The organism is Corynebacterium qintianiae, from assembly GCF_011038645.2.
GTDB lineage: Bacteria > Actinomycetota > Actinomycetes > Mycobacteriales > Mycobacteriaceae > Corynebacterium > Corynebacterium qintianiae.
Window position 1 is genome coordinate 166,882 of sequence record NZ_CP064955.1, and the last position, 111,873, is coordinate 278,754.

Genomic DNA, 111,873 nt, shown 5'->3' on the forward strand with positions numbered 1-111,873 from the left:
CCGCCTCGTTGTTCGAGTCCATGGAGCCGGCCGAGGTTACCCTGGAGGACGCCTTGAAGCTGCTCAGCCTGCCCCGCGAGGTGGGCGTTGACCCGGCCGACAACGAGGTGATCACTGCCCAGAACGGCCGTTACGGCCCGTACCTGAAGAAGGGTTCCGATTCCCGTTCGTTGGCCAGCGAGGAACAAATTTTCTCGGTCACCCTCGAGGAGGCCCGCCGGATCTACGCCGAGCCGAAGCGCCGCGGCCGCGCGGCCGCTAAGCCGCCGCTGAAGATGCTGGGCGACAATGACGTGTCCGGCAAGCCGATGACGGTCAAGGACGGCCGTTTCGGCCCGTACGTCACGGACGGGGACACCAACGCGTCGCTCCAGCGCGGTGACACCCCGGAGACGCTCACGGACGAGCGCGCCAACGAGCTGCTGTCCGCCCGCCGCGCCCGCGAGGCGGAGGACGGCGGCGCGCCTGCGAAGAAGGCCACTAAGAAGCGGGCGGCCAAGAAGGCCAGCAAGAAGACGAGCAAAAAGGCAGCGAAAAAACCGGTGAAAAAACCGGCGAAAACCACCAAGCGCGTGGTCAAAGCTGGCAGCCGCACGAAGAAGTAGATAGAGAAGTAGCTAGTACCTGTCCGCCAGGGTGGAGCGGACAGGACGCGCAAGCTGCGTCATCTTTTTGCGGCCGCGCAGCTCGATCGACTTCATCAGCGTCCAGCGCTGCTGCTCCACTTCGTTGGCGGCCCGAAGTGTCGCGGCGTTAGTGAGCACGCGGCCCGGGGTGTCCTTGGCTAGGTCGGTGAGGCGGGCCGCCGCGTTGACGGCGTCGCCGATCACGGTGTACTCGAACCGGTCCGAACCGCCAATATGGCCGGCGACGACGTGGCCGGATGCGACACCGACCCCGGCCTGCAGTTTGAGCCCACGCAGCTCCTGGCGCAGTTCGCGGGCGGCTTGGAGTGCGTGGGAGGTGGCGTCGTGAAGCGCCGTGGGGGCCCCAAAAACCGCGAGCGCGGCGTCACCCTGGAACTTGTTGATCACGCCCTTATTGCGGTGGACGACACCAACCACGATCTCGAAGAACTCGTTGAGCGCGGTGACAACCTCCTCGGGGGAGTGGTTGACAGCGAAGGTCGTAGAGCCGATGACGTCGACGAAGACGACTGCCACCTTGCGGTCCTCCCCACCCAGCTCGGGCTTCTCCTCCAACGCGCGCTGCGCAACCTCGGTGCCCACGTAGCGGCCGAAGATGTCGCGCACCCGCTGGCGCTCGGTCAGGCCGCGCATCATCTCGTTGAAACCGGCCTGAAGAACACCGATCTCTGAGCCGTCATAGATGTCCACCTGAGTGTTTGACTCGCCGCGGCGGACTTTGTTGACCGCCTCCTGCAGCTCCTTGATCGGGTCGACCACGCCCATGATGGCGAAGATCGTTCCCAGGCTTCCCGTCACTAAGGCAGTCAGACACAGCGCCGCAACGGCGGGCATGAGCTCGCCGGGGGCGTCGGTGAAGAAGCCGCTGCGCTGCGCCCACACGAGCAGCAGAACGCCGACAAGCGGGAGGGCGGTGGTGGTGAACCAGGTCATGTACAAGCGGGTCTTGATCGGCGGCTCGAGCGTCGAGTCCTCGAAACGCCGCGCCAGAGCGGAGGCGGCGATGGGGCGCACTAGGCGGGCGGCCTGAACGTACGTCAAAAGCGCCACCACCAGGCAGGCCATGAGGGTGGAGACCACGACGACGAGGGTCAGGCGGGCGTCGACACGCGAGGTTGCGATGGTGGCGATCGCGATGCCGATCAGCCACACGGCAACCACGATCGCGGTCTGCAGCGTGGGGATACGCATCACGAGGTTGCGCACCATGTTCGGGTCGTGGCGCTCGGGTTCGCGCTGCCACTCGAGCACGGGCCTGAATAGGAAGAAGGTGACCACGATGCCGACGACGACTGCGAAGGCGAAATAACTCACCCCGAGCACACCGAGGCCGCCGCCGGTGACGGAGAGCTGTTCAACCTCCGCCATCGGGATGAAGTAGCGAATGAACGTCATGATGGCGATGGCGCCGAAGACGTTGGTGCCCAGCACGGTCGCGGCGTAGAGGGGCCACGATGTGCCCCACAGCCACTTGAAACCGCGCCAAATTCTACCCACGACGAACTACCTTAATGGGATGGCGGTGCTCGCGGGGCAGCTAGTAGTGTTGCGTGCGTGACTGGGGCTAGCGTGACGGAGCGCCTCGCGGACATTCCGCGTGTGCGCGAGACGATCCTGCGGGCGGCCGAGGCGGCGCGCGGCGGGGAGGGCGTGGACACGTACGCCATGGCGCATGCGTGGCTCTTCACCGGCCCTCCCGGCGCCGGGCGCTCCAACACGGCCGTGGCGTTTGCCGCGGCCCTGGTGTGCACGGACCCGCACGAGATCGGCTGCGGGCGCTGCGTGAACTGCCGCGGTGTCTTCTCCGGTTCCCACACCGACGTCGTCCGCATCGTGCCGGAGGAGTTGTCCATCTCGGTCGAGACGGTCCGCGGCATCATTCACCAGGCTTCGCGCCTGCCGACCGTGGGCGCGTGGCGGGTCATCATCATCGACGAGGCGGACCGCTTTTCGACGGCCGCGGCCGACGCCTTCCTCAAAACCGTCGAAGAGCCCCCTGCCTCAACCGTGATCATCCTGTCCGCGCCGTCGACGGACCCGGAAGACTTCTCTCCCACGCTGCGCTCGCGCTGCCGCCACGTGTACATCCCGGCACCGTCGGAAAGCGAGATCGTGCGGATTCTGACCCAAGAGGAAGGGGCGAGCGAGGACGTCGCTCGTCTGGCCGCGGCCGCGTCGCTGCACCACATCGGTCGGGCTCGCCGACTTGTGAAAGAGAAGGGTGCGCAGGTGCACCGGGCCCAGGTGATCAACCTGGCGGAGATGGTCTTCCACGGTGACGAGGCGTTCAAGGCCGTCGGTGCGCTGATCAAGGCCGCTGAGAATGAGGCGGTGGCCTCACACGAGGAGGCCGACGCTCTGGAGCGTGAGAAGCTGGAGCAGGCGCTCGGCGTGGGAGCGAAGGGTAAGGGGGCGGTGAAGGCCTTGCGGGGCGCGGCCTCCAGCGTGAAGAAGCTGGAGACGCAGCAGAAGGCCCGCGGCACGCGTCGCACCCGCGATGTACTCGACCTCGTGCTGGTGGACCTCGCTGGCGTGTACCGCGACGCGCTCGTCGTGCAGAGCGACGCGCGGGTGGGCCTGACGCACCCGGACTTCGAGGGCTTGTCCGCGGAGATCGCGCAACGCGTCTCGCGCGAGGGCCTCGTCGCGTGCCAGGACGCCATCGCGAAATGCCGCGAAGGCCTCGACCAGAACGTCACCCCGGTCATCGCCTTCAACGGCATGCTCGGCCGCATCCGCCAAGCCTGCAACGTTAAATAACCTGCGGGTTTTCTCGCACGCCACGTCCTAGGTTAAGCTATTTTATCGGTCCGCCCGTCATGCGCGTGCGACCGGCCGCCTTAGCTCAGTCGGTAGAGCATCTCACTCGTAATGAGAAGGTCGCGAGTTCGATTCTCGCAGGCGGCTCCATGCTCAGCGTTTAGCGCCGAGGCTTAAACTGCGGCCCTCACATGGTGGTGGGCGGCTGCGGGCCTCGATTGACGCCCGTCGATGATAACTGCCCCGTAGCTGTCGGTGCCATCCACATTCCGCTAGCTGTCCCAGCTGCGAGACGTGTGCGCCCTCACCCCATCCACAGGACGGTGCGTAGCTCCGCGAAGAGCTCGGGGCGGATGCTGTGGGTTACCGTTCGGCCAGCGCGGTGTTTCTGAAGAAGGCCGGCTTCGGTCAACTTTTTCAGATGGTAGGAAACGGTTGGCTGGCTCAATCTGACGAGTTCGGTGAGCTCGCTGACGCTGATTGGACCGCAGCCGCTCTTCGCTAACTGCGACAGGATCTGCAGCCTAACTGGATCTGCAAGTACCTTGAAGAGGGTGGCGTAGCGGGTGGCCTCCGCATCAGTGAGCGGACCCGTGCTCAACGAGCAGCACTCAGTGAGGTTGGGGAGGGGCTGAAGCTGGGAGGAGGCCATGCTGTTCAGCATATATTGACGAACATCAATATCGGAAGTATTTTGACATCGATAAACATCAATACTTCGAAAGGTGCTCGATGGCTCCACCGGTCAGACCCGCCCACATGTCCATCCTCGACACGCTCCTTCCGCTCTGGATCGTTCTGGCCATGATTACCGGGTTGATTCTCGGGCACGTTGTCCCCGGTCTCGGTAGCGCCCTTGGCGCCTTTGAGGTCGGTGGAATCTCATTGCCCATCGCGCTGGGGCTTTTCGTGATGATGTATCCTCCTCTGGCGAAGGTCCGCTACGAGAAGGTTCGAGCGATCACGACGGACAAGCGATTGATGCTTGTCTCGCTACTGCTCAACTGGGTTGTCGGCCCGGCTTTCATGTTTGCTTTGGCCTGGATTTTCCTGCCCGATGAGCCGGAACTGCGCACGGGCTTGATCATCGTGGGGTTGGCTCGTTGTATCGCAATGGTGCTTGTGTGGTCCGATCTGGCGTGCGGTGACCGTGAAGCAACAGTGGTGCTAGTAGCAATTAACTCGGTGTTTCAGGTTCTGATGTTCGGCGTTCTAGGTTGGTTCTACCTCCAGGTTCTTCCTTCCTGGTTAGGGCTAGAAACGACTTCCGCGGAATTCTCCTTCGCTTCAATCGTTAGCTCCGTGCTCGTTTTCTTGGGTATTCCGCTGCTGGCCGGAATCTTGTCTCGAGTGATCGGCGAGAGGACCATAGGGCGCAGTTGGTATGAGAAGAAGTTTCTACCCGCGATCTCGCCACTGGCCCAGCTCGGGCTCCTTTACACCATCGTTTTGCTGTTCTCGCTGCAGGGAGAGCACATCACTTCCCAGCCGTGGACCGTGGCACGCGCGGCAATCCCGCTGCTCGCCTATTTCATAGGCATGTTTACGTTTGCCCTGTTGGCTTCGAAAGCGTCCGGGATGGGTTATGCCCAGTCCGCGTCAGTGTCATTTACCGCAGCGGGCAACAATTTCGAGCTCGCCATCGCGGTGGCTATCGGCACATTCGGCACGGCCTCCGCGCAGGCTCTTGCGGGTACCATCGGCCCACTCATCGAAATTCCCGTATTGGTCGGGCTCGTCTATATCATTCTATGGGTTGGCCCTAGGCTCTTCCCGGGTGATCCCACTGTGCCCCCGAACCGAACCCCTTTTGCTACTTCCACCACGCCGAAAGAAACCATCTTCTCATGACAGCCAACCCCTCCGTCCTTTTCGTCTGCGTCGGCAACGGCGGTAAATCGCAGATGGCTGCTGCGCTCGCCGCCAAGCAGGCCGGTGACCGCCTGCGGGTACATTCCGCCGGTACGAAACCGGGTACCACGCTCAACGCTCAGTCCGTTGAGGCCATCGCCGAGGTCGGCGCAGACATGTCTCAAGGAATTCCGAAGAGCGTTGATCCAGAACTTCTGCGGCGGGTCGACCGCACCATCATCATCGGCGCCGACGCTGAGTTGGAGTTGCCTGCCGACGCCCGCGGTACGCTTCAGCGCTGGGTGACGGATGAGCCGTCGGAACGCGGCATCGAAGGTATGGAACGGATGCGCTTAATCCGCGATGACATCGATGCCCGCGTGCGACAGCTCGTCGAAGAGATACTAGGCCGCCGGGCCCCCTAACCTCTTGACTGAAAGGACGCGCACACTCACTCCTTATCCGTGGCTGATCTGCGCCGCCGGTAGTACACCTGGCGGCGGACTCGGGCCACCGCTTCACCGGCCTCGTTAGTGACTTCGGTGTCGAACCAGTGCAGGTACTTCGAGCCGTCGGCAGTTCTCTCCTTGATCAGCTCGAACGTCTCGTCTGGGATCTCCATGACCGCGGTGATCGTTCCCTTGCCGGGTTTGAGGAACCTGACCTCGCCCGCGACATCCCACACGCTGTATTCCTTGCCCAGCCGGGCCATGGAGGCGAGCATGAAGAACGGGTCGGTCATAGCCATGATGGTTCCGCCGAACGCGGTGCCCACGGCGTTCTGGTTGAGCTTGTTCAGCTTGTGCGCAACCACGACACGGGAGCCGTCGTCCGCGAACTCCTTGACGCGGATTCCCGCTCCGAGGAACGGGGGCCAAAAATTCATGAAGCGGCGCAGTGTTTTCGCGGACCAGTGCATGTGCTCTCCTCGCTGGGCGGGTCGGGGTTTTGCCTAGTGTAGCGCTACGCGCCAGTTCTATTCTCCGCGTTGCGACGGCGGGAGCAGGCGAGGCACCACCTTGCCAGTCGCGTTGCGGGGCAGCTCGTCGACGAAGTTGACGTCGCGGGGGATCGAGTGGTCTGCGAGGTTGTCGCGAACCCACTCGCGGACGTGCTCGGCGGTGAGCTTCTGGCCGACGTCGTCGAGGGTTCGCACCACCCACACCGCAATACGCTGGAACGTGTTCTCGTCGTCGACACCGCCGGAATGGACGTCGTCGATGCCGGGCATGCGTTCGAGGGTCTGGGTGACGGACTGGGGGTGAACGTTCTCTCCACCGACGATGATCATGTCGTCGTTTCGGCTGAGCACGTGGAGGTACCCGTCGGCGTCGAAGTATCCGAGGTCGCCCATCTCCACGAGACCGTCGATGGTCACGATGGGAGTTTCGGGGTTCGAGTACCCCTTGAGCGCCGTCTCGTTGTTGAGGAAGATGCGCCCCACCTGGCCTGTGGAAACTTCCTGATCGTTATCGTCGTAAATGCGCAGGATCGTGCCCGGAGGGACTCGGCCCGCAACGGTCGGGTCGGCGGCGATGAGCTGGGGCTCCGCGCACGCGGCCAGGGCGAGCTCCGTGGAACCGTAGTAGTTGGCAAGGATCGGACCGAACCGCTCAGTCATGCGCTCAACGATGACCGGGGTGAGAGCATTGCCGGCCGAGGCGATGAACTTCAGGCGCGACGTGTCCCATCGCTCATTGCCGGGGAGGTCGAGCATCTGCTTGAAGAAAATGGGGGACGATAGCAGCCCGTCACAGCGATAGTGGTCGATCTGACGAAAGACATTCTCGGGGTTGAACACTCGCTGGGTGACGATGGTGTTTCGAGCGCCGAGCGAGACGTTGACCGCCGACCAGCCCCAGGTGTGGAACATTGAAGCCGTGATCTGCACCGCCATGCCAGAACGCCAGGGAACGGCGTCGAGGTACCCCGCGACAACGAAAGGAAGAACGGGCTCGGGGCGCAGAATTCCCTTCGGGATACCGGAGGTGCCGGAGGACATTAAAACGATGTTGCCGTGCTCGGGAAAGGCGGGGAGACGGGGGAGGTCTTCATCACCGGCTGCGACAATGTTATCTATGGAGTCGTAGGTCCCGTGGGCGGTGCTCGTGTGGGCCCAGATCACCTGCACCTGCTGCATGATGTCGGATTCGTGGGGGATGCGGTCAGCGAATTCGTCGTCAATGAATAGCACGTTGACGTTATTCTCCTCGAAGATTCCGGCGAGCTGCTCCGGGGAGGATCCGACGTTGAGCAGGAAGAGTTCACCGCCTGCGTAACCCTTCGCCCCCATCGGGATTATGATGCCACGGCCGTTACGGGCCATGACGCCGATACGCAGCGCATCCAGACCTCGCTCTTCTTTTTGTGCGAGCAACCACCGCGCCACCGTGCGGGTCTGGTTGCGCAGCTGGCGGTAGGTGAGGACACCGTCGTCGTCGATAAGCGCGTTGCGTTCTGGGCACACGTTCGACCCCTGCTCGAGCTCTCTGGCGGTGGTGAACCGGTAGCGTGCCAATGTCGGCAAAGTCAAAAGTGTGGCCTTCAATTTTCCCTCCGTGCCGAGGAGGCCTGCTCTATTCGCGGACCTGACGAAGCGGCCGAGAGAGGTGGCGGTAAAGGCGGCGCGCTGCAGGGGGTTCAGTGGCGGCATGGGTACTACTTTCCATTTGTGATCGTGCGGGAGCGACTCCACACTCTATCGGTTTCGCGGGCGAAATCATTTCGAGCATACGATATAGGAGAGTGCCTCCTGTTGCCGAAGTTACAGATGTTGCTATTCTGTCCCCTGAAATTTGGACACGCTAAGTAACAATTCCCCCGCTTTCCGTTATTAATCTATTAAGCGCCCCGCCCCGTAAACGACAAGAGGAGCCTGTCATGACCGCTCGATCCCTCCGCCACCGCATCGCGGCGACATGCGCCGCGGCGCTCGCTGCCGTAGCCGTAGCTCAGGCGCCGCAGGCCGGTGCGCAGGAGCGCAACCTGGTCATCTTCGGCGACTCCGTCATCGCGGACCCGAATGCGCCCCAGTGGCTCAATGGCAAGCTCGGCCTGGACCCGCGTGGTTCCTCCGGCGTGGACAAGTGGTGCCCTCAGAGCCCGACCAGCTGGGGCCGGCAGGCCGCCGCCAAGCTGGGCCTTTCCCCGTGGGACTACTCCTGCACGGGTACGACAACCATCTCCCAGGGGCCGCAGCTCTACACCCAAATCGATCGCGCGCTTAACGACGGCGGACTCAACGCCAACACCGCGCGCGTCATCATTTCGACCGGCTTCAACGACACCTACAACAACGACGGCCGCCCCGACGCCGACGTGCGCCGCGATTTTGTGAATTACATGATCCCGCAAATCAACCGCATTCGCGCCGCCGCCCCGAACGCGCGGATCCAATTCGTCGGGTACCCGAAGATCACCGCGGGAGACCGCGTCTGCCTATTCCACATCGCCCCGAATTCCTCCGACTGGACTCCTTTTGCACAGGTGGAGCGTTGGGAGAACCAGGCCCAGTGGATGCAGGTGGACGCGGCGCGCGCCACCGGTACTGAGTTCCTCGACCTCAAGCCCTCGACGTGGGACAACAACATGTGCTCCCCGGACAATCAGCGCATGTGGGCCGGCCTGGTCGACTTCTACGGTGGCCCCGGCAATCTCCCCATCCACGTGAACCAGCGCGGCCACGATCACGTGTCCGACGTCATCGCGGCATCGTAACTTCCACGCTAGGCTCGGGGGCATGAGTGAACACGTCACAGGAGTCATCGCCCGCGAGAAGGGCAGCGGTGTCGAAGTGGTCGACATCGTCATCCCCGAGCCGGGCCCGCACGATGTGGTGGTCAAGGTCCAGGCGACGGGCGTGTGCCACACGGATCTCGCCTACCGCGACGGTGACATCGCCGATGAGTTCCCCTTCCTGCTCGGGCACGAGACCGCAGGCGTGGTTGATTCCGTCGGCGACGCTGTGACCCACGTCGGAGTCGGTGACTTCGTCGTTCTCAACTGGCGCGCCGTGTGCGGCGAGTGCCGCGCCTGCCGCAAAGGCGACGTGAAGAATTGCTTCAACACCCATAACGCCTCCAAGCCCATGACGCTTGTCGACGGCACCGAGCTCACGCCCGCCCTCGGAATCGGGTCATTCGCCGAAAAGACGCTCGTGCACGAGAAGCAATGCACCAAGGTCAACCCCGAGGAGGATCCGGCGGCGGCCGGGTTGCTCGGCTGCGGCATCATGGCGGGTCTGGGCGCGGCGGTGAACACGGGTGCGGTGCAGCGCGGGGAATCAGTTGCCGTCTTCGGCCTCGGCGGCGTGGGCCTCGCAGCGGTCGCCGGAGCAGCGTTGGCGGGGGCGACGACGATTGTCGCCGTCGACTTGGACCAGCGCAAATGCGACGCTGCTGAGGAGCGTTTCGGTGCAACGCACGCAATCTGCTCGAAGGGAATGAGCGAGGATGAAGTGATCGACGCGGTCCGCGCCCTGACCGGCGGTTTCGGTACAGACGTTACCGTCGATGCGGTGGGAATCCAGCCAACCTGGCGCCAGGCGTTCTACTCCCGTGATCTCGCCGGCCGCATGGTAATGGTCGGTGTCCCCAACATGACGGACCACATCGACATCCCCGCCATCGACATGTACGGCCGCGGCGGGTCGATCAAGCCCGCCTGGTACGGTGATTGCCTCCCGGAGCGGGACTTTCCCGCGTATGTGGACCTGCACATGCAGGGGCGCTTCCCCCTCGGTGAGTTCGTTTCGGAGCGGATCGGTGTAAGCGATATCGAGCAGGCCTTTGACAAAATGAAGCGCGGCGACGTGCTCAGAAGCGTGGTGGAGTTCTCGTGACATTCAGAGTCGAAAACGTTGTCACCTCGGGAGTGTTCCGCCTCGACGGCGGTGAGTGGGACGTGGATAATAACGTTTGGATCGTCGGCGACGACAGCGAGGTTTACATCATTGACGCTGCCCACGATGCCGAGGCGATTGCACAGGCCGTCGGTAACCGCACGGTCAAAGGCATCATCGCGACCCACGGCCACAACGACCACGTCGACGCCGCCCCCCTGTTGAGCAAACTTGTCGACGCCCCAGTGCACCTGCACCCGGGAGACGACATGCTCTGGTACGACGCCAACCCGACCGAGAAGTTCGTCGAGATGGAAGACGCGCAGGTCTTCCGCGTGGCGGGCACGGATCTGAAGGTGCTGTCCACGCCGGGGCATTCCCCCGGGTCAGTGGTGCTCTATGCGGAGGAAGCCGGCGAGCTGTTCTCCGGGGACACGCTTTTCCAGGGGGGTCCGGGAGCGACGGGACGTTCTTACTCGTCGTTCGAGACGATCATCGATTCGCTGCAGAAGCGCGTGCTCGACCTACCGGCGGAGACTCTTGTGCGCACCGGGCACGGAGACCACACCACGATCGGTGACGAAGCCCCGCACCTAGAGGAGTGGATCAAGCGCGGCCACTAGCCTCGTCGGGGCGGACGGCGTTCTGCAGCGCCACCGCCCGGGCGAGGCGGGCGTAGCGCAGCTCCTGTTCGCGGAAGCGGGTCCACGTGGAGATCGTCGTAAAGAAAAACGCAACGACGAGCACATAGAGCATGAGGTCGGTGCCGCGGTCCACGCCGAGCCAGTTGGCGAGGACAGTGACGTCATCGGGGCGCAGAATCGCCCACACCGCGGCGGCAATGAGGCCGACGAAACCGATCTTCACCCACGCCTTCGCGTTGGCCTTCTTGCGGTTGGTGAAAAAGTAGAAGGCCAGCGCGAGCGCGGCGACGAGGAGCAGAATTTGAATCACGGCAGCCTCCGGGCAACAATTCCGTCGGCGAGGATGTTCACGCCGTTGATCAGGGACTGCCCCTTGCTCATCGAGTACTCGGTGTAAAGGATGTCCACGGGCTCTTCGGCAACCCGCCACCCCTGGTTGTCAATCATGGAGACAATCTCTGAGGCGTGGGACATGCCGTTCATGCGGATGTTCATCTCGTCGGCGACCTTCTTGTTGAAGGCGCGCAGCCCGTTGTGCGCGTCCGAAAGGCCGAGGCGGCGGGTGCGGGGGGAGAGCATGACCACCGTCTTGAGCACGACGCGCTTAATCCAGGGAACCTGGGTGTTCTCCTGGCCGGCGAAGCGGGTGCCGACCACGATGTCGATGGGCTCCTCGCGCAGCCGCGCCACCATTTTGACAACGTCCTTGACCTGGTGCTGGCCGTCCGCGTCGAAGGTGACGAAGTAGCGCGCACCGGGCTGCGAACGGGCGTACTCCACGCCCGTCTGAATGGCGGCGCCCTGGCCCAGGTTCACCGGGTGGTTGACCAGGTGCGCACCCGCGGCACGGATGGCGGCGGCAGAGTTGTCCTTCGAGCCGTCGTTGACTGCGACGACGTTGGGAAACGTTTCCCGCGCATGCTCGATGACGTCCTGGATGACCTGCCCCTCGTTGTAACAGGGGATGACCAGCCAGGTATCCGCGAAGTCCTGGGTATTGTTCATATCGGGGCCCACGTTACCTAGCTGCGGTGGAAAAGTTGTGCGTACACGCGGGTCAGCAACGAGTGGGGGAGAAGACGGTACGCGGTGCGCGCAACCAAGTTAAACCGCGCCCGCCACGGTCCGATCAGCCCGTAGGACACCAGCCGTGACTGCATCTCGCGCTCCGCGGCGAACATCTCCGGCCCTGTGCGGCGTGCAAACTGCGCCGGGCTGACCCGGAAGTAGGTCAGCGGCTCAGGCAGGTTGTGCAGTTTCTTCCCTCCTGCGAGCAACCGCGCCCACAGGTCGTAATCCTCCATGAAGTGGACGCCTTTGTAACCGCCGACCTCTTTGATATCAGCGGTGCGCAGCATCACCGATGGGTGGTTGAGCGGGGAGTTAATCAGCGCGTACTTCGCAATATCTTCGTGTGTTTCCGGCAGAGCCCGAATCGCGCCTGCATCCAAGTCCGCGGCGGAATCAGCGAACTCGCGCACGGCGGTTCCCAGCGCCGCGATCTCCGTGTGGGAGGTCATGAAATCGAGCTGTTTGCTCACCCTGGTGGGGTGAGCGATGTCATCAGTATCGAGCCGCATCACGTACTTGCTGGTGATGGTTTCCAGACCGGCTTGGAGGGCCGGTCCGAGGCCTCCGTTCTTGGCGATCTCAACCACGCGCACGGGGTAATCCGCCGCAAAACCTTCAACGCATTGGGAGACCTCTGGCGAGACGGGTCCGTCGTAAACCACCACGATCTCATCGACCGGGCGGGTCTGCCGGGCGAGTGAATCAAGGGCCTCACGGACCTCGACAGCTGGAGTGTTCCGGTAAGCGGACATGAGTGCGGAAACCGTTTTCACGTGTGTGATTCTAGTCCCGCGCGGCCTCGATGAGGTATTGCCCGTAGCCCGACTTCAGAGCGGCCTTGCCAAGCGAGGCGAGCTCGGCCGACGAGATGAGGCCCTCCCGGTAGGCGGCGACCTCGGGAGAACCGATGACGGTGCCGGTGCGTTTCTGAATGACCTCGACGTACGCGCTGGCCTCGCTCATGGAGTCGATGGTGCCGGTGTCCAACCACACGTCGCCGCGGTGCAGGCGGTGCACCCTAAGTGCCCCGCGGCGCAGGTACTCCTCGTTGACGGAGGTGATCTCGAGCTCGCCGCGCTCGCTGGGCGAGATTGTTTTGGCGATGTCAACCACGTCGTTGTCGTAGAAGTACAGCCCAACCACCGCGTAGGGCGACTTCGGCTCCGCAGGTTTCTCCTCGATAGACGTCGCGGTGCCGTGCTCGTCGAAGGCGACGACGCCGTAGCGCTGGGGGTCGGAGACCTCGTAGGCGAAGATCGCCCCGCCCTCGACGTCGCGGATTTCACCCAGAATCTCGGTCAGACCCGCGCCCTCGAAAATGTTGTCACCGAGCACGAGCGCGACGGAGTCACCGCCGATGAAGTCCTCGCCGATGATGAACGCCTGGGCCAGGCCCTCGGGTTTCGGCTGCACGGCGTAGTCGATCATCACGCCCCAGTCTGAGCCGGTGCCGAGCAGGCGTCGAAAAGCGTCCGCGTCCTCGGGGGTGGTGATGACGAGGATCTCGCGGACACCCGCGCTGATGAGCGTGCTCAGCGGGTAGTAGATCATCGGCTTGTCGTAGATCGGCATGAGCTGCTTCGAGATGCCCTTGGTGATCGGGTAGAGGCGCGTGCCCGACCCGCCCGCGAGGATGATGCCTTTCATGAAAACCCACCTTAGACGGGCCCTCTTTAATAAGGTGGGGGAAACAAAAGTTCGCGAAAGGGCCAAAGATGCAGGGAACGAGACATTATGCCGTCGTGACAGGCGCCGCGTCCGGCATCGGGCGCGAGGTCGCCCTCCAGCTCGCCGACGTGGGGTGGCGGCTCGCCGTCAGCGACATTAACACCGCGGGGCTCGAGGCCACAGCGCGCGAAGTAGAGGCGCGGGGAGCGGAGCTTGTCGACGCCACCGTGGTCGACGTTTCCGACCCGGACGCCGTTGACGCGTGGGCGTACCGGCTGGCGGAAGCCTATGGCGCGGCCCACACCGTCCACCACGTCGGCGGAATCTCGATCTGGGGCCGCGTGGACACCATGCCGTTGGAGAAGTGGCGCAGTTTGATCGAGATAAACCTGATGGGCACCGTCCACATGGTCCGCGCGTTTGTCCCCGCGATGATGCAGGCCGGGCCCGTGCCGAAAGCGCAGCGCCGGAAGGTGGGCCCGCGGCGTCTCGTGTGCGTCTCCAGCTCAGCCGGGATCATCGGGCTGCCATGGCACGCGGCGTACTCGGCGTCGAAGGGCGGTGTGTTGGCGATGTGTGAGGTGCTGCGCTTCGACCTCGCCCCCTACGGCATCAAGGTCCACGCCGTCGCGCCGGGGGCGGTGGACACCGGGTTGGTGCACACCATCGACATCGACGGTGTCGACCAGGCCAACCCGCGCGTGCGCAAGGCCCGCGAGCTGTTTCAGGGCCACGCCATCCCGCCCGCCAGGTGCGCGGAAATCATCCTGAAAGGCGTGCGCAAGAACAAGTACCTGATCACCACAGGCGGGGACATTGCCCTGGCCCGCTGGGCCCAGGTCAACGCCCCATCGCTCTACCGCGGGGCGATGGGCGGGATTAACAGGGCGTTTCGCTGGGTGGCGAAAGACGCGATGCTCTAAGCGCTAGCGGGGTTCGTCGAGTGGGACGTCGAGCACGTCCATGATCGTGGCCAACCCGTCGTAATTGGTCACGAGCAAAAGCAGCGCGGTGATCTCGCCGTCGTTTAGGTGAGAGTTCAGGCTCGTCCATACCCCGTCTGTGATCTGGCGGTGGTGGACCAGGTCATCGACGGCGTCGAGAACAGCACCCGTGCGCCCGGTGAAGCCGTGCACGGGTTCCTGCACGGCGGCGATGTCCGCATCGGTGAGTCCGAAGCGCTTGCCCATCACTTTGTGGTGCTCGAGCTCGTAATCCGCGTCGCGCAGCGTGGCCACGCGCAGAATGACCAGCTCCGACTCCTTGCGCGGCAGCATCCCGAACGGCATGAGGGAACCCGAATAGAGCAGCCACGGCAGGAAGTTGCGGCGCGCCCGGCCGATGGCGCCGAAGAGATTGAGCGTCTTTGTGCCTTGCACGCGGCCCCCGATGTGGTTGGCTATGCGCGCCAGCATGGCAATGTCCCGGCCGCGGCCGGGGCCCGGACGGGCGGAGTGGTATTCTATAGTTTTCACGGTAAAACAAGTTGAGCTGTCGCGCGCCCAAAAACCGCAGGAACTCTGCAGCGGCAGAGCCGTGCCACTGTGTTACTGCGCCGTCTCAGCGGAGCGCGAGATAAATTGCCAGCGCCGCGCGCCAGTTCCGCGGGGCGAACCCGGCTGTCTTGATTTTGTCCAAGGACAGCGTCGACTCGGCCGGCCGCGGCGCCTCGGGCCCGTTGAGCTCGGCGTATTGCGCGGTGGTCACGGGCGTGACATCTGACGGGTCAGCACCCATGCCGATGAACACGCTCATGGCAATCTCATCGCGCCCTACCGCGTCGCCGTCGGAGGTGATGTTGTAAATCCCGTATTCGGCGCCCGTGGCCAGAAGGTGGGCAATGCCCTTGGCCAAGTCCTCGGCGTAGGTGGGGCGGCCGCGCTGGTCGGAGACGACGCTGGGGGATATGCCCTTGGCCGCCAGCCGGGCCATGGTGTCCATGAAGTTCGCGCCGTCGCCGAACACCCAGGACGTGCGGATGACGTAGTGCTTGTGCGCGACCTGCGCGGCCGTCTCGCCCGCCGCCTTGGATGCACCGTAGGCGCTTAAGGGTGACGGCAATTCCTCTTCACTGTGAACCGCCACCGAGCCGTCGAAGATGTAGTCACTGGAGACATGCACCAGGGTTAGAGAGTGCTCGTTAGCAATGCGCGCCAACACCGCCAACGCCTCGGCGTTAACGGCCCACGCGCCCGCGCGATCCTGCTCGGCACCGTTGACGTCGTTGTAGGCGGCGCAGTTGATGATGGCGTGGTACTCGTTCCAATCCCGCGCAGGAGGGGCGGTGATGTCGAACTCGGCCCGGGTGCAGAATTCCGCCTCGCGCTCCGAGTAGACCTTGCGCAAGGCCCGGCCGAGCTGCCCGTTCGCGCCGGTGACAAGGATTTTCCGCGGCGGCACGGTGCGGGCGTCGGCAAGCGGTGGGTGCTTTTGGTCCGCCTCGGAGAGCTCGGTGGGCTCGAGCGGCCAGTCGATTTCACCGTAGGAGCAGTAGGCGTACGCGCCGTTCGGGTTGTAGCGGGCGTTGACCAGGTAGGTGTAGGTTGTGGCGTCCTCAAGCGCCTGGAAGCCGTTGGCCACCCCGCGCGGGACGAACACCGCGGTGTCGGGGCCAATCTCGATTCCGAACTTCTCCCCGAAAGTCGCAGAGCCCTCGCGCAGGTCCACCCAGGCGGCAAAGACGCGCCCGGTGGCTACCGAGACCCACTTGTCCCAGGGCTCGGCGTGCATGCCGCGGGTAGCGCCGCGCCGGGCGTTGAAGGAGATGTTGTTTTGTACCGGGCGCAGACGCTGGCCGGACCAGTTTTCCTTGAACCAGCCGCGGTTGTCCGCGTGGAGGGTGAGCGGGTGGATCTCCAGGCCGTCGATGGGGGTGGGGGTCATGGGTGTCAAGTGTAGGACCAGTAGCGGGCGGGGCCACCGGATTGCTGCCCAAAGTACTCACCGCAGGACCACTCAGCGGCTGCATCAAGGCGGTCGAGGCACCAGACCTCCCGCGATTCGTGCCGCCACCTCGGCCACCACACGGTGCTAATTGTGATCGCGATGCCAATGAGCAAGACAATGAACCCGACAATGGTCCTATTGTCCGTTTTGCGCATACCGCTTCTCGACGTCCCCCTTCACGCCCCGCCACCAATCCTCGTGCTCGGAGTACCACGCGATGGTTCGCTCCAGCCCGGTGCGCAGGTCCGGGGCGTGCCGGGGATGCCACCACGCCTGAAAGTGTGGCTGCGTGGAACGGCCGTTTCCAGGTGTTCCAACGCGACGCCTCCATCTACTGGCACCCGAACGTCGATGGCGGCACCGCCCACCAGGTGGGCGGTCGCATCCGTGACAAATGGGGTGATCTCGGGTGGGAAAACGCTGCCCTGGGCTACCCCGTAACCGATGAGTTGCAAACCCCGGACGGTGTGGGCCGGTTCAACCACTTCCAGGGCGGGTCGGTTTACTGGTCGCCGAACACTGACGCGCACCAAATCTGGGCCGGGATCCGGGATAAGTGGGCGGCGCAAGGATGGGAGACCGGCCCGTTGGGCTATCCCACCACTGATGAGCGCACCACCCCGGACGGGAAGGGCAAGTACAACCATTTCGAAGGCGGGTCGATCTACTACTCGCCTGCAGGTGGGGTGCGCACCGTCAGCGGGAAGATTCGTGACTTTTGGGCCAAAGCCGGCTGGGAGAAAAGCTCCTTCGGGTTCCCGTCGTCGGATGCCTACACCGCCGGCGGCGGGATAAAACAAAACTTCATCGGTGGTGCCATCCAAGCATTCGAACCCACCGGTGTAGCCCTGGAAAAGTTCGACAACAAGGCCTACTCCAGCTATCGGCAGGTCTACCCCCTTTTCGCGAAAGAAGACCTTCCTCGCTGGCATGCCGCGGGCGCACACCGCGAACTGATTCAGAACATGGATAAGTACTTCCCGTTGACCGGGTGCCCGAAAGAAATCACCCCTGGTGCGGTAAGCACTCTCACCGGTGTCGGGGGGCGCAGCGGAAAAGTCACCGTCGACCGTATCTCGGATACCGGCTTCACCTTAAAAACAGCCGCCGACCACCCCGAGGGCGCTGGCCGCCTGCTGACCATCCGCTTCGATGAGGTCACCGCCCCACCGGCGGATGAGAAGAACCTCGTCTTCGACACCGCCGACGTTAAGACCCGCTACACCGGGTCGAATAAAACCTGGATCCGCCTGATCGTCGAATCCTCCGGACCCACCCAGACCACCCAGGTGCAAGGACCGTTTAGCTCCGAGCACATCGGCACGCAAATCTGGGGGCCATTCGCAAGCACACTGCGCACCACGCTGGATAAATCCACCACCACCTACGTCCCGCTGACCCCCTAACCCCGCACACACAACCATCTCACCCCTCCGGTTCCGACCGCCCACCCCTTTTACCCGCCGAGACGAAAGACACCCGCCATCATGCACACTCTCCTGCCCCGCCTGGCGCGTACTGTTGTCGCCGTAACAGCAGCTGTTATGACCACCGCCGCGTTGAGCGCCCCGGCAGTTGCACAAACCACCGTGGAGACCATCGCCGGTGACGGTGGGTTAACCCAGCAAGCCTGCGGGACGCAACCGCAACAAATCCGCGTCGACTCGTCATCCGTGCAAGGCATGTCCGCCTGCTTTGGGCTCACAACACCCACGGGGTGGGTCGCGGTCAACATCACCGGCTCCTACGGCGTGGTCAACAACCTCACCGTCCCCGTTGCCGTGGCTTTCAAACTGCCCGACGGCGCCGTTTACTTCCAACAGATCATCCAACCTGGACAGGTTAAGAGTGTTGACGTTGACCGCCGTGGGTCAACCATCGTCGAGCTGCAAGTCACCCCCGTGGCAACCTCCACCGGCACATCCACCGCCACGTTGACACCGGCAGCCGATAAATCCAACGTCATCACCCTGCGCAGCGCAGGGCAACTCAACCCCGGGCGTGTGCTGCGCATCAGCTGGGCAGGAGTGGTGTTAAGCGCACTGGATCGCAATAGTGGGTTCAACGACCGACTGGATGCTTCCTTTGCTGTTGTTCCTGCTCTCGACGGCACACAATGCGTCTCCTTAGAGTCCGCCGCCTACCCGGGAGTCTTTCTGACAATGAGCACCACAGGAGCGGTGCAAACAGCAACCAACCCCGCCCCAAAATCTGCGACCTGGTGTGCCAGCGAGGCAACAACGACACCCACCGGGGTGCATCTGGCTAACGCCTCAAACCAAACCCGCCTCCTTGCCGCCGCAACCGGTGGAAAAGTCACCACCAGCACCACACGCAGCATCGACACTGTGTGGTTTAGCGACCAAGCACTCGCACTGCCCGGAAAGTAGGACACCCCATGGCATCCACCCGTTACCAGAGGTTATGCCGCGCCACTATGCGCGTCATCGCCGCTGTCACATCAATCGCGATGTGCCTCTCACTCTCCAACGCCGACGCTATCGCCCAAACCGATCACCAGCGGATGACAGATGAGCGCCTCAATGCGGTGGATGCCCGGGTATTTGCCGTCGGAATGCTCGACACAAACCTGGTGTCATCGCGGGATGCGGCCGCAGCCGCACTGACAGGGTCGCAGAAGGAATTCTCCGATTACGTCGACACAGGCAGGGTCGAGGCCCAAAAACAGGACTTGCGCCACATCCTGACCACCATCTCCGCGGTCAGCGGGCCGACGGTCCAAAAAGAAGTCGCCGCCCTCCTCGACTCCAACGACTCGGCCGCCATGTCGGAGTTCATCGACTCCGGCTGGCAAAACGCCCAGGCCCAGGATGACCGCGCCAGCGCGTGGGAGGCAGCACAAGCACCTGACGGGTCCACCTCGAAAAGTGCCGCCGATGAAGTCCTGCAGCAAAACAACCCAGACGCCTTCTCCGAGTTCGCTGCCACCGGGGCCGAGACAGCACGCGCACATGACCGTCGGCGCGAAGTGTATGAACTGACCAACTCCCCGCTTCCCAGCGTCGCAGCTGGGGCGTCGGAGGCCATCCAGGTGGGAACCGACACCGCCATCGAAGAATTCCTGCGCTACGGGCAATTCGTGGCCGCATCGCAGGACTCCGAGAAGATGGAGATCTCCCAACTCGTCGAGACGGCCATCAACGAAGCATCCGCGGCGAGCACCGCCAATAAACTGGCCTGGCAGCAGGCAGATCAGGCGGCCCGGGCCGCTGAAAGCGCCAGGCGAGCCGCCGAAATCTCACGCGATGAAGCTTTCGCCGCCGACGCCGCCCAAACCAGGGCAGGCAATGCCGCCTCGGCCGCCGCCGATCTTGCGCAACAATCCGCCCACGTCGCAGACCAGGCAGTAGCAGCCTCCCAGGAGGCACGTATCGCTCTGCAGCAAACCGCCGACGCACTCTCCCGCGCAGCATCGGCAGCAGGCCGTGCCCGCGCCGCCGCAAGCGCGGCCCAAACCGCGGCCGCCAACGCCGCAGGAGATGCCTCCGCGGCCCGAGGTGCCCGCATCGCAGCAGAACAAGCCCGCGATGCGGCAGCGCGAGCCCGCGACTCCGCCGAAGCACACGTATACGCTTCCCAATCAGCAGGCCATGCCCGCGCCGCCGGTCAGGCGGCCAGCTCCGCCGCCGCGAACGCCGACGCCGCCGCATCTGCTGCCGCTGATGCCGCCAACGCGGCAGGAGTCAGCGAAGCAGCCGCCGCCGAAGCCCGTGAAGGCGCCGCACGTGCACGTGCCGCCGCCGCACGCGCACGTGCGGCGGCAAACGAAGTCGACCGGCTCGTCCACGAAATCGAAGGACTTGTCGAACAAGCCAGGCAAGCGGCAATAGAAGCCGCCGAACACGCGGAAAGGTCTGCAGAAGCTGCCGACCGCGCCGCCCAGGAAGCGGAAAACTCCGCCGCCCACTCCCGTAATGCGGGCGAATACGCCGCAGAAGCACAGCGTGCGGCCGAAGCCGCCAACGGCGCCATCGACTTGGCGGAGTCGGCCCATGAACTTGCCGTCAAGATTGATAATCAGCGCCACCAGGCCGAAAAGGAGTTCCTCCGCACCCAGGCGGAAGACGCGCGCACCGTCCAGGACGCAGCCGATCAGGTTGCCGCCGATGAGAAACGCCGCCGTGAGGAGCTTGAAAAAGACCTCGCCCCGCTGGAGGGCAGTGGCGCGCCGAACAGCTCCTTGGACGTAGACGCCATCAAGAAAGCCACTGTCGCGGCTGCCCAGGTCGGCACACCCGCTGTGGTCGGTGCGGCGAAAACCGCTCTGACAGGCGGAACGGATGATGATTTCCGCGTCTTCGCCACCAGTGGATATCCCACAGCTGTCGACCTGGATAACCAAGCGCTTCTCCGGCAATGGTGGGCAACCGACCCCAACGAGGACGTGCGCTTCGAATCCGGCGTGTATGCCAACGCGGCACCGGAAGTCATCGACTGGTTCATCAACGACGAAGTCAAAACCCTGCGTCTTCCCGATCTCATCGACACAACTTGGAAGCTGCGCGAGACCCAGGGGGACAACACCCAGGCAGCAGCCGACGCCGCGCTGCGCGACGGCGGATATGACGCCCTCAACGATTTCGTCAACGGCGGCGGGTACGACAAGGCCCGCTACAGCGACCAGCTCCAACAGGCGTATCACCTGGTGGAAACTGGTGGCCCGGAGGTCAAAGCCGCCGCTGAAGCCGCCATTATCGGGGACCGGAAGACCCTCGACGAGTTCATCACCATCGAGCAGTACCGCCGCGCCAGCCTCGATGCGAACCGGGAAGCGCACAACGACCACATCGATTCGATGCTGGCGGCGGGACGAAACATAGCAAACCTTGCCGGAGAACTTGCCTCCAATGCGCAGGCAGCCTACGAATACTCCCGGGGATCAGCCCAAAAAGCACGTCAATACGCTGATGCCGCAGCCGAATACGCCGGATTCGCCCAACAGGCCTCCCAACGAGCCCAGGAATTCGCCGCCTCCGCCCAACAGTCACTCGACTTCGCCAAGCAACAGCAGGCAAGAGCACATCAAGCCGCCGCCTCCGCGGAAGCCGACGCCTCCGAAGCAACCGCGAACGCCGACCAGGCCACCAGCTACGCGATCGACGCCCGCGCCTCAGCCAACGCGGCAGCTGACTCCGCCATATCCGCCCGCGCCTCCGCCGCAGCCGCAGGACAAGACGCGGCACTTGCCGCCCAAGCAGCAGACGACGCATTCCGCATCGCGGTGGAAAAAGAACTCGCCGAGCAAGCCGAGCTTCAAGCCGGTCTGGATGCACAGGCAGCAGACGGGGCCGACCCGGAAAAACCAGCCGCGCTTCTCGACATCATCAAAGAACGCATCGGGCCGGCAGCCCTCAACCTTCTCCTCGACCTTGTCGGAATCACCGACCTGGAAAACTGCTTCAAGGGGCAAATCTCCGGGTGCCTATGGACATTGGTCGGAGTGATTCCAGCAGGAAAAATCGCCAAAGCAGCCCCCATCGTGCGCCGACTCATCTCCAAATCAGACGAAATCGTCGACGCACTACACTCCCGAAAAGCCCTCAAAGACCGCCAACTCGACGAAATCCACAACCTACCAGCGTGCGGCGTAAACCCAGTGCTGTACTCCACGGATATCACTTATCGCCCCGCCCGGTTCACGCATGTTGGCCCCCATACTCATTTATTCCAGTTCGTCAGCAACCGATGCATTGTCAAGTCGATAGCTGACCAACCATTCCGTGGCAGTAGCTACTACCGATTAAATGCCACCCATGTCTCAGGTATCCAGCTACAGCGGCATCACCTAATTGCAAACGAAGTGATTAGGAGTAATCGCGATATCGCAAACACGTTGGGAAGCCGAGGACTCAATCCCAGCAATGCGCCAGCTATTCAAATGACGCCGGCCGATCACCGCCTTACGGAGAGCTGGGGAAGCTCTAAAGAGGCCCAAGACTACCGCGATCTACAAACGGAATTGTTCCGAAAGGGAGATACCAATCAGATCTTCCAAATGGAATATGATTTCTTAACGCGCCCGGATTTTGGGGGACGCTACGATGAAGCTCTTGATGAAACCATCAAATATGCGTTAGAACAAGGTTTCATCACTAAGTCACCTTCCCCGCGTGTTAACACGAATAGACCGGTCTAGGAGCTGTCCATGGACTTCACGTTTACACCCCCAGCACCATTAGTATTCGGTAAAAGCCCCGAGTACTACGAAGCGCGGGTCGCTGATCCATTCCGCCGCAACTTGCTCACAATGGAAACATTGCGAGGGAAAGTCGACTTTGGGGGAGATTCACGCTCCCTGAAAATGATCTTTGTCGACGGTCAAGCGACTGAGTTTGAGATCATGATGCTTGAAAAGGGAGACACCTTCCTGGGCCTGCAGCTTCCGATGCGAGCCACCAAATTCCAGAATGAGCTGAAAAAACAAAATATTCCCACGAAGAAGGAGGGCGGCGCTGTCGTCTTACCCGATCATGACGTGAAGTTCTACATTTTTGAAGGTGAAATAGCGACCATCCGATGGGGCACTGACGAGCCGATATCACCTATCACAGACCAGCCCGAGGAAGCCGGAAAACCATGAACTTCACCACTGAGTTCCCCCTCCCCTTTATCCTCGGTGGCACCGTCGAGGAAAACATCGCCCTCCTCGACGACTACTTCTTCAACGAGAAGGGATCCGGCACCGACCTGGAGGGTTTCCTCGTCCTCGACGGAACCGGTGATGACGACGAGAACATGTGGAAAATCGTCTCCATCATCGAGGAAGACACATGCGTCACCGCGCGCGTGGACTTCAACAACTCCAACATCACCTTCCTCGGTGTACCCATCGGGCCCGACAACAGCCTGTCCGTCGAGAAAACAGCCGAAGCCCTCAAAGCTCAAGGCCTAACGGTTATCACCCAGGAATACGACCTGATCCTGCCCGAGCACTTCATCACGATCGAGCCATATGACTGGATTTGTTACTGGGACAAAACTTACTGGTCGCAGGACGAATTCCTAGAAGAAACCGTCGACCCATAAGTGATCAAATCCCTCACAGTGGGTTTCGGAGGGCGCTTTAAAATGCCGCTTCACCGGCGCTTCAAAAGTGGGAAACGAGCCAACTCCTAACAGAGGTACTTGTACAGGGTGGTCCTCCCGACCCCGAGCCGGCGAGCCACCTCAGCCTTGGGCACACCATCAGCTACCCACCCCCGGGCCTGGGCAACCTGCGCGTCGGTGAGTACCTTCGCCCGGCCCTTGTAGACCCCGCGTGCCTTGGCGCGGGCGATCCCCTCAGCCTGGCGCTCCTTGATAATGGAGCGCTCAAACTCGGCCACACTGCCCATAAGACCCAGCATGAGTTTGGCGATCGGGTCAGCCTTCGCCGAATACGTCTGCCCCTCGCGCAAAAACCTCACCGAAACACCGCGGCCCACCAGGTCCTCGACGATCGTGTGCAGGTTGTTAGCGACGGTCGAATTGTAGCCCAGTTGCGACGGTTGAAAAGTAGCCCATTTTCGTGTGTTTCTTATTCTGCCTGACGTTCAGCGGTGATCGACGGTAGGACACTTTCTCGGCCGGCGATTCGGTAGCTGGTGCCTGTGTGCGTGAAGATTTCCGCGTGATGGACGATGCGATCAATCATCGCGGCGGCGACGGTGACGTCACCGAAGCATTCGCCCCAGCGGGAAAACGGCAGGTTCGACGTCATGATCAACGAGCCGCGCTCATATCGGTTGGACACTAGCTGGAAGAACAGGTTCGCTGCTTCTGCCTCGATCGGGACGTAGCCCACCTCGTCGATGATGAGCAGGTGGTAGCGGTTGAGTTTGGTCAACAATGTTGTCAGCCCGCCTGTGCTGTGGGCTTGGGTCAGGCGGGTGATCCATCCGGCGGCGGTGTCGAAAGCGACCCGGTAGCCTTGCCGGGCTGCGATGACCGCTAACCCAGTTGCCAGGTGCGTTTTGCCGGTGCCCGGCGGGCCGAGGAAGATGACGTTTGCGGCCTCGGTGATCCATCCGCCGGTTTCCAACCGGGCGATACGGGCCCGGTCGAGTGCGGGCTGGGTGGAAAAGTCGAACTCGTCAATCGTTTTAATCTGGGGAAAGCCCGCCCTTTTTATCCGGCCTGCGGCGCCGGATTCCGCCCGGGCCGACGCTTCGACCGACAGCACCGCTGCCAAGTATTCCTCGTAGGTCCACGACGCTTGGCGTGCCTTCTCGGCGATGGTCGCATAGTCTGATCCGATTCGCGGGGCCTTCAGCGCCCTGGCCAGATACGCCAGTTCGGAGTCGATTGTGGTGTGTTGTGGACGGGTCATGACTCTACCTCCAGTTCGGTCAGCCGGTCGTAAATGTTCAGGTCTGCCTGTTCGACCTCGAGCTCCTGCGGCGAAACAGGTGGCGTGGCCAGTTGGCGGCGCATCTGCTTCGCAGTGGCGGCGTGCATCGGGTCAGTGATTGTCTGATGTGTGCCCCACACCCGTTCGTGGCGGGCGACGATCGTCCCGTCCGGGGCGCGCACGACCACCTGCTCCAAGCCAGCGTGGACGGTGACAATTCGGTTGATCATTCGCGGATCCACTGAATAGTGGTTGGCGTCGACGGCGACGTAGTAGTTACGTGGCAGCCGCACCTGTCGTAGCACATCGATCTGCGGGGGATACGGCGGCAAAGCGGCCATGTGCGCCTTGTCGGCTGTCCAAGCCACCGCCGGAATTTTCCTTGTGGTCGCGTGGATACGCTGGTTAGCCACCTCAGTAATCCACTCGTCGAGCTGGCGTTGGGCATCTGCTGGGCACGTGAAATCGCGGCCGGGGAAAAACGAGGACTTCAGATACCCGTTGGCCCGCTCCACCACGCCTTTAGTTTCCGGATCACGAGGTGGAGCCTGCTGAATCCTGGTGCCCAAAATGCCAGCAAAAGACAGCACCGGCTGGGTGAGCGCCTTTTGCCCAATTCCAGTCTCTCGGTCCCACAACAACTGCTCAGGTACGGCCTGAAACGATGTCGACAACAATGCCCACATCCCTGCAACAAGATCTGCGGTCGTGCGTGTCGGCAGCACACGCGCGGCCATGAACCTCAAATACGACGCCACCATCACCAGCACCGGAAACGCCACTTTCTGCCCGGTCCCGTCGGGAATCCCGCCAGCGGGGAAAGTCAGATCACACTGGATTTGCTCACCAGGGCGGTGAATCAGCGTGTCCACCGGGTCCGCCTGCTGGTAGTCGGGGCGGATGCGGCGCACATTATCGCGAAACCATGTGATCGACCCACACCACCCCACACGCTGCGCGATCACAGTGGCAGGCAACGTCGGGGTCTGCTCCAGCAGGGCACGCACCCGCGATTCAAACGGGGTGAAGCTGTTTTCGGTGCTTGCACGCTTCTTGTACACAGGCGGCGCATCTGAGGCCAACGCCCTTTCCACCGTCTTTTTCGAGCAGCCAACTTCGGCCGCGATTTTCCTGATCGACAGGCCCTGCCGACGCAGATACCTGATCTTGGCCCAATCTTCCACGGAAATCACCCATCCAATCTTGTCGGTGGGCTACTTTTCGACCGTCGCAAGTGGGCTACTTTTCAAGCGTCGCTAACAGCAGGTCCACCAGTGAGCGCGCGAGGCGATCCATGCTCGTAACAATGAGCTGATCCCCCTTTCGCAGATACCGCAGCACCTCCTCCAACTGGGGACGGTGCCGGGTCGAGCCGCTGATTTCGGTGCTGTTGCAAAGTTGGGCCAGGGTCGAAAAGCCCAACCTCAAGACATTAGTTGTCCTTGCTCCGGGGTGCTTAAGCTGTCTCGAATATCCGGCTGACGATCACCGCGTCTGGGTTCGGGTGCCCGTAGGCAAACATCGTGCCCTGGCCTTTCCGTAATGAATGCATCGCTTCCATCCCTTTCAACGTCCGGTAGGCGGAAATTCGGTTTTTGAACGCTCCCTTCGGCCCCAGGATTCTTTTCAGTCGGCCATGATCTCCCTCGAGAACGTTGTTCAGGTATTTCACCTGCCGGTGCTCCACCGTCTGAGGGCAGATTCCCTCCGCCTTCAGCTCGGATATTGCCTTGGCCAGAGCTGGTGCCTTGTCGGTGTTGATGACCCGCGGGGACCCGGCTGTCGTATTCGATCGCAGCGTCTTGGCCAGGAAACGCTTGGCCGCCGCGACATTGCGCTTCGGAGAGAGATAAAAGTCCAGGGTCTGCCCACCGGCGGTAATAGCCCGGTAGAGATAGCACCACGTGCCGCCGACCCGAATATAGGTCTCATCCACCCGCCAGGACCGGGCCTGCCAGTCGGGTACCTGCCGGTACCACCGAGTGTGCTTATCCAGCTCAGGGGCGTATTTCTGCACCCAGCGGTAGATCGTGGTGTGATCGACTGGCACACCCCGCTCGGTCATCATTTCCTCCAGATCGCGGTAGCTCACCCCGTAGCGGCAGTACCACCGCACCGCCTACAGGATGATGTCACGGGGGAAATGCCGACCGGAGAAGATGCCCATGGCTCTGATTATTTCACGCCGGTCTTTCTACTGCCCCAACTTTGCAACAGCACCGGTTGTGTTGGGTTCTGCTTGAGAGCGCACGGCTCGTGTGGGGCCCTACGTATTCAGCATAAATTAAAGCAATTGAAAGTAAGAACACATCATTTTGCGCCGAAAAGTGTATTGTTAAGGTAAATACATACCTTGACCGGAAGGGTCGCCGTGGCCAAATCTTTAAGAGCTTTGTCAGCTCTAATTTTCGCTCTTGCGCTGGGTGGGGCCTTTCCCCTCCCTGCATCCGCCGCTCCTCTCACCCCAGCAGAGGTACTCTCGAGTGCTAATACGGATGAAAGTGATCAAAACGATCAGGGTTCACCGGAGAGCGAAGACCTCAACCCGTCCGAACCAGGGTTTGACGACAATACTGTCAGCAACCATGACGGCTCTAATTGGGAACCCACTGCCGACCCTAAGGCCCAGATAACACCCGGCGAAATGCGCTCTGATACGGAAACGATCCCGGGTGGATTCACTAAGGAGCAGGCCGACCAAGCGGAACTGCAAGAAGCCCAAGAACAGTCCCGCCAAAAGGGGAAGGCGTTTTCTCTCGCTGTAGCAGATACCTGCCGCACCTATTGGCCGAGCCCCTACAAAGTATGTGGGGCGATTCGAGAAAAATATGACTCACTAGGTGGACCTAGGAGCTTTCTCACCTGGCCTAAATCAAATGAGCTCGGCGTCCCGGACGGTGTGGGGCGTCGCAATGAATTTGTCAATGGCTTCATCTATTGGCACCCGAATACGGGTGCGCACAGTGTGACCACGCATTTCTCGTTCGCCTGGGCACGTACTGGCTGGGAGCAAGGGCCTCTAGGCTACCCCACCACTGACGAGTTTGGATTGTCAGACGGCATCGGACGCAAACAATCTTTCGAACACGGTCACATCTTCGGATCACTTGCTGGGCTGGGCACCATCCACGGGGCAATCTATGAAAAGTGGCGTCAAGCCGGCGAGGAAAAGGACCACTCGGGTACCCAATTGGCGACGAAAATCCCACCCGCGACGGCATCGGGCGATTCAACGGATTCACCGGGGGAACGATGTACTGGCACCCCCAGCACGGCGCTCATGAAGTAGCGGGAGACATCCTCTTCCAGTGGGGCTACTCCGACTTCGAACACGGTTTTTGGGGATACCCCACCGGAGACCCCGTCAAACAGGAAGATGGCTGGTACAAGCAATCATTCGCCAACGGCCCCCTGTATGGACTGGTCGCACACGGACTCGCCGACTTGTTCGACCCGAACGGTGGGAACGGCCTAGATATTGGCGTTCTCGATAACAACCCAACTCCCTTAAATCGTGTGGGCGCCGCATCTGGCGAAGAGCTCGAAGGAAATGAATACACCAATAAGATCCTCTTTAAGACAAAGGACGCGTGCGGTACAACACGAATTCTCCGCAGAGGATATTGGGACGGGAGCAGTGGATATGGCTGGGACAAGTTATTCCACAAGCACAATGTCCGCAGCATGTACTCGCTGAAATACTACATTGAGCACTCGTGCCCTGATAGACAGGAAGGTGATCGGCCCATTTTTGAGGAAAACGTTTATCGCATGCACTGCGAGAATGGAGTCGACTGTGAACCCACAGGAGAGTGGTTCCGCGCCAGGTTAGTGTATAGCACCCTCAGGGTTAAGGACTCAGAGCATCCGTTAGGGGTCCTCACCTTCTTCCCCATTAACGGTGAGGGAAAACCTGCGGTAGACGGAGGGAGAGCGCCAGATTGGTTCAGCAATGAGTTGCCCTTACTTCTTTAGACGAAAAGGATTCGAATGCGCTTCAGTTTGGAACGGTTCCTGGAATCAATGCAGGAGAAAATGAAAACGTTCCCCGACGAATACGCGGGATATTTCGTTCAACCTGTCGCAGCGTGGATCAGCGACGATTATGTACGAGTTGTTTTTGAATCACAGCGCTCTGACGAGAGGCGACTCTGGGGGTTTAAATCCGACCGCAGAATCCACTCTTCTTCCCAGAGAAACCTTACGGAAGATGAAGTTGCGGACTGGATATATTTCGCTCACATAGCGGGTGATTATCCTGCGCTCTTCAATAAGTCCGATGGTGCACACATCGATTGGCGAAATACCCTCGGAGAAGGGGAGCCCAAGACCCTGGCCGAAGTGGCAGAAATCCCCGGATCAGTTCAAATTCCTTGGAAGCAGACATGAGGTAAGCATCTGCCCCCGCGCGGCGTCAAGGCTGCCCCCCTAACAGCTACGGGCCTGTTTCAGAAAGATACTTGTACAAGGTGGTCCGCCCGATCCCGAGCCGGCGGGCCACCTCAGCCTTGGGCACACCATCAGCCACCCACCCCCGGGCCTGGGCAACCTGCGCGTCGGTGAGGACCTTCGCCCGGCCCTTGTAGACCCCACGCGCCTTCGCACGGGCAATCCCCTCGGCCTGGCGCTCCTTAATGATGGAGCGCTCAAACTCGGCGACACTACCCATAAGACCCAGCATGAGTTTGGCGATTGGGTCAGCCTTCGCCGAATACGTCTGCCCCTCGCGCAGAAACTTCACCGAGACCCCGCGACCCACAAGGTCCTCGACAATCGTGTGCAGGTCCACCAGTGAACGCGCGAGGCGATCCATGCTCGTGACAATGAGCTGATCGCCTTTCCGCAGATACCGCAGCACCTCCTCCAGCTGGGGGCGGTGCCGCGTCGAGCCGCTGACCTTCTCCTTATATATCTGCGACGCCCCCGCCGCACGGAGTCGGTCGAGTTGGCGATCCAGGTTCTGCTCCAGGGAACTCACCCGGGCGTAACCGACTTTCTGCCCCACAACAACGTCCTGATGTTCGTCTAGCTCTAGAGGCAGTGACGGTTCTGTTCCGTTAGGCATAATCTAACCCTACCGAACAGGGAGAAGTTGTAATTCAAAATCGTTCACTTAGGGTGTACTCTCGTCGAAAGCGATGCACTCTCGGGCTACCGTGGTTCCGCAAACCTTACGTGGCCCTAGCTGAAATCAGTCATCTTTCGACTCCTTGAATTCGACGAACTGGTAGATCCCACGGGCGACGCCGTCGAGCCCGTAGAAGATCTCGTCTCGGAACTGGGCGTCGGATAGTTCCAGCGCATTAAGAATGCGGTATTCGCAATGCAGCACGACACGGAAGGTGCCCTCGAAGGGGTGCTCCGTCATAAAGGCGACGGGTCCGTTTCCGCCGCTGTTATACACACTTACCCAGTCGGACGTAAAGGCGTGGGCGGTCGCGTACTCGTCGCCTTGCCCGGCCAAGAAGAACGTGCCAAACGCCAGGTGGTTCGGAGTCTGGGCCACCACAATCTGCAATCCCTTGTAGTCGACGAGATGGTCCCCAGTAGTGAGCGCATTGACTCTGAGGCCGCCGTCAATGCATACCTGGAGAGCTCGCTCAACCGTCACCGGGCCGACAATAGGCTCCGACGGCTGCTGCTCGCGCTTGCGTCCGAAGATCCCCATGGCTAAACCTGCGCGCTCTGTGCGGCTCCGCGCTGTTCTATCTGATCAAGGACCATAAAAGCGGTCTGTAGGTAAGCGTCCAGCATCATGCACAGCTGGTTTTCGCTCAACCCGTGGGCCGCGAAGAAATGCTCATGAACGTCGATCGTTGGCGCTCCCTCCACCAGAACCGGGGAGACTTTCCCCGTGGGGATCCCTTGGTTGAGCGTGTTGACCAGTTCGAGGACTTCGGCTTGGGAGGAGGGAGCGACCGCCTCGTTCCAAATCGTGTGGGCGGTAAGGAAATTCTCATCTAGGTAGAACTGGGCGACCGCGTTGGGAAAGCGTGCTCCCAGCACCCCGTCCTCGTCGGGGCCTGCTGTAACGCCGAGGTTGCTCAGCGCCTTTATCAGGAGTTCTCGCGACAGTGGTGGGAATTCCATCTTCGTCCTTAACGCGTAGTGCCGGTCGCCCGCCGTCGTGCGCAGCATACGTGGTTAGGGAGGCCCCTACTGCCCGCCTTGCGCATACCGCTTCTCCACGCCCTCTTTCGCGCCCCGCCACCAATCTTGGTTTTCGGTGTACCACGCGATGGTGCGTTCTAACCCGGTGCGCAGCTCCGGGGCGTGGTGGGGCTGCCACCCGAGCTCGCGGGTGAGCTTGGTGGCGTCCATGGTGTAGCGCTGGTCGTGGCCGGGGCGATCGGCGACGTGCTCGTACGTGCCGCCCATGATCTCGCAGATCATCTCAACGACCTGCTTGTTGGTCACGTGCTCGCCGCCGACGCCGATGTTGTACGTCTCTCCGATCGTTCCCCGCTCCAAGATGGCGAGCACGGCGTCGTTGTGATCGTCGACGTGGATCCAGTCGCGCACCTGCGCGCCGCTGCCGTAGAGCTTGGCGGGGCGGCCGTCGAGAATGTTCGTGATCTGCCGCGGGATGAACTTCTCTATGTGCTGGTACGGCCCGTAGTTGTTCGAGCAGTTCGAGATCGTCGCCTTGATACCGAAGGAGCGCACCCAGGCGCGCACGAGGTGATCGGAGCCGGCCTTGGTTGCCGAGTACGGGCTCGACGGGTTGTAGGCGGTGGTTTCGGTGAACTTCTCGTCCCCGCCGAGTGGCAGGTCGCCGAACACCTCGTCGGTGGAAATGTGGTGGAATCGGGCGTCGTAACGCCGCACCGCCTCAAGCAGAGTGAACGTGCCTACCACGTTGGTGTGGACGAAGGGGGCAGGGTTAGCAAGCGAGTTGTCGTTGTGGGACTCGGCGGCGAAGTGGACGACGGTGTCGGCGGCGGCAACGAGGGCGTCGACAAGCGGGGCGTCGGTCACCGAGCCGTGGACGAACTCCACCTCACACCCACCCAAGTTGGCGCGGTTGCCGGCGTACGTCAGCGCATCGAGGACGGTGATGTGCACCCCGGGGCGTCGCTCACGCAGCAAACGGACGAAGTTGGTGCCGATGAACCCGGCGCCGCCGGTGACCAGAACGCGTTCCATGGGTCAAAACCCTACCGACGTAGACCTATTGCATGCACCGCGGCTCCGGCAAGTGGGCCTGCGTACAGGGCCGCGCACACCGAGGTGACCACCCCGTAGGGCAGGGCGAAAAGCAGCGCGAACGCGACGACGGTCGCGACCACCCATCCGGCCACGTACACGCCGTGGCGCTCGGTGGAGAGCACGGCCACGCCGGTGATCATCAGCGCGCCCATGAACGCCGAGGCGAAGGTGAGCGCGCCCAGGGTAAACCCCGGGACGAAAAATTCCGGCTCGAAGGCGAAACGAAGCATCACCGGCCCGAGCAACCAGGCGGCGGTGAAGCCAACAGCACCCAAGCCCAGCACGGCGCCGATCGGGGCGACAAGGGCGGTGTGGATTCGCTCGCGCTGCTCCACGAACCGCACCACCAGCGCCGACTGGAAGCGCTGCAGCGGCACGAGCACGGGGGCGCGGGTGAGCAGCACCGCGTTGATGATCGCGGCGACTGCCGTGCCCCCGCCGAAGGGGAAGGCGGCATTGACGGCGACGGGGAAGCCGGTGATCAGCGCCGCGGACGCCCCCGAGGCGACCATCGCGGAGGACACCCGGCGAGAAAACGCCGCGCGATCCACGTCCAGGGCCACGCGGATATTGTCCCTGGCAGCGCGTGAGCCACCAAGAATTACCAACCAGCTCGCTGCGCCGATTACCGTGATGATCGCGAACAACCACAGTGACCACCCCATCGCCCACGCAACGACGGCGAGGACGAGGCGCACGCCGGAGTCGAGCGCGACCATCGCGGCGTACTGGTTCCACAGCCCAGCCCCACTCAAGATCCCGGATAGCGCCGCCTGGAACACGTAGCTGACCAGTCCAAAGGCAATCAACGCGGTGGCGGGGGCGGGTGCCACGGGAACGACCTGGTGCATGAACAGCACGCCGCCGACGGCCGTCGCAACGGCGATCAGCGCGGCAACCAGCGCCCCGACCCGCCACGGGTTAGCGGAACCGCGCGCACCCGATTCCCGGGCGCCGGCGACGGCGCGGGTGGTCTCGTGCGTCAGGCCGTCGATAAGCCCGGTGGAGGCGAAAAACAGAGACCAGTAGGCGGCGAAGTAGCGGTAATCCGTCTCTGCGTTGAGCACGCGCTGGGCCACCCACAGCACGGCGAAGCCGCTGATAGCGGCGAACAGGGTGGCAAGCGAGAGGCTTCTCACGGGCACTCCGGCAGCTCTGCGTGGTTGATCCAGGCATCGAACGCGCCGTCGACGTCCGCGCCGGGCGCGTGGGCCTTGAGCGCGTTCGCGAGGTCGAAGGGCTCGACAATGCCGTGGGCGTTGCGCGCCACGTACTCGCGCACCGCGGCGAAGAAGGCGGCGTCGCCGACGAGGCGTCGTAAAGCGTGCAGCGTGATCGCGCCGCGCTTGTACACGCGGTCGTCGAACATGTCTCGCGGGCCAGGGTCAGCCAGTGTGAAACTCTGCGGGGTGAGCCTGCGGTAGTACCCGCGGACCGTGTGGTCGATCGGTGTGCCCTGGTGGTCCGCCCACAACCACTCGCTGTAGCAGGCGAAGCCTTCGTTGAGCCAGATGTCGCTCCACTGCGCGACACCGAGGGAGTTGCCGAACCACTGGTGAGCGAGCTCGTGGGCGATGAGGCGCTCCTCGCCCCGCAGGTGGTTGAGGCCAAAGATCGACATCCCTTGCGCCTCGAGCGGGATCTCGAGCGCGTCCTCGGTGATCACGACCTCGTAGCGTTCGAAGGGGTAGGGCCCGAATGTGTCCTCGAAGAAGTCCAGCATGGCCTGCTGCTTGTCAAAGTCGCCCGGCTGCGCGCTGTACGGCAGCCACGCGCTGGTGTTGCGGCCCAGCTCCAGGTGCGCGTACTTGCCCACCTGGGCGGTGGCGAGATACGTCGCCATCGGCTTGGCCGTCGGGTTGGTCACCACCGTGTAGTCGCGGTCCGCGCGGATGTTGAACGTGTAGGTCGCCTTCTCGTCCGGCGTGTCGTCGCAGGGGAACCAGGTCGGGGCACCGTTCGGCTGGCTGGCCACGAGCGCGCCGTCGGTAAGCTCCTCCCAGCCCAGCAACCCCCACGTCGTGCGGCGCGGGCGCGGGTTGCCGCCGTAGCTGATAATCAGCTCGAACTCGTCATCTACCGCGACAGGCTCCGCGAACGTGATACGCAGCTTGCCCTGGGACTGCTTGAAGCGGCGCACGCGAATGTCGCTTCCCGTGCGGCTGCGGGCGGTGACGCGGCGCGCGACCATCGACGGCTGCAGGTCGAGTGTCATGTGGTCGAGATCGCGCCAATTGGTCAACGTCAGCGTGGCCGTGCCCTCCAGACGGTTCGGGCCGACCTTGTAATCCAGATTGAGATCGTAATGGCGCACGTGGAACCCGAGGTTGAATTCCACGCCCGTGTAGGCGTCGAAGGTGCCGGGAACGGGGGTGGAGCGCAGCCTGTGGTTCTTCATCGTCGGGTAAGTGTACCCCCGGTGCCGCGGGAACAAGTGCGCCCCACCCTCGCCGAGGACGGCTGGGCGGGGCGCACGGTAGTCGCACGTGGGCGAAAGTTACATACCGAAAGCCGGGGCGATGGTGGAGAACCAGGACTTCTCGATGTCGTCGCGCCAGTACGGCCAGGAGTGGGTGCCGGCGTTGCGGAACTCGTAGGTGGCCGGGATGTCGTCGTGCTCGAGCTTGGCGCGCAGGTCGTGGGAGCACTTGTTGATGGCGGCCTCGATCACGCCGCCCTCGACCTGGAGCTGGGCCGCGCCGACGCTCGCGACAACTTCAGGAGCGCCCTGCCCGACCAGGTAACCCACCTGGTCGGGGCGGCCGGCGAGACCGGTAGCCGTGGAGATGTAGAGCGCAGTGCCGCGCAGCTTGTCAGCGTTGAGAAGCGCATCGTTCCAGCGGTTGTAATCGCCGCCCATCGGGCCCCACATCTGCTCCGGGGTCACCGTCTTGAAGTCGGCGGTGCCGGACGCGCGGTTGACTGTCAGGCGCGCGAAGTTGTACCCGTGCCAAGACGAGGTCGCGGCGCAGCCGGAGAAAGAAGCGGCGGCGTCGTAGAAACCGGGGTTGTGAGTCGGCAGAACCAGAGAGGAGGTGCCGGACATGGAGAAGCCGACGATGGCGCGGCGGTTGTCGGCGCCGAGCGTTTTCTCGATCGGGCCGGGGAGCTCCTTGGTCAGGAACGTCTCCCACTTCTGGGGGCCGTTGATGTAGGGCGACTTGACGTTCTCGTCGACCCAGTCGGTGTAGTAGGTGAACGCGCCCGCCTGCGGGATGACGACGTTGACGCCCTTGCCCTTGTAGAAGTCGCGGGTGGTGTACATCTTCAGCCAGTCGGAATCCTGCTCCGCTCCGCCTGCGCCGTTAAGCAGGTAGATGGTCGGGGCGTTCGCTACCCGCTCACCGGCGGGGTTGGTTGCCGGGATAACGGCGACAGGGATGTCCTTGTCCATCGACGGCGAGTACACCTTGTAGGAGAGGACGTTCTCGTGGTCGACCTGCTTCGTCCACGACTGGGGTTTCCCGCCGGAAACAGTCAGCGGCGGGTTTGTCCGGGCGTCCCACGCCTTGACTTCGCCAACCGGAGTGGAACCTGCGACCTGGGAGGCCGTCACGGTCGCTGCGTCAGCGGAAGGGGCGATCGGCGCTGCGCCGAGGGCGATCGTCAGCGCCGCGGTGGCGGCGAGCACGGAGCGCTTGAGGTTCATGTGGATCCTTACTTAGTGGAGCGTGGGAGTAGTACGTGGGTACATAAGAGGTATCGCTGATAACTTAGCCCACGTTTCACCCAAATTCGAGTGCACGTTGCACAAAGTTGGGGCACAAGCGACAATTATTTATTGCAGTGGCCCCTGTTTCGGGGCCCCGCGTGTAACAATGACAGCGAACTACGCGACTTTTTGAAGTAACTTCTCCAGCTTTCCACCCCGTCAAGAAAAGGAACCGCTCATGAACCCCATCGAACAAATCCAGCTGCAGATCAACGAGGTCCTCGGCCAGCTGATCCACTTCGGATCGTCCGCGTCCTCGAACATTTCGTTGAGCCTGGGCCTCTTCTAGGCTAGCCAGGGACAACAAACCCCGGCACCTGCAGGAGGTGGCCGGGGGATTGGTGGTTATGGGGCCGTCAGGCGGAAAGCCCGAGCGCGGGCTTGATGGTCGTATCCCAAGACTTTTTCAGATCGTCCCTCCAGGAAGGCCAAGAGTGCGTTCCTGTGGGGCGCAGCTCCCAGTGCGCCGGTATGCTTGCGCGATCCAGCTTCGCCCTGAGATCGTGCGTGCAGGCGTTCATGGCGGCCTCGATTGCACCGCCCTCGACCTGGAGTGTCGCTGCGTTCGCGGACGCCGTGCCAGAATTTACGTCCTTCGCTTCGAGGTAACCCGGCATATCGGTCTCCCCGGCTAAACCGGTGCCGGTGGAGACGTAGATGGCGGTGCCGCGCAGTCGCTCGGCGTTGACCAGCGCGTCGTTGTAGCGGTTGTACTCCGAACCCATCGGACCCCACAGGTGCTCCGGCGTGATCGCGGAGGAACCGCGGTTGACAGTCAGCTGCGTGAACCACCACGGCAGCGCGGTCGAGGTCGCGGCGCAGCCGGAGAACGAACCGACGGCGTCGTACTGGCCCTCGTAATGCTGGGCGAGCAGGAGGGCGGAGGTGGCGGACATGGAGAACCCGACCACAGCACGCTTGTCGTTGGCTTGGGCATAGGGCTCGATTGCTTTGGGCAGTTCCTCGCCGAGGAAGGTCGACCACATCTGCTTGCCGTGGTAGTACGAGTTCTGTTCCGGTTCAGACAACCAGTTCACGTAGTACGAGAACGCGCCTTCCATCGGGATGACGACGTTGACGTTCTCATCCTGGAACACCTCGTAAACGGTGCTGCCCGCCTGGGCGATCCAGTCGGTGTTCTGCTCGGAGCCTCCCGCACCGTTGAGAAGGTAGACGGTGGGCGCATTCGGGACAGGGGACTTGCGGAAGGCGATGGGGATGTCGCGCCCCATCGACGGGGAATACACGGCCAGCGGCGTGAACCCGTAAGTGGAAGCGCTCCTAAACCAGGACTGGTCACCCCCGGTGTACGACTTGGGCGCGACGGTCAGCTCCCGCACCGTGCCGGGCACAGCGAGGGTCTTTACAGGCATGTTCGCTTCGCGCTCTCCCTCGGCGGGCTCATCAGTGGTCAACGGCACGGACCGAAGATCCCCAGGGGTGACCATAAGATCTTCCGCCACCACCGCGCCGTTATCGACATCGGCGACATCCTCGAGCACGTCCGAAACGGTTTCTGTCGACGGCGTGTCAACGGGCTTGGAGGGGCCTGTTAAGTCCGTGGGGTCGTCCGGGGCGCTGACGTCGACAAGTGTATCGACGGCCGCGTCAACCGGCTCGGCGGAAATCCTGCTGGCAGCGGGGATGGCGACGGCCGCCGCGGTGGTAACGGCTACCGCGGCGATGGCTAAGCGGGACAGCTTCACGGACGGGCTCACTTTCATTGGTGCGTCTCAGATTCACATGATCTTGCCAGATCTCGCGAGATTTTCACGCCGAATGAGCTCCCCGAACGGACGCTTCCCCAAAACTCCACGTATCCTGATGGGCGTGAGTAACGAACATTATGACGTTGTTGTCCTCGGTGCGGGCCCCGGTGGCTACGTCGCCGCTATCCGCGCAGCCCAGCTCGGCAAGAAGGTGGCTGTTGTTGAGAAGAAGTACTGGGGCGGTGTCTGCCTGAATGTGGGCTGCATCCCGTCGAAGTCTCTGATCAAGAACGCCGAAGTAGCCCACATCTTTAAACACGAGGCCAAGACCTTCGGCATCAAGGGTGAGGTCGAGTTCGACTTCGCGGATGCCCACAAGCGCTCTCGCCAGGTTTCCGAGAAAATCGTCGGTGGCGTGCATTACCTGATGAAGAAGAACAAGATCACCGAGATCAACGGCCTCGGCACCTTCAAGGATGCCAAGACCCTGGAGATTACGGACGGTGACGACAAAGGAAAGACCGTAACGTTCGACAACTGCATCATCGCGACCGGTTCTGTCGTCCGCTCGCTGCCGGGCATTGAGCTGTCCGACAACGTTGTCTCCTACGAGGAGCAAATCCTCAACCCCGAGCCCCCGAAGAAGATGGTCATCGTCGGCGCCGGCGCCATCGGCATGGAGTTCGCTTACGTCCTGTCCAACTACGGCGTCGAGGTCACCGTCGTGGAGTACATGGATCGCGTCCTGCCGAACGAGGACAAGGACGTGTCCAAGGAGATCGCCCGCGCCTACAAGAAGTTGGGCGTCAAGCTTTTGACCGGACACGCCACTACCGCCGTGCGCGACAACGGTGACTCGGTCGAGGTTGATATCAAGAAGAACGACTCCGACAAGACGGAAACACTCACCGTCGACAGGGTCATGATCTCCGTCGGATTCGCACCTCGCGTCGAGGGCTTCGGACTGGAGAACACCGGTGTCGAGCTCACCGAGCGCGGCGCCATCGCCGTAGACGACCGTCTGCGCACCAACGTCGACGGCATCTACGCCATCGGCGATGTGACCGCCAAGCTGCAGCTCGCGCACGTCGCGGAGTCCCAAGGCATCATCGCCGCCGAGACCATCGCCGATGCCGAGACTCTCGAGATCGAGGACTACATGATGACCCCGCGCGCCACCTTCTGCAACCCGCAGGTCGCCTCCATGGGCTACACCGAGGAGCAGGCGCGCAAGAAGTGGGAGGGCCGCGACATCAAGGTTGCCACCTTCCCCTTCTCCGCCAACGGCAAGGCGCTCGGCCTGGCCGAGTCGAGCGGTTTCGGCAAGCTCATCGTCGACGGCGAGCACGGGGAGATCCTGGGCTGCCACCTCGTCGGCGCGAACGTCGCCGAACTCCTCCCGGAGATCACTCTGGCCCAGCGCTTCGACCTCACCGCCGGTGAGATCGCGCGCAACATCCACATCCACCCGACTCTGTCCGAGGTTCTCAAGGAGATCGCTCACGGTGTCGAAGGCCACATGATTAACCTCTAAGAGCTAGACGCGTATCGACGCCCGGTTTACCGCGAACGGTAACTATCGGGCGTCGATTAGTTTTTGAAGTGTGCTTCTACGCGCCGGAGACCGCCGCGGCGAGCGCGTCGAGGCTTGTCTCGAGGAAGTCGTCGTCGAAGCTCTCGGACATGGAGCGAACCTTGTCGCTGGCGATCTCGGAACGGTCGTAGGTGAGCTTCACGCGGGTGGCGTCCGGGCCCTCCGGCTCGAGCTCGTAGAGCCACTTTGCGCCGACCTCGACACCGGCAGTTGTGTTCTCCAAATTCTTCCAGCCGACGACCTTGTTCTCCTGGAGGGCGAAGACCTCGTTGCGGGTCTGGTAGTCGCCGTCCTCCTTGGTCATGTTCATGGTGAAGGTGTCGCCCACAGCCTGGAAGCGCTCGGCCTGGTCGGCTGAGACGACCATGCCGGAGTGGTCCGTCTCGGCGTGGCGCTGCGGGTTGGTCAGCAGGTCGTAGACGTTGTCGACGCTGGCATCAATGGTTCGGGTTGCGGAATTCGTCGTAGTAGCCATGGGTTCCAGTGTAAGGATTTTCAGTACGGGGCGATGGACGTCGTGTGGGGATCAACCTCGATACCGTGCTGGATGGAGGGGAACGCGCGTTGCGCGCACCGCTCCCGCGGGCAGACCCGGCATCCCGCGCCGATGGGCGTGGCCTGCGAAACGTCGTCGAGGGCGAGCCCCTCGGCGTAAATGGTTCGGTCGGCGTGGCGCGTTTCGCAACCCAGACCGATGGCGAAGAGCTTCTCGGTTTCGCGGAAATGGAAGCGGTGGTGCCGGACGGTGCGCGCGACCCAGAGGTAGGTACGCCCGTCAGGCATCATCGCGTGTTGCCGCACGGTCTCTCCCGGCCTGGTGAAGGACTCGTAAATCCCCCACAGCGGGCACGTACCTCCCGAAGTGGAGAAGTGGTACCCGGTGGCCGACTGCCGTTTGGAGATGTTCCCCGCGCGGTCCACGCGCACAAACGTGAAGGGCACCCCACGCATATTTGCTCTCTGCAGGGTAGAGAGCCGACTGGCAACGGTCTCGTACCCGACGCCGAAGACGTGGCTTAGGTAATCCACGTCGTAGCCGTTGCGCTCGGACTCGGAATGCATCAGTGAGTAGGGGAGGAGTGTGGCGGCCGCGAAGTACGCGGCGATGCCCCGTTTGGCCAGGTTCACCGACGTCTCGGAGGTGAAGGGTTCGTCGGCCACGTGGGCGTCGATTAGCGGCCCGGCCTCAAGAAAGCTCAGCGCGGAGGCGAGGCGGAAGGCGCGCTGGCCCGAGGAGAGGATGGGCGAGAGCGAGAGCAGCCCGGCGCCCAGGTCAAGCTGGTGCAGTACGCCCATCTCGGACGGGCTCGTCCGCACCTCCACACCGTGCTCGTTAGTGATGTGGCTGGCCAGCGCCCGTTCGGTGGCGTGTATACCGAATCGTTCCACACCGAGTCGGCCGGCGAGAGCTTCCGCGGTGTGGTCGATGTCGTCGAGGTAGTTCTGGCGGGAATAGAAAAAGTCCCGGACCTCGTCGTGGGGCATCGTGAGCGTCTCGGGGCTGGACACGCGCGAATCTAACGCGAGGGTGAGCTTGTCGCGCGCATTGGAGTAGCGGCGGTGCATCTCCACCACGGAGCGGGCGATGGAGGGGTGGCGGTAGACGAGATCGGAGAGCTCCTGCAGCTCGACGCTGGGGGTGCCCAGCTCCTGGTCCGCAACGACATCCTTGAGCTCGGCGAGGAGCCGGGAGTCGTCATCGCGCGAGAAAAACGTGGCGTCGACGCCGAACGCCTCCGTGATGCGCTTGAGCACTGGCACGGTCAGGGGGCGCACGTCGTGTTCAATCTGGTTGACGTAGCTGGCGGAAAGCTCGAGGGTCGCCGCGAGCGAAGCTTGGCTCAAGTTGCGCTCCCGCCGCAGCTGACGCAACCGCGAACCAACGTAAGTCTTTGGCATGCCGAGTATCTAACCACTTTGTTAAGCACGATGTGAAGGTTTGTGAAACCGGTTTGACCAACAAAAGTTTGACGCCCTTCGGGGTGTTGCAGGTGAAGCCGGGCGCACCGGGGCAAGCCCAGGTGTCAAATGTCACACGGAGGCCGATACGTATGGGGTTGGCGTTGCAAATGGGCTGGAGGTGAGGGGGATAAACGCTGCACGTGGGGGTGCGAAGCGCCGGGAGCCACCCCCACGGCGGCGGGGTTTCCGCCGGTCGCCCGAACGCGACTCACCGCGGCAGTCTCCCGGGTGGCCGTTGAGTGGGTAAAGGTCGGGAGCATTTCGTAGAGTAATACCGACACTGGAGGTGCCATGACTGTACAAAACGCAGACCGTGACGCAATTCGCCACGGAAAAATTACCGAAGCGCCGCTGCGCGAGCGGCCGTCCGTCCCGACGTGGGCTCTGAAGTTGATCATGGCCGTTACCGGCCTGCTTTTCGGCCTGTACGTTCTCGGCCACATGGTCGGAAACCTCAAGATCTTCATGCCGCTGCACAGCAACGGCGTGGCTCCGATCGACGAGTACGGCCACTTCCTACGCGCGATGGGTGAGCCGATCTTCCCCTACGGCACGATCCTGTGGGTCATCCGCCTTGTGCTGCTTGCCAGCCTCGTGCTGCACATCTGGGGCGCCTTCGCCCTTCGCTCCCGCTCGGCAAAGTCCCGAGGCAAGTTCAAGCGCACCAACTTGATGGGCGGCTGGCAGTCCACCGCAACGCGCTCGATGCTGATCACCGGCATCATCCTGCTGCTCTTCGTTATTTTCCACATCCTCGACCTCACCCTCGGCCAGGTCGTCGCCTCCGACGAGTTCATCCACGGCGCCGTACGCAACAACCTGCTCGCCACCTTCGCGCCGGGCCGCTGGTGGGTCGTGGCAATTTACGTGATTGCCAACCTCGCCTTGCTACTCCACCTCACCCACGGCGTGTACCTCGCGGTCTCCGACCTCGGATGGCTGGGCAAGCGCGGCCACGCCGTCATGGTTGTGCTCGCCTACATCCTCCCGGCGATCGTGGTGATCGGCAACATCGTCATGCCGCTGGCAATCTCATTCGGCTGGATTCCCGGCTTCTCAAGGTAACGGCTGACTAGGAGAATTATTATGACTACCGCTAACAACTCGCTGTCCGGACAGCAGGCCGCGCCGGCCGAGACCTTCCACTCCGGCCAAGGCGATGCCGCAGGACAGTCCGCGACCTCGCAGTTCCGCCAGCCCGAGTCCACCGTCGCCGGTGTGACCCCCGGTCTCGTCCTGGAGGCAAACGAGCCGGACAGCGCCAAGGTTCGCATGAAGGACATGTGGGAGTGGCAGAAGGACCACATGAACCTGGTCTCCCCGCTGAACCGCCGCAAGTTCACCATTCTCGTGGTCGGCACCGGCCTGTCCGGTGGCGCTGCCGCCGCAGCCCTCGGTGAGCTCGGTTACAACGTCAAGGCTTTCACCTACCACGACGCTCCGCGTCGCGCGCACTCCATTGCGGCCCAGGGCGGCGTCAACTCCGCCCGCGGCAAGAAGGTGGACAACGATGGCGCGTACCGCCACACCAAGGACACGGTCAAGGGCGGTGACTACCGCTGCCGCGAGTCCGACTGCTGGCGCCTGGCCATCGAGTCTGCCCGCGTGATCGACCATATGAACGCCATCGGCGCTCCGTTCGCCCGCGAGTACGGCGGCACCCTGGCCACCCGCTCCTTCGGCGGCGTGCAGGTTTCCCGCACCTACTACACCCGCGGCCAAACGGGTCAGCAGCTGCAGCTGTCGACCGCGTCCGCCCTGCAGCGCCAGATCCACCTCGGCAACGTGGAGATCTTCACCCATCACGACCTGATGGATCTCATTGTGTCCGAGGGCTCCGAGGGCCAGGGCAAGGGCACCTGCCGCGGCATCGTCACCCGCAACCTGATCACGGGCGAGATCACCCCGTTCACCGGCCACGCGGTTATCCTGGCTACCGGCGGTTACGGCAACGTGTACCACAAGACCACCCTGGCGAAGAACTCCAACGCGTCCGCGATGATGCGCGCGTACGAGCGCGGCGCCTACCTCGCCTCCCCGTGCTTCGTGCAATTTCACCCGACGGGTCTGCCGGTCAACGCAAAATGGCAGGCTAAGACGACGCTCATGTCCGAGTCGCTGCGTAACGACGGCCGCATCTGGACCCCGAAGGCGAAGGGCGACGATCGCGATCCGAAGGAGATTCCCGAGGAGGAGCGCGATTACTTCCTCGAGCGCCGTTACCCGGCGTTCGGCAACCTGGTGCCGCGCGACGTCGCGTCCCGCGCCATTTCCCAGCAGCTTAACGCCGGTTACGGTGTCGGACCACTGAAGAACTCCGCGTACCTCGACTTCACCGACGCGATCGAGCGTCTCGGAGTCGACACGATCCGCGAGCGTTACTCCAACCTGTTCGAGATGTACGAGGACTCCACCGGTGCTGACCCGTACCAGGAGCCGATGCGCATCGCCCCGACCGTCCACTTCACCATGGGCGGCCTGTGGACCGACTTCAACGAGATGACCTCGCTTGACGGCCTCTTCGCCGCCGGAGAGGTGTCCTGGACCTACCACGGCGCCAACCGCCTGGGTGCGAACTCGCTGCTTTCAGCGTCCGTTGACGGCTGGTTCACCCTGCCGTTCACGGTGCCGAACTACCTGGCCGACCATCTCGGCGAGGCGGCTCTGGACATCGAGGCCCCCGAAGTTCTTGAGGCGGTTACCCGCACCCAGGACCTGATCGAGCGCCTGATGAGCGTCAACGGTCCGGAGCCGCACGGCCCGGAGCACTTCCACGAGCAGCTCGGCGACATTCTCTACGAGCACTGCGGCGTGGCTCGCTCCGTGGAGGGCCTGAAGGCCGGTATCGAGAAGATCCGTCGCCTCCGCGAGGACTTCTGGGCCAACATCTCCATCCCGGGCTCCCCGAACGACATGAACCAGACCCTCGAGGCCGCGATTCGCCTGGCGGATTACATCAACCTCGGTGAGCTCATGTGTGTCGACGCCCTCGACCGCGACGAGTCCTGCGGCGCCCACTACCGCGACGATCACCTCACGGAGGACGGCGAGGCGCAGCGTGACGACGAAAACTGGTGCTTCGTCTCCGCGTGGGAGCCTGCCGGCAACGACGGCTTCATCCGCCACGCTGAACCGCTCCACTTCGATTCGATCCCTCTGATGGCAAGGAACTACAAGTAATGAAACTGACACTTGAGATCTGGCGTCAGGCCGGACCCGATACCGACGGCAGCTACGAGACCGTCCAGGTGGACGATGCGGTGGAGCAGATGTCCATCCTCGAGCTCCTCGACCACGTGAACAACAACTACGTCGAGGCCGGCAAAGAGCCGTTCACCTTCTCTTCCGACTGCCGCGAAGGTATCTGCGGCACCTGTGGCGTCTCGGTCAACGGCCGTCCGCACGGCGCCGGCCAGAACACCACCGCCTGCCTGCAGCGCCTGTTCAACTACAAGGACGGCGACACCCTGCGCATCGAGCCGTTCCGCTCCGGTGCGTTCCCGGTGATCAAGGACCTCGCGGTCGACCGTTCCGCGCTTGACCGAGTGATGCAGCAGGGTGGGTATGTCTCCGTTCAGGCCGGTACCGCCCCGGACGCCGACACCCTGCACGTCAACCATGAGATCGCCGAACTTGCGCTCGATTACGCGGCCTGCATCGGCTGCGGCGCGTGTGTTGCGGCTTGCCCCAACGGTGCGGCCCACCTGTTCACCGGCGCTAAGCTGAAACACCTCAAGCTGCTTCCGCTGGGCAAGCAGGAGCGCGGCAAGCGCGCCCGCCAGATGGTTGATGAGATGGAAACCAACTTCGGCCACTGCTCTCTCTACGGCGAGTGCGCCGACGTCTGCCCTGCAGGCATTCCGCTGGACGCAGTCGGCGCCATCAACGCAGAGCGCGCCCGCGCCGCATTCCGCGGCAAGGACGACTGAGAGTGCCCTATACTGGGCACCAAGTACGACAGTTACAGACAAGGAATCACCATGGCTAACACCCACGAGTCGGTTGCAGATATTCGCAGCGAGAGCTTCCCGGATTACCAGCAGCGCATCGAGGACGCGTACATCGAGGGATACGACCCGGTTTCCCTGGGTGCTCCGCACTCCTCGCTGAACACCCATTCCATGTGGATCGCCATGGGCCTCATCCTTGCTGCGCTCTTCGGCGTCGGCCTCGCAGTGTGGGGCGGTGCCGCGATGATCTGGGGCATGGGCTCCGAGGCCAACGCCGGCGGTCGCCTGCTCGTCCTGGGCCTGATCGAGGTGGCCGTCACCCTGATCGCGGCAATCATCCTGATGAACGTCGGCCGCCGCGGATACAAGGACTACCGCACGCGCACCGGTCGCATCAACTAGCCACGGTTTCCGACCAGAACTCCCTGCCACCCATGGCGGGGAGTTCTTTCGCGTCCCGTCACCTGCTTTAATCGAGTCATGGCTAAACACGCGCATTCCGGGCCGAGCTCCGTCCCGCTCCCCGCACCCGGCAACGAGTCGGAGCGGCGCCGAGTTCTGCGCAACCACAAGATTTTCGTCACCAGCCTTCTCGGAGTGATGGCGGTGATCTTCCTGTCGTGCTCGTGGTGGCAGTCGCAGGGAGCCTCGCCAGGCTGGGTGGGTTACGTCCGTGCGGCAGCGGAGGCAGGAATGGTGGGCGGACTGGCAGACTGGTTCGCTGTCACCGCCCTGTTCCGCCGCCCATTGGGGCTGCCCATTCCCCACACCGCCATTATCCCCCGCAAGAAGGACCAGGTGGCGGGTGCGCTGAGCGACTTTGTCAGCGAAAATTTCCTTAACGCGCAGACGATCACGGGAAAGGTCGCGGAAGCAAAGATTCCAGAGCGCGTGGGCGCGTGGCTGGCCCGGCCGGAGAACGCGGAGCGTGTCTCTGAACACGTCGGCCGCTTCACTGTCCGCATCGTGGAGTCCGTCGACCCGGTCGAGGCGGAGCGCGTCATCAACACCCAGGTGATCAACCGGTTTGCCGAGCCAGTCTGGGGTCCGCCGCTAGGACGTGCGCTCGAGGGGCTGATCCAGGACGGTAAAGTGGAGCCGATTGTCGACGACGTCATCGCGTGGGGGCGGCGCAAGGTCGAGGGCATGGAGGACACCGTGGTCACCATGATCGACGAGAGAATGCCCAAATGGGCGCCGAAGTTTGCCAAGGATCTCGTGGGTGAGCGTGTCTATCGCGAGCTGGCTGAGTTCATGCGTGAGATGGACGCGGACCCGCACCATGACGCCCGCAGGGCGATCCGCCGCCACATCAACCAGTTCGCCCAGGACCTGCAATTCGACGGTGACATGATTTCTCGGGTCGAAGCCATCAAGGCGGACGTCATGGGCTCCAATGCGGTGACATCCGCGGCGGGTGGTCTGTGGGGCCAGGTGTCGAGCACGCTTGTCGACGCCGCCTCCGACCCCGCCTCCCCACTTAGACGCAAGGTGGAGTCGTTGTGCGTGGAGTGGGGCGGCAAGCTGGAGAGCGACCAGGTGGTGCAGGAGGACGCGCAGCGCCGCCTGGCCGCCGTTACCCGGTACCTGGCGGAGAACGGCGCCGGCGAGATCGTCGGCATTATTTCGGAAACAATCCAGCGGTGGGACGGACAGGAGGCAAGTGAGAAGATCGAGCTCATGGTAGGCAAAGACCTCCAGTTCATCCGCCTGAACGGAACTTTGGTCGGTGCACTCGCAGGTTTAGCCATTTACACTGTCACTCAAATACTTTTTCATTAGCGATAAGTGACGAAGGTGGCTCAGCATGACTTCCAAGTACGACTCTCAGCGCGACAACGAAAATGCCGGCACTGCGGACGAGAACCGCACCAATGCGGGCGGATCCATAATGGACAGCCTGCGTGGCGCAGGTGAAGCCTGGCTCGCAGCGGGCTCCGCTCTCGGCAACGCGGTGGGAGCGTTTGCCGCGAACTTCCGCGAGGAGCGTGCGGCTGACCGTCCGGCCGGCGCTCACTCGCTCGCGGGCGAGGGGGCAGACGCGCAGGACACGCTGGGCCAGCAGCTGCGTGCGGCCGTCGATAATGCCCGCGGCGCTTTCAACTCCGCGGACAACGACCGTGATTTCCGTGCCGCCGCATCGTCCTTCGCCACTGATGCCGAGGGCATTTTCCGCGACATCGCGGGTTCGGTGTCCCGCGCAGGCGGTGCGACCGCCGGGTCGGGCGAGGCCGAGGAGGTCAAAGCCGCATTCGGCAATGCCGTGAACGAGGTCCGCGAGACCTTCAGCCAAGCAGTCTCGGGCGTGCGCAACCGCGCGGAGGAATCCGACATCGACGCGGAGGGCACAGTCACCGATCTGCGCGACCGTCTGGACAGCCTGATTGCGAAGCTTTCCGAGCAGGTCAACGGCCGCAATGAGGAGTCTGCAGACTCGGCCGATATCATTGACGGTGAAGTTGTCCGGGACACCGATCAGAACTCCGGCAACAGCACCGTCTAAAAATACCCGGCGAGCAGAGGAGATACGTCCGCGTGATGGACCTCGATACCTTGGGGCTGGTGGGCTACATCCTGAACGTGCCGTCCATCGCCCGGAACATCCTATTCTTGGCCATCGGCATCGCTGGCATTGTGGGAGCGTTCTTCGCGGCCATGACCCGCGACGACGCCTACGACGCGGCGGGCCGCCAGAACAAGTGGGCGTGGGTGGCCATAGTCGGAGTGTCCGGCATCGTCTGCTTGCTCCGATTCCCTCTCGTCGCGTGGTTCGGCGCGGTTGCGATCGGTATCTACTACTTTGATGTCCGGCCGCAACTGAACAACATCATCCGCGGCAACTACGGCTGGTGATGTCGTGGACGACCTTGAATGGCTGGCTACGAGGACGGGCTCAACCGCCCTCGGGGGTCGGCCGTTTGCCGTTTCCGCCCGGCACCGTGCGGGCGTGGTCGTTGAGCCCACCCGGGTGCAGGAGGCGACGCGAACCGGTGTCCCGGTGATAGCGGTGGTGGGGTTGCCGGACGGGCGCCACCACAGCGTGATCAAGGCGGCCGAGGCTCGTCTCGCAGTCGACATGGGCGCCCACGAGGTGTGGCTGGCCGTCGATGTCGACGCGGCGGGCGACAACGGGGTGCTTGCCGACGTCCTCGCGGTGCGCCAAGCCGTGGAAGCGCCGGCACGGCTGGGTTTGCTCTACCGTGACCGGCCGGAAATTGTCCGGGCCGGTGAGCTGGTGGGCGTCGACAAGCTCGTATGCGAGGCGGGGGAGCGGATTCCGGATACTGCGCTCGACGTCGCAGTGACCGGCACGGTGGACACCGTCGAGGCGGTGGTGTCGGCGTTGGACGCCGGCGCGGGGGAGGTTTTTACAACGCCTGGTTGATCTCGTTGAGGTTGACGTTGTGCCCGCTCAGGGTCACCCGTAGGCCTCCCTCGATAACGGTGAAGTCTTGCACCCGCATGGATCCGAATACAACGTCCCGCATGCCCTCGCGCAGGGCCTGCGAAATGCGCTCGGCGACGCCGCCGGGAAGGTCGATGCCGAAGAGCCTGGTCGATTCGGCGGAAAATGTGAGCTGGTCGCCCTCCATTTCGGGGCGCAGGTCGATGGCGGCGAGCCCGTCAGTGAGCTGAATGGTGACAGTGCCCTCTGCGGGATTGGAAGTCACGTCGGACACGGTGACAGAGTTTTGCAACAGCTCGGTCGGGACCCCGTTAACCTGGGCAAGCGCCGATCCCAGCTGCTGCTGGAGAATCACTCTCACGAACGCGTCGGGCAGCTCGGTGGACACGTTGAGAGTGTCGGCAATTGTTCCCGCGTCCGTCATTCGGACACCGTCCATTTCCACGGTGGCGGCGGGTTGCCCGGAAAAGGATTCTCCGTCGAGCACAAGCGTCGACGGCACCGACAGCGTCATGTGGGGAACTTTGCCCCCGAGCAGGCCCAAGGTCAACGGGGCGGACCCGAACGATACCTGAGCATCCTGCGTGGTGGGCGCTGGGGCTGCCTCCTCGAACTGCGACTCGATCTGACTGGAGATGAACGCGCGCAGCCCGAACTCCGCAACGAGGATAAGAACTAACAACGCCGCGAGAATACCGACGAAGATCTTCCAGGCGAGTGAGCCCTTGGTTCGTTTCATGGGGCCATCATACGTCTGCGACGTGCACCCAGCCGATTGTCAACGTGTTGTCCCGCAGACGGCGCCGCACCGGGTTCAGCGGCCAGCCCCGAGCCACTAGGTCCTCATGCGCGCACCGCCAGCGCACGCGCGGTCCATGGGGTGCCCAGCCGGCGGCCCGCTCCCACGCCTCGTCCGCCGCAGCGAGCAGTGCGTGGATTTTCTCACCCGGAACGTTCTTGTGTATCAGCGCCTTGGGCAGCCGCTCAGCCACGTCCGAGGGGCGGGACGCGTCCTCCGGGTCCCACGCGAGGGTGAGCGTGCGTGGGCCGTCCTGGCCCAGCAGCACCCAGGCGGCGCGCCGCCCCAGTTCGTCGCAAGTGCCCTCGATGAACAACCCGCCGGGCGCCAGGCGCGATGTCACCGTCTCCCACACCGCGGGCACATCGGCGACGTCGTACTGGCGCAAAACGTTGAACGCGCGGACCACGTGCGGGCGGTATCCGGCCAGCTCGAAGCCTCCGAGTTGGAAGCGCACGCCGTCGCGCGAGGGCAGCACCCTGTCAGGGTGAATCTCCAGCCCGACGACCTCGACGCGCGGGTTGATCTGGCGCAGCCACCCCGCCCATTCAACGGTGGTGGTGTGGGATGCGCCGTAACCCACATCCAAGGCGAGCGGCTCCGGTACCGAACGCAGCAGCGCCTGTACGTCGGGGTGGAAGCGGGTCCACCGGTCGGAGCGCCGCAGGCGGTTCACCCCCGTCGTGCCGCGGGTAATCACGCCGAAAGGCCGGTCGCGCCCTGACTGCGCGCGCAGGTTGTGGGCGTGACCGGCCATGGAGGTGAAACGGAAAGACTAGAGGTTATCGGTGATCCACTGCTCGGTGAGCTTGGCCTCGTTGGAGAAGATCTCCTCGAGCGCCTCACCGACCTTCGGCTCTAGTGCGGCACCCATGAACGGGATGGAGACCTTGGCTTCGTTGGCGTAGGCCAGGGTGGTGGTCTCGCCGGCACCGGTCAAGGTGATGTCTCCGTTGAAGTCCACTGGGGTGCCCTTGACGTCGCCGGTGTAATCGAGCTTGGCGGTTTCGCCCTCGAGCGCGCCGATGTTGACGGTGCGCTTGAGTTTGAGGTCCTGGGAGATCATGGCTTGCGCGGCCTCGGGCAGGATGGACTTCGGGAGCACCTCGAAAAGGGTGACGGAGTTGCCGTCGAATTCCTTGAGGGTGCCCGGCTCCGGGGAGAGCTTCTCGGCGATGAACTCCCAGTACTCCTTGGTGGACAGTGCCTGGTGCACCTTTGCGGCGGGGTGGTTGACGGTAACGGTTACTTCGCTGTGTGCGGTCATGGGTCACAGACTACCGTGGTAGGGGTGTCCGATTCATCTTTTGCCTCCCTCACTACCCTGCGCGTCGGTGGCGAGCCGCGCGCAATAATCCGCTGCACGAGTGCGGAGCAGCTCGCAGAAACAGTCGCCGCGCTTGACGCCGCTGGGGAGGAGCTGCTGGTTGTTGGCGGAGGATCCAACCTTGTCGTGGCAGACGGCCCGCTTGATCTCACGGCCGTCATCGTGGCCAACGGGGGGATCTCGCTTGTCGACGCCACCACGGTGCGTGCCGGTGCCGGCGCCGTGTGGGACGATGTGGTGGCGTTCGCCGTGAGCCACGGCCTCGGGGGAATCGAGGCGCTCAGCGGCATCCCCGGTTCCGCGGGCGCCACGCCGGTGCAGAACGTGGGCGCCTACGGCGCCGAGATCTCGGACGTGCTCACCCGGGTGCGCCTGTGGAACCGCCGGACCGGGGTGGATGAATGGGTCCCCGCCGAGTCCCTCGATCTGGCGTACCGCTACTCCAATCTGAAGTTCACCGCCCGCGCCGTTGTGCTCGAAATTGAGCTGCGCCTGCGGCCTGCTGAGCTCTCGGCGCCCCTGCGTCACCTCGGCGGGGAACGCCTCCCGCTGGTGCAGGCCCGCGCAAACATCGTAGAGACGCGACGGTCGAAGGGCATGGTTCTCGACACCGCGGACCACGACACGTGGTCCGCCGGATCGTTCTTCACCAACCCGATCGTGGCGACGGAGTGTGCCGACACCATCGCCGCCGAGGTGGGGGAGGCCGGCATGCCGCGCTTCGCGCAGCCTGACGGGCGCGAGAAGCTGTCTGCGGCGTGGCTCATCGAGCGCGCAGGGTTCCCGCGGGGCTATCCCGGCGCGTGCGCACCGGCGCGCCTGAGTACGAAGCACACCCTGGCGCTGACCAACCGCGGAAGCGCCACCTCAGACGACATTGTGGCTCTCGCCCGAGACGTGCGGGCGGGCGTCGAGAAGCGTTTCGGCGTCATCCTCGAGCCCGAACCCGTCTGGGTGGGAGTGGGGATTTAGGTTTCGATCATCTCGAGCAGATCGGCCTGGACCTCTCGCCGGCGGATCTTGCCCATCTGATCGCGGGCGAGCTCCTCGAAGTGGTAAAAGGTGCGGGGAACCTTGTACGGCGTGAGGTTCGCGCGGGCGAACGCGCGCAGGTTGTCAGGGTCGAGCTCGGCGCCTTCCCGCAGCGTCACGCAGGCCACGACGTCCTCCGACCCGTCAGTGCGGGGGCGGCCGACGACGGCGACGTCCTCGACAGCCTTGTGCTTACGCAGGACCTCTTCGACCTCGGCGGGGTAGACGTTGAAGCCGCCGGTGATGATGAGCTCCTTGATACGGGACACCAGCTTGATAAACCCGTCCGCCTCCATCACACCCATGTCACCGGTGCGGAACCAGCCGTCGTGGAATGCCTTCTCGGTAGCTTCAGTGTTGTTGAGATAGCCCTTGAACACCTGCGGGCCGCGGGCGAGGATTTCACCCGCCTCCCCGTACGGCATGTCTTCATCGAGGTTGTCGGGATTAGCGATGCGGATATCGGTGTCAGGGAAGGGAATACCGATGTAACCGGGACGGCGGTCGGCGCTCTCCGGGTTGCCGACCAGGATGGGCGATGTCTCCGTGAGACCGTAACCCTCGACCAGGCGGCCGCCGGTGAGCTCATCCCACTCGTCGATGACCGATACGGGCAGCGAGGACGCGCCCGAGAATCCGATGGACAGGCACGAGAGGTCGATGTTGTCGTCCTTGGCCTGCTGGACAATGCGTTCGAAGAGCGTCGGCACTCCGGGCATGAACGTCGGCGAGTGCTTCTTGATGGCCTTGAGCACCAGGTCGATCTTCGGGGCGGGCAGAAGCACGATCTCGCTGCCGATGACGAAGGGTAGGGTCAGCGAGAAGGTTAGGCCGTAGGCGTGGAAGAACGGCAGGGTGGCGAGCATGCGCTGATCCGCCTCTTGGAAAGACTTGACCCAGGCCTCGCCCTGGATCGCGTTGGCCAGCAAGTTTCGGTGGGTAAGCACGGCGCCCTTCGGGCGACCTGTTGTGCCGGAGGTGTAGAGGATCAGCGCCGGGGAGTCGGGATTGGATTCCGCGTGGGCCGTGAAGTCACCGCCTTCACCGCCGATGGCTGTGCCAGTCAGAGCCTCCCACGGGAGCGTTCCCCAGGCCGGTCCGGTGAGCTGGGCACGGGCCTCCTTTACCTTGGCCAACGGGATGCGCAGCGCCATGCGCGTGGTCCACGGCATGGCTAGGGTCATGTCGACGCTGACGATCGTTTCGAGCTCCGTAGTGGCGCGGAGTTCACCGGCAACGTCCGAGACCTTGTCCCACACGACTGCCACGCGTGCACCGTGGTCCTGGAACTGCGGCCGCAGCTCCGCAGCAGTGTAGAGCGGGTTGTGCTCGACGACGACGCCGCCGAGCAACTGCACCGCATAAAACGCGGCGACGTGCTGGGGGCAGTTCGGGAGCATGATCGCGACCCGGTCGCCTGGTTTGACGCCGAGCGCGGAGAGGCCAGCAGCAGCGCGACGGACCTGGGCATCCAGCTCGGCGAAGGTCATCCCGCGCCCGAAGAATCGGGTGGCGGGCTTGTTTCCGTTCGCCTCTAGATTGCCGGCGTAGATACCCGGAAGGGTGGCGGTTCCATAGTCCAGAGAGTGGGGGGTCCACTCGGTATAGGACTCGAGCCAGGGTTTCGAAGTGTTGGAAGGCATGCGCCCGAGTATATCCCGGTTTCCTACGGTCCCGTAGCTTTAAAACTGTGCAGTTCCCGCTTCCAGCATGTCGAGCAGGGTTTTTTGGACTTGCTTACGGCGGATTTTGCCGGTTTGGTCGCGGTTGAGCTCCTCGAAATGGTAGAAGGTGCGCGGGACTTTGTAGGCGGTGAGGCGTTCACGGGCGTAGGTTTGGAGCCCTTCGGGGTCGAGGGGCGCGCCTTCGTGGAGGGTGACGCAGGCGACAACGTCTTCGGAGCCATCGGTGCGGGGGCGGCCGACGATGGCGATGTCGTCGATGTCGGGGTGGTGCTTGAGCACTTGTTCGACCTCGTCGGGGTAGACGTTGAATCCGCCGGTGATGATCATTTCCTTGATGCGGGCGACGAGACGGATGAAGCCGTCCTCCTCCATCACGCCCATGTCGCCGGTGCGGAAGAAGCCGTCGTGGAACGCTTTTTCATTTGCTTCCGGCTTGTTGAGGTAACCGGAGAAGACTTGGGGGCCGCGGGCGAGGACCTCACCGGGTTCGCCGTCGGGCACAGTTTCTGCGGGGTTGTCCGGGTTGGCGATGCGGATCTCCGTGTCCGGGAACGGCACGCCGATGTAACCGGGGCGGCGGTTGCCGTCAAGCGGGTTGGCGGTGAGGATCGGAGAGGTCTCGGTGAGGCCGTAGCCTTCCACGAGGCGTCCTCCGGTGGCCTTCTCCCACTTCTCCAGTGTCGCAGTCGGCAGGGTAGCTGCCCCGGAAAACGAATAGCGGATGGAGGTGATGTCCTTCTTGTTCTCAATCGCCCAGTCAGAGATGCGTTCGTACAGGGTGGGGACACCCGGCAGCATTGTCGGTTTTGTCTTTTCGATGGCGTTGAACATCAGCTCCGGCTTCGGAGCCGGAACGAGCACAATCTGCGCCCCCACGGCGAAGCCGATCGCGAAGTTGAGGGTCAAGCCGTAGACGTGAAACAGAGGGAGAACGGCGAAGATGCGCTCCTCCTGCTCGCCGAAGTTGCCGAACCACTCCAAGCCGGCGACGACGTTCGCGTTGAGGTTGGCGTGCGTCAGGGGAGCGCCCTTCGGGGAACCGGTCGTGCCGGACGTGTACAGGATGAAAGCGATGTCATCCTGGGTGACCTCCACGGTCTCGCGGTTCGGCTCGTTCTGAAGCAGTCGCGACCACGGGATCGTTCCTTCGGCGGGGCCGGTAAGCTCGGCGCGCTTCTTCTTGATGGAGCCCAGCGGCAGACCGAGCACCGTCCGTAGGTGCCACGGCATGGCGTCAATCATGTTGACGGTGACAACCTTCTCCAGCGGCGTGGTGCGCGCGAGCTCCTTGTACACCGGCGATGCCTTGTCCCACGCGATGACGATCTTTGCTCCGTGGTCCTCGAACTGCTCCTGCAGCTCGTACGCGGTGTAGAGCGGGTTGTGCTGGACGACGGTGGCGCCGAGACTGTGGACCGCCAGAATGGAAACGACGTGCTGCGGGCAGTTCGGCAATGCGATGGCGACGCGGTCACCCTTCTCTACGCCGAGTCCGGTCAACCCGTTAGCGATGCGCCGCACCTGGTCGTCCACCTCACCGTAGGTGAGTTCCTTGCCCATGAACCAGGTGAATTTCCTGTCGCGGTGCTCGGAGACCGCATCGTTGAAGCGGGAAACCAGGGTGTCGTTGCCGTAGGCCAGTTGCGGACTGGTCCATTGCGCGTAGTGCCGCAGCCAAGCTTTGTTCTCGTACGCCCCCATCGCGAGCGACCTCCTCATTAGTTGTGCCTATCTAACTGGTGTGGCGCTCATCCTACCTACCGTTCGGAGTGGCATGTGCGGATTTCAAGACATATCTTTTCACCCGCGTAGGCTGGGAGCCTGAAATTTTCGGTTGTCTCGGGAGGCATTACTCCACCTGGGCGGGTTTCTGGACCACCGTTCGAACTTCGCCCACCGGTTTACTTGGCATAGCAGATAAGAAAACCAGCGAGATTCTACTAATTCATTTCAGAGACTGACGATGACCTACAGCTCGGGTTCTTACGCGCTTCACTGTGACAATCAGCGGTAACCAGAGTTCCTGAAGCGTTCCAGTCACTAATCTCTACTTTGCTGTCTTACCCAAGGATGAGTCAGGTGACCATCAGCAATAGGCGTGAGAAGTTAGACGTGACAAACGTACGGGATACGGATGGTTTGCCCATTGGTTCGTTGCAGCTAGATCTACGGTGTCAGTGTGCGTGTGATGCATGAGGGGAGCATGGGCAATTCTTAAAAACTTCTGTTAGCCATTCCTACCGATGTCCCTTATGGATACGTGACCTGTAAGGTTTTCTCCCGGAAAACAGATGGGACTTTTTCCGAGATTTTCTCGTCTTTCATTGATGGAAAACACGAAATGAGAAAATTGAGGAACGATCTGCACCGCTGGGAAATCCTCCCTCAACTTATACGTGATGTCCCAGCCCTTGTCGTACCACCGAAACCGATCGAAGTCCTCTTTCCACTGAGGTCGCTCGCGAAAGCTGTCGGGTTTATCGATGAAATTTAAACTGAATTCTCTCGTCCACTCAAGGATCTCGTTTCCCAAAGCAGGTTCTATACCTAAATCCTCGGGAAGATAGTAGGCCCTTCCTTCGAAACCGTTGACTGCTAGTTCTTTAGAAGCCCACAAGGAACTTGGGTGGCCAAATTCTGGCCAAAGGATAATTTTCCGGGGTTCCATGAAGCTAGGCTATCGTCAGCTTTACTGCCATAAAAGTGGAAGCCCCTTGACGCATCTTGCCCATTCTGTCGAGTACTCATCGTCTCCTGCCCACGCGGTAACAAACTCGTTAGTTTCGTTGCGGGCAATTGCCAAGACCGGGTCGATCAAGGTCCTCCGCTGGGAAAGTGTAGGAGACGCATCTCAGAAAATCATACCACTCTTTCCTAGTTAGAGGATAATTCGCAAAATGGCCCGGATGTCCCCCGACCTCCGGATTAGGCGCCATGTGTGTGCGGAATCGTCTGCAATCCAGGGTCACCATACCTTTGCCCGGTACTCGCCACGCAGCTAGTTTCGTATCTGCTGGAAGCTCGTATTCAATACATGGGAGAACGCGCTCCTGGTAATTTTCGCGCGCTTCATCGTCATCAAAAGTTTCTGCTTGGAGGACGGAGGAACCAACGACGGGAGCGAAAATCGGCCAGTAGAGGTCCTTGGTTATTTGGGACACACCCGTCAATTTTCCGCCCATAAACTCCTGTTCCTGCCAGAAGCTATCTTGTGCAACCGGATCCCCTATGGGGTACCCCAAAAGCCCTTTTTCAAATCCCTGTTCAGTGTACTGAAGCAGAAATGTTCCGCTCACCGGATGTGCTCCGTGTTGTGGTGTCCAGTAGATCATTCCGCCTTCGAAGACGTTGTAGCGTCCGATTCCGTCTGGGGTGGTCAGCTCATCACTGATGGGAAAGCCAAGATCCCTGTTGTGTCCACCCATGGACTGCCACTTGTCGTAGATAGCTCCCTGGATGCTGGCCTGTGTAGCGGGTAGTGCATTATGCGTGTAGACGTGTCCGCCCTCAAAGTGTTGGACGTACCACTGGTTGCCCAGTGAGATGTCGCTGGTGGTGGGGTAGCCGAGAAACCCGTTTTCCCATCCGTGCCGCTGCCACACCCGTGACACTGGGACACTGACACTGTGCGCACCCGTACGAGGATGCAGTAGATGAATCCATTGATAAACTCTCCTACGTACAGAGTGTCAGGACCGCCTCCCCACAGGGAAGGCAGCCGTAACCACCGCGGGCCGCGCGCCGTCGGCCCGGCCTGTTCAAAGCCCGACAGTCAACGACTGGCCAGTCGCAGACTCGGCCCGTGTCGCGGCGGCCACGGTGAAGAAGTTCGCCGTGGCGCATTCGAAACCACCTACGGTCTCTGCCCGCTTCACCCCTTTTGATTTTGAAGTTCTTTCCCTGCCGGGGCAAGCGCAAAGCCGGTGCGTAGCACCGGCTTTCAGTCGTCGATAAGCGCTCTAGTTCTCGCCGACCTTGGTGTCGTCGCCCTGCTCTAGCATGTCCATCAGGATTGCCTGCACCTCGCGGCGGCGGATCTTGCCCGTCATGTCGCGGGAGAGGTCCTCGAAGTGGTAGAAGGTGCGCGGCACCTTGTAGGCGGTGAGTCGCTCGCGGGCGAACTCACGCAGGGTGTCGGACTGGATAACCGCACCCTCCCGAAGCGTCACGCAGGCGACGACGTCTTCTGAACCGTCCTTGCGCGGGCGGCCGACGACCGCGATGTCCTCGACGTCCGGGTGCTGCTTCATCACCTGCTCGACCTCGTCCGGGTAGACGTTGAATCCGCCGGTGATGATCATTTCCTTGATGCGGGAGACGAGACGGATGAAGCCGTCCTCCTCCATCACGCCCATGTCGCCGGTGCGGAACCAGCCGTCGTGGAACGCGGCTTCCGTCGCCTCCGGCTTGTTCAGGTAACCCTTGAACACCTGCGGGCCGCGGGCCAGAAGCTCTCCCGGTTCGCCGTCCGGCATGGTCTCATCCAGGTTGTCCGGGTTGGCGATGCGAATCTCCGTGTTTGGGAACGGCACGCCGATGTAACCGGGGCGGTGGTTTCCGTCCATCGGATTCGCGGTGAGGATCGGCGAGGTCTCCGTGAGGCCGTAGCCCTCCACGAGACGGCCGCCAGTGATGCCCTCCCACTTTTCAATCGTCGCTGCGGGCAGGGTGGATGCGCCGGAGAAGGAGTTGCGGATTGTTGGGTACTTCTTGTCGCTGGCGATGGCAGATTCGGCGATCTTCTCGTACAGCGTGGGCACGCCGGGGAAGAAGGTCGGCGAGTTCTTCTTCATCGCCATGGCGATGAGCGGCGGCTCCGGCGCGGGGACAAGGATCAGCTCCGCACCGGTGCCGATGCCCAGACCGACTGTGAGGGCGAAACCGTAAACATGGAAGAGAGGGAGGATCGTCATGATCTTCTCCGGCTCTTTGCCCAGGTCCTTCACCCACACCATGCCTGTCTTGAGCATGGAGTTCAGGTTCGCGTGAGTCAGCTGCGCACCCTTCGGCGGGCCTGTGGTGCCGGAGGTGTAGAGGATGAGAATGGTGTCGTCCTGCGCCACGTTCTCTGGGGCCTCGAACTGTTTGTCAATCATCAGCGCGGCCCACGGCATGGTGGCGGGCGCGTCGCCCGTGAGTTTGTCGCGCAGCTCCTTGACCTTGGGGACGGGGAGTTTCAGCGCCGCGCGATACTTCAGCGGCATCGCGTCGATCATGTTGACCGAAACGATGGTGGACAGGGGTGCGTCCTTGCGGATTGTCGAGATCGTCGGGGCCGCCTTGTCCCAGACGATGGCAACCTTGGCACCATGGTCCTGGAACTGGGGCAGGAGTTCGGCGGCGGTGTAGAGCGGGTTGTGCTCGACAACGATGGCGCCGATGCGCATGACGGCGATGAAGGAGATCACGTGCTGCGGGCAGTTGGGCATGACGAGCGCGACGCGGTCACCCTTCTTCACACCGAGTTCTTGGAGACCCGCCGCAACTTTGAGCACCTGCTCGTTGAGTTCCGCGTACGTCATAGTCTTCTCGAAGAACCACGTTGCGGTCCGGTTCGAGAATTTGGCGAGGTTGCGCTCGTAAATGTCGACGAGAGTGTCCTCTCCCAGGTCAACCTCGTGCGGCGTCCACGGCGCGTAGTGCTTCAACCAGGCCTTTTCTTCCAGTGCGCCCATAAGAGGCTCCTTTGGGTTTCGATTCTTTGCGGTAGGGTTCCGTATCAGTATAGGGAAGCGTCAGTGTTTCGCATCACATTTAATCCAAATCGTAACCGGGGACCCCTTTTCTGCACCGCCCGCCTTGCATGCCGCCCCACATCGGGTAAGAAATGTGGGTGACGGGGTGCACACGACAACGGGGGGAACCGACATGCACAACACCGAAGCAACAGGAATCTCATGGACGCAGTGGGTGCAGCAGCCGCAATCGCGCTTCGCCGAGCCGCCGAGCAACGAGTTGCTCCCGCCACCGGGCCTTGACCAGTCCACACTGGTCAACCCGGTCGGGGCGCCACCGCAGCGGGGTTGGCGCCGTCTGGTCCACGACTCGACGGGTGGGCGCCTCAACCCGGGCCGCTCGAAGCGCGAAGTGCGGGAGCAGGAGCTTGTCGACGCCATCCGGGCGCCGCTGCGAGGCGACTACCGCATCGCGGTGATGTCGCTGAAGGGCGGGGTGGGCAAGACCACGACCACCGTGGCGCTCGGAGGTGTTTTCGCCCAGACTCGGGGGGACAGGGTGATCGCCATCGACGCGAACCCGGACCTGGGCACGCTCGCCCAGCGCGCCGCCGCCCCGGCGCCAGCCACCATCCGGGACCTGCTCACCGCCCCCGACACGTCGCGCTACCCGCAGGTCCGCGCCTACACCAACCAGGCGGCATCGCGGCTGGAGGTGATCGGCTCCGAGCGGGACCCGGCGGTGAGCGAGGCGTTTAGCGAGGCCGACTACCGGCGCGCAGTCGACATCCTGCAGCACCACTACAACGTCATCCTCACGGACTGCGGCACGGGGCTCATGCACTCGACGATGGCTGGAGTGCTCGACCTGGCCAACGTACTGATTTTGGTCACGACGCCAGCGCTCGATGGTGTGCAGTCGGCGGCCGCCACCCTCGACTGGCTCAGCCTCCACGGCCACGACCAACTCGCCGCCAACGCGGTCGTTGTCGTCTCCGCCAACGCGCCCGGAGCCCCGACGATCGACATGGCCCGCCTCACCGAGCACTTCACCTCCCGTACCCGGGCCGTCCACCTCATTCCGTACGACCGGCACCTCGCGGAAGGCGCGGTGGTCGAACTGGACCGACTGCACCAGAAAACTCTGAACGCCTACCGGCTCCTCGCAGCCGAGGTCGCCGCAGACTTTGGCTCCTGGCACCGACATGCGGCCTATTAGCGCAACGCCAACTTAGAATTGCGGGCATGCGCGTCGCGATGATCTCCATGCACACGTCCCCGCTCGAGCAACCGGGCACTGGGGACGCCGGCGGCATGAACGTCTACGTCGTAAACATCGCGCGCGAGCTGGCGCGCCGGGGTGTGGTGGTGGACATATTCACCCGAGCCACCCGTCCGAGCCAGGGGGAGGTGGTGCACGTCCGCGAGGGGTTGCGCGTGGTAAATATCGTCGCCGGTCCGTACGAGGGGCTGGCGAAGGAGGACCTGCCGACTCAGCTCGCCGCCTTCGCCGGCGGCATTCTCCAGTTTGCCCGCGCGGAAAGGGCCGTCTACGACCTCATTCATTCGCACTACTGGCTCTCCGGTCAAGTCGCGTGGCTGCTGGCGGATCTCGCCCGCGTGCCGCTGATCCACACCGGGCACACGTGGGCGGCTGTGAAGAACGCACACCGCTCTCACGCCGACGAGCCGGAGGGGGAGGCGCGGCGGATCTGCGAGCAGCAGCTGGTGGACAACGCGGACTCGCTCGTGGTCAACACCGAAGACGAAATACTCGAGCTGGCGCGGCACTACGACGTGGACCCGTCGAAAATTGCGGTGGTCACGCCAGGTGCCGACACCGATCTGTTCACACCCGGCACGAACCGCAACACCGAGGTCGCTCGCCGCCAGCTCGGCATTCCGTTGAACGCGAACGTCATCGCGTTCGTGGGCAGGCTGCAAGAGTTCAAGGGCCCGCAGGTGCTGCTCAGGGCCGTGGGTGAGCTGGTGCGGCGCGACCCGAACCGCGATGTGCGGGTGGTCGTGTGCGGCGGGGCGTCGGGAAGCGGGTCGACGGTCGATCACTACCGGGTGCTCGCGCGCGAGGAGGGGATCGCACGGCGCGTGCGGTTCCTGGGGCCGCGCCCGCCGGAGGAACTGGTGTCGGTGTACCAGGCCGCGGACATCGTCGCGGTGCCCAGTTACAACGAATCCTTCGGCCTTGTCGCTGTGGAGGCGCAGGCGACCGGCACCCCAGTGATCGCGGCGCACGTCGGTGGTTTGCCCCTCGCTGTCGCGGACGGTGAAACCGGCCTTTTGGTCAGCGGTCATAATCCGTCCGCGTGGGCCGACGCTTTCGAGGAGTTGCTTGACGACGACGACAGGCGCATCGCCATGGGTGAGGCCGCGGTTGCACACGCCGGCCGGTTCAGCTGGGCCGTCTCGGCGGCCGCCTTATCGCGGGTGTACGAGGAGACCCTGTCCACCTTCGTGCCGGGCAGCTCGGAGCGGGAACCGTTCGGTGGGTGAGGGGCCCGGATTCGTGGCATGCTTGAAGGCATGAGCAACGGAAAGCTGATTCTGGTCCGGCACGGACAGAGCAAGTGGAACGAGTCCAACCAATTCACGGGCTGGGTCGACGTCGACCTCACTGAGAAGGGCGAACAAGAGGCTGTCAACGCCGGCAAGCTGCTCGTGGAGAAGGGCATCGCGCCCGACATCGTGTTCACGTCGCTGCTGCGCCGCGCGATCCGCACGGCCAACATCGCCCTCAATGCGGCCGACCGCCACTGGATCCCGGTCGTGCGCAACTGGCGCCTCAACGAGCGCCACTACGGCAAGCTCCAGGGCCTGAACAAGGCTGAGATCCGCGCAGAGTTCGGCGAGGAACAGTTCATGACGTGGCGCCGTTCCTACGACACCCCGCCGCCGGAGCTCGAAGATGACAACGAGTACTCGCAGGCGAACGACCCGCGCTACGCCAACCTGCCGCAGGTGCCCCGCACGGAGTGTTTGAAGGACGTTGTCGAGCGTTTCCTGCCCTTCTACGAAGATGTCATCCTGCCCGAGGCGCTGCAGGGAAAGACCGTCATGCTGGCCGCCCACGGCAACTCCCTGCGTGCACTGGTCAAGCACCTGGACAACATCTCGGACGACGACATCGCGGGTCTGAACATCCCGACCGGCATGCCGCTGGTCTACGAGATCGGTGAACGCGGCGCCGTACTGAACCCGGGCGGCACCTACCTGGATCCCGAGGCGGCGGCGGCCGGGGCCGCAGCGGTGGCGAACCAGGGAAACCAGAAGTAAGCCGGTTTGTCACCTGCTGTAGCTTTCGTCCTCGGCGCCCTGCTCGCCGCGGCTGCGGTCGCGCTCGCCCGCTGGGTGGGGCGCCGCGGCCAGGGTGCGTCGTTGCCCGAGCCCGAAGAGCACCACGTCAGCACGATGAGCCAGGTTCTGCACCTGGCCATCCAGGGCTCCACGACCGGTTTCCTGGTGGTCAATCGAACGGGCAGGGTCATCATGTCGAACCCCCGCGCCCACGAGATGTCCATCGTGCATGGCCGTACCGTCAACCCGACGGTAATGGAGACCGCACGCGACGTTTTCGACGACCTCGAGACGCGCACGATAGACCTCGACCTGCCTAAACGGGCGACGGGGAGCCTGGTGCGCAGCGTTCGGGCCGTCGTTAAGCCTCTCACCCTGACCGACACGTCGTTCGTGATCGTCTACGGCACCGACGAGTCGGAGAACGTTCGCATGGAGGCCGCCCGCCGTGACTTCGTGGCTAACGTCTCCCACGAGCTGAAGACTCCGGTCGGTGGCGTCTCGCTGCTCGCCCAGGCGCTTCTGCAGGATCCGGGGGACCCGGAGATGGTCACCTACTTCGGTGAGAAGCTGCTCAAGGAGTCCCACCGGATGGGGGACATGATCACAGACCTGATCAGCCTGTCCAAGCTGCAGGGCGCCGAGGCGTTGCCCGAGATGGCGCCGGTGCGTGTCGACGACGTCATCGACGACGCCATCCAGCGAAACCAGGTCACCGCAGACAACCGCGAAATCGAGCTGACGCGCTCCGCGCGTACCGGCATCAAGGTGCTGGGCGACCGGGCCCTGCTCACGGCCGCAGTGTCGAACCTGGTGTCCAACGCGGTCAACTACTCGCCCAACAACCAGCCGGTGACCATCACTCAGAAGATCGTGCGCGACTCGGTCGTGCTTATCCGCGTTACTGACCGGGGAATTGGCATCGCCCCAGAGGACCAGAAGCGCGTTTTCGAGCGTTTCTACCGCGTGGACAAGGCCCGGTCCCGATCGACAGGCGGCACCGGGCTCGGCTTGGCCATCGTCAAGCATGTCGTGGCCAACCACGGAGGTAACATCAAGTTGTGGTCGCGGCCCGAAACGGGTTCCACCTTCACCATTGAGCTACCGATCTACACCCCCGAGACCCAGGTCGCGATGGGGGAGCGTGAGGCGGAAAAACCCAGTGCGCCCAGTGGTCCCGCCGGGATGCGGGTGGCCGCGCGTCGTAAGGAAAGGGAGAAGCAATGACGACGATCCTCATTGTCGAAGACGAAGAATCCTTGGCCGACCCCTTGGCCTACCTCCTGCGCAAGGAGGGGTTCGAGGCGGTCGTGGCCCCGGACGGGCAGACCGCGCTCGAGGAGTTCAGCGCCAATGCCATCGATTTGGTGCTGCTCGATTTGATGCTGCCCGGGATGAGCGGGACCGACGTGTGCAAGAAGCTCCGCGCTATCTCGGCCGTCCCGATCATCATGGTCACGGCGCGCGACTCCGAGATTGACAAGGTTGTCGGCCTTGAGCTGGGTGCGGATGACTATGTGACCAAGCCGTACTCCACACGAGAGCTCATCGCCCGCATCCGCGCGGTACTGCGCCGCGGCCCCGAGGTCGTGGAAGAGGAGGAAGAGTCCGACGACCGCGTCTTGGAAGGCGGTCGGGTCAGGTTGGACGTCTCTCGCCACACGGTCTATGTCGAAGGACAGCCTGTGGCGATGCCGCTAAAGGAGTTCGACCTGCTCGAGTACCTCATGCGCAACGCGGGCCGGGTGCTCACCCGCGGACAGCTCATCGAACGCATTTGGGGCGCGGACTACGTGGGCGACACAAAGACACTCGACGTCCACGTCAAGCGTTTGCGCACCAAGATTGAGGTGGCGCCGTCGCGCCCGACCCAGCTGGTCACCGTCCGTGGCCTCGGTTACAAGTTCGAGGCCTGATCGCGGCTCGCGGGGTGGGCCGCCTTGGCAAAGGCCGGGAGGGTGGCGCGCGCTGAGCAGTGCTTCTCGACGACCCGGTACGCCGCGTCGCCGATCAACGCCGACAGCTCGTCTTTCATGGACTTCCACACGGGTGTGCCGCCGCTTCCCGAGTGGCAGTTGGAGTCACCGGTACACCACCAGTCGAAATCTTCCCCGCCGCCGCCCCACTGGCGCCGGTCGTACTCGCCGATGGTGGTGCGCAAAATTTCCTCGCCGTCGGAACGCTCCTCCCATTCGTCTTCGCGGGAGAACGGCACCTGCCAGCACACCTCCGGTTTGGACCCGATGACGCTCCGTCCCTCTGCGACCGCCCACTGGTGCAGAGCGCAGCCCGGGCCGGTTTCGGCGTCGGCGCGGTTGGCGAAGATGCAGGCACCGTCGACACGCGTTGTCTTCAGGCTGGGTTCTTCCTCTCCCTCATCCCATTCCAGCCACGGCTCAAGCGCTGTTGGGTCGGCTGCCTCGATGTACGGGTCGACGCCGGCGGGGCGCAGCTGCCAAAACTGCGCGGGCATCTCGGCGACGGCGTTGTAGAGGTCGTCGCGGTCTTTCTCGTCCGAGAGGTACGCGCCGTGAATGCAGCAGCCGGCCACGGGGAGGCTTTCATCGATGCCGTGGCATTCGGAGGTGCCGAAGCGGCAGCTCCACGTGGACTCCAGCCAGGTCAAGTCGACGGTGATGTAGTGCTTCGGGTCCTCCGGGTGGATGAACTCGAACCACTCGCGGGGGAAATCCGCGGCAACCTCACGCCCTGCGAGAATGGACTTTCCTGCCGGGGAACTGGCGGGAAAACCGAGATAAACGGGACTTTGGGCTGGTTGATTCACACTTGAGTACCGTAGACCCACTACTCTGGTTGTGTGCGACTAGGTGTATTAGATGTTGGCAGCAATACCGTCCACCTCGTGGCGGTCGATGCCCACAGCGGCGGCCGTCCGACTCCGATGAGCGATTGGAAGCAGCCCCTGCGGCTAGTCGAGCTTCTCGACGCGGACGGCGCGATCGAGGACAAGGGTGTCGACAAACTCGTCGGCGCCGTCCAAGAGGCGAAGGACCTTTCCGGGAACTTGAAGTGCGAGGAGTTCCTCGCGTTCGCCACTTCTGCGATCCGCTCCGCGACGAACTCGGATGACGTGCTTCGCCGGGTGGAGAAGAAGACCGGTGTGGAGCTGCGCATCCTCAGCGGTGTGGAGGAGGCGCGCCTGACGTTCCTCGCGGCCCGGCGTTGGCACGGTTGGTCCGCCGGCCGGATCACGAACATCGACATCGGCGGCGGCTCGCTCGAGATGTCCACCGGCATCGAGGAGACTCCCGACCTCGCGGTGTCCCTCGACCTGGGTGCGGGCCGCCTCACCCACCAGTGGTTCGACACCGACCCGCCCGAGCGCAAAAAGATCAACCTGTTGCGCGATTTCATCGACGCCGAGCTGGCTCTGCCGGCGGAGCAGTTCCGCGCCCTCGGTGAGACCGGGCTGGCTGTGGGCACCTCGAAAACGCTGCGCACGCTCGCCCGCCTCACTGGCGCGGCACCGTCGTCGGCGGGCCCTTTTGTCAAGCGCACGCTCACCGCGCCGGGCCTTCGGCAGCTGATCGCGTTCATTTCACGCATGACGGCAGCGGACAGGGCGGAGCTTGAAGGCATCAACGCAGACCGTTCCCACCAAATCGTCGCAGGCGCGTTGGTGGCTGAAGCCGCGATGCGCGCCTTAAATATTGATAAGTTGGAAATCTGCCCGTGGGCGTTGCGCGAAGGCGTGATCTTGCGGTGGATCGATCAGGGACAAAAATTCGAAGGAGAGAGCTAATGGCGGATGACTCGCAGCTCACTGTCGCGGAACTTCTGGCGCGCGCTCAGAAAGAAAACCCCGGCGACGAGCAGCCGCGCCGCCGGCGCCGCCGCAGCCTCGACGAGGGCGGAGTCTCCGTTGCTGAATTAACCGGTTCGCTGCGCAAGGTCGACGCCCGCCCGGTGGAGTCGAAGCACTCCAGCGTCCCGATCGACCCCGTTGACAGAACCCCGAAGCCGCAGTCCGCGCAGGAGACCGCCCCGGAAACCGTCGTTCTGCAGAAGGTGGACGCCCCGGCGCCAGAGCAGAAGGCGCCCGCCGCCGCGGAAACCACCACCTGGTCGAAGTTCGAGCGTCCGGCCCCTGCTCCCGTTCCGGCTGCGGTGCCGCTCGATGCGACGGGTGAAATCCCAGTCGTCGAGACGGAGACGGCCGTGGAACAACCGGTGCAGGACCGTACCGGAGAGTTTGACCTGTTCGGCGCGGATGAGCCGGGACAGGCGGCGGAGCCCGTCGAGGAGGACGCGGCCGTCAACCCGATCTCGCTCGTGCTGTTCGTCTTCCTCGGGTTGGTAGCCGGCGTGCTCGGGTTCCTCGCATTCCGGTGGGTCTGGGCGAGTCTCCCGGTCGCCGCGGCCGTGATCCTCGCTCTTGTGGTGACCGCGCTGGTCGTTGTCGGCGTGCGTGCCCTGCGCACCGGCAAGGACGGTCTGAGCATGACGCTGGCCGGCATCGCCGGCTTGGTGATGACGCTCGGTCCGGGCCTCATCAACGGGTTGTAGAACGGAGACTCCCGGTTCGCTGCGGGGTGTGGCAGTGTGGACACCGTGGATAACTCAAAGACCCTGGACGGGGCGGAGCCGCTGAGCTCCGACCTCGGCAAAATCGCCGTCATCGGCGGAGGCAACATCGGAGAGGCCCTCATCGCTGGGCTGCTGAAGGCGGGGGTGGAGCCGACCTCCATCTTCGCCACGAACCGCAGCCCGGAGCGCTCGTCCGAGCTCGCGCAGCGCTATGGAATCCTCACCGGCAGTGACAATGTGGAGGCGGTCACAGACGCCAGCATGTGCTTCCTGTGCGTCAAACCCGCGCAAATACTCGAGGTTATCGAAGAGGTCAGCGACACGGTTGCGCGCCACGACGAATCCACCGCGATCGTCTCCATGGCGGCGGGCATCACCTTGGCCGCGATTGAGGGTGCCGTATCCGCCGCGGGGACCCCGCTGTTCCGCGTCATGCCGAACACGCCCATGCTGGTGGGCAGGGGAGTGCACGTTGTGGCGAGCAGCCGCTTCGTCGATGAAGAAAAACGCGCGCAGGTTCTCGGCGTCTTGGCGGCGACGGGCCGCGTCGTGGAGGTGCCCGAGAGGCTGATCGACGCCGCTACCGCCGTTTCCGGTTCCGGCCCGGCGTACTTCTTTCTGCTGACCGAGGCGCTTGTCGACGCCGGGGTGTCCCTCGGCCTGCCCCGGGATGTGGCGCAAGAGCTGGCGGCGGCCACCGCGTCGGGTGCGGGCGAGATGCTGATGGAGGGGACGTCCCCGGCGCAGCTTCGCCACGCCGTGTGTTCCCCGGCGGGAACGACGGTGGCGGCGGTGCGCGAGCTCGAGGAGTCGGGGCTCAGGGGCGCGCTGTACCGCGCGACGGAGGCCGCGGCCGCCCGCTCCGCTGAACTGGGCGAATAATGTACGCCCCACTGTTCACACGCGTAGCGTTAGCTTCACTGCCAGAACTCGAGCATTTTCTCGGCGCTTAAGTCGCAACCTGCCCACGTTTCACGCTAGTCTGGGTGGAGCACGTGCGTGATCGTCCTGTGGGAGGGGAAGCCTACAGCGCGACCGTGCTGAAGGGTTATGAAATTTATGGCTAATGAAGAAAAGGGAAAGTTCCTTACAGTCGCCGAGGTTGCCGAGATCATGCGCGTCTCCAAGATGACGGTTTACCGTCTGGTGCACGCTGGTGATTTGCCTGCCGTCCGTGTGGGCCGTTCGTTCCGCGTGAACGAGCGCGCTGTTAGCGAGTACCTCGATTCCTCGGTGTACAACGTGGGTTAGCTTCTCGTCCTGACCGCTCCGGCACGTGCCGCGCCTCCTTCGTGGGGTGCGGCGGGTGCCGGAGCGTTTTTGGTGGCGCTGGGGGCCCGCTGTATGCTGTTAGGCATTCGTGCCAGCGTGCGGATGAGTTGTGCGGGTCCCCCGAGAGTGCACCTCGTTGAGGTCCCTGCGCTTGATAGCTCGAGCGCTCCGCTCATGCCCGCTGGCAGGTATGTACATACAACTAGGAAACGAGGAAGCCACATGGGTTCAGTCATCAAGAAGCGTCGCAAGCGCATGTCGAAGAAGAAGCACCGCAAGATGCTGCGCCGCACCCGCGTTCAGCGTCGCAAGCTCGGCAAGTAGTCCGTTCGGACGAAAGCCGGCTCCAAGGCCTGCGCCCTAACGGGTGCGGGCCTTTCGCGTTCTCCAGAGTGCCCATGCGCCGGCGCAGACGGTGGCCGCGCAGACCGCGGGCAGGGCCGCCTTGCGCATCGAGCGGTAGTCACGAATCTCCCACCCCTGCGCCTGGGCGTGCCTGCGCAGCGCTCTGTCCGGGTTAATTGCCACGGGTGTGCCCACCATGGACAGCATGGGGATGTCGTTGATGCTGTCCGAGTAAGCGGTGCACTGAGCGAGATCGAGTTGTTGGAGAGCGGCCAGGGCAGCCACGGCGTGCCGTTTGCCGGGGCCGTGCAGGATGTCGCCCACGAGCCGGCCGGTGAACACACCGCCCTCGTCTTCGGCGACGGTGCCCAGCGCGCCCGTGAACCCCAGGCGGGCGGCGAGCGCCTGGCCGATCTGCACCGGTGTCGCCGACACCAGCCACACCTGCTGCCCAGCCGCGAGGTGCATCTGCGCCAGCTCCAGGGTCGCCTCGAAGGCGCGGTCGAGGATCTGGTGGTCAACGATGTCGTCGGCAAGCTCGAGCAGATCGCTGACCTTTTTGCCGCGGGCAAGGCCGAGGGCGTGTTCGCGGCCGCTGGCGATGTCGGAGGCTTTCTCAGATCCCATGAGGCGGTAGCGCAGCTGCTTGGTCAGGCCGGGCAGTAGCTCGCGCAGCGTGATCAGGCGCTTCTTAGCCAGCCCGCGGCCGAGCAGGACAAGCGAGGAGCCCTGGATCAGCGTGTTGTCGATGTCGAAGAATGCCGCGGCTTCCGCGTCCTGCGGCACGTCGGGATCCGGTTGGGTGACCTTCGCCGAGCCTGCGGTGGCAAAGGCCCCACCCACCGTGTCTACGCCGAGGTTGAAGTCGTCGATGCTCAGCCCGAACGTCTCCTCGATGGCCGCGGCCGCGGCTGCTTGGCCGGCGGCGCGCTGCGCGGCGTCATCAAGCGGGGGCATCGCGAGATCCTCCAGGAACCGTCGCACGTTACCCTGCGAGGCCGACCACTGCGCGAGAAACTCCCTGCCTGGGCGGTGCGCGGAGTCCGCGTTCATAGTGGTGTCAGCCTTTCATCGGGGGCAGAGTAGCGTTAACAACCGTACCGCGAGAACGTCTGGGAGGGGTCTTGGGAGGATGACTGTGAAAAGGGTCGAGCTAATGGTCCGCGCCACATGCGGGTCTTGCGACCGCGTCGCACGCCAGATAACTCCGGTCGTCGCCGCGGCCGGTTCGCGGCTCGAGCTTGTCGACGTCGACTGCGACCCGGATCTGGCCGCCGAGTACGGCGACCGCGTGCCCGTCGTCGTCATCGACGGCGAAGAGTTCGCCTGCTGGGAAGTGGACGACGCTGACCTCGCCGCCGAACTGGTGGAGTAGCTGGGTTATCCTTTAGTTTGATATCGAGACTGTTTCCGGAGGAGTTTGTGTGAGTGTTCTCGTCGTAGGGATGTCCCATCGCTCGGCGCCCGTCGCTCTGCTGGAGCGCCTCAGCATGGACGACTCCGTCCAGACGGAGACGACGACGGCCCTGGTGAGCCAGCCTTCGCTGTCTGAGGCGATGATCATCTCCACCTGCAACCGGCTCGAGGTGTACGCCGTGACCAACTCCTTCCACTCCGGTGTGGAGGATGTCCTGAACGTGCTGGCAGAAACCTCCGGCGTGGAGGAGGCGGAATTACGCTCCTACCTCTACGTCCGCTACGCGGACGCCGCGGCGGAGCACATGATGACCGTAGCCTCGGGCCTCGACTCGATGGTGGTGGGTGAGCAGCAGATCATCGGGCAGGTTCGTGCCAGCTACCAAGATGCGACCTACCGCGGCACGGTGGGCCCGGGCCTGCATTCCTTGGCGCAGTCCGCCCTGCACACCGGCAAACGCGTGCACACCGAAACCGACATCGATGACGCCGGCGCCTCGATGGTCACCCTCGCCCTCGACGAGGCGATGGACATCATGGACATCGACTCCTTCGCAGGAAAGACGGCACTGGTCCTCGGTGCCGGCGCCATGGCGTCGCTTGCCGCCACGCACCTGGGTAAGCGCGGAGTTAACAACCTGATCATCGCCAACCGCACCCGCTCGCGGGCCGAGCGCCTCGCCGAGCACTCCCGCGAGGCCGGGGTTCCCGCTGAAGTGGTGGATTTCAACGCCCGCGCCGGGGCTCTCGCGCGTGTGGACATCGCGGTGTCCGCCACCGCCAGCGACGAGTTCACCATCACAGCCGAGGACATCTCCGGGCCCGTGATGCTGGCGGACCTTTCACTGCCGCGCGACATCGACGACGCCGTGGTGGAGCGCGACGGCGTGCATCTGGTCAACATTGAATACCTGCACGAGCGCATGCGCGAGGGTGACAGCAAGGACTCGCGCTCGCGTCAGGCCGCCGAAGCTATCGTGGCCGAGGAAGTGAGCAACTTCAGCTCCCGGCAGCGCGTGCGCGAGGTCGGCCCCGCGGTGGCGCAGCTGCGCAAGGCCGCCAGCGCGGTCACCGACGGGGAGCTCGAACGGCTGCGCACCCGCGTCCCCGACCTGAGCGAGGACGATTTCGAGCAAGTTTCCCGCGCGGTTCGCAGGGTCGTCGACAAGATCTTGCACACCCCGACGGTGAAGATCAAAGAGCTCGCGGCGACGGCGGAAACCGTGAGCGTGGAAACGGCTATTGAAGAGCTCTTCGGGCTCGGGCGCAGTTCAGTCGCCATCGACGCCCAGCGGCTGCCCCGGCTGAGCGAGATAACAGACGAGACCTAAGGACATCACATGCTGCAAATCGGAACCCGCGGGTCACACCTGGCGACGACCCAGGCGGGCCATGTCCGCGACGCGATCATCGCCGGCGGCCACGACGCCGAGCTGAAGATCGTCACCACCCCCGGTGACCTGTCCCAGGCGCCTGTGGAGCGTATTGGTGTCGGGGTGTTCACGTCCGCGCTGCGTGACGCCCTGTTCACCGGCGCAGTGGACATAGCGGTGCACTCTTTCAAGGACCTGCCCACCGCCGATGAGCCACGCGCCCACATCATCGTGCCCGAGCGCGAGGACAACCGGGAAGCGCTCATCGCCCGCGACGGCATGACGCTCGCGGACCTGCCGGAAGGGGCCCGCGTGGGTACTTCCGCCCCGCGCCGTGTCTCCCAGCTCAGGGCGATGCGCTCCGACCTGGACATCCGCCCGTTGCGCGGCAACATCGAGTCCCGCATGGGCCGCGTCACCAGCGGTGAGCTCGACGCCATCGTGCTCGCCTACGCGGGCCTCGCTCGCGCCGGGCGTGGCGAGCGCGCCACCCAGCTTTTCGACGCCTCGGTGTTCATGCCCGCACCCGCGCAGGGCGCGCTGGCCGTCGAGTGCCGCAGCGACGACGTGGTTACTCGCGTCGTACTCGACCCGCTGATGAGCAACGTCAGCGCGCTGCAGGTTGCCGCGGAACGACACGTACTGGCCACGCTCGAGGCAGGTTGCACCGCCCCCGTCGCCGCCCACGCGGTTGTCGACGGAGGCCAGATGGTGCTGCGTGCGGGCGTGTTTGCGCTCGACGGATCCCGGCAGCTGGTGGAGAGCGCCACGCTCGCGATTCCCGACGTCGACGACCTGGCGGCGCGCGAAGAGGCGCGCGGCCTCGGGCGGCAGCTCGCCGCCCGGCTTCTCGACGGCGGCGCCGCGGAGCTCATGGCATAGAGGGCTCGGGGTGCCGGGTTTTTGTTTCCCGGCCCATTCACTTTAAGGTGTAACTACCATACGCCGAAATATCCCGGAGCATGCGGGGCCCGTGTAGTGGGCCCCTGCTGCCGGGATACGCTTACGCCCTTTGAGAGATGAACCTTTTATGACTCTGCCCTCCACCACGCCCCAGCCGGGGAAGATCATCTTCGTCGGCGCAGGCCCGGGCAACCCCGATCTACTCACTATCCGCGCGCGCGAGGTGATGGAATCCAATTCTATCGCCGTGGTCGACCCCGATGTCCTTCAGGGTGTGCGCGACGTCGTGGGCTCCAAGCTCCCTGTGCCGAAGGCGAAAGTGAAGGAGGCCAACGAGCGCTACGAGCAGATGTGCGCCGAGGCGCGCGAGGCCGGTGCGCGCCGGAAGCCGCCGCGGCCTGCGGACCCCACCGCCGCCGAAATTGAGGAGGTCGGGATGTCTGGTGCAGGTATCGTCGACATTCTCAAGGACGGGTTGGACAAGGCCGCCGCCTCGATCGAGCGCGGCGAGGCCGGAGACGGCGACGTGGTTCGTCTCGTCTGCGGGAACCCCTTGACCCGCGACTCGGTCAAGGAGGAGATCTCCGCCGTGGCCGCCGCCGGTTTGGAATTCCAGGTGGTGCCCGGCATGTCGCTGCCGTCGACGGTGCCTTCGTTCGCGGGCATCGCGCTCGGATCGACTTACACCGAGGCGGACCTGACCAACGAGCCCGTCGACTGGGACCAGCTGGCCCACGCCCCGCAGCCCCTGGTGCTTCAGGCGCTCGCCGAGCATCTCCCGGTGATCGCGGCGGAACTCACGGCCCGCGGTTTCTCCCCGTCGGCGTCGTTGACGGTGACCACCAACGGCACCACTCGTCTGCAGCGCACGTTTGACGCAACGCTAGAGACCATCGGCAAGATCGACGCTGACCTGGACGGCAATCTCGTCGTCACCATCGGCACTGCCGTGGACGACCGCAACAAGTACTCCTGGTGGGAGAACCGCCCGCTGTACGGCTGGCGCGTTCTCGTGCCGCGCGCGAAGGAGCAGGCCGGCCCGATGAACGCGCGCCTGTCCACCTACGGCGCGATCCCGCAGTCGGTGCCGACCATTTCGATGGAGCCGCCCCGCAACCCGGCGCAGATGGACCGCGCCATCAAGGGCATCGTCGAGGGCCGTTACCAGTGGATCGTGTTCACCTCCACCAACGCGGTTGATTCAGTGTGGGACAAGTTCGAGGAACTCGGGCTCGACGCCCGTTCGTTCGCCGGGGTCCACCTCGCTGCAGTGGGGCAGAAGACCGGTGACGCGCTGCGTGCCCGCGGCATGTTCCCGGAGCTCATCCCGCACCGCACGAAGCAGAACGCGCACGGCCTCGTTGAGATCTTCCCCGAGTACGTCGAGGATATCGACCCCGTCTCTCGGGTGCTGCTGCCGCGCGCCGACCTGGGCACGGACGTGCTCGTCGACGGCTTGGTCGACCTCGGATGGGAGGTCGACGACGTTGTCGCCTACCGCACCGTGCGCGCGGCCCCGCCGCCGTTGGAGGTGCGAGACATGATCAAGTCCGGCGGTTTCGACGCGGTGTGTTTCACCTCGGCGTCTACGGTGAAGAACCTCGTGGGTATCGCGGGCAAGCCGCACCAGCGCACGATCATCGCCGCAATCGGACCAATGGCGGCCGCCGAGGCGCGCGAGCAGGGCCTGCGTGTCGACGTCATTCCCGAGGTCGCCGACGTTGCCTCGCTTGTCGACGCCCTCGCGGACCACGTCGCCGGTCTACGCGCCACCGGCCAGCTCCCGCCGCCGCGCAAGAAGCGCCGCGTGCGCCGCAAGGCCGTCGGAGAGTAGGGCTTAGACTGGGCGCTGTGTCTATTTACGAAATCAGCCGCCGTCCTCGCCGTTTGCGCACCACTTCCGCGATGCGGGAGCTGGTGGCGGAGACGAGGGTGTCCGCCAGCGACCTGATCTATCCGATGTTCGTCGCAGATGGGTTGGACGGGAAACGCGAGATCACCTCCATGCCGGGCCAGTACCAGCACACGCTGGACTCGCTGAAGGCTGGCGCCCACGACGCCCTGGAGGCCGGCGTGCGGTGTATCGACTTGTTCGGCGTGCCAATCGACTCGGACAAGGACGCCACGGGTTCCGTGGCCTGGGCCGAGGACGGTGTACTCAACCGCGGCATCCGCGCCCTGCGCGAGGAGTTCGGCGACGACCTCATCGTTATGGCGGACACTTGCCTGGATGAGTTCACCGACCACGGTCACTGCGGGGTACTGGGAACGGACGCACAGGGCGCGGAGGTCGTGCTCAACGACGCCACCCTTGAGGGCTACACCAGGATGGCCGTCGCCCAAGCCCGCGCCGGGGCCCATGTGGTAAGCCCGTCGGGGATGATGGACGGCCAGGTCGCCGCAATCCGCCGCGCGCTTGACGCCGAGGGTTTCACCGGGGTGTCCATCATGGCATACTCCGCCAAGTACGCCTCGGCGTTCTTCGGGCCTTTCCGTGAGGCCGTGGGGTCGTCGCTAAGCGGCGACCGCCGCACCTACCAGCAGGATCCCGCGAACCTGCGTGAATCGCTGTTGGAGGCCCAGCTCGACATCGACGAAGGCGCGGACTTTGTCATGGTCAAGCCAGCGATGGCGTACCTCGACGTGGTGGCGAAAATCGCCGAGTTCTCGCCCGTGCCCGTCGCGGCGTACCAGGTGTCCGGCGAGTACGCGATGATCCAGGCTGCGGGCCGCAACGGCTGGGTGGATTTGGAGGCGACGATGATGGAGTCGCTGACCTCGATCAAGCGCGCGGGCGCCCAACAGATTCTGACCTACTTCGCGGTCGACGCCGCAAGGAGGCTGCGATGACGTCGATTCCGCCGCTGGCTCCCCCAAAACCCGAAAAACCCGAAAAACCCGAAAACCCCGGCAGCGCCAGCCACGTCGGACCTGCCGGAGGGGAGCGTAGGCCCCCCGAAGCTCTGCGCTACCTGCTGGGGTGCTGGGCCGTGATGGTGTTCGGCGAGCTGGTGCACCAGCTTGTCAACGCCGTTGGCCTCGTTATCGAGCCGTCTGCGCTCAAGCAAGCCGCAGCCGACGCCGCGCGAGAGCGCGGTGAGGACGTCTCCGACGCCCTCATCACCGTGAGCACGTACACCTCGATCGCGATGATGACGCTGTTCCAGCTGGCCATCATCGCGTTGCTGGCGTTCGCGCTGGGTGCGGTGGCCCGCCGGAAGGAGTGGGCTGAAACCGCCAAGCGCCTGTTCACCGTGTTCTCTGTATTTTTCGTGCTGCGCACCATTTTCGTCGTGCTCGCCCCGTCGGCCGTGGCCGGAGCTTCCCAGCTCCCTGTCGCGTTCGTCGCGGTGCTGGGGATCATCCAGATCGTCGTCGGTGTGGCGGGCGGGTGCGGCCTGATCTACGCTTCCCGGAAGGAAGTGCAGGAAGCGTTGAGCTTCGAGAGCAAGAAGGACGGGTAGGCCCAGGTGGCAGGTATGTTCCCCACGGTGGTGGGAGATAGCGACGACCCCAACCGCCGCTACACGGCGCACACGGGGGACACCTGGCCTCCCGCGCTGCGCACCTCCTACTGGCTTGTCATGGGGGCCGCGCTGTTGATGCTGGTCACGGGGATGATGCTCTTGTCCGCAGGGTTCCCCGAAGGGGCCGACGAGCAGTTTCGGGGCCCCTTCATGCGCAACATGCGGGTCACCGCTTTCGGCAACCTGGTTCTCGCGCTGTGCCTCGCAGTCGCCGCCTCGCAGTTCCCGAACGGGACCAAGGGTGCGCGCCCGTGGGCGTCGGCGTTCATCGCCGGGGCCGTGTTTGTCAACATCGTCGCGTTTATCATCCAGGTGGCCTCGTGGGCCTCGTTTGCCATCGTGGTCCTGCTGACCTTCGCTCTCTTCTTTATGTTCCGGCCGGCGTCGAACCAGTTCGTGGAGCGGGCGTGAGAGACGAGCTCGCGAAGTCAATCGCGGAGGCTCGCCAGGCCGCGATCACGGCGGGCTTCGACCCAGACACCCCGCACGAGATGGGGGAGGAGGCCGAGAACCAGCCGCGCACCTCGTACGCCTTCGAGCTCAGCGGCCTGGAGGATGCCCCACAGCTGCGCGGCATCGAGGAGGCGCTCGAGCGTATCGACGGCGTGTCCGCACGCTTGGTTTACCCCACATCGACAGCATGGGTGACTGCCCCGGAGTCGATGGACCCGGCCCGTATCACGTCCGTTATCGCGGAGTTCGGTGTGAGGGCGGAAATGTCTGATTCGACGCTGCGGCGCCGCGCTGTAGGCCGCCGCTCCACGGAGCACCCGCTGCCGCGGCGCGGCACGCGCGGGATGACGGGCCGGATGCGCCGGTTGCGCAAGTTCGAGGAGCTGTCCCTGAGCGAGAAACGCGCGGCAGGTTTCATGCGTGACGGCACCGTGCGCGGCAACTCGTCGTACGCGGACGTTCTCTTCACCGCGCGCGACCTGGTCACCCCGCTGCGCATGTGGGTCGCGGTGCTGCTCACCATTCCGGTGCTGGTGATGAGCTACTTCGTCCAGGCCCAGTTCGACGGGTGGCAGTGGGTGTGCCTCGCCCTGGCGACGCCGGTGGCCCTGTGGTGCGCGTGGCCCTTCCACCGGGCGATGGCCGGCGGTGTGCGGCGCGGCATCTCAGCCCTGGACGGCGCCAGCTCAATCGCAGTCATCGCCTCCTACCTGTGGGCCGTCGGCGCGCTGCTGTTCACCAGGGCGGGTGATATCGGATGGACCTCGAGCGGGGAGTGGCTGGCCTTCCGGCGCGGCGAGGGCATCGAGCTCTTCCTCGATGTGGCGTGCGGCGTGACCGCGCTGCTGCTCGTCGGGCGCTACAACTCGATCCGTGTGCGCTCCTACCTTCTGGAGGACATGGAAAAGCGCCGCCTGGATCCCAACCGCGAATTCACCGTCATCCGCCGCGGCCGCACGTCGGGCAAGATGGACAAGGAGCTGCTTCCGGCCTCCGAGCTCAACCGCGGTGACGACGTCGTGCTGCACCCGGGCGACGTGATTCCCGTCGACGGGGACGTGGTGGGCGGCTCCTGCGTGCTGCGCAGCCCGCTTATCGACGCCCGCGAGCCGCTCGAGGCCAAAGTTGGCGCACGCCTCTATTCCGGCGACGTGATCCAGTCCGGCCGCGTGAAGGTGCGCGTGGCCCGCACCGGTCACGCGACGCGCTGGGCCGCGGTGCACAAGTGGGTGGAGGACGCCTCGAAGCGCGAGAACGTGGCCACGATGCTCTCCACGCGGTCTGCGAGCCTGCTTATCCCGGCCGCGTACTTCATCGCCGGCGCCGATTTCCTGATATGGGCGCTCATCTCCGGAGACTTCAACAAAGCTTTCTCCACGGCCCTGGCCATCCTCGCCGTGGTCGCTCCGGTGGCGCTGGCCATTTCTCCGGCCCTGGCGCTGCGTCTCGGCATCGAGTCCGCGGCCCGCAACGGCATCCTGCTTCGCGACGGCCACACGTTCCGCGTGCTTGAAACGACCGACACCGCCGTGTTCAACCGCGTGGGCACGTTGGTCACGCCGGAAATGATTGTGGAGACGGTGACCTCCGAGCGCGGTGAGGACCCCGACATCGTCCTGCGGATCGCCTCGGTCCTCGCGCTCGAATCGGACAACCCGATGGCGCGGTCGTTGGTGAAGGCAGCCCGCGAGTCGCGCGACACGCGATCCAAGGACGCCTCGCTTCCCACGTGGATCGAAATGACCAACGAGGTCGACAGCGCCGACGGCGAGTTTTCCGGCCGACTTACCCTGACTTTCGAAGCGGACAACGGTGAGGAACGCACCGAGGTGATTGATGCCTCGCTGTGGCGGCCGACGGAGTTGTCGCAGCTGCGCGGCCGGCTCGCAGTGGCCGCAACCAGCGGCGGCACTCCGGTTGTGGTGCGCTGGAAAGGCAGGGACCGGGGCGTGATCACCTTCTACGACCCGGCGAAGGGCGATGCCATTGACGCGATCGAGCGGCTCGAGGACATGGGCGTGGAAACCGTCATGCTCACCCGCGACACTTACCCGGTGGCCCGGCGCTTCGCCGACTTCCTGGGCGTGTCCAACGTTCTGGCCGGGGTCCGTGCCGCCGATAAGCCGGGCGCGGTCCGCGCACTGCACACCCAGGGCGCGACAGTGGCGATGGTGGGTGACCACACAATGATGAACGTGCTGCGCGTCGCGGATGTCGGTATACTTTACGCCAGTGACAAAGTGATAGATACCCGTCTGAGCAAGGTGGAAAACAACGCCGAGGTCGTGCTCCTGCGCAACGACGTCATGGCGGTGCCGCAGCTGATGTCGCTGGCGCGCCGGGTGTGCGGCATCATCGACTCCAACATGGTGTTCGCCTGGGCTTACAACATTGTCGCCATCGCGCTGGCAGTCACGGGTGTCCTGCCGCCGATGGGTGCGACTCTGCTGATGCTGGGCAGCACGCTCATCATCGAGGCACGCTCGGCGAGAGCGCGCCGCTTCCCGCTGTAGACTCCATCTTTATGAGTAGACGCGAGCTTGTCGACGCCCCCCTTATCGACGCCGCCCACGGGCGGACGCCGACCCGGACACCGGTGTGGTTCATGCGCCAGGCGGGCCGCTCGCTGCCCGAGTACCGCGAGGTGCGCGAGGGCATCGCAATGCTGGACTCCTGCTTCATGCCCGAGCTGCTCGCGGAGATCACGCTGCAGCCGGTGCGCCGCCACGACGTCGACGCCGCGATCCTGTTCTCAGACATTGTCGTGCCGCTCAAGGCGGCGGGCGTGGACGTGGAAATCGTCCCGGGCCGCGGGCCTGTGATGGCGGAGGCGGTGCGCAGTAGGGGCGACGTCGACAAGCTTCCTGTGCTCGAGGGTGACGTCGACGAGGTCGCCGAGGGCATCCGCATTATCCTCGGCGAGCTGACCGACGCGCAGGCGCTAATCGGCTTCGTGGGTGCGCCGTTCACGCTGGCCAGTTATCTCGTCGAGGGCGGGCCGTCGAAGAACCACGAGAAGACCAAGGCGATGATGCACAGCGACCCGGCCACGTGGCACGCGCTGATGGAGAAGCTGGTCCCCACCATCGTCGCGTTCCTGCGCACACAGGTCAATGCGGGCATCGACGCGATGCAGCTGTTCGATTCCTGGGCCGGCTTCCTCACCGAGCGCGATTACCGCAGCCACGTCCTGCCGTATTCCGTTGAGATCCTGCGCTCGGTCGAGGGCGAAATCCCGCGTATCCACTTCGGCGTGGCCACCGGCGAGTTGCTCGGCGCGATGTCCGAGGCGGGCAGCGAGGTCATGGGCGTGGATTGGCGCGTGCCGCTCGACAGTGCGGCGAAGCGCTTCGCCTCGCCGCGGGTCCTGCAGGGCAACCTGGATCCCGCCCTCCTCTTCGCCGGCACGGACGTCGTGCGAGGTGAAGTTGCCCGCATCAAGGCGGAGGCGGCCCGTGCCGTCGCGGCCGGCGACGCGACCGGCCACATCTTCAACCTCGGCCACGGGGTCCTGCCCACCACGGACGCGGCCGCCGTCACCGAGGCCGTCGCAATCATCCACGAGGAGGACTAGTGCGCATCGCAATTATTGGTGCTGGCCTGGCGGGACTTACGGCCGCTTACGAGCTGCGCGACCACTCCGTGGACGTCTACGAGGCGACGGACCGGATCGGCGGCAAGCTGCACACCGTCGCGTTCGAGGCGGGGCCCACGGACATGGGCGCCGAGGCGTTCCTCGCGCGTCGCGCCGACGCCGTGGAATTCTTCACCGAGCTCGGCCTCGCCGACTCGCTGGTGGAGCCTTCCGGCCTAGGCTCGCTCGTCTACACCGGCGGACAAGTCCGCCCGCTGCCGCGCGGAGGAGTGATGGGCATCCCGTCGTCGTCGGACCCGGTCAAGCACCTCGTCTCCGCCGAGACAGCCGCGCGTATCGACGCCGAAGCCGACGCCGCCGGATTCCCCTGGGAGGTCGGCGGCGACGTGAGCGTCGGTGCGTTGGTCCGCGAGCGCTACGGCGACGAGGTTGTCGACCGTATCGTCTCCGCGCTGCTCGGCGGCGTCTACTCCTGCTCCGCCGACGACCTTGGCCTGCGCGCTACCGTCCCGCAGCTTGCGAACGAGCTTGACCGCTTGGCCGCTGGAGGCTCGCCTGTCAACCTCTCCACCGCGGTACGGGGGCTGGAGGCCTCCCGCGCGGAGCTGCCGACCGGCCAAGGTGCGGTGTTCAACGCGTTCCGCGACGGTTACCAGGAGCTCTACGAGGCGCTGGCCGAGCACAGCGGCGCGGACATCTACGTCGACGCCTTCATCTCCGGCATTGCACGCGACGGTGAAGGCTACCGCCTCAAGGGCGGAGAAGACGTGGTGTACGACCGGGTGATCGTCGCAACGCCGGCCCCGACAACCGCGCTGCTGCTCAAGACTCTGGCCCCTGAGGCGGCCGCCGAGCTGTCCAAGGTCAAACTCGCCAACTCAGTCGTTGTGGGCATGCGCTTCGCCACGGACGAGGGGCTGCCGCAGAACTCCGGGGTTCTCGTCGCCGCCGACGAGGACGACCTGACCGCCAAGGCCTTTACTCTGTCGTCGCGCAAGTGGCCGCACCTCGCCGAGCGCGGCGGCGCCCTGGTCCGCGCCAGCTTCGGTCGCTTCGGCGACGACCTCGCGATACGCGCCGAGGAGGACGACCTGGTCGACGCCGCCCTCGACGACCTGCAGACCGCCACCGGCTTCGACGGCCGCGCCGCCGGCTTGGAGGAGATTTACGTCCAGCGCTGGTTCGGCGGGTTGCCGCGCTTCGACGCCGCGCATCTGGCCACCGTCTCCGCGACGCACGAGCTTCTCGACGCCTCCCCCGACGCCGCCGGAATCTTCCTCACCGGCGCCTGGGCCGGTGGCGTCGGGGTACCCGCCGTCGTCGCCCACGCCCGCGCCACGGCTGAGGACTGCCATGACTGAGTCCGGTACCCCGCGCCCCGAGGCGGAGAAAGAGTGGTGGGAAGAGGACGGCCTGCCGTGGAACACGAAGCCGACGCGTGAAGACTACTGGTGCCTCGGGTGGTTTGCCTTCGTCGGGGTCTTCGGCATGGCGATGATCCCGCTGCGCGCGTGGCTGCTGGGCCTGGACCCGCCGGTGATGCTGGCGCTGACGGGTTCGCGGATCGGCGCGGCGTCGACAGGCGCACTCGCCTCGGTAGGTGAGGCGCAGAATTGGCTGGTCTACCTGCTGATCGGCTCTGTCGTGGCCATCAAGTTCGACTGGATTTACTGGTGGGCCGGGAAACTGTGGGGCCGGGGAATGCTGGACGTGCAGGCGAACCAGTCCAAGCGCGCGGCCCGCAACATCGCCCGTGTGGAGAAGTGGGCGGTCAAACTTGGCTGGCTCGGAATTTTCCTCGCCTACCTGCCGATTCCGCTGCCCATCGCCTTCGTTGTCTTCGTGCTCGCGGGAATGACCGGCATGCCGCTGTGGAAGTTCATGCTGCTCAACTTCGTGGCCAAGACGGCGTGGTCCTTTATTTACTTCGGACTCGGTTGGCAGATCGGCGAGCCGGTCGTATTCGTCCTGGAGCAGTACGCGCGGGTGGCGAACTGGATCGCCATCGCGCTCGTGGTGGTCATCATGTTCACCGCCTTCCGCAACCAGAGCAAGAAGCGCGTGTCCTAGACTGGTCGGCATGACTGCCCAGAACTCGACGCCCACGTCCGCCAACACCGGAGCAAACACCGCGCGATCAGCCGAGCTCTTCCAGCGAGCGCAGCAGGTCACGCCGGGAGGTGTCAACTCGCCGGTGCGGGCTTTCGGATCCGTGGGTGGCCAGACTCGCTTCATCCAGCGGGCCAGCGGGAGCCAGCTTGTCGACGTCGACGGGAACACCTACGTTGACCTGGTCAACTCCTGGGGCCCGATGCTCCACGGAAACGCTCACCCGGACATCGTTGAGGCTGTGCAGAAGGCCTTGGCCAACGGCCTGTCCTTCGGTGCGCCGACCGAGGCGGAGGTCGAGATCGCGCAGATGATCATCGACCGCACCTCCGTCGAGGAGGTCCGCATGGTTAACTCCGGCACCGAAGCCACCATGTCTGCGGTGCGTCTGGCCCGCGGTTACACCGGCCGGTCCAAGGTACTCAAGTTCGAGGGCTGCTACCACGGCCACGTCGACGCCCTCTTGGCCTCCGCCGGTTCCGGTCTGGCGACGTTCTCCCTGCCGGACTCCCCGGGCGTGACCGGCGCCCAGGCCGCCGACACCATTGTTGTGCCCTACAACGACCTCGACGCCGTGAAGAAAGCGTTCGCTGAGAACCCCGGTGAGATCGCCGCGGTGATCGCGGAGGCGGCCGCCGGCAACATGGGCACGGTCGCCCCGGCCGAGGGCTTCAACGCGGCATTGAAGGAGATCGCCCACGATGACGGTGCACTGCTCATCCTTGACGAGGTGATGACGGGTTTCCGAACCTCCTACTCGGGCTGGTTCGGCGTGGATGGGGTGGCCGGCGACCTCACCACCTTCGGCAAAGTTGTCTCCGGCGGGTTGCCGGCCGCGGCCTTCGGCGGCCGCCGCGACATTATGGAGAAGCTCGCCCCCAACGGCCCCGTCTACCAGGCCGGAACGCTCAGCGGCAACCCTGTGGCGATGGCGGCGGGAATGGCGTCGCTGCGCCTCGCCAGCGAGGACATCTACCCGGTGCTGCTGCGCAACGCCGACACCCTCGAGGAACTGATCCACGCCGCACTGGATCGCGAGGGTGTGGCCCACCACGTGCAGCGGGCGTCGACAATGCTCTCGATCCGCTTCGCCGAGGGCGCGGGCGCGAACTTCGCCGATATGAAGGCCGCCGACACCTTCCGCTACCCGGCGTTCTTCCACGCGCTGCTGGACAACGGGGTCTACGCCCCGCCGAGCGCGTTCGAGACGTGGTTCGTCTCCACCGCACTCACCGCCGACGACTTCGGCCACATCGAGCGCGCGCTCGCCATCGCTGCCAAAGCTGCCGCGGCCGGGGCGGCGGCATGACGGGGGACCGAACCACTGTCCACCTCGTCCGCCACGGCGAGGTCTACAACCCGATGAGGCTGCTCTACGGGCGCATGCCGGGTTTCCACCTCAGCGCCCGCGGCCGTTCCATGGCCGCCGTCACGGCGCGTTTCTTCGAGGGCCGTGACGTGACGTACCTGGCGTCGAGCCCGCTTGAGCGTGCGCGCGAGACGGCCAAGCCCATCGCGGAGGTGACCGGCCTAGAGGTCGGCACCATCGACGACGTCGTCGAATCGCACAACACTTTCGAGGGCCTGCGCACCAAGGGCTGGCGCTCACAACTGTGGTACCCGCCGCGCTGGCGCCACATGACCAACCCCACGCGGCCGAGCTGGGGTGAACCCTACGAGGAGATCCTCGCGCGCATGCTGCGCGGTGTCGAGCACGCCCGCGCCGCGGCCGAGGGCCACGAGGCTGTGGTGGTCAGCCACCAGTTACCGATCGTGATGGTGCAGCGTTACGTGCAGCGCAAACGGTTGCCGCACCTGAAGCGCGAGTGCGACCTGGCGAGCGTGACCTCGCTTGTGTTCGAGGGCCCCGATGTTGTTGACTGGTCGTACAACCGACCAGCGAAGGACGTCTAGATGCTGAAGCGACTCGCCGCGCCGTTGAGCGCGGTCATGCTCGTGGCCGGCTGCGCGTCCCCTGACAGCGGCGCAACCTTTTCCTTCCACTCGCCGGGCGGCCAGGTGGAGATCTTCTACGACGAAGCCGAGCGCGCGCCGCTGCCTAACTTCGGCGGCGAGTCGCTCATGCAGCCCGGCGAGCACATCAACCTCTCCGACTTCGACAACCAGATCGTCGTGCTCAACGCGTGGGGCCAGTGGTGTGCGCCGTGCCGCGCGGAAGTGGACGACCTCCAGGAGGTCCACGAGGCGCTAGGTGGCAAAGGCACGGTCCTGGGCATAAACGTGCGCGACTACAACCCGGAGATCGCCCGCGACTTCGTCACGGACAACGGGGTAACGTACCCGTCGATCTACGACCCGCCGTTCAAGACCGCCGTCAACCTAGGCGGCGTACCCAGCTCGGTGATCCCGACAACGGTGGTCCTGGACAAACAGCACCGCCCGGCCGCCGTGTTCCTCCGCGAGGTGACGGCGCAGGACATCCTGACGGTCACGGACCAGCTCGAAGGGGAGTAGATGGGCGAGGTTTTCTCCGACATTGTCGTCACGGGCCCGCTGCTCGTTGGCATGCTCGCCGCGGCGGCAGCCGGGCTGGTGTCGTTCGCTTCTCCGTGCGTGATCCCGCTCGTACCCGGGTACCTGTCGTACCTCACCGGCGTCGTCGGCGGCGAGATGGAGTACGGGGAGAAGGGCCCGCGTGTGGCGTCGCGCAAGTGGGCCGTCGCCGGCGCGGCGGCGCTGTTCATCTCGGGCTTTACTGTGGTGTTCCTGCTGGCCACGGTCTCGGTGTTCGGGGCGATCAGCCTGATCACCCTCAACGCGGGCACGCTCATGCGCATCGGCGGCGTGGTCACCGTCGTCATGGGGCTCGTGTTCATCGGTGCGGTACCCGTGCTGCAGCGCGACACCCGCATGGCGCCAAAGAAGTGGACCACGGTCCTTGGAGCACCGCTGCTCGGCGGGGTATTCGCTCTCGGGTGGACTCCCTGCCTCGGCCCCACGCTGGCGGCGATCATCTCGGTCTCAGTCGGCACCGAGGGCCTCACGGCGGCGCGCGGCATACTTCTCGTCATCGCCTACTGTCTGGGCCTCGGCCTTCCGTTCCTGCTCATGGCCCTAGGCTCGGCCAAGGCCGTCGCGGGTGTGGACTTCCTGCACCGCCACTCGCGCACAATCCAGCTCATCGGCGGTATCCTCATGATTCTCGTCGGTTTGATGCTGGTCACCGGCGCATGGAATTATTTCATTTCCTGGTCCCGCCAGCTCGTCGCCGGATACGGAGCAACCATCATCTAATGAACACCGCGACTTCTTGGCTGCGCAAGACGTGGCACTGGCTCACAAGTATGCGCACCGCGCTGGTCCTCCTTTTCCTCCTCGCCCTCGCCGCGATTCCGGGCGCGTTGTTGCCGCAGCGCTCGGTGAGCACCACGCTCGTCAACGACTTCATCGAAGCGAACCCCACCATGGGGCCCATCTACGACCGGCTGCAGCTGTTCAACGTATTCGGTTCAACGTGGTTCATCGCGATTGTCACCCTGCTCATGGTTTCACTCGTGGGCTGCATCATCCCCCGCACTATCGATCACTGGCGCGCCTACCGGGCGACCCCCGCGCGCGCCCCGAAGTATTTGCATCGGATGCCCTTGCACGACCAGGGGGTCGTCGATAAGCCTCTCGCCGAGGTCGAGAGCGATGTAGCTCGGATTCTGCGGCGGTGGAATACCGCGACGTACGCGCCCAAGGATGACCGCGCCGGGGTGTATTCGATCTCGGCTGAGAAGGGATACACACGCGAGCTGATGAACCTGCTGTTCCACATCGGGCTCGTCGGCATGATCCTCACCTTCACCGCCGGCCGCATGGTCTACTACGAGGGCCAGGTCATCGTTGTCACCAACTCGGACTCCGAACACGCGGTGCCGGTCGAGCAGCCGCGCGAATTCTGCAATACCTCGCCGTCCAACTTCGACGTCTTTCGGGCGGGCCCGCTTTTCGACGGCACCGGGCTCACGCCTTTCTGCTTCGTGGCGCACAACTTCACCGCCGATTACCTCAACACCGGGCAGGCGAACGGTTTCGCGTCCGATATCTCCTTCACGACGGATTTAGCTGCCGAGAGGGAGGATTGGCAGGACTACACGCTGCGGGTCAACCACCCGTTGCGCATCAACGGCGACCGCATCTACTTGCAGGGCCACGGATTCGCACCTCAGGTCACGGTGACGTGGCCCGACGGTGAGTCGCGCACGCAGATGATCCAATTCCGCCCGACCGACCTGCAGAACTTCCTCTCCGACGGCGTGCTGCGCTTCGACCCGCCCGCCGGCATGTACCCGGACCTGGCCGAGCGCCGCGAGAACCAGATCGCCATCGAAGGTGTCTTCGCCCCGACGGCGCAGTGGATCGGGCCGAACGGGGACCAGCTGCAGTCCTCCTTCCCGTCGATGCAGGACCCGGCGATGGCCGTGGACATCTACGTCGGCGACGCGGGCCTGGACACCGGTCGCCCCCAGAACATCTTCGTGCTCGACCAGTCGCTTATCGCCGACGGACGCCTGCAGAAGGCCGACCGCGTCAACCTCACCCCGGGTGAAGATGTCACCATCGACGGCGGCATCACGGTGCGTTTCGACGGCGCCGCCGAGTACGCCAATTACCAGATCTCCCGCGACCCGACCCAGATCTGGGCGCTGGCCACCACCGTGCTCATGCTCGGCGCGCTCATCGGCTCGGTGACGATCAAGCGCCGCCGCATCTGGGTGCGCCTGGCACCCGAGGGCGGCTCTACCCGCGTCGAGTTCGCGGGCCTGGCGCGGACGGACCGCGCCGGCTGGGGCAGCGAGTTCGACGAGATCGCCGACCGGATTCTCGGCCGGGTTAACGATGATGGACAATCCCCTGAGAGTGAGGTAGACAACCTTGGTTAATGTCGCGGCGCTGGGGTAGGTTTACCCCTATGCTCGTCGACTCCACCATGGCGGATCTGTCGGACCTGACGTTCCGCACCGCCTTCGTCATCTACCTGGTCGCATTGATTATGTCGTGCGTCTACTACGGCCGCATGTTCGGCGTTATCGACATGCGCCGCGAACGCGCCCGCAGCGAGTCGCTGGAGAGGGTCGCCGTCGGGGCGGGCGGGCCCGACGCGGTAGTTCAGGTGCCGGGCGTTTTCGACCAGTCGGAGTACGACCGGCGCGTCGCCGGTGCACGCAAGTGGGCGAACATGACGCAGGCGCTAGTGTGGTTCGGCATTCTGCTGCACGTGGCGGCCTTCATCACCCGCGGCCTGGCCGCGCACCGTTTCCCGCTGGGCAACCTCTACGAGTACATCCTGCTCATGACGGCGGTGGTGATGATCGCGGCCGCGGTCGTGATCCAGCGCAAGAACTGGCACACCCTGTGGCCGTGGGTGCTCTCGCCGATGGTCATCGCGATGTTCCTCAACTCGACGGTGTTCCACATGCACGCCGCGCCCGTCGTACCGGCGCTGCAGTCCTACTGGTTGCCGGTGCACGTGTCCTCAGTGTCCGTCGGCGCGTCCATCGGCCTCGTGTCCGGCCTTTTCGCGCTGCTCTACCTGCTGCGCATGTGGCAGCCGCGGGGTGAGGAGCGCGGCTTTTTCGGGGCGATCGCGAAGCCCCTGCCCAGTGCAAAGACGCTGGACCAGATCACCTACAAGACGGCGATTATCACCCTCCCGCTGTTCGGAATCGGCATCGTGTTCGGCGCCATCTGGGCCGAAGTGGCGTGGGGCCGCTTCTGGGGTTGGGACGCGAAGGAGACGGTTTCCATGATCACATGGATCCTCTACGCCGCCTACCTGCACGCGCGCGCCACCGCCGGCTGGAAGAACGTGCGCGCCGCGTGGATCAACGTGTTCGCGATGGCCATGACCATCTTCAACATGACCTACGTCAACACAGTCATCGCAGGTCTGCATTCCTACGCGGGGTTGAATTAGATGAAGGTCCTCATCACCGGCGGCGCCGGTTTCATCGGATCCACTGTCGCCTCCTGCTGCGCCGACAACGGGATTACCCCGGTCATCCTCGACGATTACTCCACCGGTCTGCGCGTCTTCGCCGAACGCTTCGACCACTACGAGGGCGACATCGCGGACCGGGGGCTGCTCGACCGCATTATTGACGACCACCCCGAGATCGAGGCTGTGATTCATTGCGCGGCCAAGATCGTCGTCCCGGAGAGCGTCGAAAAGCCTCTCATGTATTACGACAACAATGTCGGTAGAGCCATCTCGCTTATCGACGCCCTCTCGGCCCGCGGCATCGGCAAGTTCCTGCTCAGCTCCACCGCCGCCATGTACGAGCCCGACCCCGACTTCATGGTCAGCGAGACCAGCACTGTCAACCCCACGAGCCCCTACGCGGCGTCGAAGTGGATGCTGGAGCGCGTGCTGGCCGACGCCGCAGCCGCCGGTGCGATCCGGGCGATCGCGCTGCGTTATTTCAATCCCATTGGCGCCGACCCGCAGCTGCGCACCGGCCTGCAGAACCCGGCGCCGTCGCACGCGCTGGGCAAAATGATCACCGCACACGAGACAGGCCAGCCGTTCACAGTCACGGGCGTGGATTGGCCGACGCGCGACGGCTCCGGCCTGCGTGACTACATCCACGTGTGGGACCTGGCGCGCGCCCACGTCCTCGCGCTAAACGCCGAACTGGCCGACTATGAGGTGATCAACCTCGGCACCGGAACCGGCACAACCGTGTTCGAGCTCGCCGAGGCCGTCGGCGAGGCCACCGGCAGCCCCCTCGACGTACGAACCGCGCCGCCGCGCAACGGCGACGTGGCCGGAAGCGCCGCGCGCACGGACAAAGCCGCCGAGGTGCTGGGCTGGGACGTCGAGTACACGGTCGCCGACGGCGTGCGCCACTCCCTGGCGTGGGCGGAGAAATTGCCTGAGGTGCTGCGCCGCGAGGGTACGAGAAAGTAGGTCGCCATGTCAGGTCCCCGCAACAAGATCGGCAAACCGGCGAGCGAAGATCCGGTGCTCATCGCCCTGGGTGAGCAGATCGCGTGTGCGCGGCGCGCTGCCGGCCGGTTGCAGCAGGAAGTCGCCGAGGCCGCTGGTGTGTCCCGCTCCACCCTTCACACGATCGAGCACGGTGGCGCGGGTGTGCGTTGGGAAAAGGTTGCCGCCGTTGCGGCTGCGCTTGGCCTGGCGATGACTTTCGAGCCCCGCTAGTCGTCCTCGAGGCGCTTGCGGCGCTCCTCTTCTTCCCGCTTGCGGCGCTCCGCCTCCTCCTGGGCGCGGCGCTGTTTGAAGCGGTTCTTCTCGATGTTCCACAGGAACTCCTCGTCGTCGTCCGGGCCCTTCACGGCTGGGGGTGCGGGCTCGCCGCGCAGCGGCCCGTAGCGCTTGGAACTGCCGGGGCCGAAGGCGCGCCACAGCATCCAGACGGCGAGGATGATCAGCAGCACGAGCAGAATTCTTCCCATGCCCTCCAACATACTGGGCGGGGGCGTTGGGTAGGGTAGCGCTTTGTGAGTGACTTACACGCCCCGGAGGTTGACCCCAAGGCGCGCAGCCGCGCGAACAAGGCCGTTGCTGTGTACGGCGGGCTTCGTCTCATGCTGTTCATTGGCCTGACGGTTGTTATTCAGCTGCTCGCCGCCGCGATCGGCGCGCCGGTTCCACTGATCATGTCGGCGCTGCTCGCACTTATCGCCGCCTTCCCGCTGTCCATGCTTATTTTTTCCCGCCAGCGCGTCGAGGCCGTCGGGGCCCTTGCCAGCTGGCGCGCCCAGCGCGACGCCCGCAAGCGCTGGATCCAGGACGAGCTCGCGGAACGTTAGGCGGGGTCGCTACACAAAGATTGCGGCGATGACCAACATTGCCGGCAGGGATAGGAACGTCGTCAGGAACACGGTGTCGCGCGCGACTGTTTCGCCGACGCGGTAGTTGGCGGTGTAGTTGTACACGTTCTGCGCGGTCGGCAGCGCCGCGAGGATGACCGCCGCGTAGAGCAGGTTTCCCTGCAGTCCCGCGAGCGTGCCGATTCCCCAGGCCACCAGCGGCATGACCGCGAGTTTCAGGGCGGTTGCTACGAGCGTCGGCAAGCGATCGGGCCCTTCGCGCAGGACTCGGCTCCCCTTGAGCGATGCGCCGAAGCTCATGAGGATGAGCGGGATCGACGCGCCGCCGAGGATCCTGATCGGCGCCATGACGGGTTCGGGGATTGTCCAGCCCGACGCGGAAACGATGAATCCGGCCATTGCGGCGAGCACCATCGGGGCGGTCAACCCGCTGATGATGGTATCGCGCACGTGGTGCTTGCCGTCACCGCCGGCGTTGAGGCCTGCGATGACGAACGGCGACAACACCGCCATCTGCATGACCAGCGCGGGCACTACGTAGGTGGCGTCACCGATGACGTAGATTGCGATAGGCAGACCCATGTTGACCGAGTTGAAATAGCTTGACGACGCCGCCCCTGCCATCGTCGTCGGCACGTCCTGCCTGAAAAAGACGGCCGAGATCCCCCAGAAGATTGCCATCGTTGATAACGTCGCACCGAATACGACGAAGTTCACAGGGGAAAGGAACGCGGAGGTGTCGGAGGTGGCCACGGAGGAGAAGATCAGCGAGGGCGTTGTCGCCCAGAACGCGACGCGGTTGAATTGCAGCCGCGCCTCGCCCTGGCCGATGATCCCGCGTTGCGCCAAGATGAAGCCGACACCGATGACGGTGAAGATGATGGAGAAGCCGGTGAGTACGTCGAGCACGCCCACCAGCCTAGGCCTCCCGGTTACGCGGTCAGACCTTGGACCTTCGCGTCTTCGGCCGCGCGCTGCACAGCGGCGGTTCCCTTGATGGCTGCCGCCTTAGATTCGTAGGCTTCTCCAGTGGCGACCACCTCACCGTTGCCTGCCTTCAACCGGAAGCGGAACTTTCCCGCCTTGTCTTCGTCGACCTCGAATTTTCCTGCCATTTTGGGCTCCTTTTCGCTTTGCGATTACATGGGTCCCGTGGACGTTTCTCCCGCGCGCCCAGTGGTTTGGTGCGCGCCGACTTCGTATTGATTACGGGTTGGCTGTAAAACCGCAGGAACTCTGCAGCGGCGGAGTCAGCTCCCGCTTCTCGACGGCTCGGGCAGCGCGTCGGTAGTAAACCGCAGGAACTCTGCAGCGGCGGAGTCAGCTCCCGCTTCTCGACGGCTCGGGCAGCGCGTCGGTAGTAAACCGCAGGAACTCTGCAGCGGCGGAGTGGGTGTTCGCTTTTCGACGCCGTGCGGGCAGCGTAGGCCAAAAAGGTGTGCCCGAACACTTGACATCGAACAAACGTGCCACTAACTTGGAAGGTGAGGTGTTCGAACACAGTTTTGGGGGACATGATGACGACGACACTCGACCACACAACCGACCGTATCTACACCTACACTTACGCAGGTCAAGAGAGCGATATTGTCCAGCGTATACGCTCATGCCAAATATGGGCCGTGCAGTCACCCGCCGAAATGCTCATTGCACTATCCGAGTTTGACTACCTTCGACTCGCAGAAACATTCGGGGAATCTAGCACCGCCGGTTGGCTCGCCCGCGAGACCCGCATCGCACCGTCAACAGCCTTCGAATACGTCGGGGTAGCACGCCAACTGCCCGACTTCCCCCTGTTGACCGAGGCGTTTCGCGACGGTGCGATTTCCTACTCCACGATTCGCTACCTGTTGAAATACCTCACAGCTGAGAACGAAGCTGACCTTGTCGCTCTCGCGCGGAAACTCTGTTTTACCGAACTGAAAAAAGCCCTCGCCGGCATCGAACGCACCGGCATAGACACCGTCGAGAACGACTACCACCACGACGTTCGCGTAACCGACAACGGAGACGTGGTCATCACCGCCCGGCTCAACCCCGTCGACGGGGCGGCGTATCCCACGGCGCTAAAGATCGCCCAACTAGCCAACTACGGCCTCGACGACATCACCGGAGACGATCTCGCTGACGACGAGACAATCGACGATGTCCTCGACGACTTACTCGCCGACAAACAGTCCCAACCCGAGCAACCCCCGGGTGAAGAAATCGAACCCGACTCCCAGCACACCCGCCCGAACCTTACCCAGCAGCTCAGCCGCGGCGTTTCGCGTTTCGGCCCGCCCGTCAAGGCCGACATGTACGCTGCGCTGTTGTCGATGGTGCACATGGTGCGCACAAACCCGGTCAGTGACCTGCGGGTGCCGGGAGCGCACGTCAACATCATGATGACAACCAACGGGCGTGCCTGGCTGCCCGGCAACGTCGCCGCACCGTCGAAGATGCTGGAAAACTACGTCAACAACGCGTTCGTGCGGCTGCACCTGCTCGACCAAAACGGGTTAAGCGTGCACGTGGGGCGCAAACGCCGCTTCGTCACCGACGGTCAACTCGCCGCCTTGCTGGCCACCTGGGGCTACGAGTGCGCCATGCCAGGATGCAACCACACCCGGTTTACAGAAGTCCACCACATCACCGAATGGTCCGAAGGAGGCGCCACTGACCTCGACAACCTGATCCCACTGTGCTCCGCCTGCCACTCCAGGATAAGCAACGGGCTCGTGCACATCACCACCAACGGGCGCGACATCGAATTCAGATTCCTCGGCGGACGCCGATACATCTCCCACGCCCACCAGCTCCCCGAACCCGCCGAACCCTACACCGGACCCCTCAAACCCCACCCACCTCAACACCGCGCCAACAACTTCAACGACCCCGAAGAACCCGACGTGTTCGCCGACTAACGGGGGCCAGCCAGCGGCGCGTAACTGAACAACATGGACCCGCCCCATGCCAACGCAAGTGCGGTGACAACAGCCCACGTCAGCATCGCTTTGCCGTTCAGCCCGAGCACGGGGATGAGCTCGGGGCCCCGCGCCCCGCGCATCACCTTGAGTGTGGACGCGACCGCGAGGGGGAGGGCGACGAGTGCAATCAGGACTGGAAGATAGGCGATTGCGAGGACGAAACTTGCCGCGAAGGGGGTGAGGGTGAGGAACGTGAAAACGCGGCGAGCGCGGACGTCGCCCAGCCGCACCGCGAGTGTGTTCTTGCCGGCGACCGCATCGGTGGGGATGTCGCGGATGTTGTTAGCCAGGTTCACGGCGGCCGAGATGGAGCCGATAGCGACAGCGATAAGGAACCCTACCCAGGTCACGGATCCGGACTGGGTAAACTCCGTGCCCATTACCGCGACAAGGCCGAAGAAGATGAACACAGCGACCTCACCGAGGCCCTGGTAGCCGTAAGGATTCTTCCCGCCGGTGTAGAACCAGGCAGCGGCGATGCAGAGCGCCCCCACGAGCACGAGCCACCACGCCGACATCACTGCGAGGATCACCCCCGCAGCCGCTGCGACAAAAAAGGAGACGAATGCAGCGCTCTTGACGCGCTCGGGTGGCACAGACCCGGAGGCGGTGAGCCGGGCGGGGCCGGTCCGGTCGTCGTCGGTGCCGCGGATGCCGTCCGAGTAGTCGTTGGCGTAGTTCACTCCCACGATCAGGGCCCACGAGACGATGAGCGCGAGAAGGGCGCGACCAAGGTGCGCGCCGCCGTGGAATGCGGCGGCACCCGTACCCGCGACAACCGGAGCGAATGCGTTGGCCCAGGTATGGGGTCGGGCGGCCTGCCACCAGTCCCGCACGGTAGCGGAATGATTAGGAGCGGTCATGGCCTCCATCATGCCCGTCGAGGGGGACGGGGGCCGTCATTAGTACTAAAGTTGGCCGTCATGTGGATTGACTACGCCGCTCGCCAGGCACTCAGCTCGGTGGGGGCCTTCGTGCGTGCGCCGCGGCTAAAGTTCGCGGCTAACGCTTCGTCGCTGTCTTTCCCTCAGGAGGGTGACACCGTCGTGTCCTTGACTACCCACGGCGACCGCATGTCTGCTTCGGTGGCTTCGATTGCGTCGCTCCTGATGGGCACGGAGCTTCTTCCAGTGTTCCTCTGGTTGGATCGGGTCGACTTCGAGTCGGAATGGCCGGAGGGGTTGCGGGGGCTGGTTGATCGGGGACTTCAGGTTCGTTGCTCGGACGGTGCTTTTGGTCCACACACGAAGTATTTTGGCACTTTCGCCCAGTTCGCCGGGACCGACACGCGTGTAATTACGGTCGACGACGACATGATGTACCCGCGCTGGTTCGCCCAAAAACTTCTCAACGCCTCTGACGCCGATCCCGGCCTCATCGTGGCGTACCGCGCCCACGAGATCACGTTCCGCGGTGACCAGCTCGACCTCTACCGGCGGTGGAAGGCGGTGTACACGACCGCGCCGTCGCACCGCCACTTCGCCACGGGTGTCTCCGGCGTGGCATACCCGCCGTCGATGGTGGAGTACGTTGCGCGCCAGGGCACCGGGTTTATCGGTCACGCGCCGAAGGCCGACGACGTGTGGCTCAATGCGTGCGCGCTGCGCTCTAACCATATGGTGCGCCAGGTTTTCCCGCACCCGCGTGAGTTTTCGATTGTGCCGGGTTCCCAGCGCACGGCCCTTGTGCGGGGAAACCTCGGCGGCGGGGGAAATGACGTGCAGATTGCGGCGACGTACACCCACGAAGACGTCGCCAGGCTGCTGCGTGCGGATTAGACACGAAGCCGTCGTCGTCGGCGCCGGGATCAACGGCCTCGCCGCGGCTCTGCGGCTAGCCGAGGCCGGCTGGCGCGTGGAGGTTCTCGAGCGCGAGGATAGCGTCGGCGGAAAGTGCCGCTCGGCCGAGTTTTTCCCCGGCACGGTCAGTGACTTGGGTGCGGCTGCCTTCCCCTTCGGTGCCGAGACGCTCCGTGGCGAGTGGTTGCGGCCGCCACGTCCGGTCGCGCACCCGTTGGAGAGGAGCACCGCGCTTATCGACGCCCTCTCCACCGACCAGGACTCGTGGAACGCCCTCCACCTCCCAGTGGTGAACGAGATTGACAAGCATCTCAAGAACATCCTCGGCCCCACGATGCTGCGCGTCCCGCCGCATCCGCTGGCGATGGCGCGCTTCGGGTTGCGCGGCGCGCTGCCCGCGACGTCGCTAGGTAACTTTCTCTTCCGCACCGAGGAGGCGAAAGCGCTGCTGGTGGGTAACGCGGTGCATTCGTTTACGTCGCCGCGCCGGCCGTTGACGGCTGCGTTCGGCGTGTTGTTCGGGGCGTTGGCGCACGCCAACGGCTGGCCTGTGGCGCGCGGCGGGGCTCAGTCGGTGGCGGACGCGCTGGCCGAAGAAGCCCAGGCGGCGGGTGTGGTGGTCCGCACCGGCGTTGAGGCGGACGCCCTTCCCAAGGCTGACGCGGTGGTGCTCAACATGACGGCCAACGAGGCACGACGTTTCGGTGCTCGGCCGATGACGCCGGGGCCCGGGGTGTTCAAGGTCGACTTCCTGCTCAAAGAGCCCGTGCCCTGGCGCGACCCGCGGGTTGGTGAGGCGGGAACGGTACACGTCGGTGGGGCCGCTGCCGAGATTGTCTACGCCGAGGAGCAGGTCGAACGGGGTCGTATGCCGAACCGGCCGTTTGTCATGGTGTGCCAGCAGTTCGCCGCCGACCCGGCGCGGGGAAAGGTGCTGTGGACCTACGCGCACGTGCCGCACCGCTACGACGGGGATGCCACTGGGCACATCGTCCGGCAGATCGAGCGCTTCGCTCCGGGGTTCCGGGAGGTGGTCGATGACACCCACGTTACCGGCTACATCGAGGACATCGCGGGTGGGAAAATGAACGCCCGCCAGCTCATCTTCCGCCACCCGCACCGGGTGCGGGCGGGCGTCTACCTGGCCAGCGGCTCCACCGCGCCGGGAGCGGGTGTCCACGGCATGGCCGGGGTGTGGGCGGCGGAGGCAGCTATGAAAAGAGCTCAGTGACGGCAGCGCGGTCCACCTTGCCGGGTCCCAGCATCGGGAGCGCCGGGACAACTTTGACTTCCTTCGGCACCTGCCAGCGGGGCAGGTCCTCGAACGCGTCCATCACATCCGGCAGCGGGGCGGATCCCGTGTAGGCGGCGCAAATGCGCTGGCCCAGGCGATCATCTGCCACGCCGACGACGCAAGCGGATACCACGCCGCCAATGCGGAGCATGAAGTTTTCCAACACCTCGGGGTGCAGTTTCAGTCCGCCCGAGTCGATGACGTTGTCGAGGCGGCCGGAGACGTTGAGGTGGGCGTCGATAAGCGAGCCAGCGTCGGAGGTCGCGAACCATCCCGGTTCCGCGAAGGCCTCGTGGCCGGGGAAGTTGCGGTAGCCGTGCGCGATCATGGGGCCGCCGAGGTGGATGCGACCGTCCGCGATGCGGACCTTCGCCCCCGCGATGGGGAGGCCGTTGTAGACGCAACCGCCGGAGGTTTCTGATGAACCGTAGGTGGTGACCACGTTGATGCGCAGCTTCTGCACCGAGGCAAGTAGTGCGGGGTTGGTGGCGGCTCCGCCGACGAGGACGGCGCTGAAAAGCCGCAGCGCATCGATTCCCTCGAGGGTGGAGGTGGCCTTCGCCAGCTGCATCGGTGTCAGCGAGGTGTAGCAGCGATCGCCGGTGGCTGCGATGGAGCGGGCGCGGGCCGCGAAGTCAGCGACGACGAAACCGCGCGAGAGGTCTACAAATTCGGGCTCCACACCCGCGACCAAGCTGCGCACCAGCACTTGCAGGCCCGCAATGTAACTCGCCGGCATAGCGAGCAGCCACTGGCCCGCACCACCGAGGAATTGGTGCGCCGCGTCCGCGCTGGAGATCAAGTTTGCGGCCGTGAGCTGCGCGCCTTTCGGCGTGCCTGTCGAACCGGAGGTGGACACGACAAGCGCGATGTCGCCGCCAATCGGCTCCCCGACCCCCTGGGTGTTGCGCAGGAGGTTGGCGCGCGCCGGGTCATCGGCGGGCACGGGAAGCAGGGCGCGCTGACCGGCGAGAGCCTCCTCGAGGTCGGGCAGAATCGCCAGTGGGTCGCGCGGGTCGACGGGGAGGATCTCGAGGAGGTGGGTCACAGCCGGTAGACCCTAGTAGTAGTAGGGGAACTCGTCCCAGTTCGGGTCACGCTTCTGCAGAAAGGAGTCACGTCCCTCGACGGCTTCGTCCGTCATGTACGCCAGGCGGGTGGCCTCGCCGGCGAAAACCTGCTGGCCCATCATGCCGTCGTCGGTGAGGTTGAACGCGAACTTCAGCATGCGCTGGGCGGTGGGGGACTTGGTGTTGATCTCCCGCGCGGCCGCGATCGCCTCCTCCTCGAGTTGGCCGTGGTCGGCAACGATGTTGACCGCGCCCATGCGCTGCATATCCTCTGCGGTGTAGGTCCGGCCAAGGAAGAAGATCTCGCGCGCGAACTTCTGCCCCACCATCTTGGCCAGGTACGCTGAGCCGTAGCCGGCGTCGAAGGATCCGACGTCGGCGTCCGTCTGCTTGAAACGCGCCTCCTGGCGTGAGGCGATGGTCAGGTCACAGACGACGTGGAGGGAGTGCCCGCCCCCGGCGGCCCAGCCGTTCACCACGGCGATGACCACCTTGGGCATGGTGCGGATCAGGCGCTGTACCTCGAGGATGTGAAGGCGCCCGCCCTCGGCCTTCACCCGAGCGGAATCCACCTCACCGGAGTCGGAGGCGTACTGGTAACCGGAGCGGCCGCGGATGCGCTGGTCGCCTCCCGAGCAAAACGCCCAACCGCCGTCCTTGTCTGAGGGCCCGTTGCCAGTGAGCAGCACCGTCCCCACCGACGGGTCGCGCCGGGCGTGGTCGAGCGCGCGGTACAGCTCGTCGACGGTGTGCGGACGGAACGCGTTGCGCACCTCGGGGCGATCGAAGGCGATGCGCACGGTGCCGTTGGCGCGCCCGCCGCCGTTGTGGCGGTGGTAAGTGATGTCGGTGAAATCGAAACCGTCGACGACATCCCACTGCGAGGGGTCGAAGGGCTGGTCGGTGGAGTAGCTCATGCTTACACTTTGCCCCATGACACCGAGTATCGACGACATTCTCGACCGCGCCCACGTTGTTTCTCTGCCGATGGCGGTGCGTTTCCGGGGCGTCGATACGCGTGAGGCCCTGCTTATCGACGGCCCCGCCGGCTGGGGCGAGTTCTCGCCCTTCCTCGAGTACGGCCCGGAGGAAGCCGCGCGCTGGCTCGCGGCGGGCATAGAGGCCGCGTTCGAGGGGTTACCCGCGGCGAGCGGCTGGGTGGAGGTCAACGGCACCGTCCCCGCAGTGGGCCCCGCCGAGGTGGAGAAGGTCCTCGAAAGGTTTCCTGGTGTGGGCACCTTCAAAATCAAGGTTGCGGAAAAGGGGCAGTCGCTTGACGACGACCTCGCCCGCGTGAACGCTGTCCGCTCCCTGCGGCCCGGGGCGGTGCTCCGGGTGGATGCCAACCGGGGCTGGAGCGTGGACGAGGCCGTCGAGGCGGCGCACCGGTTGGGCGAGCTCGAGTACATCGAGCAGCCGTGTTGCACCGTGGAGGAGCTCGCCGAGGTGCGAGCGCGGGTGGCGACACCGATTGCCGCCGACGAGTCGATCCGGCGCGCCTCCGATCCACACCGGGTGGCGAAGCTCCGGGCGGCGGATGTGGCCGTTGTCAAGGCCGCGCCGCTCGGCGGCGTGCACCGGCTCCTGCGCGTCGGGGAGGAGCTGGGGCTCGACCTCACGGTCGCCAGCGCCCTAGACACCGCCGTCGGTGTGGGCGCGGGCCTCGTGGCTGCCAAGCTGACCGGTTCTCGGGCGGCGGGGTTAGCCACCCAGAGGCTGTTCGTCGAAGACGTCTGCGAACCGCGGGAGATCGTCCACGGCCAGCTTGAAGTGCGATTGGCTACCCCCGATCCGGAGCGACTGCAGGGGTTGCGTGCCCGTCCGGAAAGGAGAGAGTGGTGGTTCCGCAGGGTACGCGAGTCCTACGCCCACCTATAGGGGGGAGGGGATTCGGAGTATTTATGTGAAGGAACATAAACTGTGATGGCCATTACCTGAGAACTTAAGGAACGCCCGTGTCTACCACCGTCTCCGAGCGCCAGACGATCCTGTCCGACGGCGATCTCGCTAAATCCCCGGACCCGAAGGACTGGCGGCGCCAGCTGATCGGACTCATTGCCGGTCTACTGCTCGCCGCGATCGTCTACTTCATCTTCCCGGAGAGTGCGCCGGAAACCGTCGCCCAGTCCACCGGTGCGAAGGAGGGAGCCGAATATACCGCCGAGGCCATGCGCGTTGTCGCGGCCACCACCGTTCTCATGGGCGTGTGGTGGATGACGGAGGCTATCCCGCTCGCCGCGACCGCACTGCTGCCGATCGCGATCTTCCCGCTCGCCGCCGTCGCCCCGTTCTCCGCCGTCGCCTCGCCCTACGCGTCGTCCACGATCTTCCTCTTCCTCGGCGGGTTCCTCATGGCGCTGGGTCTGCAGCGCTGGAACCTGCACCGCCGGTTGGCGCTCGCGGTGGTCTCCGTGGTGGGCACGAGCCCGAAGCGCATCATCCTCGGGTTCATGATCGCCACCGGGTTCATGTCCATGTGGGTGTCCAACACCGCGACGGCCGTGGTCATGCTGCCGATTGGCGTCTCCGTGCTCACCCTGACCGCCGAGTCCGTCGGGGGAATGTCCAAGCAGAAGAACTTCGCCACCGCGCTGATGCTGGCTATCGCGTACGCGGCGTCGATCGGTTCGCTTGGCACCCTGATCGGCACCCCGCCGAACGCGCTTCTTGCCGGGTACATGAAGGAGGCGCACGACATCACGATCGGTTTCGGCCAGTGGATGCTCGTGGGCATGCCGGTCGCGATCGTCTTCACCGTGGTCGCCTGGCTGGTTCTCATCACCGTGTTCAAGCCCGAGGTCGACGAAATCCCCGGCGGCAAAGCGCTCATCCAGGAGGAGATCCAGAAACTGGGCAAGTGGAACTTCGCCCAGGTCGCAGTGGGAATAATCTTCCTCGCAGCGGCACTGGCGTGGATTGTTATCCCGCTCGCACGCGACTACTTCGGCTGGGAATTCCCGTACGACGACGCCGTCGTGGGCATCATCGCAGGCTTGCTCATGTTCGCCCTCCCCGTGGAGAAGAGCGGAAAGCGCGTCATCGACTGGGACACCGCAACCGATGTGCCGTGGGACGTCCTCATCTTGTTCGGCGGCGGCCTCTCCTTGTCCGCCATGTTCACCTCCACCGGTTTGTCCCTGTGGATCGGCGAGGCCGCGAAGAACCTCGCCGCGCTGCCGATCTTCCTGCTGATCCTCGCGGTTTCGGCCCTGGTGCTCGGTTTGACGGAGCTGACCTCCAACACCGCGACCGCAGCGACCTTCCTGCCCATCATGGGCGGCGTCGCGGTGGGCATCGGTTTGACCGGTGGCGGCGAGATCAACGTGCTGTTGCTCGCTATCCCGGTTGCCCTGTCGGCAACCTGCGCGTTCATGCTGCCCGTGGCGACCCCGCCGAACGCCATCGCCTACTCCTCCGGTTACGTCACCATGGGTGAGATGCTCAAGGGCGGTATCTGGCTCAACCTCATCGCTCTGGTTCTCATCACCCTGGCGACCTACTTCATCGCCGTGCCGGTGTTCGGCTTGACGTTCTAGCTGTCCTGGCCCGGCGCGCTACTGTAAGTTCCATGGATCCCATGGACAATGAGACGCGCCAGTTCGGGCGGCAACCGGAGCGGCCCCGCCGCCCGCGGCAGTACTTCCCGGACCCTTCCGAGCAGCAGCAGTATTCCCCTCAGCCTGAGTGGGAGGAACCCGTTTACCACCAGGAGCCGGAACCGCGCGACTCCTCCAACACGGCCGCGGTTGCACTCGGTGTGATCGCGGCTTTGGCGACAGCGGCGGCCGTGCTGTTCATGTTCCTGTGGCGAGGCGCAGCGGAAGATGCGAACCGCCCCCCAGTGACGGAGACCGTGACCAGCACGCAGATGGCGACGACGACGGTGACCACGACGACCACCAGCCGCCCGCCGCTCCCGACTGCTTTCCCGACGGCCCCTACGTTGCCCTCGGAGCTGCCGACTGAGCTCCCGCCGGATGTGCGCGACGACGTGGAGGGCTTCCTCGAGAGCCTGCTCGGCGACGGGCAGTGACGCGCGTGGGAAGCATGGAACTGGCCGCATACGTGGTCGATCGCCTCGCCGAGAACGTCACTGACGTGGTGTTAAGCCCGGGTTCGCGGAACTCGCCGCTGGCGTACGCGTTGCTCGCCCGCGGGGACATTCGCGTGCATGTGCGTATCGACGAACGCAGCGCCGCGTTCACCGCACTCGGTATCGCACGGGTGCAGCGCCGCCACGTCGGTGTCGTGATGACCTCGGGGACCGCCGTCGCCAACGCGTACCCCGCCGTCATTGAGGCGCGAATGTCCCACACCCCGCTCGCGGTGATCAGCGCGGACCGCCCGGAGCGGATGCTGGGCACGGGCGCCTCGCAGACCATCTGGCAGCAGGGGATTTTCGGTCGCTACGCCGAAACTCAGCAGGTCACCGAGACCGGCGACGCCATCACCTTCGCCGCCGACGTGGTTCACATCAACGTCGCCCTCGACACCCCTTTGGTGCCCGGCAACCTCCCGGCCCCGCACGGTGAGCCGCGCCGCGTGGGCCCGGGCCGCTTCGACGGCGCGCGCTGGGTCGATCACGGTGAGGTAGACATCGACCTGGACAAGGACACCCTCGTTATCTCCGGCGACGAGGCGTGGGAGGTTCCGGGACTCGAGCACGTGCCGACGATCGCGGAGCCGACAGCTCCAGCCCCCTTCCACCAGGTCCACCCGCTGGCGGCGCGTTTCTTCGCACAGGCATCGGTGTCGGTCAGCCACGACGGCGGCGATTTCGCCGCCTCGACCAAGCCGGATCAGGTGATCGTGGTCGGGCACCCGACGCTGCACCGCGATGTGATGGCGCTGCTCGCCGACCCGGATATCCGGGTGATCGGGCTCTCGCGTACCGAGACGTTCACGGGCAAGCCGCAGCTGCGCGGCTCGCGGGTGAGGGCCACCGGCCAGCCGAGCGACACGTGGTTGAAGATCTGCGAGGCCGCCGGTGAGGTAGGAGCGCAGACGGTGCGCGACGCACTCGCCGAGGAGATGTTCGGCTTTACCGGCCTGCACGTCGCGGCCGCGGTCGGCGACACTCTCGGGGTGGGAGACACGTTGGTGCTCGGCGCGTCCAACCCGGTGCGCGACGCCAGCCTGGTCGGCCTGCCGTTCGACGGCGTGGCCACGGTCTCCGCGCGGGGGGCCGCCGGTATCGACGGCACCGTCTCCCAGGCGGTGGGCGTCGCGCTGGCCACCCAAGCGTTGCACCCGGATGAGATCCGCGCGCCGCGCACCGTGGCGCTGATGGGCGACCTGACATTTCTCCACGATGTCGGCGGCCTTCTCATCGGTCCGGGCCAGCGCCGTCCGAGCAACCTCACCGTCGTCGTAGCCAACGACAACGGTGGCGGCATCTTCGAGTCCCTCGAGGTCGGCGCACCCGCGGTCCGGGGCGCGTTCGAGGAGGCGTTCGGCACGCCGCACGGCGTCGAGATCGAGGCCCTCGCCGAAGCTTACGGGGTGCGCTACCTGCGCGCGGAGAGCCTGAGCGAGCTGAGCGGCGCCCTCGTGGACACGCGCGAGGCTCCCGCGCCGATCACGCTCATTGAGGCGCGCACGACTCGGACAACCAGGCGAGATCTGGCGGAGCGGCTGCGCGCGTGAGTGGCATCAACTGGCGCCGCCGGCTGCTCCAGCTCGTGCTCGCTTTCTACGCCTGCGCCATGCTCGGTGTGGCGGCGATGGTGGCGGGGCCCGCGATCAACGACGCCCGGATCATGTCATCTCCCGGCCGCGGCATGGCCACCGTCACCGAGGTCGGTCCGCTGCGCACGTCCATCGAGTTCCAGGACGAGCAGGGCCGCTACCACTCGCCCCGCTCCGGGCTTCTCTACCCCTCCGGACTCGGGGAGGGGCAGCGGGTGTGGGTCACTTTCGCCACGTTCGATCCCGAGCTGGTCAAGGTGGAGGGCCGGGGTTGGACTCTGTCGATCATCCCGGCCGTATCGGTGGCCGCGGCGTCGACGCTGGTGGCGACCGCGGCGTACGCGGGGGTGAACGCTGCGTTTAGGCGTCGAGAAGCTCGCGTCGCCCCGTAACCAAGAATTCACCTGCATTTTATTCAGTAGACAAAAGGTTGTGGGAAGCTGTCACCATGCGTGTAGGTATCGTCGCAGAGTCGTTTCTCCCCAACGTCAACGGGGTGACCAACTCCGTCCTCCGGGTGCTCGAATACCTCAAGGAGGAGGGGCACGAGGCGATCGTCATCGCCCCCGGTGCGCGCGACTTCCAGGAGGAGGTGCCCGACTACCTCGGCTTCACCATCGTCCGCGTGCCCACGATGATGATTCCGCTGGTGGATTCTCTGCCCATCGGCGTGCCAACAACGACGATCACATCGGCGCTCGCGGAGTTCGAGCCGGATGTCATCCACCTCGCCAGCCCGTTCGTCCTCGGCGGCGCCGGGATGTTCGCGGCACTCCAGCTCGGCGTCCCAGCGGTCGGTCTGTACCAGACGGACGTCGCGGGATTTGCCACCCAGTACCACGCCTCCGTGCTTGCCAACGTGGCCTGGGACTGGACCCGAAACATCCACAACAACTGCGAGCTCACCCTCGCGCCGTCATCCGAGGCGATCCGCGAGCTTGAGAGCCACGGAATCGGGAGCGTGCACCACTGGGGCCGGGGTGTGGACACCACTCTGTTCCACCCGCTGAAGCGCTCGGACACATTGCGCCGACAGTGGGACCCGACGGGTCGCAAAAAAATTGTCGGCTTTGTCGGCCGCCTCGCCTCGGAGAAGGGCGTGCACCGGCTCGCACCCCTGGTGACGGAGCCGAACGTGCAGCTCGTGATCGTGGGCGACGGCCCTGAGCGCAAGTGCCTGGAGAACACCCTTCCGAACGCCGTGTTCACCGGTGCTCTGTCCGGCGAGGACCTGGCCCGCGCCTACGCCAGCCTCGACCTCTTCGTGCACACCGGTGAATTCGAGACCTTCTGCCAGGCCATCCAGGAGGCGCAGGCATCGGGTGTGCCCACCATCGGCCCCCGCGCGGGTGGGCCGATCGACCTCATCGTCGAGGGGTACAACGGGCTGCTACTCAACGTGGACACGTTCGAGCGCGACGTTGTCGACGCCGTGCGCTACCTGCTCGACGATGCACGCCACGGGCAGCTGCAGACCAACGCGCGCCTGTCCGTGGCGGACAAGACCTGGCATGCGCTCTGCGAACAGCTCATGGGGTACTACCGCCAGGCGATCGAGGGGTACAACCGCGACCACATCACCCTCTTCGGTCGCTCCATCACCCTTCCCCGGTGGGTGCAGCGGGCCCGCAGCAAGCGCAGCTCGAAGTCTGCGTAGAGTAGGGCCTTATGGCCAAGGCAGATCTGGACAAGAAGCCCTTCGATGTAGCGGGCATGTTCGATGACGTGGGCAAGAATTACGACATCACCAACACCGTGCTCTCCTTCGGCCTGGACCGGTACTGGCGCCGCCGCACCCGCGGGCGCCTCGACCTCAAACCCGGCGAGATGGTTCTCGACCTCGCCGCCGGCACTGCCGTCTCCACCGTTGAGCTAGGCAAGTCCGGGGCGTGGGTCGTGGCCTGCGACTTCTCGCAGGGCATGCTCGCGGCGGGCAAGGACCGCGACGTGCCCAAGGTCGTGGGTGACGCGATGCACCTGCCGTTCGCGGATAACACTTTCGACGCCGTGACCATCTCCTACGGGCTGCGCAACGTGCACGATTTCCGCGCCGGGCTGCGCGAGATGGCGCGCGTGACCAAGCCGGGTGGGCGCCTCGCCGTCAACGAGTTCTCCACCCCGGTCGTGCCGGGCTTCCGGGAGTTGTACAAGAACTACCTGCCGCTCGCCCTGCCGGCACTGGCGAGGTTGTTCTCCTCGAACCCGGACGCATACGAATACCTCGCCGAATCCATCCGGGCGTGGCCCGACCAGGCCGAGCTCGCCCGCGAAATCAACTGCAACGGCTGGGAGAACGCGGGCTGGCAGGACCTTTCCGGCGGGATCGTCGCGCTGCACAGCGCGGTTAAGGCCGTCTAAGTCGCGCTCCACAGCGGGTCGCGCTTCGGGGCGAGCTGGCCGGCCTTGCGCCACGCCCACGAGATCAGGTCACGGTCATCGTCCGTGACCAGATTGCCCATCAACCGGGCGGCCGCGGGCATGATGCGCTTGCCGACGGGCCCCCGCAACGCCACCGGCCCCGCCGCCGGCAGAAACTGCGGGTACGTCAGCAGGCGCGCAGCCGTTCGGGCCAGCGTGAAGGCGTTACCGTACGCGCGGCGCAGCTCCGCCGGCCAGGCCAGCGTGAGGTCGATCCCGACGGGGGAGCCGGTGATGAGATCGATGGCCATCCGCGCCGTCTCCAAGCCGTAGTCGATGCCCTCGCCGTTGAGCGGATTGACGCACGCTGCGGCGTCGCCGATGATTGCCCAGTTGCGCCCCGCCACGTTGGACACCGCGCCGCCCATCGGCAGCAGCGCACCGGTCACATTCTTCTCCGGCCCCAGGCCCCAGGCTGAGCGCTGCTGGGAGGCGTAAATGGACAGTAGTTTCTTCGTATTCACCTTCGCGGGGCGCGTATCGGTGGACAGTGCTCCGCAGCCGAGGTTGACGTGTCCGTCGCCCAGCGGAAAAATCCAGCCGTAACCTGGCTGGATGGAGCCGTCCGCGTCGCGCAGCTCCACGTGCGAGTGCATCCACGGTTCGCCGGACAGCGGCGACGCGCAGTAGGAGCGGGCCGCAACGCCGTACACTTCGCCGCGGTGCCAGACGCGGCCGAGCCGCTTGCCGAGGGGGGAGCGCACCCCATCAGCCACGATGACCCACTTCGGGTGCAATGTGCCCGACGGGGTCTCGATGCCGGTGATCGCGCCGCCCGTGATGTGCACGCCGGTGGCGGGGCATTCGTGGCGTACCTCGACTCCGCTTGTGCGGGCGGCGTTGACGAGGCAGGCGTCGAAATGCGCGCGGGGGCTGGCCGAGCCCTCGGTGCCGAATGGGCCCTCGGGCCAGGCCGCTGTGACATGCCCGCCGAAACCGTGGAGCTTGAGGCCGCGGTTGCGGTAACCGGGGACGGGAAGATCCAGCTCGCGAAGCGAGTGCACGGCACGCGGGGTGAGGCCGTCACCGCAGGTTTTGTCGCGGCCGGCCGCAGCGGCGTCGATAAGCGCGGTGCTCAGACCCGCGCGGGCCGCGGCGATCGCGGCAGCAGACCCCGCGGGGCCCGCCCCCACGACGACGCACTCGAACTCGTTGCTGCTGCTAGTCACGGTGACCTATTGTGTCACAGGCGCCGTCGGCCCCGCGTAAAACATATGACCCCGTTACTGCGGGCAGGGGTTGCGGTGGACTAGCGTAGGAACAGCAATCTCAGGCCCTCTCACCCCAAGGACGACACCGATGACCCACGGGATCCAACCGGCACCCCGCCACGACTTTTCCATGGACCTCGGAGACGCGGAACTCACGGCGCGCGTAGCCGAGGGCATGGGCCGGGTGGAAGACCTGCTGATGGGGCGGTTGTCAGTGGGCGAGGACTTCATCGTGGAGAAGGTCACGCACCTGGCCAAGGCCGGCGGGAAGCGGTTCCGTCCCCTGGTCGCGCTGCTCTGCAGCGAGTTCGGGCCCGAACCCGGCAGCGAGAACACCGTTAAGGGAGCCGTGATCGCCGAGATGGTTCACCTGGCCACGCTCTACCACGACGACGTGATGGACGAGGCCGAGATGCGCCGGGGCGTCGATTCCGCCAACGCGCGGTGGAACAACACTGTGGCGATTTTGGCCGGTGACATCCTGTTTGCTCACGCGTCCGAGATGATGAGCGAAATCAACACCGAGACTGTCAAGCACTTCGCTGACGCCTTCGGCCAGCTCGTCACCGGGCAGATGCGTGAATCGGTAGGTGCGCGGGGTGAAGACCCCGTCGACCACTACCTCAAAGTGATCCGGGAGAAGACGGCGGTGCTTATTGCGTCGGCCGCGCACCTGGGGTCGATGCACTCGGGTGCTGAACCGGAGGTGGTCGAGCGCTGCACCGTCATTGGCGAGGCGATCGGCATGATCTTCCAGATCGTTGACGACATCATCGACATCTTCTCGGACTCCGAGCAGTCCGGCAAGACCCCGGGCACCGACCTGCGCGAGGGCGTGTTCACTCTGCCGGTGCTCTACGCACTGCGGGACGAGTCCCCCGCCGGCGAGCAGTTGCGGGGTATGCTCACCGGCCCGCTGGAGCGCGACGAGGACGTCGCCTACGCCATCGAGCTCATCGGCCAGACGAAGGGCCGAGAGCAGGCGCTCGAGGTCGTGCGTTCCTACATAGCGGTCGTGGATGAGCAGCTGGATCAGCTGCCGGATTCCCCCGCAAACTACGCGCTGCGCCACTTGTCCGACCACACCGTCGACCGCGTCGGGTAAATCCTCTACCTGAGCTGCCGATTTGTTGAATGGCGGCAGGATTGCTGTAGTGTTGTTCACGCACTCATCGAGTGCTCGCCAGGTTGCCCGAGCGGCCAAAGGGAGCGGACTGTAAATCCGTCGGCATTGCCTACAGAAGTTCGAATCTTCTACCTGGCACAGGACAAGAACCCGTCCACCTCGATCACGGGGTGGACGGGTTCTTTGGTTGCGTGGCGTCCGGGACGTTGAAAGGGGACGTCGATAAGCGAGCATTTTGATCCCGAAATTGGCCTCTACCCTGCTGATTTGTGCACGCACGCTAGTACGGGTTAATCTTTTCAAGGCTTCAACGGAGCGGGTGGAAAAACCCACAACAAAGAGGCTGCGCCCCCTTAGCTCAGTCGGCAGAGCGTCTCCATGGTAAGGAGAAGGTCAGCAGTTCGATTCTGCTAGGGGGCTCTGCTGTTTGCCGGAGGTATCCTGCAAACACATGGCGGTGTAGCTCAGTGGTAGAGCAAGCGACTCATAATCGCTGTGTCGAGAGTTCAATTCTCTCCATCGCTACTCACCTTGGCTCAGGGCGTGCACACGCCCGTGGTAGGGTAGGCGTACTGTTAACTCAGTGCCCTAGGGGCGTGGCGCAATTGGTAGCGCAACGGTCTCCAAAACCGTAGGTTGCAGGTTCGAGTCCTGTCGCCCCTGCCAAAGCTTCAACTACGAGGAGTTCTTGTGACGAACCCGCAAGGTCAGAACCCGGTGCAGCCGACCGGCAAGCGTCAGCTGCGCGGGGTTTCCTCTGTTCCCGCTGTTTCTTCGGATTCCAACGAGAAGTCGCGGACCCCGGTCAAGGCCGAGACCGCCACGGACGATAGCCCGAGCGGCGGCCCCGGCGCGTTCCCGGGTGAAGTCGTCTCCGAGATGCGCAAGGTCATCTGGCCCACCGGCCGCCAGATGCTCAACTACACGCTGATCGTTTTCGCGTTCCTTATCATCCTCACCGCCCTCGTGTGGGGTGTGGACTGGGTCGCACGCTGGGCGGTTGAGCAAGTGCTCGTCCGTTAGCTATAATTTTTTCTTGTCAACATCCCGCCGCCTCGAAAGTACCGAGGAGGGCGGGATAATTTATTGCTTCGCAACCTCCTCACCAGCTTCACGGTGGGTAGGCTGGGGCGCAAAAGTGAGTAGTGAGGAGAAATCATCATGGCTGAAGACACCACCGGCAAGGTTGAGCACAACGAGCAGGAAACGATCGACGAGGGCGCCCCCGTCAGCCCCGAGACGGATCCGGAGCCCAAGGAGAACGACGAGACCGGCGAGGAAGGTGAGACCGAGTCCGAGGCCGACGAGGAGTCCGACAGACAGACTGCCGACGCCGAGGGTGCCGAGATCGATCTCGCCGCCGCCGCCGAGCAGGCGCTCTCCGGTGAGGCAGGGGAGTCCGAGGACTCCGGCGACGCCGAGTACCGCCGCCGACTGCGCGAGTACACCAAGGAGTTGAAGAAGCTCCCCGGCGACTGGTACATCATCCAGTCCTACTCGGGTTACGAGAACAAGGTGAAGACCAACCTCGACATGCGCATCCAGACGCTCGAGGTGGAGGACTCCATTTACGATGTCGTGGTGCCCATCGAGCAGGCCATCGAGCTCAAGGACGGCAAGCGCAAGATGGTCAAGCGCAAGTTGCTCCCGGGTTACGTCCTCGTCCGCATGGATATGAACGACGCCGCGTGGTCCGTCGTCCGCGAGACCCCGGGCGTGACGTCGTTCGTGGGCAACGAGGGCAACGCGACGCCGGTCAAGCACCGCGACGTGGCCAAGTTCCTCATGCCGAAGGAGCCCGCCGTCGTGGGCGACTCGGCCCAGAAATCGGTGGCCAACGCCGAGGGGGAGACTGTTATCGCGATGCCTGAGCAGGAAGCCGCCCCGAAGCTGGCGCACGACTACCAGGTCGGCGAGGCTGTCACCATCCTCACGGGTGCCCTGGCAACCGTTTCCGCGACGATTTCGGAGATCGACCCGGAAACCGGGAAGATTCAGGCGCTCGTGTCCATCTTCGGCCGCGAGACCCCAGTCGAGCTCACCGCTGACCAGATCGAGCGGATCATGTAAGAGTATTTTGCTTTCCTGCGCTCTAACAGCGTAAAGTCAAGCGTCGCGCGTGCCACCTTCGGCAACGCGCGACGTTTTTCGTTTTCACATCCGTTCACATCCCCGGTGGCTCCCAACACGTGGGGGCATCCGGAAGGGCCCGTTATTCATCGTGGCGCGGCCCCGTACCAAGGAATTGAGGTAATCCGATGGCAAAGAAGAAGGTCACAGGCCTGATCAAGCTGCAGATCCAGGCTGGCATGGCTAACCCGGCACCGCCGGTCGGCCCGGCGCTCGGTGCGCACGGCGTCAACATCGTCGAGTTCACCAAGGCATACAACGCCGCTACCGAGTCTATGCGCGGCGACATCATCCCGGTCGAGATCACCGTCTACGAAGACCGCTCGTTCACCTTCATCCTGAAGTCCCCGCCGGCAGCAAAGCTGCTGCTCAAGGCCGCTGGCCTGCAGAAGGGCTCCGGCGTCCCGCACACCCAGAAGGTCGGTTCCGTGACCTGGGATCAGTGCAAGGAAATCGCCGAGACCAAGAAGGCCGACCTCAACGCCCGCGACATCGAGGCAGGCGCCGCGATCATCGCAGGCACCGCCCGCTCCATGGGCATCACCGTGGAGAAGTAAGTTCTCCGACGCGTTTCATGTGGCAGGGCCGGCCAGGCCCGCACCACAACTCCATCCCTGACGTAGGAAAAGGAATTCAACATGGCTAAAAAGTCCAAGCGCTACAACGAGCTGTCCGCCAAGGTGGACCGCGACAACCTGTACCACCCGTTCGACGCCGTCACTCTTGCGAAGGAGACCTCCTCCGACAAGTACGACGCCACCATCGATGTCGCAATGCGCCTGTCAGTCGACCCGCGTAAGGCCGACCAGCTCGTGCGCGGCACCGTGTCGCTTCCCAACGGCACCGGCAAGACCGTCCGGGTCGCCGTCTTCGCCGAGGGCGAGAACGCCACCAAGGCGCAGGAGGCTGGCGCGGACATCGTCGGCACCGACGAGCTCATCGAGCAGATCAATGCCGGCCAGCTCGACTTCGATGTCGCGATCGCCACCCCGGACCAGATGGCCAAGGTCGGCCGCGTGGCTCGCGTGCTCGGCCCCCGCGGTCTGATGCCGAACCCGAAGACCGGCACCGTCACCCCGGACGTCGCCAAGGCGATTGCCGACGTCAAGGGCGGCAAGATCGCCTTCCGCGTGGACAAGGCTTCCAACCTCCACGCCCTGATCGGCAAGGCATCCTTCACTGCTGAACAGCTGGCAGAGAACTACGGTGCTCTGCTGGACGAGGTTCTGCGCCTCAAGCCGTCCTCGGCCAAGGGCATCTACTTGAAGAAGATCACGGTGTCCGCTACCCAGGGACCGGGCGTTCCGGTCGACCCGTCGGTACAGAAGAACTACGCCACGAAGGCGTAAGTTTCCGCGGTCATCCCGCACCCAGCCCCGCTTCGGCGGGGCTTTTTGCGTGCGTGGGGTCCGGGTGAACGTCATCAATGATGACCCTTGCCCGCTAATTTGCATTTGCTCCCCGCTGTCCCGGGGAGGTTCCATTCGGGGGTAATTAGCACCCCGGTTTCTAAATGAAAAAGATTGTCATTAATATCCCTCTTGTTTTTCCAATAAGAAGGGGTTGAGAATTTCATGACGCTACGAATCGGCCGGTTGTTGCCGGTGAAACCGTTCACTGCGATGGCTTGCGCGGGATTGATCCTGTCTGCCTCCCCGGTAGTCCCCCAGGCATTATCGGAGACCGTTATCAATACGGCTACCGGCGCCTGCTCGCAACCTCTCCAGCCCATGGTCAAGGATGACCGTGTTGTGCCCGCTGAATGGAAGGACCCCGCATCCATCGAGTTCGGTTTGGGTGACGCCGCAAAGAAAGAACTTCCCGAGCAGGTAGGGCCCGTCCCCGCAGGCACGGTGTGGATGGTGGGCTCGACACAGGAAGCTGGCGTGCCATGGATCGGGGCGAACACTCAACACGAGTCGCTAGGTGGGAGCACCGAGGTCACCTGGAAGTTGACTGCTTTTGAGGGCCCGGGGGCGATGGTTGTGTTCACCCAGGGCGGACTCGGTCAGATCATGGGGGAGGAATGGTTCCAAGCAGCTGACGGGCACATGGAGGGCAGCCACACCATCCCCGCAAATTCACACGTCCATCCGTCCTGGGTGTTCAGCACCCCGGGTACCTACAAGGTCACGGTGCAGCAGACGGCGCATACCGGCAACGGCGATGTGACTGGGTCGTCGACGCTCACGTTCAACGTCGGCGGCACAGGAAACGCAGATAGCGGCCACTTCGACTTCGGCACGGTTCTCTGCGGGGCCGGTGGTACGGACTCTGTTAGAACGCAGCGTGAAAGTGGAGCACCGAATACATCGTCCGGTTCATCGTCCGGTTCATCGACGAATTATGCGAACCAAGGCGGTGCCTCTGCCATAGCATCACCCGCCGCCGCCAAACCGAACAACCAACCTGCTCCCGCCCTGGCCGACGGCGGGGACAAGAAGTGCACCCCGGGCATCAAGCCGATGGTCAAGGACGACCGAACGGTCCCCGCCCAGTGGAAGGACCCGGCCTCGCTCGTGTTCGGGCTCGGTGACGCTGCGAAGGCGAACCTGCCGCAGGCAGTGGGACCGGTTCCCGCGGGCCCGGCGTGGATGGTGGGGTCGACCCAGCAGTCTGGGGTGCCGTGGATCGGTGCAAACACACAGCACCCCTCCCTTTTGGGGAACACTACCGGG

113 protein-coding genes, 5 tRNA genes and 2 pseudogenes (2 of these 120 cut by a window edge) are annotated in these 111,873 nt (G+C 64.3%); 77 read left to right on the top strand and 43 right to left on the bottom strand.

The window, feature by feature from the left end:
* Window positions 1-605, top strand: partial view of a type I DNA topoisomerase gene (gene topA / locus G7Y29_RS00865; RefSeq protein WP_196820159.1) — the 3' end only. Its footprint begins 2,308 nt before the window's first position; 605 of the gene's 2,913 nt are visible here — the last part of the coding sequence; the start codon falls outside the window, past its left edge; it ends in the stop codon at window positions 603-605.
* 12 nt (window positions 606-617) lie between these two features.
* Here topA and G7Y29_RS00870 read toward each other — a convergent pair whose 3' ends face one another.
* Entirely contained in the window at window positions 618-2,144 is a 1,527-nt protein-coding gene (locus tag G7Y29_RS00870; RefSeq protein ID WP_165002851.1) for an adenylate/guanylate cyclase domain-containing protein, read from the bottom strand.
* A gap of 57 nt (window positions 2,145-2,201) precedes the next feature.
* On the opposite strand from G7Y29_RS00870, the gene G7Y29_RS00875 reads away from it, so the two are divergent.
* A complete protein-coding gene (locus G7Y29_RS00875; protein ID WP_165002849.1) occupies window positions 2,202-3,407 on the top strand; it encodes a DNA polymerase III subunit delta' in 1,206 nt (401 codons plus the stop codon).
* A 74-nt stretch (window positions 3,408-3,481) separates the two neighbouring features.
* Window positions 3,482-3,557: transfer RNA gene (locus G7Y29_RS00880), tRNA-Thr, on the top strand.
* A gap of 154 nt (window positions 3,558-3,711) precedes the next feature.
* On the opposite strand, the gene G7Y29_RS00885 is transcribed toward G7Y29_RS00880, so the two are convergent.
* Window positions 3,712-4,059, bottom strand: coding sequence for an ArsR/SmtB family transcription factor (locus G7Y29_RS00885; RefSeq protein WP_165002847.1), 348 nt, complete (start codon window positions 4,057-4,059; stop codon window positions 3,712-3,714).
* An 80-nt stretch (window positions 4,060-4,139) separates the two neighbouring features.
* Here G7Y29_RS00885 and arsB point away from each other — a divergent pair, with 80 nt between their 5' ends.
* On the top strand, window positions 4,140-5,258 hold the full coding sequence (arsB, locus tag G7Y29_RS00890) for an ACR3 family arsenite efflux transporter (protein ID WP_165002845.1): 1,119 nt from the start codon (window positions 4,140-4,142) through the stop codon (window positions 5,256-5,258).
* Entirely contained in the window at window positions 5,255-5,683 is a 429-nt protein-coding gene (locus G7Y29_RS00895) for an arsenate-mycothiol transferase ArsC (RefSeq protein WP_165002843.1), read from the top strand. The genes arsB and G7Y29_RS00895 overlap by 4 nt, the downstream gene beginning before the upstream one ends.
* Before the next feature lie 26 nt (window positions 5,684-5,709).
* On the opposite strand, the gene G7Y29_RS00900 is transcribed toward G7Y29_RS00895, so the two are convergent.
* A complete protein-coding gene (locus G7Y29_RS00900) occupies window positions 5,710-6,144 on the bottom strand; it encodes a DUF4442 domain-containing protein (protein WP_235933523.1) in 435 nt (144 codons plus the stop codon).
* Between the two features lie 90 nt (window positions 6,145-6,234).
* On the bottom strand, window positions 6,235-7,911 hold the full coding sequence (locus G7Y29_RS00905) for an AMP-binding protein (RefSeq protein ID WP_165002839.1): 1,677 nt from the start codon (window positions 7,909-7,911) through the stop codon (window positions 6,235-6,237).
* Window positions 7,912-8,138: 227 nt separating this feature from the next.
* On the opposite strand from G7Y29_RS00905, the gene G7Y29_RS00910 reads away from it, so the two are divergent.
* From G7Y29_RS00910 to G7Y29_RS00920, 3 genes are read left to right on the top strand one after another with little or no spacing between them, the layout of a single operon-like run.
* Window positions 8,139-8,975, top strand: a complete 837-nt coding sequence (locus G7Y29_RS00910) for a GDSL-type esterase/lipase family protein (RefSeq protein ID WP_165002837.1) — start codon at window positions 8,139-8,141, stop codon at window positions 8,973-8,975.
* A gap of 22 nt (window positions 8,976-8,997) precedes the next feature.
* A complete protein-coding gene (locus tag G7Y29_RS00915; RefSeq protein WP_165002835.1) occupies window positions 8,998-10,098 on the top strand; it encodes an S-(hydroxymethyl)mycothiol dehydrogenase in 1,101 nt (366 codons plus the stop codon).
* Window positions 10,095-10,721 (top strand): MBL fold metallo-hydrolase, encoded by a 627-nt coding sequence (locus tag G7Y29_RS00920; RefSeq protein WP_165002834.1) that lies wholly within the window; start codon window positions 10,095-10,097, stop codon window positions 10,719-10,721. Before G7Y29_RS00915 ends, G7Y29_RS00920 begins: the two co-directional genes overlap by 4 nt.
* On the opposite strand, the gene G7Y29_RS00925 is transcribed toward G7Y29_RS00920, so the two are convergent.
* From G7Y29_RS00925 to rfbA, 4 genes are read right to left on the bottom strand one after another with little or no spacing between them, the layout of a single operon-like run.
* Window positions 10,705-11,052: a DUF2304 domain-containing protein gene (locus G7Y29_RS00925; protein ID WP_165002832.1), complete on the bottom strand. Its 348-nt coding sequence runs from the start codon at window positions 11,050-11,052 to the stop codon at window positions 10,705-10,707. The genes G7Y29_RS00920 and G7Y29_RS00925 overlap by 17 nt on opposite strands.
* Window positions 11,049-11,747, bottom strand: a complete 699-nt coding sequence (locus G7Y29_RS00930) for a glycosyltransferase family 2 protein (protein ID WP_165002830.1) — start codon at window positions 11,745-11,747, stop codon at window positions 11,049-11,051. The genes G7Y29_RS00925 and G7Y29_RS00930 overlap by 4 nt, the downstream gene beginning before the upstream one ends.
* Before the next feature lie 17 nt (window positions 11,748-11,764).
* Window positions 11,765-12,586, bottom strand: coding sequence for a glycosyltransferase (locus G7Y29_RS00935; protein ID WP_165002828.1), 822 nt, complete (start codon window positions 12,584-12,586; stop codon window positions 11,765-11,767).
* A gap of 10 nt (window positions 12,587-12,596) precedes the next feature.
* Window positions 12,597-13,460 carry a glucose-1-phosphate thymidylyltransferase RfbA gene (gene rfbA, locus G7Y29_RS00940; RefSeq protein WP_165002826.1) on the bottom strand — a complete coding sequence of 288 codons (864 nt, stop codon included), beginning with the start codon at window positions 13,458-13,460 and terminating at the stop codon, window positions 12,597-12,599.
* Between the two features lie 68 nt (window positions 13,461-13,528).
* On the opposite strand from rfbA, the gene G7Y29_RS00945 reads away from it, so the two are divergent.
* Window positions 13,529-14,404 (top strand): SDR family oxidoreductase, encoded by an 876-nt coding sequence (locus G7Y29_RS00945; RefSeq protein WP_165002824.1) that lies wholly within the window; start codon window positions 13,529-13,531, stop codon window positions 14,402-14,404.
* 3 nt (window positions 14,405-14,407) lie between these two features.
* Here the strand turns inward: G7Y29_RS00945 and G7Y29_RS00950 are convergent, their stop codons facing one another.
* Together G7Y29_RS00950 and G7Y29_RS00955 are read right to left on the bottom strand one after the other, a co-directional pair.
* The gene (locus G7Y29_RS00950) at window positions 14,408-14,956 is read right to left on the bottom strand and encodes a carboxymuconolactone decarboxylase family protein (protein WP_249399767.1); all 549 of its coding nucleotides are present in this window, start codon (window positions 14,954-14,956) and stop codon (window positions 14,408-14,410) included.
* An 85-nt stretch (window positions 14,957-15,041) separates the two neighbouring features.
* A complete protein-coding gene (locus G7Y29_RS00955) occupies window positions 15,042-16,364 on the bottom strand; it encodes a sugar nucleotide-binding protein (RefSeq protein ID WP_165002822.1) in 1,323 nt (440 codons plus the stop codon).
* A gap of 344 nt (window positions 16,365-16,708) precedes the next feature.
* Here G7Y29_RS00955 and G7Y29_RS00960 point away from each other — a divergent pair, with 344 nt between their 5' ends.
* The 5 genes from G7Y29_RS00960 (at window position 16,709) to G7Y29_RS00980 (ending at window position 23,474) form a co-directional block, all read left to right on the top strand.
* Complete coding sequence (locus G7Y29_RS00960; protein WP_249399768.1) at window positions 16,709-17,833, top strand: LGFP repeat-containing protein; 1,125 nt, start codon at window positions 16,709-16,711, stop codon at window positions 17,831-17,833.
* 81 nt (window positions 17,834-17,914) lie between these two features.
* Complete coding sequence (locus tag G7Y29_RS00965; RefSeq protein WP_165002820.1) at window positions 17,915-18,817, top strand: AbfB domain-containing protein; 903 nt, start codon at window positions 17,915-17,917, stop codon at window positions 18,815-18,817.
* 8 nt (window positions 18,818-18,825) lie between these two features.
* On the top strand, window positions 18,826-22,584 hold the full coding sequence (locus G7Y29_RS00970; protein WP_165002818.1) for an ALF repeat-containing protein: 3,759 nt from the start codon (window positions 18,826-18,828) through the stop codon (window positions 22,582-22,584).
* Between the two features lie 9 nt (window positions 22,585-22,593).
* Window positions 22,594-23,028 carry a hypothetical protein gene (locus G7Y29_RS00975; protein ID WP_165002816.1) on the top strand — a complete coding sequence of 145 codons (435 nt, stop codon included), beginning with the start codon at window positions 22,594-22,596 and terminating at the stop codon, window positions 23,026-23,028.
* A complete protein-coding gene (locus G7Y29_RS00980; RefSeq protein WP_165002814.1) occupies window positions 23,025-23,474 on the top strand; it encodes a hypothetical protein in 450 nt (149 codons plus the stop codon). Before G7Y29_RS00975 ends, G7Y29_RS00980 begins: the two co-directional genes overlap by 4 nt.
* An 86-nt stretch (window positions 23,475-23,560) precedes the next feature.
* Here the strand turns inward: G7Y29_RS00980 and G7Y29_RS00985 are convergent, their stop codons facing one another.
* From G7Y29_RS00985 to G7Y29_RS01005, 5 genes and pseudogenes are all read right to left on the bottom strand, one after another.
* Window positions 23,561-23,926, bottom strand: a complete 366-nt coding sequence (locus tag G7Y29_RS00985; RefSeq protein WP_165003273.1) for a recombinase family protein — start codon at window positions 23,924-23,926, stop codon at window positions 23,561-23,563.
* Between the two features lie 38 nt (window positions 23,927-23,964).
* Window positions 23,965-24,756 carry an IS21-like element helper ATPase IstB gene (gene istB, locus G7Y29_RS00990; RefSeq protein WP_196820160.1) on the bottom strand — a complete coding sequence of 264 codons (792 nt, stop codon included), beginning with the start codon at window positions 24,754-24,756 and terminating at the stop codon, window positions 23,965-23,967.
* Window positions 24,753-25,961: an IS21 family transposase gene (istA, locus tag G7Y29_RS00995; protein ID WP_196820189.1), complete on the bottom strand. Its 1,209-nt coding sequence runs from the start codon at window positions 25,959-25,961 to the stop codon at window positions 24,753-24,755. The genes istB and istA overlap by 4 nt, the downstream gene beginning before the upstream one ends.
* Before the next feature lie 79 nt (window positions 25,962-26,040).
* Window positions 26,041-26,157 (bottom strand): annotated as a pseudogene (locus tag G7Y29_RS01000) (recombinase family protein); the annotation flags it as partial.
* 76 nt (window positions 26,158-26,233) lie between these two features.
* The gene (locus tag G7Y29_RS01005) at window positions 26,234-26,893 is read right to left on the bottom strand and encodes an IS6 family transposase (protein WP_235933501.1); all 660 of its coding nucleotides are present in this window, start codon (window positions 26,891-26,893) and stop codon (window positions 26,234-26,236) included.
* A gap of 255 nt (window positions 26,894-27,148) precedes the next feature.
* Between G7Y29_RS01005 and G7Y29_RS10755 the strand changes: the two genes are divergently transcribed.
* The 3 genes from G7Y29_RS10755 to G7Y29_RS01015 are packed head-to-tail and all read left to right on the top strand — an operon-like array spanning window position 27,149 to window position 29,166.
* A complete protein-coding gene (locus G7Y29_RS10755) occupies window positions 27,149-28,066 on the top strand; it encodes an LGFP repeat-containing protein (RefSeq protein ID WP_249399770.1) in 918 nt (305 codons plus the stop codon).
* Window positions 27,997-28,752, top strand: a complete 756-nt coding sequence (locus G7Y29_RS10760) for an LGFP repeat-containing protein (RefSeq protein ID WP_249399827.1) — start codon at window positions 27,997-27,999, stop codon at window positions 28,750-28,752. Before G7Y29_RS10755 ends, G7Y29_RS10760 begins: the two co-directional genes overlap by 70 nt.
* A 15-nt stretch (window positions 28,753-28,767) precedes the next feature.
* The gene (locus tag G7Y29_RS01015; protein ID WP_165003304.1) at window positions 28,768-29,166 is read left to right on the top strand and encodes a hypothetical protein; all 399 of its coding nucleotides are present in this window, start codon (window positions 28,768-28,770) and stop codon (window positions 29,164-29,166) included.
* A gap of 46 nt (window positions 29,167-29,212) precedes the next feature.
* On the opposite strand, the gene G7Y29_RS01020 is transcribed toward G7Y29_RS01015, so the two are convergent.
* The 8 genes from G7Y29_RS01020 to G7Y29_RS01055 form a co-directional block, all read right to left on the bottom strand.
* Window positions 29,213-29,842, bottom strand: coding sequence for a recombinase family protein (locus G7Y29_RS01020; RefSeq protein WP_165003305.1), 630 nt, complete (start codon window positions 29,840-29,842; stop codon window positions 29,213-29,215).
* 126 nt (window positions 29,843-29,968) lie between these two features.
* On the bottom strand, window positions 29,969-30,445 hold the full coding sequence (locus tag G7Y29_RS01025) for a hypothetical protein (protein ID WP_165003306.1): 477 nt from the start codon (window positions 30,443-30,445) through the stop codon (window positions 29,969-29,971).
* A gap of 2 nt (window positions 30,446-30,447) precedes the next feature.
* The gene (locus G7Y29_RS01030) at window positions 30,448-30,915 is read right to left on the bottom strand and encodes a YbjN domain-containing protein (protein WP_165003308.1); all 468 of its coding nucleotides are present in this window, start codon (window positions 30,913-30,915) and stop codon (window positions 30,448-30,450) included.
* A gap of 18 nt (window positions 30,916-30,933) precedes the next feature.
* On the bottom strand, window positions 30,934-31,923 hold the full coding sequence (gene rfbB / locus G7Y29_RS01035) for a dTDP-glucose 4,6-dehydratase (RefSeq protein WP_165003310.1): 990 nt from the start codon (window positions 31,921-31,923) through the stop codon (window positions 30,934-30,936).
* 11 nt (window positions 31,924-31,934) lie between these two features.
* Window positions 31,935-33,125, bottom strand: a complete 1,191-nt coding sequence (locus G7Y29_RS01040; protein ID WP_165003311.1) for a hypothetical protein — start codon at window positions 33,123-33,125, stop codon at window positions 31,935-31,937.
* Window positions 33,122-34,384: a M1 family metallopeptidase gene (locus tag G7Y29_RS01045; RefSeq protein ID WP_165003313.1), complete on the bottom strand. Its 1,263-nt coding sequence runs from the start codon at window positions 34,382-34,384 to the stop codon at window positions 33,122-33,124. Before G7Y29_RS01045 ends, G7Y29_RS01040 begins: the two co-directional genes overlap by 4 nt.
* Window positions 34,385-34,483: 99 nt before the next feature.
* On the bottom strand, window positions 34,484-35,635 hold the full coding sequence (locus G7Y29_RS01050; protein WP_165003315.1) for an alpha/beta hydrolase: 1,152 nt from the start codon (window positions 35,633-35,635) through the stop codon (window positions 34,484-34,486).
* Window positions 35,636-36,054: 419 nt separating this feature from the next.
* Window positions 36,055-37,404, bottom strand: coding sequence for an alpha/beta hydrolase (locus G7Y29_RS01055; RefSeq protein ID WP_249399771.1), 1,350 nt, complete (start codon window positions 37,402-37,404; stop codon window positions 36,055-36,057).
* 118 nt (window positions 37,405-37,522) lie between these two features.
* Between G7Y29_RS01055 and lpdA the strand changes: the two genes are divergently transcribed.
* On the top strand, window positions 37,523-38,941 hold the full coding sequence (gene lpdA / locus G7Y29_RS01060; protein WP_165003317.1) for a dihydrolipoyl dehydrogenase: 1,419 nt from the start codon (window positions 37,523-37,525) through the stop codon (window positions 38,939-38,941).
* A gap of 76 nt (window positions 38,942-39,017) precedes the next feature.
* On the opposite strand, the gene G7Y29_RS01065 is transcribed toward lpdA, so the two are convergent.
* Window positions 39,018-39,476 carry an SRPBCC domain-containing protein gene (locus tag G7Y29_RS01065; protein WP_165003319.1) on the bottom strand — a complete coding sequence of 153 codons (459 nt, stop codon included), beginning with the start codon at window positions 39,474-39,476 and terminating at the stop codon, window positions 39,018-39,020.
* Window positions 39,477-39,496: 20 nt separating this feature from the next.
* A complete protein-coding gene (ramB, locus tag G7Y29_RS01070) occupies window positions 39,497-40,900 on the bottom strand; it encodes an acetate metabolism transcriptional regulator RamB (RefSeq protein ID WP_165003321.1) in 1,404 nt (467 codons plus the stop codon).
* 354 nt (window positions 40,901-41,254) lie between these two features.
* Between ramB and G7Y29_RS01075 the strand changes: the two genes are divergently transcribed.
* From G7Y29_RS01075 to G7Y29_RS01110, 8 genes are all read left to right on the top strand, one after another.
* Entirely contained in the window at window positions 41,255-42,028 is a 774-nt protein-coding gene (locus G7Y29_RS01075; protein ID WP_165003322.1) for a succinate dehydrogenase cytochrome b subunit, read from the top strand.
* A gap of 21 nt (window positions 42,029-42,049) precedes the next feature.
* Window positions 42,050-44,143 carry a fumarate reductase/succinate dehydrogenase flavoprotein subunit gene (locus tag G7Y29_RS01080; protein WP_165003324.1) on the top strand — a complete coding sequence of 698 codons (2,094 nt, stop codon included), beginning with the start codon at window positions 42,050-42,052 and terminating at the stop codon, window positions 44,141-44,143.
* The gene (locus G7Y29_RS01085; RefSeq protein WP_165003326.1) at window positions 44,143-44,892 is read left to right on the top strand and encodes a succinate dehydrogenase/fumarate reductase iron-sulfur subunit; all 750 of its coding nucleotides are present in this window, start codon (window positions 44,143-44,145) and stop codon (window positions 44,890-44,892) included. The genes G7Y29_RS01080 and G7Y29_RS01085 overlap by 1 nt, the downstream gene beginning before the upstream one ends.
* 51 nt (window positions 44,893-44,943) lie before the next feature.
* Window positions 44,944-45,315, top strand: coding sequence for a hypothetical protein (locus G7Y29_RS01090; RefSeq protein ID WP_165003327.1), 372 nt, complete (start codon window positions 44,944-44,946; stop codon window positions 45,313-45,315).
* A gap of 78 nt (window positions 45,316-45,393) precedes the next feature.
* The gene (locus G7Y29_RS01095; protein ID WP_165003330.1) at window positions 45,394-46,695 is read left to right on the top strand and encodes a DUF445 domain-containing protein; all 1,302 of its coding nucleotides are present in this window, start codon (window positions 45,394-45,396) and stop codon (window positions 46,693-46,695) included.
* Window positions 46,696-46,720: 25 nt separating this feature from the next.
* Entirely contained in the window at window positions 46,721-47,416 is a 696-nt protein-coding gene (locus G7Y29_RS01100) for a CGLAU_01105 family protein (RefSeq protein ID WP_165003332.1), read from the top strand.
* 35 nt (window positions 47,417-47,451) lie between these two features.
* Window positions 47,452-47,766 carry a DUF2516 family protein gene (locus G7Y29_RS01105; protein WP_165003731.1) on the top strand — a complete coding sequence of 105 codons (315 nt, stop codon included), beginning with the start codon at window positions 47,452-47,454 and terminating at the stop codon, window positions 47,764-47,766.
* Window positions 47,767-47,770: 4 nt separating this feature from the next.
* Window positions 47,771-48,298 carry a hypothetical protein gene (locus G7Y29_RS01110; RefSeq protein WP_165003333.1) on the top strand — a complete coding sequence of 176 codons (528 nt, stop codon included), beginning with the start codon at window positions 47,771-47,773 and terminating at the stop codon, window positions 48,296-48,298.
* On the opposite strand, the gene G7Y29_RS01115 is transcribed toward G7Y29_RS01110, so the two are convergent.
* The 3 genes from G7Y29_RS01115 to G7Y29_RS01125 are packed head-to-tail and all read right to left on the bottom strand — an operon-like array spanning window position 48,282 to window position 50,385.
* Window positions 48,282-49,058 (bottom strand): LmeA family phospholipid-binding protein, encoded by a 777-nt coding sequence (locus G7Y29_RS01115; protein WP_165003335.1) that lies wholly within the window; start codon window positions 49,056-49,058, stop codon window positions 48,282-48,284. The two genes, G7Y29_RS01110 and G7Y29_RS01115, sit on opposite strands and share 17 nt — an antisense overlap.
* 7 nt (window positions 49,059-49,065) lie before the next feature.
* Window positions 49,066-49,875, bottom strand: a complete 810-nt coding sequence (locus G7Y29_RS01120; protein ID WP_165003337.1) for a class I SAM-dependent methyltransferase — start codon at window positions 49,873-49,875, stop codon at window positions 49,066-49,068.
* A gap of 18 nt (window positions 49,876-49,893) precedes the next feature.
* Entirely contained in the window at window positions 49,894-50,385 is a 492-nt protein-coding gene (locus tag G7Y29_RS01125; RefSeq protein ID WP_165003339.1) for a DUF2505 domain-containing protein, read from the bottom strand.
* Window positions 50,386-50,409: 24 nt separating this feature from the next.
* On the opposite strand from G7Y29_RS01125, the gene G7Y29_RS01130 reads away from it, so the two are divergent.
* A complete protein-coding gene (locus tag G7Y29_RS01130) occupies window positions 50,410-51,417 on the top strand; it encodes a UDP-N-acetylmuramate dehydrogenase (protein WP_235933498.1) in 1,008 nt (335 codons plus the stop codon).
* On the opposite strand, the gene G7Y29_RS01135 is transcribed toward G7Y29_RS01130, so the two are convergent.
* The 6 genes and pseudogenes from G7Y29_RS01135 to G7Y29_RS01155 form a co-directional block, all read right to left on the bottom strand.
* Window positions 51,414-53,120, bottom strand: a complete 1,707-nt coding sequence (locus G7Y29_RS01135) for a long-chain-fatty-acid--CoA ligase (protein ID WP_165003341.1) — start codon at window positions 53,118-53,120, stop codon at window positions 51,414-51,416. The two genes, G7Y29_RS01130 and G7Y29_RS01135, sit on opposite strands and share 4 nt — an antisense overlap.
* A gap of 39 nt (window positions 53,121-53,159) precedes the next feature.
* Window positions 53,160-54,863 (bottom strand): long-chain-fatty-acid--CoA ligase, encoded by a 1,704-nt coding sequence (locus tag G7Y29_RS01140; RefSeq protein WP_165003735.1) that lies wholly within the window; start codon window positions 54,861-54,863, stop codon window positions 53,160-53,162.
* 526 nt (window positions 54,864-55,389) lie between these two features.
* On the bottom strand, window positions 55,390-55,830 hold the full coding sequence (locus tag G7Y29_RS01145; RefSeq protein ID WP_165003343.1) for a hypothetical protein: 441 nt from the start codon (window positions 55,828-55,830) through the stop codon (window positions 55,390-55,392).
* A gap of 109 nt (window positions 55,831-55,939) precedes the next feature.
* Window positions 55,940-56,587, bottom strand: coding sequence for an LGFP repeat-containing protein (locus tag G7Y29_RS01150; protein WP_249399828.1), 648 nt, complete (start codon window positions 56,585-56,587; stop codon window positions 55,940-55,942).
* A 45-nt stretch (window positions 56,588-56,632) separates the two neighbouring features.
* Window positions 56,633-56,773: pseudogene (locus G7Y29_RS10765) on the bottom strand (LGFP repeat-containing protein); the annotation flags it as partial.
* Between the two features lie 348 nt (window positions 56,774-57,121).
* On the bottom strand, window positions 57,122-58,837 hold the full coding sequence (locus G7Y29_RS01155) for a long-chain-fatty-acid--CoA ligase (protein ID WP_165003345.1): 1,716 nt from the start codon (window positions 58,835-58,837) through the stop codon (window positions 57,122-57,124).
* A gap of 193 nt (window positions 58,838-59,030) precedes the next feature.
* Between G7Y29_RS01155 and G7Y29_RS01160 the strand changes: the two genes are divergently transcribed.
* The 5 genes from G7Y29_RS01160 to G7Y29_RS01180 are packed head-to-tail and all read left to right on the top strand — an operon-like array spanning window position 59,031 to window position 64,065.
* Entirely contained in the window at window positions 59,031-60,056 is a 1,026-nt protein-coding gene (locus G7Y29_RS01160; protein ID WP_165003347.1) for a MinD/ParA family ATP-binding protein, read from the top strand.
* Between the two features lie 26 nt (window positions 60,057-60,082).
* Window positions 60,083-61,348 carry a D-inositol-3-phosphate glycosyltransferase gene (mshA, locus tag G7Y29_RS01165; protein WP_165003349.1) on the top strand — a complete coding sequence of 422 codons (1,266 nt, stop codon included), beginning with the start codon at window positions 60,083-60,085 and terminating at the stop codon, window positions 61,346-61,348.
* 30 nt (window positions 61,349-61,378) lie between these two features.
* Window positions 61,379-62,128, top strand: a complete 750-nt coding sequence (locus G7Y29_RS01170) for a phosphoglyceromutase (RefSeq protein ID WP_165003351.1) — start codon at window positions 61,379-61,381, stop codon at window positions 62,126-62,128.
* 6 nt (window positions 62,129-62,134) lie between these two features.
* Window positions 62,135-63,376, top strand: a complete 1,242-nt coding sequence (locus tag G7Y29_RS01175) for a sensor histidine kinase (protein WP_196820161.1) — start codon at window positions 62,135-62,137, stop codon at window positions 63,374-63,376.
* Window positions 63,373-64,065, top strand: a complete 693-nt coding sequence (locus G7Y29_RS01180; protein WP_165003353.1) for a response regulator transcription factor — start codon at window positions 63,373-63,375, stop codon at window positions 64,063-64,065. Before G7Y29_RS01175 ends, G7Y29_RS01180 begins: the two co-directional genes overlap by 4 nt.
* Here the strand turns inward: G7Y29_RS01180 and G7Y29_RS01185 are convergent.
* On the bottom strand, window positions 64,047-64,934 hold the full coding sequence (locus tag G7Y29_RS01185) for a DUF3109 family protein (RefSeq protein WP_165003356.1): 888 nt from the start codon (window positions 64,932-64,934) through the stop codon (window positions 64,047-64,049). The two genes, G7Y29_RS01180 and G7Y29_RS01185, sit on opposite strands and share 19 nt — an antisense overlap.
* A gap of 33 nt (window positions 64,935-64,967) precedes the next feature.
* Between G7Y29_RS01185 and G7Y29_RS01190 the strand changes: the two genes are divergently transcribed.
* The 5 genes from G7Y29_RS01190 (at window position 64,968) to G7Y29_RS01210 (ending at window position 68,293) form a co-directional block, all read left to right on the top strand.
* Window positions 64,968-65,912 carry a Ppx/GppA family phosphatase gene (locus G7Y29_RS01190; RefSeq protein ID WP_165003358.1) on the top strand — a complete coding sequence of 315 codons (945 nt, stop codon included), beginning with the start codon at window positions 64,968-64,970 and terminating at the stop codon, window positions 65,910-65,912.
* A complete protein-coding gene (locus G7Y29_RS01195; protein WP_165003360.1) occupies window positions 65,912-66,676 on the top strand; it encodes a hypothetical protein in 765 nt (254 codons plus the stop codon). Before G7Y29_RS01190 ends, G7Y29_RS01195 begins: the two co-directional genes overlap by 1 nt.
* A 45-nt stretch (window positions 66,677-66,721) precedes the next feature.
* Window positions 66,722-67,579, top strand: coding sequence for a pyrroline-5-carboxylate reductase (proC, locus tag G7Y29_RS01200; RefSeq protein ID WP_249399772.1), 858 nt, complete (start codon window positions 66,722-66,724; stop codon window positions 67,577-67,579).
* A 177-nt stretch (window positions 67,580-67,756) separates the two neighbouring features.
* Window positions 67,757-67,948, top strand: coding sequence for a helix-turn-helix domain-containing protein (locus G7Y29_RS01205; protein ID WP_165003361.1), 192 nt, complete (start codon window positions 67,757-67,759; stop codon window positions 67,946-67,948).
* A gap of 243 nt (window positions 67,949-68,191) precedes the next feature.
* Window positions 68,192-68,293, top strand: coding sequence for a 30S ribosomal protein bS22 (locus tag G7Y29_RS01210; protein ID WP_003855542.1), 102 nt, complete (start codon window positions 68,192-68,194; stop codon window positions 68,291-68,293).
* Between the two features lie 36 nt (window positions 68,294-68,329).
* Here the strand turns inward: G7Y29_RS01210 and G7Y29_RS01215 are convergent, their stop codons facing one another.
* Window positions 68,330-69,367 (bottom strand): HAD family hydrolase, encoded by a 1,038-nt coding sequence (locus G7Y29_RS01215; protein ID WP_249399773.1) that lies wholly within the window; start codon window positions 69,365-69,367, stop codon window positions 68,330-68,332.
* A 79-nt stretch (window positions 69,368-69,446) separates the two neighbouring features.
* On the opposite strand from G7Y29_RS01215, the gene G7Y29_RS01220 reads away from it, so the two are divergent.
* The 19 genes from G7Y29_RS01220 (at window position 69,447) to G7Y29_RS01310 (ending at window position 88,858) form a co-directional block, all read left to right on the top strand.
* Window positions 69,447-69,689 (top strand): glutaredoxin family protein, encoded by a 243-nt coding sequence (locus G7Y29_RS01220; RefSeq protein WP_165003363.1) that lies wholly within the window; start codon window positions 69,447-69,449, stop codon window positions 69,687-69,689.
* Between the two features lie 49 nt (window positions 69,690-69,738).
* Entirely contained in the window at window positions 69,739-71,061 is a 1,323-nt protein-coding gene (locus G7Y29_RS01225) for a glutamyl-tRNA reductase (protein ID WP_165003365.1), read from the top strand.
* A gap of 9 nt (window positions 71,062-71,070) precedes the next feature.
* Window positions 71,071-71,985, top strand: coding sequence for a hydroxymethylbilane synthase (gene hemC / locus G7Y29_RS01230; RefSeq protein WP_165003367.1), 915 nt, complete (start codon window positions 71,071-71,073; stop codon window positions 71,983-71,985).
* A 148-nt stretch (window positions 71,986-72,133) separates the two neighbouring features.
* A complete protein-coding gene (locus G7Y29_RS01235) occupies window positions 72,134-73,840 on the top strand; it encodes a bifunctional uroporphyrinogen-III C-methyltransferase/uroporphyrinogen-III synthase (RefSeq protein ID WP_165003369.1) in 1,707 nt (568 codons plus the stop codon).
* Between the two features lie 17 nt (window positions 73,841-73,857).
* The gene (hemB, locus tag G7Y29_RS01240) at window positions 73,858-74,856 is read left to right on the top strand and encodes a porphobilinogen synthase (protein WP_165003371.1); all 999 of its coding nucleotides are present in this window, start codon (window positions 73,858-73,860) and stop codon (window positions 74,854-74,856) included.
* Window positions 74,853-75,470 carry a hypothetical protein gene (locus tag G7Y29_RS01245; protein ID WP_165003372.1) on the top strand — a complete coding sequence of 206 codons (618 nt, stop codon included), beginning with the start codon at window positions 74,853-74,855 and terminating at the stop codon, window positions 75,468-75,470. Before hemB ends, G7Y29_RS01245 begins: the two co-directional genes overlap by 4 nt.
* Window positions 75,471-75,485: 15 nt before the next feature.
* Window positions 75,486-75,944, top strand: coding sequence for a hypothetical protein (locus tag G7Y29_RS01250; protein WP_165003741.1), 459 nt, complete (start codon window positions 75,486-75,488; stop codon window positions 75,942-75,944).
* Entirely contained in the window at window positions 75,941-78,499 is a 2,559-nt protein-coding gene (locus tag G7Y29_RS01255; protein ID WP_165003373.1) for a heavy metal translocating P-type ATPase, read from the top strand. Before G7Y29_RS01250 ends, G7Y29_RS01255 begins: the two co-directional genes overlap by 4 nt.
* A gap of 11 nt (window positions 78,500-78,510) precedes the next feature.
* The gene (gene hemE, locus G7Y29_RS01260) at window positions 78,511-79,560 is read left to right on the top strand and encodes a uroporphyrinogen decarboxylase (protein WP_165003374.1); all 1,050 of its coding nucleotides are present in this window, start codon (window positions 78,511-78,513) and stop codon (window positions 79,558-79,560) included.
* Window positions 79,560-80,942 carry a protoporphyrinogen oxidase gene (locus tag G7Y29_RS01265; protein ID WP_165003377.1) on the top strand — a complete coding sequence of 461 codons (1,383 nt, stop codon included), beginning with the start codon at window positions 79,560-79,562 and terminating at the stop codon, window positions 80,940-80,942. Before hemE ends, G7Y29_RS01265 begins: the two co-directional genes overlap by 1 nt.
* Entirely contained in the window at window positions 80,935-81,651 is a 717-nt protein-coding gene (locus tag G7Y29_RS01270) for a DedA family protein (protein WP_165003379.1), read from the top strand. Before G7Y29_RS01265 ends, G7Y29_RS01270 begins: the two co-directional genes overlap by 8 nt.
* 10 nt (window positions 81,652-81,661) lie before the next feature.
* Entirely contained in the window at window positions 81,662-82,999 is a 1,338-nt protein-coding gene (gene hemL / locus G7Y29_RS01275) for a glutamate-1-semialdehyde 2,1-aminomutase (RefSeq protein WP_165003380.1), read from the top strand.
* On the top strand, window positions 82,996-83,604 hold the full coding sequence (locus G7Y29_RS01280; RefSeq protein ID WP_165003382.1) for a histidine phosphatase family protein: 609 nt from the start codon (window positions 82,996-82,998) through the stop codon (window positions 83,602-83,604). Before hemL ends, G7Y29_RS01280 begins: the two co-directional genes overlap by 4 nt.
* Window positions 83,605-83,607: 3 nt before the next feature.
* The gene (locus G7Y29_RS01285) at window positions 83,608-84,165 is read left to right on the top strand and encodes a TlpA family protein disulfide reductase (protein ID WP_165003742.1); all 558 of its coding nucleotides are present in this window, start codon (window positions 83,608-83,610) and stop codon (window positions 84,163-84,165) included.
* A complete protein-coding gene (locus tag G7Y29_RS01290) occupies window positions 84,166-84,945 on the top strand; it encodes a cytochrome c biogenesis CcdA family protein (RefSeq protein ID WP_165003384.1) in 780 nt (259 codons plus the stop codon).
* The gene (locus tag G7Y29_RS01295; protein WP_165003386.1) at window positions 84,945-86,579 is read left to right on the top strand and encodes a cytochrome c biogenesis protein ResB; all 1,635 of its coding nucleotides are present in this window, start codon (window positions 84,945-84,947) and stop codon (window positions 86,577-86,579) included. Before G7Y29_RS01290 ends, G7Y29_RS01295 begins: the two co-directional genes overlap by 1 nt.
* Before the next feature lie 29 nt (window positions 86,580-86,608).
* On the top strand, window positions 86,609-87,613 hold the full coding sequence (ccsB, locus tag G7Y29_RS01300) for a c-type cytochrome biogenesis protein CcsB (RefSeq protein WP_165003388.1): 1,005 nt from the start codon (window positions 86,609-86,611) through the stop codon (window positions 87,611-87,613).
* Window positions 87,614-88,606 carry a UDP-glucose 4-epimerase GalE gene (gene galE / locus G7Y29_RS01305; protein WP_165003390.1) on the top strand — a complete coding sequence of 331 codons (993 nt, stop codon included), beginning with the start codon at window positions 87,614-87,616 and terminating at the stop codon, window positions 88,604-88,606. It abuts the gene before it with no gap.
* 6 nt (window positions 88,607-88,612) lie between these two features.
* Complete coding sequence (locus G7Y29_RS01310) at window positions 88,613-88,858, top strand: helix-turn-helix transcriptional regulator (protein ID WP_165003392.1); 246 nt, start codon at window positions 88,613-88,615, stop codon at window positions 88,856-88,858.
* On the opposite strand, the gene G7Y29_RS01315 is transcribed toward G7Y29_RS01310, so the two are convergent.
* The gene (locus tag G7Y29_RS01315; RefSeq protein ID WP_165003394.1) at window positions 88,855-89,112 is read right to left on the bottom strand and encodes a hypothetical protein; all 258 of its coding nucleotides are present in this window, start codon (window positions 89,110-89,112) and stop codon (window positions 88,855-88,857) included. The genes G7Y29_RS01310 and G7Y29_RS01315 overlap by 4 nt on opposite strands.
* A gap of 45 nt (window positions 89,113-89,157) precedes the next feature.
* Between G7Y29_RS01315 and G7Y29_RS01320 the strand changes: the two genes are divergently transcribed.
* On the top strand, window positions 89,158-89,469 hold the full coding sequence (locus tag G7Y29_RS01320; protein ID WP_165003396.1) for a DUF4229 domain-containing protein: 312 nt from the start codon (window positions 89,158-89,160) through the stop codon (window positions 89,467-89,469).
* 9 nt (window positions 89,470-89,478) lie between these two features.
* On the opposite strand, the gene G7Y29_RS01325 is transcribed toward G7Y29_RS01320, so the two are convergent.
* Window positions 89,479-90,399 carry an AEC family transporter gene (locus G7Y29_RS01325; protein WP_165003398.1) on the bottom strand — a complete coding sequence of 307 codons (921 nt, stop codon included), beginning with the start codon at window positions 90,397-90,399 and terminating at the stop codon, window positions 89,479-89,481.
* A gap of 23 nt (window positions 90,400-90,422) precedes the next feature.
* Window positions 90,423-90,605 carry a YegP family protein gene (locus G7Y29_RS01330; RefSeq protein WP_165003400.1) on the bottom strand — a complete coding sequence of 61 codons (183 nt, stop codon included), beginning with the start codon at window positions 90,603-90,605 and terminating at the stop codon, window positions 90,423-90,425.
* 525 nt (window positions 90,606-91,130) lie between these two features.
* Here G7Y29_RS01330 and G7Y29_RS01335 point away from each other — a divergent pair.
* Entirely contained in the window at window positions 91,131-92,396 is a 1,266-nt protein-coding gene (locus G7Y29_RS01335; protein ID WP_165003402.1) for an HNH endonuclease signature motif containing protein, read from the top strand.
* Here the strand turns inward: G7Y29_RS01335 and G7Y29_RS01340 are convergent.
* Complete coding sequence (locus G7Y29_RS01340; RefSeq protein ID WP_430393280.1) at window positions 92,393-93,334, bottom strand: 1,4-dihydroxy-2-naphthoate polyprenyltransferase; 942 nt, start codon at window positions 93,332-93,334, stop codon at window positions 92,393-92,395. The genes G7Y29_RS01335 and G7Y29_RS01340 overlap by 4 nt on opposite strands.
* 48 nt (window positions 93,335-93,382) lie before the next feature.
* On the opposite strand from G7Y29_RS01340, the gene G7Y29_RS01345 reads away from it, so the two are divergent.
* The gene (locus G7Y29_RS01345; protein ID WP_165003404.1) at window positions 93,383-94,237 is read left to right on the top strand and encodes a glycosyltransferase; all 855 of its coding nucleotides are present in this window, start codon (window positions 93,383-93,385) and stop codon (window positions 94,235-94,237) included.
* Window positions 94,227-95,489 carry a phytoene desaturase family protein gene (locus G7Y29_RS01350; RefSeq protein WP_346727130.1) on the top strand — a complete coding sequence of 421 codons (1,263 nt, stop codon included), beginning with the start codon at window positions 94,227-94,229 and terminating at the stop codon, window positions 95,487-95,489. Before G7Y29_RS01345 ends, G7Y29_RS01350 begins: the two co-directional genes overlap by 11 nt.
* Here G7Y29_RS01350 and menE read toward each other — a convergent pair.
* Together menE and G7Y29_RS01360 are read right to left on the bottom strand one after the other, a co-directional pair.
* On the bottom strand, window positions 95,470-96,600 hold the full coding sequence (gene menE / locus G7Y29_RS01355; RefSeq protein ID WP_165003408.1) for an o-succinylbenzoate--CoA ligase: 1,131 nt from the start codon (window positions 96,598-96,600) through the stop codon (window positions 95,470-95,472). The two genes, G7Y29_RS01350 and menE, sit on opposite strands and share 20 nt — an antisense overlap.
* A gap of 12 nt (window positions 96,601-96,612) precedes the next feature.
* Window positions 96,613-97,539 carry a 1,4-dihydroxy-2-naphthoyl-CoA synthase gene (locus G7Y29_RS01360; protein WP_165003410.1) on the bottom strand — a complete coding sequence of 309 codons (927 nt, stop codon included), beginning with the start codon at window positions 97,537-97,539 and terminating at the stop codon, window positions 96,613-96,615.
* 16 nt (window positions 97,540-97,555) lie between these two features.
* On the opposite strand from G7Y29_RS01360, the gene G7Y29_RS01365 reads away from it, so the two are divergent.
* The 7 genes from G7Y29_RS01365 (at window position 97,556) to G7Y29_RS01395 (ending at window position 104,668) form a co-directional block, all read left to right on the top strand.
* The gene (locus G7Y29_RS01365; RefSeq protein WP_165003412.1) at window positions 97,556-98,500 is read left to right on the top strand and encodes an o-succinylbenzoate synthase; all 945 of its coding nucleotides are present in this window, start codon (window positions 97,556-97,558) and stop codon (window positions 98,498-98,500) included.
* Window positions 98,501-98,577: 77 nt separating this feature from the next.
* The gene (locus G7Y29_RS01370) at window positions 98,578-100,158 is read left to right on the top strand and encodes an SLC13 family permease (protein WP_165003414.1); all 1,581 of its coding nucleotides are present in this window, start codon (window positions 98,578-98,580) and stop codon (window positions 100,156-100,158) included.
* A 32-nt stretch (window positions 100,159-100,190) separates the two neighbouring features.
* Entirely contained in the window at window positions 100,191-100,655 is a 465-nt protein-coding gene (locus G7Y29_RS01375; protein WP_235933492.1) for a hypothetical protein, read from the top strand.
* 14 nt (window positions 100,656-100,669) lie between these two features.
* Window positions 100,670-102,268, top strand: coding sequence for a 2-succinyl-5-enolpyruvyl-6-hydroxy-3-cyclohexene-1-carboxylic-acid synthase (gene menD, locus G7Y29_RS01380; RefSeq protein WP_165003416.1), 1,599 nt, complete (start codon window positions 100,670-100,672; stop codon window positions 102,266-102,268).
* A 59-nt stretch (window positions 102,269-102,327) separates the two neighbouring features.
* Entirely contained in the window at window positions 102,328-102,702 is a 375-nt protein-coding gene (locus G7Y29_RS01385) for a DUF3592 domain-containing protein (protein ID WP_235933504.1), read from the top strand.
* Window positions 102,703-102,758: 56 nt separating this feature from the next.
* Entirely contained in the window at window positions 102,759-103,967 is a 1,209-nt protein-coding gene (locus tag G7Y29_RS01390) for a glycosyltransferase family 4 protein (protein ID WP_165003420.1), read from the top strand.
* A gap of 11 nt (window positions 103,968-103,978) precedes the next feature.
* Window positions 103,979-104,668 (top strand): demethylmenaquinone methyltransferase, encoded by a 690-nt coding sequence (locus G7Y29_RS01395; RefSeq protein WP_165003422.1) that lies wholly within the window; start codon window positions 103,979-103,981, stop codon window positions 104,666-104,668.
* Here G7Y29_RS01395 and G7Y29_RS01400 read toward each other — a convergent pair.
* On the bottom strand, window positions 104,665-105,897 hold the full coding sequence (locus tag G7Y29_RS01400) for a geranylgeranyl reductase family protein (protein ID WP_165003424.1): 1,233 nt from the start codon (window positions 105,895-105,897) through the stop codon (window positions 104,665-104,667). The two genes, G7Y29_RS01395 and G7Y29_RS01400, sit on opposite strands and share 4 nt — an antisense overlap.
* A 130-nt stretch (window positions 105,898-106,027) precedes the next feature.
* Here G7Y29_RS01400 and G7Y29_RS01405 point away from each other — a divergent pair, with 130 nt between their 5' ends.
* The 10 genes from G7Y29_RS01405 to G7Y29_RS01450 form a co-directional block, all read left to right on the top strand.
* Window positions 106,028-107,044, top strand: a complete 1,017-nt coding sequence (locus tag G7Y29_RS01405; RefSeq protein WP_165003427.1) for a polyprenyl synthetase family protein — start codon at window positions 106,028-106,030, stop codon at window positions 107,042-107,044.
* Window positions 107,045-107,121: 77 nt separating this feature from the next.
* Window positions 107,122-107,203 (top strand) — tRNA-Tyr (locus tag G7Y29_RS01410).
* A 209-nt stretch (window positions 107,204-107,412) separates the two neighbouring features.
* Window positions 107,413-107,485 (top strand) — tRNA-Thr (locus G7Y29_RS01415).
* Window positions 107,486-107,518: 33 nt separating this feature from the next.
* Window positions 107,519-107,590 (top strand) — tRNA-Met (locus G7Y29_RS01420).
* A 65-nt stretch (window positions 107,591-107,655) separates the two neighbouring features.
* Window positions 107,656-107,731: transfer RNA gene (locus G7Y29_RS01425), tRNA-Trp, on the top strand.
* A gap of 24 nt (window positions 107,732-107,755) precedes the next feature.
* The gene (gene secE / locus G7Y29_RS01430; protein WP_165003429.1) at window positions 107,756-108,088 is read left to right on the top strand and encodes a preprotein translocase subunit SecE; all 333 of its coding nucleotides are present in this window, start codon (window positions 107,756-107,758) and stop codon (window positions 108,086-108,088) included.
* A 138-nt stretch (window positions 108,089-108,226) separates the two neighbouring features.
* Window positions 108,227-109,135: a transcription termination/antitermination protein NusG gene (gene nusG / locus G7Y29_RS01435; RefSeq protein WP_165003431.1), complete on the top strand. Its 909-nt coding sequence runs from the start codon at window positions 108,227-108,229 to the stop codon at window positions 109,133-109,135.
* A gap of 188 nt (window positions 109,136-109,323) precedes the next feature.
* Window positions 109,324-109,752: a 50S ribosomal protein L11 gene (gene rplK / locus G7Y29_RS01440; protein WP_136653385.1), complete on the top strand. Its 429-nt coding sequence runs from the start codon at window positions 109,324-109,326 to the stop codon at window positions 109,750-109,752.
* 81 nt (window positions 109,753-109,833) lie between these two features.
* Entirely contained in the window at window positions 109,834-110,544 is a 711-nt protein-coding gene (rplA, locus tag G7Y29_RS01445) for a 50S ribosomal protein L1 (protein WP_165003433.1), read from the top strand.
* 225 nt (window positions 110,545-110,769) lie between these two features.
* Window positions 110,770-111,873, top strand: the 5' portion of a protein-coding gene (locus G7Y29_RS01450) for a TIGR03773 family transporter-associated surface protein (protein WP_196820163.1). 552 nt of this gene lie beyond the right edge of the window; 1,104 of the gene's 1,656 nt are visible here — the first part of the coding sequence; its start codon is at window positions 110,770-110,772; the stop codon falls past the right edge of the window.

Bases quoted from the DNA above. Each gene is read 5' to 3' on its own strand.
- G7Y29_RS00915 (WP_165002835.1), top strand. From the start codon at position 8,998: ATGAGTGAACACGTCACAGGAGTCATCGCCCGCGAGAAGGGCAGCGGT.
- G7Y29_RS01330 (WP_165003400.1), bottom strand. From the start codon at position 90,605: ATGGCAGGAAAATTCGAGGTCGACGAAGACAAGGCGGGAAAGTTCCGC.
- G7Y29_RS01390 (WP_165003420.1), top strand. From the start codon at position 102,759: ATGCGTGTAGGTATCGTCGCAGAGTCGTTTCTCCCCAACGTCAACGGG.
- G7Y29_RS01180 (WP_165003353.1), top strand. From the start codon at position 63,373: ATGACGACGATCCTCATTGTCGAAGACGAAGAATCCTTGGCCGACCCC.
- G7Y29_RS01340 (WP_430393280.1), bottom strand. From the start codon at position 93,334: ATGATGGAGGCCATGACCGCTCCTAATCATTCCGCTACCGTGCGGGAC.
- G7Y29_RS01150 (WP_249399828.1), bottom strand. From the start codon at position 56,587: ATGGGTGGACACAACAGGGATCTTGGCTTTCCCATCAGTGATGAGCTG.
- G7Y29_RS01360 (WP_165003410.1), bottom strand. From the start codon at position 97,539: ATGAGCTACTCCACCGACCAGCCCTTCGACCCCTCGCAGTGGGATGTC.
- G7Y29_RS01045 (WP_165003313.1), bottom strand. From the start codon at position 34,384: ATGAAGAACCACAGGCTGCGCTCCACCCCCGTTCCCGGCACCTTCGAC.
- G7Y29_RS01090 (WP_165003327.1), top strand. From the start codon at position 44,944: ATGGCTAACACCCACGAGTCGGTTGCAGATATTCGCAGCGAGAGCTTC.
- G7Y29_RS01100 (WP_165003332.1), top strand. From the start codon at position 46,721: ATGACTTCCAAGTACGACTCTCAGCGCGACAACGAAAATGCCGGCACT.
- G7Y29_RS01280 (WP_165003382.1), top strand. From the start codon at position 82,996: ATGACGGGGGACCGAACCACTGTCCACCTCGTCCGCCACGGCGAGGTC.
- G7Y29_RS01125 (WP_165003339.1), bottom strand. From the start codon at position 50,385: ATGACCGCACACAGCGAAGTAACCGTTACCGTCAACCACCCCGCCGCA.
- G7Y29_RS01310 (WP_165003392.1), top strand. From the start codon at position 88,613: ATGTCAGGTCCCCGCAACAAGATCGGCAAACCGGCGAGCGAAGATCCG.
- G7Y29_RS00895 (WP_165002843.1), top strand. From the start codon at position 5,255: ATGACAGCCAACCCCTCCGTCCTTTTCGTCTGCGTCGGCAACGGCGGT.
- G7Y29_RS01235 (WP_165003369.1), top strand. From the start codon at position 72,134: ATGACTCTGCCCTCCACCACGCCCCAGCCGGGGAAGATCATCTTCGTC.
- galE (WP_165003390.1), top strand. From the start codon at position 87,614: ATGAAGGTCCTCATCACCGGCGGCGCCGGTTTCATCGGATCCACTGTC.
- G7Y29_RS01155 (WP_165003345.1), bottom strand. From the start codon at position 58,837: ATGGGCGCACTGGAAGAAAAGGCCTGGTTGAAGCACTACGCGCCGTGG.
- G7Y29_RS01050 (WP_165003315.1), bottom strand. From the start codon at position 35,635: ATGAACCTCAAGCGCTCCGTGCTCGCCGCCACCGCGGCGCTGACGATC.
- G7Y29_RS01105 (WP_165003731.1), top strand. From the start codon at position 47,452: ATGGACCTCGATACCTTGGGGCTGGTGGGCTACATCCTGAACGTGCCG.
- G7Y29_RS01375 (WP_235933492.1), top strand. From the start codon at position 100,191: ATGGATCCCATGGACAATGAGACGCGCCAGTTCGGGCGGCAACCGGAG.
- G7Y29_RS00945 (WP_165002824.1), top strand. From the start codon at position 13,529: ATGCAGGGAACGAGACATTATGCCGTCGTGACAGGCGCCGCGTCCGGC.
- G7Y29_RS01140 (WP_165003735.1), bottom strand. From the start codon at position 54,863: ATGGGGGCGTACGAGAACAAAGCTTGGCTGCGGCACTACGCGCAATGG.
- G7Y29_RS00900 (WP_235933523.1), bottom strand. From the start codon at position 6,144: ATGAATTTTTGGCCCCCGTTCCTCGGAGCGGGAATCCGCGTCAAGGAG.
- G7Y29_RS00930 (WP_165002830.1), bottom strand. From the start codon at position 11,747: ATGAACAATACCCAGGACTTCGCGGATACCTGGCTGGTCATCCCCTGT.
- G7Y29_RS01335 (WP_165003402.1), top strand. From the start codon at position 91,131: ATGCTCATTGCACTATCCGAGTTTGACTACCTTCGACTCGCAGAAACA.
- G7Y29_RS01025 (WP_165003306.1), bottom strand. From the start codon at position 30,445: ATGGGGATCTTCGGACGCAAGCGCGAGCAGCAGCCGTCGGAGCCTATT.
- G7Y29_RS01405 (WP_165003427.1), top strand. From the start codon at position 106,028: ATGACCCACGGGATCCAACCGGCACCCCGCCACGACTTTTCCATGGAC.
- G7Y29_RS01295 (WP_165003386.1), top strand. From the start codon at position 84,945: ATGAACACCGCGACTTCTTGGCTGCGCAAGACGTGGCACTGGCTCACA.
- G7Y29_RS01250 (WP_165003741.1), top strand. From the start codon at position 75,486: ATGTTCCCCACGGTGGTGGGAGATAGCGACGACCCCAACCGCCGCTAC.
- G7Y29_RS01205 (WP_165003361.1), top strand. From the start codon at position 67,757: ATGGCTAATGAAGAAAAGGGAAAGTTCCTTACAGTCGCCGAGGTTGCC.
- G7Y29_RS01030 (WP_165003308.1), bottom strand. From the start codon at position 30,915: ATGCTGCGCACGACGGCGGGCGACCGGCACTACGCGTTAAGGACGAAG.
- rfbB (WP_165003310.1), bottom strand. From the start codon at position 31,923: ATGGAACGCGTTCTGGTCACCGGCGGCGCCGGGTTCATCGGCACCAAC.
- G7Y29_RS01385 (WP_235933504.1), top strand. From the start codon at position 102,328: ATGCTCGGTGTGGCGGCGATGGTGGCGGGGCCCGCGATCAACGACGCC.
- rplA (WP_165003433.1), top strand. From the start codon at position 109,834: ATGGCTAAAAAGTCCAAGCGCTACAACGAGCTGTCCGCCAAGGTGGAC.
- G7Y29_RS01115 (WP_165003335.1), bottom strand. From the start codon at position 49,058: ATGAAACGAACCAAGGGCTCACTCGCCTGGAAGATCTTCGTCGGTATT.
- G7Y29_RS01215 (WP_249399773.1), bottom strand. From the start codon at position 69,367: ATGAACGCGGACTCCGCGCACCGCCCAGGCAGGGAGTTTCTCGCGCAG.
- G7Y29_RS00975 (WP_165002816.1), top strand. From the start codon at position 22,594: ATGGACTTCACGTTTACACCCCCAGCACCATTAGTATTCGGTAAAAGC.
- G7Y29_RS01270 (WP_165003379.1), top strand. From the start codon at position 80,935: ATGACTGAGTCCGGTACCCCGCGCCCCGAGGCGGAGAAAGAGTGGTGG.
- G7Y29_RS01245 (WP_165003372.1), top strand. From the start codon at position 74,853: ATGACGTCGATTCCGCCGCTGGCTCCCCCAAAACCCGAAAAACCCGAA.
- G7Y29_RS01145 (WP_165003343.1), bottom strand. From the start codon at position 55,830: ATGGAACCCCGGAAAATTATCCTTTGGCCAGAATTTGGCCACCCAAGT.
- G7Y29_RS01080 (WP_165003324.1), top strand. From the start codon at position 42,050: ATGACTACCGCTAACAACTCGCTGTCCGGACAGCAGGCCGCGCCGGCC.
- G7Y29_RS00980 (WP_165002814.1), top strand. From the start codon at position 23,025: ATGAACTTCACCACTGAGTTCCCCCTCCCCTTTATCCTCGGTGGCACC.
- G7Y29_RS01220 (WP_165003363.1), top strand. From the start codon at position 69,447: ATGACTGTGAAAAGGGTCGAGCTAATGGTCCGCGCCACATGCGGGTCT.
- arsB (WP_165002845.1), top strand. From the start codon at position 4,140: ATGGCTCCACCGGTCAGACCCGCCCACATGTCCATCCTCGACACGCTC.
- G7Y29_RS00970 (WP_165002818.1), top strand. From the start codon at position 18,826: ATGGCATCCACCCGTTACCAGAGGTTATGCCGCGCCACTATGCGCGTC.
- G7Y29_RS01290 (WP_165003384.1), top strand. From the start codon at position 84,166: ATGGGCGAGGTTTTCTCCGACATTGTCGTCACGGGCCCGCTGCTCGTT.
- nusG (WP_165003431.1), top strand. From the start codon at position 108,227: ATGGCTGAAGACACCACCGGCAAGGTTGAGCACAACGAGCAGGAAACG.
- G7Y29_RS01095 (WP_165003330.1), top strand. From the start codon at position 45,394: ATGGCTAAACACGCGCATTCCGGGCCGAGCTCCGTCCCGCTCCCCGCA.
- hemL (WP_165003380.1), top strand. From the start codon at position 81,662: ATGACTGCCCAGAACTCGACGCCCACGTCCGCCAACACCGGAGCAAAC.
- G7Y29_RS01065 (WP_165003319.1), bottom strand. From the start codon at position 39,476: ATGGCTACTACGACGAATTCCGCAACCCGAACCATTGATGCCAGCGTC.
- mshA (WP_165003349.1), top strand. From the start codon at position 60,083: ATGCGCGTCGCGATGATCTCCATGCACACGTCCCCGCTCGAGCAACCG.
- istB (WP_196820160.1), bottom strand. From the start codon at position 24,756: ATGACCCGTCCACAACACACCACAATCGACTCCGAACTGGCGTATCTG.
- G7Y29_RS01075 (WP_165003322.1), top strand. From the start codon at position 41,255: ATGACTGTACAAAACGCAGACCGTGACGCAATTCGCCACGGAAAAATT.
- lpdA (WP_165003317.1), top strand. From the start codon at position 37,523: ATGGGCGTGAGTAACGAACATTATGACGTTGTTGTCCTCGGTGCGGGC.
- G7Y29_RS01315 (WP_165003394.1), bottom strand. From the start codon at position 89,112: ATGGGAAGAATTCTGCTCGTGCTGCTGATCATCCTCGCCGTCTGGATG.
- G7Y29_RS00910 (WP_165002837.1), top strand. From the start codon at position 8,139: ATGACCGCTCGATCCCTCCGCCACCGCATCGCGGCGACATGCGCCGCG.
- hemE (WP_165003374.1), top strand. From the start codon at position 78,511: ATGAGTAGACGCGAGCTTGTCGACGCCCCCCTTATCGACGCCGCCCAC.
- G7Y29_RS01365 (WP_165003412.1), top strand. From the start codon at position 97,556: ATGACACCGAGTATCGACGACATTCTCGACCGCGCCCACGTTGTTTCT.
- rplK (WP_136653385.1), top strand. From the start codon at position 109,324: ATGGCAAAGAAGAAGGTCACAGGCCTGATCAAGCTGCAGATCCAGGCT.
- hemC (WP_165003367.1), top strand. From the start codon at position 71,071: ATGCTGCAAATCGGAACCCGCGGGTCACACCTGGCGACGACCCAGGCG.
- G7Y29_RS01170 (WP_165003351.1), top strand. From the start codon at position 61,379: ATGAGCAACGGAAAGCTGATTCTGGTCCGGCACGGACAGAGCAAGTGG.
- rfbA (WP_165002826.1), bottom strand. From the start codon at position 13,460: ATGAAAGGCATCATCCTCGCGGGCGGGTCGGGCACGCGCCTCTACCCG.
- G7Y29_RS01210 (WP_003855542.1), top strand. From the start codon at position 68,192: ATGGGTTCAGTCATCAAGAAGCGTCGCAAGCGCATGTCGAAGAAGAAG.
- G7Y29_RS00965 (WP_165002820.1), top strand. From the start codon at position 17,915: ATGCACACTCTCCTGCCCCGCCTGGCGCGTACTGTTGTCGCCGTAACA.
- G7Y29_RS00955 (WP_165002822.1), bottom strand. From the start codon at position 16,364: ATGACCCCCACCCCCATCGACGGCCTGGAGATCCACCCGCTCACCCTC.
- G7Y29_RS00905 (WP_165002839.1), bottom strand. From the start codon at position 7,911: ATGCCGCCACTGAACCCCCTGCAGCGCGCCGCCTTTACCGCCACCTCT.
- G7Y29_RS00885 (WP_165002847.1), bottom strand. From the start codon at position 4,059: ATGGCCTCCTCCCAGCTTCAGCCCCTCCCCAACCTCACTGAGTGCTGC.
- G7Y29_RS01020 (WP_165003305.1), bottom strand. From the start codon at position 29,842: ATGCCTAACGGAACAGAACCGTCACTGCCTCTAGAGCTAGACGAACAT.
- G7Y29_RS01395 (WP_165003422.1), top strand. From the start codon at position 103,979: ATGGCCAAGGCAGATCTGGACAAGAAGCCCTTCGATGTAGCGGGCATG.
- G7Y29_RS01160 (WP_165003347.1), top strand. From the start codon at position 59,031: ATGCACAACACCGAAGCAACAGGAATCTCATGGACGCAGTGGGTGCAG.
- ramB (WP_165003321.1), bottom strand. From the start codon at position 40,900: ATGCCAAAGACTTACGTTGGTTCGCGGTTGCGTCAGCTGCGGCGGGAG.
- G7Y29_RS01015 (WP_165003304.1), top strand. From the start codon at position 28,768: ATGCGCTTCAGTTTGGAACGGTTCCTGGAATCAATGCAGGAGAAAATG.
- G7Y29_RS01120 (WP_165003337.1), bottom strand. From the start codon at position 49,875: ATGGCCGGTCACGCCCACAACCTGCGCGCGCAGTCAGGGCGCGACCGG.
- G7Y29_RS01345 (WP_165003404.1), top strand. From the start codon at position 93,383: ATGTGGATTGACTACGCCGCTCGCCAGGCACTCAGCTCGGTGGGGGCC.
- G7Y29_RS01085 (WP_165003326.1), top strand. From the start codon at position 44,143: ATGAAACTGACACTTGAGATCTGGCGTCAGGCCGGACCCGATACCGAC.
- menD (WP_165003416.1), top strand. From the start codon at position 100,670: ATGGAACTGGCCGCATACGTGGTCGATCGCCTCGCCGAGAACGTCACT.
- G7Y29_RS01135 (WP_165003341.1), bottom strand. From the start codon at position 53,120: ATGCCTTCCAACACTTCGAAACCCTGGCTCGAGTCCTATACCGAGTGG.
- G7Y29_RS01195 (WP_165003360.1), top strand. From the start codon at position 65,912: ATGGCGGATGACTCGCAGCTCACTGTCGCGGAACTTCTGGCGCGCGCT.
- ccsB (WP_165003388.1), top strand. From the start codon at position 86,609: ATGCTCGTCGACTCCACCATGGCGGATCTGTCGGACCTGACGTTCCGC.